Here is a 113585-nt window from a genome sequence, read left to right as displayed (position 1 = left end):
ACTACGACTGCCCGGAGAGCCGAAATACGAAACGCAGTTCGACTAACCGGTGGGCACTGTTCGCAAAGCGGCGGGAAGGCTGGGAAGGAAGTGTTTGCGAGCGAAAGCGCGGATGTCGTCGGGGGACTCCAGTGGCTGGGAGCTGGGCAGCAGCAACACCATCACCGCATACCGCAGGATGGTGTCGGCCAACTCCTCGACGGTCTGTTCGCCGATCCGTTCGGCGAACCCAGCGGGGAAGATGACCCGCAACGCAGCGGCCATCCGGGTGATCGCGGCGTCGTAGTGCGTGCGGGCGAGCTCGAGCAGCAGCGCGGGGTCGTCGGTCAGTATCCGGTACAGCACGCGGTGGCGGCGGAACTTCAAGATCGACAGGGTGAACGCCTCGACGTAGTAATTCGACTGTGGCCCAGCTCGTTTGACCTCTTCGGCGATGTCGGCGAACAGCGCGATGTTCTCGCGTTCGATCACCGCGGCCACGAGTTCGTCGCGGTTGGCGAACCGCCGGTAGATCGTGGTCCGGCTGACGCCTGCGCGGCGGGCGACGTCGTCGAGCGCGACCCGTCGGAAGCCGCGCCGCTCGAACTCGATGACGGCGGCATCCAGGATGGCTTCCGTCGCGGGCGACGAATCGGGCCCAGTCGCGGGCGACGAATCAGGTTCCGTCGCGGGCGACGAATCGGGTCCCGTCGCGGGCGACGAATCAGGCCCAGTCGCGGGCGACGAATCAGGCCCGTTGGCCGGGTCAGGCCCGGGCATAACCTTTTTGGGCGTAGCTGTTGTAGCGCCAACTCATCGGCAGACGATCCCACACCCAGTTGACCGGACGCGACCGCCACAACGCCGCGAAGCGTTGGTAGCGGCGCTCCTGGCGTTCACTCCACGGCAGTTGCAGCAGCTCGCGCGCGCGGGGCGGTAGGCCGCCTGTGGTCAGGAACGCCGCGAGCGGATTGAACACCGGCGCGATCAGCTTCCACGCCCATGCGGGAACACCTTTGGGGCACGGGAAGCCCTTCGTGACGTAGCCGACGCCGTACACCGCGGTCTTGTGCGCGACGACGATCTCGTCGAGCATGCGATCCCAGTAGCATTCGAACTCGTCGTAGGTGGCGGGCATCGGTCGGTCGCTCACACCGTAGCGGCGGTACCACGTCTTCGACTCGAGGTAGATCTGCTCCTTCTCCTCGCGGCTCAGCCGCTTGACGAAGGTGTCGGCGAAGTAGAGCACCTGCTCGACGAACGTCGCGTGTGCCCAGAAGTAGGTTTCCGGATCCAGGGCGTGGTACCGGGCGCCGTCGGGCATCTTGCCCTTGATGTCGGCGTGGAAGTCGCGCACCTGGGCTCCAGGGTTGTCTTCGTCAGAGCCGTAGACCGTGTTGAAGATCGGGGGCAGCGAGCGCTTGACCCGCGCGGCGGTGTCGTCGAAGAACACCGAGTGGTCCAGCACGCCTTGGCCGAGTTCGGCCAGCATGTTCTGCAGCACCGCGGGGCGCGGTCCGATCAGGTACATCCGGTTGTCCCCGAAATAGCGCCACACCAGCGACTGCGGGCCCAGCGGCAAAGCATCGTCGACGGGCCTGTCTGTCTCCACCAACTCGGTCATAGGACACAGTGTTACAAATTTTGCACTTTGTACCAAGCGGCTGTGAGGGGTCTCACGATGCTGGCGAGCGACCTGTTTTGTACGTGATGTGACGGCGTGTCACGGTGCAAACGCGGTCACTCGCCAGATGGTGCGGTGCCGGATGTTGCGGTGCCGGATGGTGCGGCGTGGGATGGTGCGGGGCGGCGAGCAAGGCGCGTGTGCGCGATGGCCAGCACCAGAAGCACCCCGGCGACCGCCGCCAACAGCAGCGCGAGCCCCAGCATCGGCGCGCTGTACTCGACTGAGGTGGTGCGGGGTTCACCTTCGAGCACCGGCGGGACCACGACCGTCGTCTTGGCCGCCAACCAGCTCAGCACGCTGCCCACCGCGGCGGCGACGGCCAGCACCGACTCGAGCGCGGCCCGGACGGTCATGCCGGCGGAATGCGCTCTTCGACGAGCTGGGTCAGCGTCTGCCGGAGCGTTTGATGCTTGCGGGCCCAGGCCTGGGCGGTGCGGTCGTTGGTCATCTTCAGCCCGATGCCTGTGCGCCCGCGCGGGACACCGGTGAGTTCGCCGAGCGCCCGGGCCGACTGCCATTTCGGTGGCTCCGAACCGGTCGCCTCGGGGTAGATGCGCACGATCTCGTCGGTACTGATGCGTTCGGTGCCCTGCCGCAGCGTCTCGGGTGTCAGCTCCACCGAGGTGTGGATGCGGGCGGCCTTGACCTGGATCGCGAGGAAGCCGCTGACGAGGACCAGGAACATCCCGGGAACCACCCATTGGAATCCGTAGCCGGCCGACGCCTGGATCAACCCCATGGCGATCGCCGCGGCGGGCCCGGCGGCCAACCACCACCAGCTGGCGCCCTGTTCGTAGAACAGCACCTGCGGCGCGGTCTGCTTGTCGGTCACGTCGCTTCCCCTTGTGCGTTCGCGCTGGGCCGGGTGATCAGGACGGCGCCCGCGATGAGGGGCAGCACCGCGAGCAGCGTCACGATGTGAACGACGCCGCGCATCGCGAGCAGCGCGACGAACACGACGATGGTCAGCGCCAACGCGACGCCGGCCCGGCGGAACCGGACGTCACCCGCGCGGCTGCGACCTGCAAGGAACGCCATTCCGGCGCCGGCGACTGCGGTGAGCACCCCGGCGCCGCGGAACAGCGGCGGCAGGTTCACCGAGGCGGCGATCAGCCCGCCCAGCATCAGCATCACCGCGGCGACGACCCAGCACCAGAAGGCGGCGGTGACGACGCGGGTTCGCGGCGCAGGAGCGGTCATGGTCGGGTCAGCCTATCGGGTCACCGGGTGAAGTAGTCGTTGGCGTCTTTTCGGTGCAGCAGGTACACCCCGCCGACGATCAGCACCGAGCCGAGGATCGCGGTGACGGCGTAGGCGAGCGCGGCCACGGGCGGCCGGTCCTCGCCGAACAGGCTGCTCACGGCGTACACCACTGTGGCGACACCTGCGCCGGTCAGCACGGTGCGAGCCCACCGGTAGCCCTTGCGCATCAAAACCTGGAAGGTCAGCGCCACGGCGCCGAGGATCACGATGAACACCACCGAGAGGGCCAACACCGGTGCGGGCAGCCCCTCGGTGCGTTCGCTGACCAGCAGGTCGACCACCTGGCCGACGACCATCAGGACAAGCGCGACCACCCAGAGCCAGAAGCCGGTGTCGACATCGTCTGGACGGACACCCGGCTCAGGCGACTGGCCGGCCGAATCCGGTCGGCCCTGCGGCTCCGGATTCACGCCAGCCAACGGGCGACGTCGGCCGCCCAGTACGTCAGGACGATGTCGGCTCCCGCCCGCCGGATGCTGGTCAGTGTCTCCAGAGCCACCGTCTGCAAGTCGATCCAGCCGTTGGCGGCTGCGGCGCTGATCATCGAGTACTCGCCGGAGACCTGGTAAGCCGCCACCGGAACAGGCGACAAGTCGGCGGCCGCGCGCACCACGTCGAGGTAGCCCATCGCCGGCTTTACCATGACGATGTCGGCGCCTTCGTCGATGTCGAGTTCCACCTCGTGCAGCGCCTCGCGGGCGTTGCCCGGATTCTGTTGGTACGTGCGACGATCGCCGCGCAGGCTCGAGCCCACCGCTTCCCGGAACGGCCCGTAGAAGCCCGAGGCGAACTTCGCGGCGTACGCCAGGATCACCGTGTCGGTGTGTCCCGCGGCGTCCAGGCCGTCGCGGATCGCGGCGACCTGGCCGTCCATCATCCCGCTCGGCCCGACGACGTGTGCCCCCGAATCCGCCTGCGCCACAGCCAGTTCCACGTAGCGCTTGTTGGTCAGGTCGTTGTCGACGCGACCGGCGGAGTCGAGCACCCCGCAGTGACCGTGGTCGGTGAACTCGTCGAGGCAGGTGTCGGCCATCAGCACGGTGTCCTCGCCGACGTCACTCGCCAAATCGCGCAGGGCGACGTTGAGGATGCCGTCCTCGGCGACACCGACGGAGCCGGTGGGATCCTTGTCCTCGTCGCGCGGCACACCGAACAGCATCAGGCCACCCACACCGGCGGCCACCGCGTCGGCGGCGGCGCGACGCAGCGAGTCGCGGGTGTGTTGGACGACGCCGGGCATGGAGGCGATCGGGCGCGACTCCGATATCCCGTCGGCGACGAACATCGGCAACACGAGTTGCCTTGGCTCCAAGGTTGTTTCGGCGACCAGCCGCCGCAGCGCCGGAGTCGTGCGCAGCCGGCGGGGGCGATGCCTAGGAAAGGCCATGCAAACCCACCTTCGGTCTCGCGGTCAGCGGCGGCGGCTCTTCTTACGCGGCGGGGGCAGAGCGCCCTCGGCGCGCAGCCGGGCGGCGTGCTCGGCGAGCGCCTCGACCAGCGGTCCGACGGCGGCCACCTCGGGCTGCACATCGACGCGCAGACCGAATTCCGCTGCGGTCTCGGCGGTCTTGGGCCCGATGCACGCGACGATGGTGCGCGCGTGCGGCTTGCCCGCGATACCGACCAGGTTGCGCACCGTGGAGCTCGAGGTGAAGCAGACCGCGTCGAAGCCACCGGTCTTGATCATCTCGCGGGTGTGCGCGGGCGGCGGCGCGGCCCGCACCGTGCGGTAGGCCGTGACGTCCTCGATCTCCCAACCGCGTTCGCGCAGACCCTCGGCCAGCGTCTCGGTGGCGATGTCGGCGCGCGGCAGCAGCACGCGGTTCACCGGGTCGAAAACGTCGTCGTACGGCGGGAACTCATCCAGCAGACCCAGCGAGGACTGCTCCCCGGCCGGCACCAGCTCGGGATTGATGCCGAACGCCCGCACCCGCTCGGCGGTGGCCTGGCCGACGCAGGCGATCCTCACACCCGAGAACGCCCGGGCGTCCAGACCGAACTCGTTGAACTTCTCCCACACCGCACGCACCGCGTTGGTGGAGGTGAACACCACCCACTGGAACCGGCCGTCGACCAGTCCCTTGACTGCGCGCTCCATCTGAGCGGGGCTGCGCGGCGGCTCGACGGCGATGGTCGGGACCTCGATCGGCAATGCACCGTGGCCCACCAGCTTCTCGCTCATCTCGCCGGCCTGGTCCTTGGTGCGGGGCACCAGCACCGTCCAGCCGTACAGTGCGCGGCTCTCCCACCAGTTCAGCTTGGTGCGGTTGGCCACCGTCTTGCCGATGGTCACCACCAGCGGACCGGCCAATGGACCGGCCGGCTCGCTGCCCGCCAGGGTGGCCTTGTCGAGCAGCCCGGCCAAGGTCGTCTCGACCGAACGCTGCTGGCACGTCGTGCCGTTCGCGGTGACCACCAGCGGCGTGGTGTCGGTCAGCCCGTACTCGATCAGCGTGCGCGCCGCATCAGGCAGATGTGACGCCGTCGCGTGCAGGATCAGCGGACCGGGCGCGGCGGCCAGTGCGGCCCAGTCGACGTCGGGATCGCGGACATCGGCCACGGTGTGCGCGGACCCCAGCGGCAGACCCGCATATGTGGGTACCGCGGTGGTGTCCGGCAGGCCCGGCACGATCTCGAAGTTCAGATGCGACTTCGCCAGCGCCGACACCTCGGTGATCACCGCGTCCACCGACAGCGGATCGCCCGCCACCAGCCGGACCACGTCGACCCCGGTGCGTGCCTCGGTGATCAGCGTCTTGGCCACCTCGGCAGGATCGCCCACGGCCGACCGGATATCCGGCCCGCCGGGCAGAGCCGGTGTTTCCTTGCCCGAGGCCTCGCCGTTGTCGGCGGCCTCGGCCGGTTCGGGACCCGACGGGGGCGGCAGTTCGCAACCCACCAGGGCCAGCACCGCTTCGGGCACGTCGGGATCGGTGAACACCAAGGCAGCGTTGGCGAGCACCGTGTGGGCCCGCGTCGTCAGCAGTCCCGGGTCACCGGGACCCGAGCCGACGAACGTGATGCGGCCCGGCTTCGGCTTGCGCCCCCGCCCGCTGTTCTGGCCTGTCATCTCAGTCACTCATCTCTCTGCTCTTCGCTCAACGCTCATCGCAGCTCTACTGCTTCATCTGGCGTCCGCCATGAGTTCGCGCGCCCCGAGGTCGAACAGCTCCTCGGCCACCGAGAGCCCCAGCTCCCGGGCCCGGCCGGTCGTGCCGACGCCGGACGCGCGGATCACGTCGGATCCGTCCAGTGCCGCCACGCAGCCACGCAGCGACACCTCTTCGAAGACGTTGCCGTCCTCATCGATGGACTCGACCACCTCAGCGATCGCGCCCACCGGTGCGTGACAACCCGCCTCCAGTCGGGCGAGCAGGGCCCGTTCAGCGGTGACCGCGGCGCGCGTGTCGGCGTCGTCCAACTCCGCCAGCAGCGCGGCGAGCTCGGTGTCGCCTGCGCGGCACTCGACCGCGAGCGCACCTTGAGCCGGCGCTGGCAACATCTGCACCGGCTCGAGAGTCTCGGTGACATCGGCCAGTCGCCCGATGCGAGCCAGTCCCGCCCGTGCGACTACGATGCCGTCGAGATCACCGTTGCTAACCCTGTTCAACCTGGTATCCAGGTTGCCTCTTAGGGGGCGGATTTCCAAACCGAGACCCAGTGCTCTAAGCTGTGCCGCCCTCCGCGGGCTCGATGTGCCGATCAGCGAACCCTGCGGCAACTCCCCCAGAACCAGCCCATCGCGTGCCACCAGCGCGTCCCGGGGGTCTTCGCGCGGAGGAGTCGCGGCTACGACGAAGCGGGCATCGGCGGCGGTCGGCAGGTCCTTGAAGGAGTGCACGGCGGCGTCGACCCGGCCGTCGTCGATGGCCTCCCGCAGGGCGGCGGTGAACACGCCCACGCCGATCTCGGCGATCGGGCCCTGGTTGCGGTCGCCCTCGGTGGAGATGGGGACGAGCTCGGCTTCATGCCCGTTCGCGATGAGCGCGTCACGGACGGTACCGGCCTGAGTGGTCGCCAGGAGACTGGCGCGAGTGCCTATCCGAATTACAGTCAAGCGTTACTCGGCCTTATCGAGATCCGGTGTGATCAAAGGTAATTCGGGCCCCGCGACGGCGTCGACGGCCTGCTGGTCGAGTTCGAACAGCTCGCGCAGCGCCTCGGCGTAGCTGTCCCCGCCCGGCGCACTCGCCAATTGCTTGACGCGCACCGTCGGCGCGTGCAGGAGTTTGTCGACGACCCGTCGCACCGTCTTGGCGACCTCGTCGCGGTGGACGGCGTCCAGGCCCGGCAGGCGGTGATCGAGCCTCAGCAACTCTGCCTCGACCACGTCGGCGGCGCGCTGACGCAGAGCGGTGACGGTCGGGGTGACCTCGGCCATCCGCTGACCGGCCAGGTAGTTGGCGACCTCGGCGGCGACGATCGCGCGGGCGGCTTCGGCGTCGGAGGCCGCGGCGCGGGCGGCCGGTTCGCGCTGAATACGGTCCATGTCGACGACGGAGACACCGGGCAGGCCGGCCACGGCGGGGTCGACGTCGCGGGGCATGCCGAGGTCGCAGATGACGAGCTGCTTGGGCTCCTGACCGTGCGCCAGGCCGCGGTGCACGTCGGCCAGTGATACCACCGGGCGCACCGCTCCCGTGCAGGAGACGACGACGTCGGCGTCGGTCAGCAGCGGTGGCAGATGGTCGAACGGGAATGCGTGCGCCTCGACGCCCAGTTCCCGGATGTTCGCGGCGAGCCGTTTGGCCCGCGGCTGGCTGCGGTTCACGACGTGGATCCGGTCGACGCCCGCGCGGGTCAGGTGCTTGGCGGCCAACGAGCCCATCGAACCGGCCCCGATGACCACCGCGGTACGGCCGGCCAGCGAGCCGAGCTTGGATTCGGCGCTGCACAGTGCAACCGACACCACCGAGGCGCCCGCGGCGTCGATGCCGGTCTCGGTGTGCACCCGCTTGCCGACGCCCAGCGCGCGCTGCGACAGTTCGTGCAGGGTGCGTCCGACGGTGTGGTTGGCCTCGGCCGCGGCGTAGGCGCGGCGCACCTGGCCGAGGACCTGTTGTTCGCCGACGACGGCGGAATCCAGGCCCGACGCGACCGCGAACAGGTGCTCGACGGCCGCTTCGGCGTACCGCACATAGGCGTATTTGGTGAGGTCGTTGAGGCTCATTCCGGAGTGCTCGGAGAGCACCTGGCCGATCACCGACAACCCGCCGTGGAATGCATCGACGACGGCGTAGATCTCGACCCGATTGCACGTGGACAGCACCATGGCCTCGGTGACGAGCGAGGATTGCAGCACCTGATCGACGATCTTGGCCTGATCGGACTCGTCTGTGCTCAGCTGTTCGAGCACCGACACCGGCGCACTGCGGTGCGAAACCCCGAAAAGCAACACGCTCACGGCTTCATCACCACGTCATCCAAGGTAGTCGTTGAACAGTTAGCTCACCAAATTCCAACCATTATCGCCGAAATTGCGTTCCAGCAGCCGAATCACGAGTGGAGGCCTGCTGGAACGCAATTTCGCGCAGAAACGGATGGTCACTTCGCCAAGTCGGCGCGAAGGCGTGGCTCGTCGATCTCCCAGTAGCTGTGCTCGCTGCCGTCGAGCAGGACGACGGGCAGCCGGTCGCCGTGCTCCGCACGCAGCGCGGAGTCGCCCGCGGCCGCGGCGGCGTCGACATCGGTGACGGCCAGCGTGAAGCCCAGTTCGTCGGCCAACTCCGCGAGCCTGGCAGCCGCCGCGGTGCAGATCGTGCAACCGTCGCGCGTCAGCAACTCCACCCGGTGCTCCACCTCGCCAGTATCTCCACTTCCGTGACTTAGGGTTGATTCGTGTCTCGAAACGGCGACCGCGAAGCTGCTGAACAGCAACTTGCCGGTGAGGCCAGCGCGGAGGCGGCCTTCACCGACCTCGCGGCCGAAGCTGCCGAGGCGCCGCCCGCTCCGCCCCCCGACCTGACCGCGGCGGCGTTCTTCGACGTCGACAACACCCTGGTACACGGCTCCTCGCTGCTCCACTTCGCCCGCGGTCTGGCCGCCCGCAAGTACTTCACCTACGGCGACATCGCGCGGTTCGTCTACGCGCAGGCCAAGTTCCAACTGACCGGGCGCGAGAACAGCGATGACGTGGCCGCCGGCCGGCGCAAGGCGCTGGCCTTCATCGAGGGCCGCTCGACGGCCGAGTTGATGGCGGTCGGCGAGGAGATCTACGACGAGATCATCGCCGACAAGATCTGGCCCGGCACCCGCGCGCTCGCGCAGATGCATCTGGACGCCGGACAGCAGGTGTGGCTGGTCACCGCGACCCCGTACGAACTGGCCGCGACCATCGCCAAGCGGCTGGGCCTGACCGGCGCGCTGGGCACGGTCGCGGAATCCGTGGACGGGGTGTTCACCGGGCGCCTGGTCGGCGACATCCTGCACGGCACCGGCAAGGCGCACGCGGTGCGCTCGTTGGCCATCCGCGAGGGGCTCAACCTGCGCCGCTGCACCGCCTACTCGGACAGCTTCAACGACGTCCCGATGCTCTCGCTGGTGGGTACCGCGGTGGCGATCAACCCCGACGCCGATCTGCGTGACCTGGCCCGTGAGCGGGGCTGGGAGATCCGCGACTTCCGCACCGCCCGCAAGGCCGCGCGCATCGGCGTGCCGTCGGCGCTCGCGCTCGGCGCGGCCGGAGGGGCGCTGGCGGCGGTGGTCTCGCGCCGCCAAGAGGGCCGCTGACGAGCCGCTCTGGTCGAGCCGGTGGTCGAGACCCGCTGATAGGCTCGCGCCGCTCACTCCGACGAGAAGAGACGTTGCATGGCGATCGCAGAGAACATCATCGGGACCCACTACCGGTACCCCGACTACTTCGAGGTCGACCGGGAGAAGATCCGTGAGTTCGCCCGCGCGGTCAAGGACGAGCACCCGGCGCATTTCACCGAAGAGGCGGCCGCCGAGTACGGCTACGACACGCTGATCGCCCCGCTGACCTTCCTCGCCGTCGCCGGCCGCCGGGTCCAGCTGGAGATCTTCAACCAGTTCGACGTGCCGATCAACATGGAGCGCGTGCTGCACCGAGACCAGAAGATCACCTTCCACCGCCCGATCCTGGCCGGCGACAAGCTGTTCTTCGACTCATACCTCGACTCGGTCACCGAATCGCACGGCGCCATCGTCACCGAGGTGCGCGGCGAGGTGACCGACGCCGACGGGAACCCCGTGCTGACGAGCGTCGTCACGGTCATGGGCGAGGCGCAGTCGGACACCGAAGCCGACGAGGTGAGTCAGCGCATCGCCGCCGCCCGCGATGAGGCAATCGCGAAAATGATTGCCAAGCAAAGTAATTCGTAGAGCTAGCGGGTTTTCGGCGCTCAGCCGAAGAAGGTGTTCCGACGCTGGGTGAGCAGTTGGTAGAGCGTCTGCTGGATGGTTTCGCGCACCTGGTCGGTGAGTTCGAAGGTGACCATCGGATCGTCGGCGGCCGACTCGTCGTACTCCGCGGTCTCGATCGGTTCACCGAACTGGATGTGCCATTTCGACGGCAGCGGCACCATGCCCGCCGGACCCGCCAGCGGGAAGAACGGCGTGATCGGGAAGTAGGGCAGCCCGAGCAGCCGGGCCAGCAGCTTGACGTCGGCGATCATCGGATAGATCTCCTCTGACCCGACAATCGAGCACGGCACGATTGGCGCTTTGGTGCGCAGCGCCGCTGAGACGAAGCCGCCGCGGCCGAATCGCTGCAGCTTGTAGCGGTCCTTGAAGTGCTTGCCCAGGCCCTTGTAGCCCTCGGGGAACACCGCGGTCAGCTCGCCCGCGGCCAGCAGTCGATGGGCGTCGGCCGTGCAGGCCATCGTGTGGCCGGCCTTGCGGGCGGCCTGACCGACCACCGGCAGGTCGAAGACCATGTCGGCAGCGAGCAGGCGCAGGTCGCGGTGCGCGGGGTGGTGGTCGTGCACCGCCACCGACGTCATCAGCCCGTCGAACGGCAGCACACCGGCGTGGTTGGCCACCACGAGCGCGGCGCCGGTTTCGGGCAGATGCTCGATGCCGCTCACCTCGACGCGGAACCACGACTTGAAGAAGACTCTCAGCAAAGGCAAAAAGATTGCGTTGTTGAGGTGGGCATCGAACCCGAACTCGTCGACGGTGTACTCACCCGTCATCCGCTTGCGCACGAACTCGGCGACCGAGGCGATCTGCTTGGCCAGCTCGGTGGGCGTCTCGTCGACCGCCGTCGCGCCCGCGGCACCGCCGCGGTGCTCGTCGATCTCGCGGACGACGGCCGCGATCTCCTCGGCGGAAGCTCCGCCTACCGGATCCGACAGCTGCGAGGGATGTCGGCGCGAGCCCTGCGCTCGTGCGGCATTACGCCGCTGAGCCGCTGCACGGCTTGAATTGCCATGCAGCGGAATGACTTTCGCCTTGGACTCGCCCGCCACGGTCGTTTCCTTCTCCCCACCCGATCAGTTGATGCGCCTAGCGCCCCCACCTTTGCGCCGCGGCAACGGCGCGACTCTCCATTGAGCGTACCCACCGCGGGTCGACGATCGGAGTCAATCCGCGACCTCGGACGTAGTCGTCGAAGGCCTCCACCGTCGTCCACTTCGGGTTGTAGCCGAGATCGTTGCGCATCCGCGATGTGTCCATCACTCTGCCATAACTGAGGTAGTTCAGCTGTTCACGATCGAGTTCAGTGTAACGAGTCGCACGCCTCAGCGAATCCACCGCCGCCAGGGCCGATCGCGGCACGGGCAGCGCGATCCGGCCGGCCCGCCGGATCGCCTGGCTCATCATCACGATGCCGGACGCGCCGACGTTGTAGGTGCCCGCCTTGCCCGCCATCGTCGCGCGCTCGAGCGCCCCGAGCGCATCCTGTTCGTGCAGTAGCTGCAGCCGGGCGTCGTGTCCGATCACCGTCGGCACCACGGGCCCGGCGAGGTAGCGCGAGAGCGCCGTGTCCATGCCCGGTCCGATCATGTTGGCCAACCGCAGGATGGTGACCGCGATGTCGGGCCGACGCCGTCCCAGTCCCCGCGCATAGCCCTCGATGTCGATGCTGTCGCGGGCGAAGCCCTCCCCCGGTGGCCGCCGCGCGCTGGTGTCCTCGGTGAACATCACCGGGTCGCGCGAGGTCGAGCCGTACACCTCTGACGTGGACTTGAGCACCACGCGTCGCACCGAGGGGGCCTTCTGGCAGGCCGCGAACAGCTGAATAGCACCCATCACGTTGAGTTCCTTGAGCGTCGCCCGGCCTCCGGAGCGCGGCGCGTAGGACGCGGCCGCGGCGTGCACCACGGTGTCGACGTCGCCGTTGCGGATGACCTTCGCGATGAAGGGGTTGCGGATGTCGGCGCGGACGAACTCCGCGCGGCCCATCCGCCGCAGAAGATCCTTGCTCGGAGTGATCGCATCGACGGCGATCACATGGTTGATCAACGGGTTCTGCGCCAGCCTGGCCGTCAGATAGCCGCCGAGAAACCGGCACGCCCCGGTGACCAGCACGACTTTCGGATACTGCACGGCGTCGCGCGGGTCAGTCCCGTTGACGTCTCCATTGGCACGGCCCTCGGAATCCATGTCCGGTCAGCCTAGCGACGGCGGGCGGCGTTTACTTGCCGAGTTTTCTGCGCTGGACCCGGGTGCGACGAAGCAGCTTGCGGTGCTTCTTCTTCGACATGCGCTTGCGCCGCTTCTTGATGACTGAACCCATGAACTCCGCTACCTACGCCTTACCTGCCCGATGAGCATCGTTGACTGACCCGGCCACTTTACCGGGCTGTGCAGGTAACCGCGAAACGCGCCCGACCGGCGAAGGGCGCCCGGGACGTTGGTCGATCAGCCTGCGTCGAAGTACGAGCTCTCCAACATGTCGTGAACGGCCTTCGCATGCACGCGGAACGAGCGGCCGACCCGGACGGCGGGCAGCTCGCCGTTGTGCACCAGCCGGTACACCGTCATCTTGCTGACCCGCATCAGGCTCGCCACCTCGGCGACGGTGAGGAATTGTGCCCGTGGCTGTTGACCGTCGGATCCGGAGTCCCGAGCCGACTTCCCACTGGCCGAATCCCGCGAGGATGGCCCGTTCATAGACGTCATCGCAACCCAATCATTCAGGCACGGGCAGTTCCAGCGGCTTCCCCACCGCTGGCACCGACCCGTGCTTACACGAGGAGAATAGCGTGGCAGATGGTGTTACTGCGACGGGTGTGGGCAATTCAATGAATTACTCAGATGTAATTCCGAGCTGCTCAGAGCGCCTTTTCGCCGCCTCGACGGCCCTGGCTACCGCCGCCCGCAGACCACCCCTCTCGAGTTCCCGCAGACCTGCTGCGGTGGTGCCACCCGGCGAGGTGACCGTGGCGCGCAGTTGAGCGGGCGTGGTGTCCATTCCCGCACCCGACGGACCGCCGGCGGCACCACCCGCGGTCCCGGCCCGGTCGAGGCGATCCAGCAACATCGCGGCCGACCCGGCCATGGTCTGCGCGACGAGTTCGGTGGCCGCCGATCGCGTCAGCCCGGCGTCCACACCGGCGTCGACGAGCGCCTCCACCATCAGGAAGAAGTACGCCGGTCCCGACCCGGAGATCGCGGTGACCGCATCGAGTTGAGACTCGGGCACCGTGAGCACCCCGCCGACCGCGTCGAAGATCGCCGAGACCTCCTTCATCTGTTCGGGGGTGGCGAAGCGCCCTGGCGACAGCGCGCTGACTCCCCCGCCGACGACCATCGGCGCGTTGGGCATGACGCGGACCACCGGCGCGCCGGCGGGCAGCTTGTTCTCGTAGTACTCGGTGGTGACGCCCGCCGCGACCGTCACGAAAACCTGTTCTGCCGTGTCGCTTTCGGCATTGGCCGCCGCGTCGACGATCTCGTCGACGAGTCCGGCCACGTCGGCGGGTTTGACGGCCACGATCACGTAGCTCGCGTGGTCCACCGCGTTGGCCACCGTCGTCACCAGCACCGAATAGGTGTCGGCCAGGTACTGGGCCCGGTCGGAATCCTTCTCCGCCACCACCAGGTCCTTGACCTGCCGCCCGGCCCGCAGCAGCCCGGACAGCAGCGCCTCACCGATACTTCCGCCGCCGACGATCGCGATTCTGGCCATGCCGGAAGCATTGCAGACGGCCGGCCACCGCGTGTGCGGCCACCCACCGCGGATCGCCTCAGGCCTGCGGAACCATCGCGAGTTGGCGGGACTGCACGACGATGTGGCCCTCGCAGTCGACGACGATGTGGTCCTCGTCGAACCAGTCCTGGCCGATCTGCACCGTCGTGCACAGGACGCGCAGCCACCCGTCGGCGGGCAGAGTGCGCAGGTATGCCGTCAGCTGGACGGTGGGCGCCCATCCGAACCGGTTGACGCCGAACGTCACGGGGGCCGACACGTCGCCGCACAGCAGCGCGAAAAGCACGTCCGGGGCGCAGCCCTTGGGCCGCACCCAGTACTCGATCACCGGCGGCCCGCCGTCGGACCGCGGCTCCATCGTGGTCAGCGAGGGCCGGATGTCGCAGCCGTGCGCAAGGTGGACGATGTCGGCCATCGGATGGCCCTCGCCGATCGGCTCCAGACCGGGCGGCGGCTCCGGTTGCATCAACGGGATCACGGGATTGACCGAGAGCAGCGGCGCCACATGGTGTTCCGGCTCGCCGAGCGTGATTGCGGCCCGAAGAGCCGTGCGGTCACGCTGGTTGAGTTCGACGTCGATCAGGCTGACACGACGCCCGCGCTTGCGCACCGTGGTGACCACCTGCATCGGGCCGGGATCGGGCGCCCACAAAAAGTTTCCCGACACCGCGATCGGTTGCACGTCTCCTGCGTGCTCCATCCGCGCGGCGTTCGCGCAGAGCGCGAGCATCGCACCGCCGTGCACCTTCGGCCCGATCGTCCAATGTTCGTTCAGCTCACCGTGATACACGCCGTCACCGGCGGGTGTGAGCGCCATGGCGTCGGTGAACAGGGTGGAGCCGGCCATCTGGGAAATCCTTCTGGAAGCGAGTTCGGAACGAGGTCAGGGTGTGTCAGCGCAGCAGATGCCTGCGGGCGAACTGCAACGACTCGACCAGCAGCGCCTCGCGTTCGGCGGCCGTGCGGGCGCCCGATGTGGTCACCTCAAGGATCACATGGCCGTTGAAGTCGCTTGCGGCCAGCATCTCGCACACCTCCACCGTCGGCTGAGTGCCGCGGCCGGGCACCAGGTGCTCGTCGGTCGGGGCGCCGCTGCCGTCGCATAGGTGCAGGTGCACCAACCCCTCCCCCATGCGGCGCGCCATCTCGAGCGCATCGGAGCCGGCGGTAGCGGTGTGCGACAGGTCGAGCGTGTAGTGGGCGTGCTCGCCGTCGAGCGGATCGTAGGACGGTGCGAACGCCGAGATGCCCGGGCCTGGTCGGCCGCCGCGTTTGCGCATGCGCTCGATCGAGCTCTGACCCGCGCCGAAGAAGCGGTCGGCACGGAACGGGAACATGTTCTCGACGGCGACCATCACCTCGCTGGATGCCTCGAGCTCGGCGACCTGCTCGGAGAAGCCTTCGGCGTAGCGGCGCTGCCAGCGAAACGGCGGGTGCACCACCACGGTCTGGGCGCCCAGCTGCTCGGCTGCCCGCACGCTGCGTTCGAGCTTGGGGATCGGGTTGGCGCCCCACACCCGCTGGGTGATCAACAGGCACGGCGCGTGCACGGAGAGCACCGGCACGTGGTACTTCTCGGACAACCGCTCGATGGCGTCGATATCCTGGCTGACCGTCTCGGCCCACACCATGAGCTCGACCCCGTCGTAGCCGAGCTTGGCCGCGTATTCGAAGGCCGCCTCGGTTCTCAGCGGGTAGACCGAGGCCGTCGACAGACCGACCTTAATGGCTGGACGCACGGGTGATTGGGCGCCTCAAGCCGCCTGCATCAGTGCCAGCGGCCCGAAAGTCACCATCGCCCCGACCGCGACGGCGATCAGTGTGCTGCCGATGTCCTCGGTCTTGCGGACCACGCGCACCCCGACCACCAAACCCAGGATGACCAGCACGCCGAGCACCAGCGCGACGATGCTGTTCCACTTCCACAGCTGGTCGAACGCGATGAACAGCCCGGCCCCGAACGCGACCGCGACGATGCACTGCCCGACGATCATGGCCCCGCGCAGGAACGACGACATCGCACCCGGGCGCGCCGTGTCCTCCTCCTCGTCGAGGTCGAGGTCGACGGGGCTCGGGCCGTTGTCGCGCCGAGCGACATCGTCGTCGACGTCGGGACCGCCGAACAAGGCGTCGTCGGGGGATCGCAGGTAGGACGGCAGATTCTCGCGCTCGTCGTCGTGCTCCGGCTCGGCCACGGCGACGGCGGCGTCGGCGGCGTCGTCCTCGTCGGCGTCCGGATCGGCCCAGTCGAGCGGGTCCGGGCTCATCTCCTCGGCGCCGACCTGGGCGTCGCTGCGCTCTGCCGACGCGCTTCGACCGAGCATGCCGAAGCGCCGGCGCGCGAAGGTCGAGCGCCGCGGCGGGGCGAAGAAGTCCACGTCCTCGTCGGCGTCGCGCCGCTCGATGTGGGTCTGGTAGTCGGCGACCGCATCGGCGTAGTCGGTGTCCTCGTCCGCGCCGGGCTCGGCTTCGTCCTCGGCTTCGACGGCCTCGACCTCAGGCGCGTTCTCGTCAACCTCTTCGCTGTCGGGCTCGGCCTCCTCGACGTGGTCGACGGCGCCGTCCGTGGATGCCGCGTCAGCAGTCTCAGCGGGGGCGGCCTGCGCAGTCTCGGTGGCGGGTTCGGTGTCCGCGGTTTCCGCGGGAGCGACGGGCTCGGCGTCGGCGGGGGCCTCGACCACGGCGGCGGCCGAACCCCCCGTGGCGGGCGCGTCGTCGTCGCGGATGATCGGGATCTCACCCGTCAGTTCGGCGACGGTGACGGAGTCGGCACCGCGGCGACGACGGCGCCGCCCGCCGACCGGCGGGGCCCCGATCGTGCCGTTGCGCGCCAGCAACTCCGCGACCGAGATGGGTCGCGTGTTGCTGTGGTCGTCTTCTGGTCCTGTCATCGTGTGTTGCCTTCGGGCCTCGTCATTATCGTCCAGCATTACGCACAAACGCCTGTGCTGAGGCCGGATTGTCGGCGGCGCCGCCGGCGAAACCGCTGCCATCGGCTTCGCTGTCGAGTCTCCGCAGAATCAGCCCCTCCCGCAACGCCCAGGGGCAGATGTCGACGCTCTCGACACCGAGGGCATTCATGCTCGCCTCAGCGACCAACGCTCCTGCCACGATCTGTGGCGCCCGATCGGCACTCACCCCTTCCAGTTCGGCACGGTCAGCCGCGGTCATCCTAGAGATGAAATTTATGAGCTGCCTTAATCCGGTGGCAGTCAGCGTCCGTTTGACCCGCGGACCCGCCCCCGACGGCGCCGCGCCGGTCAGCCTGGCCAGCGAGCGGAACGTCTTCGACGACGCGACTGCGAGGTCGGGGGCGCCGGGCTTGAGCATCTGGGCCCCGGCGTCGGCCAGCTCGGTGGCCAGCCAGTCGCGCAGCATCGCCACCCGCCGCCTGCCCGGCGGATCGTCCGGGAGCCATTCGCGGGTGAGCCGGCCCGCTCCGAGCGGAAGTGACAGCGCGACCTCCGGCTCCTCGTCGACGCCGTTGGACAGTTCGAGCGAGCCGCCGCCGATGTCGATGTTGATGATGCGTCCGGCGCTCCAGCCGTACCACCGCCGCACCGCCAGGAACGTCAGTCGCGACTCGTCGACGCCGGCGAGCACCCGCAGCGCCACCCCCGTCTCGGCGAGCACCCTGGCGAGCAGCTCTTCGGAGTTCTTCGCGTCGCGCACCGCGGAGGTGGCGAACGCCATCAGCTCCGCACAGCCCGAGCTCGTGGCGATCTTGGCGAATTCGTCGATGGTGCCGATCAGTTTGTCGGCACCCCTGCGGGTGATCTTGCCGTCGCTGTCGATGGCCTCGGCGAGGCGCAGCGAGGCTTTGGTCGAACTCATCGGCGTCGGGTGGCCACCGCGTCGCGCGTCCACCACCAGAAGGTGAACGGTATTGCTGCCCACGTCGAGCACGCCTAATCGCACTCATCCAACTTAATGGGTCTACCGTTGAGAATTGTGACTGCACCGCACCGTGGAGAGGTCGAACTCGATTTCGCCCGTGAGTGGGTCGAGTTCTACGACCCCGACAATCCCGAGCACTTGATAGCGGCCGATCTGACGTGGTTGCTCTCGCGGTGGACGTGCGTGTTCGGCACCCCGGCGTGCAAGGGCACGGTGGAGGGACGCCCGGATGACGGGTGTTGTTCGCACGGCGCGTTCATGTCCGACGATGACGACATCGCCCGCCTCGACGACGCGGTGAAAACGCTGACCGCCGAGGACTGGCAGTTCCGCGAGAAGGGGCTCGGCAAAAAGGGCTACCTCGAGATGGACGAGTACGACGACAAGCCCAACTTGCGCACCCGAAAGTACAAGGGCGCCTGCATCTTTCTGAACCGGCCCGGTTTCGCCGGCGGCATCGGGTGCGCGCTGCACAGCAAGGCGCTCAAGCTCGGCGTCGAACCTCTGACCATGAAGCCCGACGTGTGCTGGCAGCTGCCGATCCGCCGCACGCAGGAGTGGGTGGAGCGGCCCGACGGGACCGAGATCCTCAAGACGTGGATCACCGAGTACGACCGTCGCGGCTGGGGTGAAGGTGGCGCCGACCTGCACTGGTACTGCACCGGCGATCCCAACGCGCACGTCGGCGCCAAGCAGGTCTGGGAGTCCTACGGACCCGAACTGACTGAACTGCTCGGCGAGAAGGCCTACGCGGAGCTCGCGGCGATGTGCAAGCGGCGCAGCGGATTAGGGCTCATCGCGGTGCACCCGGCGACCCGCTTGGCCGGATGACCGACCCTTCGGGCGCCGCATCGCTGTTCCTGTTCCGGCTGATCCCGCCGAGACCGGATTTCGCCCAGACCATGACGCCGGCCGAGCAGCAGGCGATGGCGGCGCACCAGCAGTACTGGGAGCAACTGCTCGCCGAGGGTCGCGTCGTCGTTTACGGCCCGGTCGCCGACCCCGAAGGCGTGTGGGGAATGGGCGTGCTGCGCGCGGGCGACCGCGCCGAGGTGCTCGCGATCGCCGAGCGCGACCCGTCGGTCACCGCCGGGGTCAACACGTTCGATGTCCTCGAAATCATGGGCGGCACCACGGGTTAGACCAGCGAGGCCACTAGCCCTCGAGTTTGTAGCCCAGGCCGCGGACGGTAACCAGATGTACGGGGTTGGCCGGATCGGCCTCGATCTTGGACCGCAGCCGCTTCACATGCACGTCAAGGGTTTTGGTGTCGCCGACGTAGTCGGCACCCCACACCCGGTCGATGAGCTGGCCGCGCGTCAGCACCCGGCCGCTGTTGCGCATCAGGTACTCGAGTAGGTCGAACTCCTTGAGCGGCATCGTCACCGGCTGTCCGTTCACCGAGACCACGTGGCGCTCGACGTCCATCCGGACCGGCCCGGCCTCCAGTACGCCGTCGCCGATCCCGGTGTCGTCATTCTCGGCGCCGCGCCGCAACACCGCGCGGATACGAGCGATCAGTTCGCGGGCCGAGTACGGCTTGGTGACGTAGTCGTCGGCACCGAGTTCGAGCCCGACGACCTTGTCGATCTCGCTGTCGCGGGCGGTCACCATGATCACCGGAACGCTTGAGCGCGAACGCAATTGACGACAGACATCGGTACCGCTCATACCGGGCAGCATCAGGTCGAGCAGCACGATGTCGGCGCCGGAGCGCTCGAACTCGGCCAAGGCCGCGGGACCGTCGGTGACGACGGTGGCCTCGAAGCCCTCTTTGCGAAGAAGAAAGGCCAGGGGATCGGCCAAGGACTCCTCGTCCTCCACGATCAGCACACTGGTCATTGGTTTGGATGGTCCTCTCGTTCGTCCGATTCGTGATCGGGATAGGCCGGGATCGACAGGGTGAACGTCGATCCCGTTCCCGGCTGACTCCACAGCCGGATGCTTCCGTTGTGGTTGGCCGCGACGTGTTTGACGATGGCCAACCCGAGCCCGGTGCCGCCGGTGGCCCGGGACCGGGCCTTGTCGACGCGGAAGAATCGCTCGAACACCCGCTCCTGGTCCTCACCCGCGATGCCGATACCGCGGTCGGTGACGGCGATCTCGATGTTGTCCCCGCGACGCCGCCGGCTGATCGACACCGACGACCCGTGCGGCGAGTAGGCGATCGCGTTGGAGACCAGGTTCGCTATCGCGGTGACCAGCAGCGCCTGATCGCCCAGCGCACGGAAACCGGTCGGCGCGTCGGTGGTGATCTTGATGTCTGCGTTGTCAGCGGGCACCTTGTGGCGCGACAGCGCCTCGGAGACCACGGTGTCGACGTCGACGGCCGTGAGGTCGGGCAGGCGCTCGGCGCCCTGCAACCGGGACAGCTCGATCAGCTCGCCGATCATGTTGGCCAGCCGGTTGGACTCGGCGACCATCTTCTCGGCGAATCGGCGCACGGTCTCGGGGTCGTCGGCCGATGCGAGCAGCGCCTCGGCCAGCAGGCCCATCGCACCGACCGGCGTCTTGAGCTCGTGGCTGACGTTGGCGACGAAGTCCCGGCGAGTGGCTTCCATGCGGGCGTATTCGGAGTGGTCGTCGACGTAGACGACGGCGAAGCGGCGGTCCTGGTCGGTCAGCAGCTGAACGTGTCCGCGCACCGACAGGCCGGACCGGCCGGGATTGGCCCGCTTGTGTGCGGTGAGGTCGACGTCGCCGGGCTCGCCGGTGGACAGTGTGCGCTCGGCGGCCCGCCAGGCCCGCTCGTCGAGCAGCCGGTCGCGAACCAGTCCCAGCTCGCGGGCCCGGTCGTTGGCGTACACCACGTCACGGAAGTGGTCGACCACCACGATCCCCGTGGGCGCCCGCGATGCGATGTGGGAGAGCATCTGGGAGACGGTGATGCCGGTCTGCACGGTGGCGCGGCGTTGTCTGCGATCCGTGAGACGGGGGCCGAGACGCGCTCCGAGCGCGAAACCGGCCCCCAGAGCGAGCAGTGCGACCACCGCCGCCAGCAGCAGTGCCCAAACGACACTCACGCCGAAATCGTACGCATCCGGTGAACGTCATCCCAGCAGCGTGCGGCCAAATCGGGACAACTCACATACCGAAACACCGAAATTCGGGCTCCGGACCCCCGCTGTTCACCGCCCGTTCGCTTGGGACGGCTGACGCACTACTTGGCGCCCTGTGAGGCGACTGCCGCGGCGCCCGCGGCCGCGGCCTCGGGATCCAGATAGGTGCCGCCGATGATCTTCGGCTTGAGATCGGAGTCCAGGTCGTAGCGCAACGGGATGCCGGTCGGGATGTTGAGCCCGACGACGTCCTCGTCGGACATGCCGTCGAGGTGCTTGACCAGGGCGCGCAGCGAGTTGCCGTGCGCGGCGATCAGCACGGTCTTACCCGCGCGCAGGTCCGGTTCGATCGTCTCGGTGTAGTACGGGACGAACCGCTCGACGACGTCCTTGAGGCATTCGGTGCGCGGCGGGCCGCCGGGCAGGTCGGCGTAACGCGGATCGCCGTCTTCGCTGTAGGTGCTACCCGGCTCGATCGGTGGCGGCGGCGTGTCATAGCTGCGCCGCCACGCCATGAACTGCTCGTCGCCGTAGCGCTCCTTGGTCTCGGCCTTGTTGAGGCCCTGCAGCGCGCCGTAGTGGCGCTCGTTGAGCCGCCAATCGCGGTGTACCGGGATCCAGTGCCGGTTGGCCTTGTCCAGGGCCAGATTCGCGGTGGTGATGGCACGGCGCAGAAGCGAGGTGTAGACCACGTCGGGCTGGCGATCGAGTTCCTTGATCAGCTCACCGGCGCGCACCGCTTCGGCGCGGCCCTTCTCGGTCAGGTCGACGTCGACCCAGCCGGTGAACAGGTTCTTCTCGTTCCATTCGCTCTCGCCGTGGCGGAGCAGGATCAGCGTGCAGTCACCCCGGGAATCAGACATGGTGGAATCCTCTCACGGCAGACGGATCGGCCACGCCCCGTCCCGAGACCGACGAAATGGCGGGTTCCGGACGGAAAAACCCGCCAAAACGTCGGTCTGAGTGAGAGGGTCAGTCGTCGTCGATCAGGTGGGCGAATGCCTGCAGGTTCTTCAGCGACTCACCGCGAGACACCCGCCACTCCCACTCCTTCTGGATGGACGAGCGAAAGCCCAACTCCAACAAGGTGTTGAAGTCGTTGTCGACGGCTTCGAGCACCTGACCGAGAATCCGGTCGACCTCGTCGGAGGTGACCGATTCCAGCGACATCCGCCCGACGAGGTAGATGTCACCGACGTTGTCGAGCGTGTACGCAACTCCGTAGAGACGGCGGTTGCGTTTGAGCAGGAACCGGTAGACGCCCTCGTGGTTCTCATCGGGTTTGCGGCAGACGAACGCCTCGATGCGCACCGAGTGCTCGCCGATCGACAGGATCGTGTTGGTCTTGAGCCGTCGCTCGCCGGGCAGTTCGACGATGATGCCGGGCAACCCGCCATGCGCACCTTCGTGATACGAGCAGACCAGGCCGTTCTCCTTGCACGCCTCCTCGATGACCTTCGCAGCGTTGGAATTCACGCGCGCACCCCCCGCCGCCGCGTGAACCGCCGGCCGGTACGACGCACGCCGTCGCGCATCTGATGGCGCGCCCGGTAGTCGGCGATCGCGCGGCCGTAACTGGCCAGCAGCGCATCGACGGTGCGGGCCCACGAGAACGTCGCCGCGTGCGCCGCGGCCGCGGGCCTGAGGCTGTCGGCACGGCTCAGCACGTCGCCGATGGCGTGCGCCCAGTCGCCGTCGTCGTGCCCGTCGACCAGTGCCCCGGTGACACCGTCGCGCACCGCGACCGGTAACCCACCGACCGCGGCGGCCACCACCGGCGTTCCGCATGCCTGGGCTTCGACCGCGACCAGGCCGAACGACTCCGAGTAACTGGGCACGGCCACCAGATCGGCGGCGCGGTACACGTTGACCAGCTGTTCGCGCGACTGGGGCGGCAGGAATGTCACCCGGTCCGAGATACCCAGATCGTTGGCCAGTCGAACCAGCCCGTCGGGAGCCTGCAATCCGCTGCCGGAGGGACCGCCGGCCACCAGCACGCGAACGCCGGGCAGTTTGGCCGCGGCGCGAAGCGCGACGTCGGGCGCCTTGAGCGGCTGGATGCGCCCGACGAACGCGACCACCTGCTCGCCGGTGTCGAGTCCCAGCGCGGCACGCGCGGCCAGTCGGTCCCCGGGTGTGAACGTCTCGAGGTCGACGCCGGGATGCACCACGTCGATCCTCGACGCATCGGCGTTGTGCACCGAAACCAGTTGCCGCGCTTCGTGTTCGGTATTGACGATCAACCGGTCGGCTTCGTCGACGACCTGCTGCTCCCCGACCGCACGCAGCGGCGGTTCGGGTGAGTCGCCCTCGGCCAGCGCCGCGTTCTTGACCGCTGCCAGCGTGTGGGCGGTGTGCACCAGCGGCACCGCCCAGCGGTCGCGGGCCAGCCAGCCGACCTGACCGGACAGCCAATAGTGCGAATGCACGATGTCGTAGTAGCCCGGTTCGTGCGTCGCCTCCGCGCGCAGCACCCCCGCGGTGAACGCGCACAACTGGGTGGGCAGGTCGTACTTGTCGAGCCCCTCGAACGGACCGGCGACCACGTTGCGGACCAGCACACCGGGAGCGACCCGCACGGTCGGCGGGTCGGCCGAGGAGGTCGCCCGCGTGAAGATCTCCACTTCGACACCGCGGCGAGCCATCTGCAGGGCGCTCTGGAGCACGTAGACGTTCATGCCGCCCGCGTCGCCGGTGCCGGGCTGGGCCAACGGCGACGTGTGCACCGACAGCACGGCGACGCGCCTGGGTACCGGAAGTCCGGCGGCATCAGAACGGGACGGGTCCGTTGCTAGGCGCACACAGACATGTCTACACCGTCGGCCCGATGCGCCCCGCTACGCAGGGACCTCCGGCCTGGCATCGGGCCTGCGCAGTTGCGCGCGCCGCATGGCCCCGATCGGATCGGCGTACAACCCGCCCAGCGACACCACGCCCGCGCCGGCCTCCTGGACGCGGTTGCCGAATACGGTGAGCCGGATCTCGCGGGCGGGCATCACCGACCGCTGCGCGAACGCGGCTTCCACTGTGGCCATGCCTTCGGGGTACTCGGTGAACGCCTGACCGCCGACGACGAGGTCGTCGGGGTTGAGCATGTCGCGCAGCAGGGCCACGGCCTCACCCAACACCCGGGCGCGCTCGGCCAGCAGTTCCTGCGCCGGCCGGCTGCCCTGACGGGCGGCCTTGAGCAGCGCCTGCATCGTCGAGCCCGGCCCCTCGAGCGGGATGATGCGCGCCCTGCGAGCGGCGATCAGCACCGCCTCGTCGCTGACGGTCGACTCCAATTGGCCGGTGCCGCCGAGTAATTCGGAGTGTGCGGGCAGCGCGGCGATGGTGCCCGGACCGCTGGCGGGGGAGTGCACGCGCCCGTCGATGGACAGCGCGTAGCCGACGGTCTCCCTGGCGTAGACGTACAGGCTCGTGCCCGCTGGGGCGAGCAGCGTTTCCGGCCACGTGGGCGACGGTTGCCTGCGCGCCCCCAGCAGGAGTTCGGCGCCCGCCATCGCGTCGACGTGGGAGGCGACCGACACCGGCAGTCCGATCGCCTCGGCGAGCACCGGCCCGATAGGTGCGTCCGACCATCCGAGCCGCGGGTGGTCCAGGTACCCCGTCGTGCTGTCGACGACGCCGCCGGCCGCCACACCGACCCACAGCGGCCGTCGGCGATGCCAGCGACTCAGGTAGCGGCGGGCGCTGCCGGCCAGCGACGTCAGCGCCGCGGCCTGCGGGCCCCGCGGGGTCGGGGTCTCCACCACGTCGAGGGTGCGGCCGAACAGGTCGGTGGCGACGATGCTGGTGGTTTTCGCGCCGATGTGGACGCCGAGTGTGAGGTACGGCTCGTGATTCACCTCGACGGGCACCCGGGGCCTGCCGATCGCTCCGGAGACCGCGAGGTCTGCGCGTTCCCGCAGCACACCGGCCTCGAGCAGTGCGGTGACCTGGCGGTTGACGGTCGCGATGCTCAGCCCGGTGACCTGGGCGATGACATCACGGGCGATGGGTCCGCGCAGGCGGGCCGCACTGAACACCGAGGCGGCGGCCGCGTCGGCGACCTTCAGCGACGGTGCGACGATCCGCGTGCGGGCCTGCGGGTACCGGCCGGTTACGGGCTTCAGCGCGCGCTTGGCGTGCTGCGTGCTGCGCACGGCAGTGTTCGCGGGGAGGGTGGCGGTGGAGGAAGTACGCATCTGCTTGTCCTTGGGGGGAATTCGGCCGGCGGGGTATTCGGGCCACACCCGGCGATTCAGCAGGACAGCGATGTCGTCTACGAACAGTCAGGCGCGGCGAGGCGTGCAACAACAACACGCACACCGCATACAGGCCTGACTGGACAACACTCGGCGAACTTAGCACGCAATTAGAGTTGGGCAGATGACGACTTCTGGGGCTGACGGTCGTGTCGCGGTGGTCACCGGCGCCAGCGCCGGCATCGGCGAGGCGACCGCGAGAACTCTTGCCGCACAAGGCTTTCACGTAGTGTGCGTGGCCCGGCGCGAGGGCCCCCTCAAGGCCCTGGCCGATGAGATCGGCGGCACCGCGATTGTGACGGACGTCACATCCGAGGATGCGGTGTCGGCGTTGGCGGCGGCGGTGGACCGGGTGGACCTGCTGGTCAACAACGCCGGTGGGGCCCTCGGGCTCGATCCGGTCGCAGAGGCCGTCACCGAGCACTGGCGCTGGATGTGGGAGGTCAACGTCCTCGGCACGCTGCTGGTGACCCGCGCACTGCTGCCGAAACTGATCGCGTCGGGCGACGGCCTGATCGTCACCGTCACCTCGATCGCGGCGGTGGAGATCTACGACAACGGCGGCGGTTACACCTCCGCCAAGCACGCGCAGGGCGTGCTGCACCGCACGCTGCGCAGCGAGCTGCTCGGAAAACCCGTGCGGCTCACCGAAGTTGCGCCCGGCATGGTGAAGACGGACTTCTCGCTGAACCGGTTCGAGGGCGACGAGGACCGCGCTGCCAAAGTCTACGAAGGCGTCACTCCGCTGGTGGCCGAAGACATCGCCGAGATCATCGGCTTCGTCGCCAGCCGACCGTCGCATGTCGACCTGGACCTGATCGTGGTCCGGCCGCGCGATCAGGTCAGCGGGGCCAGCGGATCGCGGTTCAACCGTAAGTAGCGTCCTGGCCGTCGCCCAGTGTGGGCTCGCGTCACGCCGCGCGCCGCGAAGCGTGCGGGTAACCCACGTTCGGCGAACAATGTGATCACCCGCCCGGGCGGCCGTTCACCGCCTCCGGTGCACCCGACGGTGTTGCCGGCGCGGTGCTCGGCATATCGGGCGCCTTCTCGTCCGACAGCGCCGACATCGCCTTCCACTCCTCCCACGGCACGGCCCAGTCCCAGATGTCGCCGTCGGCGTAGGACAGCTGAATACGCGTCCCGGTGACCTCGACGGGATCGCCGTACATCACGCTGTTGAAGTACTGCTCGGCGTCGGCCGGTGACAAGTTGATGCAGCCGTTGGTGACGTTGCTGCTGCCCTGTGCGCCCGCGCTCGCGGGGTTGGCGTGAATGAACTCGCCGTTGTTGGAGATGCGCACCGCGTGGCGCATGTGCACGTTGGCGTAGCCCGCGGCCGGGTTGGTCATGTAGAAGTCCGCGTACTTCTCGGTGACGACGTGGATGCCGCTGCGGGTCACGTTGCGGTCCAGATCGCCTTCGCCATAACTGCAGGGGAAGTCCATGATCACCGCGCCCGCCCCGTCGAGCACCTGGATGCGGTGCGACGGTGCGTCGGCCTTGACCACCTGACGGCGCCCGATCTCGATGTGCAGCGAGATGTCCTGCGCGCCATAGGCCCCGTCGCCGAACGGCACGCCGTAGAGCTTCGCGTCGACGTTCACCTTGGCGCCGGCCGGGTAGTACTCGCGGGTGCGGTAGTGCACACGGGACCCGCCGACCTCGTCGGGTAGCCACGCCCAGCTGCCCTCGACCGGCGGATCGGTGGTGACCTCGAGCGCCCTTTCGACCGCGGCCTTGTCGCTGATCGGCCCGTCGAACTGGATGATGATCGGCGCCGCCACGCCGACGACCTGGCCGTCGGCGAGTTGGAAGCGGCCGCTCACCTGGGTGCTGGGATTGATCGTGGAGAAGGAGCCCTCGATGGGCACCGCCTTGCCGTCGCGGCCGACGGCCGAGCCCTTCCAGGTGTACTGAACGCCGTAGCCGAGCGGTTCGGTGATCGTGAACTCGGTGCGGTCGCGATTGAGCGTGCCGGCGACGACCTTCCCGTCCAGGTTAGTCAGCGAGACCCGCTGGAACCAGCCGTCGGTGACCTGGACACCGACGCGCCCGGTCGGCGAGACGTCGGTCGCGGCGTTTGCGGGCTCGAAGTTCAGCGAAGGGGCGGAGGCCGCGTCATCGCCCTGCGGCGACCCGTCGTTCTTATCGCTGCAGGCGGCCAGCACGCCCGGCGCGACAACACCGACCGCGAATGCGGCCAAGGCGCGCCGCCGGGTGAACCCCGGCGGTAGGGGTTCTGCTGTACTCACGTGAATCGAGCGTACCTACAGCGAGCACCCGATCAGGACAGGCTCGGCTGTGAGCTCGATCCCGAATTTCGTTCGGACGCCGTCGCGTACCGTCCTGGCCAGCGCGATCACCTCGGCGGTGGTGGCACCGCCGCGGTTGGTCAGCGCCAGCGCATGCTTGGTCGACAGCCGGGCCGCGGCGCCGTCGCCGGGATATCCCTTACCGAACCCGGCCTGCTCGACCAGCCAGCCCGCGGCGAGTTTGACCCCGGCGGGGGCCGGATAGTTGGGCACCGGTCCGTCGACCGAGGCGCGGACCCGGTCGAACTCCGCGGTCGTGACGACGGGGTTGGTGAAGAACGAGCCCACGCTCCAGGTGTCGTGATCGTCGGCAACGAGCACCATGCCCTTGCTCGACCGCAAGGCCAGCACCGCCTCGCGAACCTCGAGCGGATCGGCGCGCGTGCCCTGCTCGGCGCCCAGCGCGGTGGCCAGTTCCCGGTAGCGCAGCGGCGCGCTGCGGCCGGCCGGATCCAACGCGAACTCCACTTCGAGCACGATCGCGTCGTGCGCGTGTTTGAGCACGCTGGTGCGGTAGCCGAACCGCAGCGTCTGCGGCTCGACCCAGCGGTCGTCGCCGGTACGCCGGTCCAGCAGCCGCACCCGCCGGATGGTGTCGGCCACCTCGGCGCCGTACGCTCCGACGTTCTGCACCGGTGTGGCCCCAGCCGATCCCGGTATCCCGGAGAGGCACTCCAGGCCACCCAAACCGTGGGCCAGCGAGGTGACCACGACGTCGTCCCACACCGCACCGGCCTCGGCGCGCAGCACCTCGCCGTCGACGGTGATCTCGGTGTTGGCCAGATGGATCACCGACAGGTCGGTCAGCTCGTCGGACAACACGACATTGGAACCACCCGCGAGAACCAGCGCGTCGGCGGCGGGGCCGAGCGCGCGGACCACGTCGATGATCTTCTGCGTGGTGTCGCAGGTGATCAGCCGCCGTGCGACGGGTCCGATCCGCAGCGTGGTCAGGGGCGCAAGCGGTACCCGCTCCTCGACGGAGGCACCCCCTAGCTGCGAACCGACCACGGGCGGTAACGGTAGCCTGACCAGCTATGCCGCGCTCATTCGACATGGCCGCCGAATACGGGGGGACCGTCGAGCAGGTCCACCGGGCGTTCGGCGACGGGCGTTATTGGCTCGCGCGGCTGACGGATTCCGGCGCCGACATGTACTCGCTGGACTCGATGGTCCTCGACGACCAGGGCGGTATCGACGTCGTCACGACGCAGACGTTGCGCGCCGACCGGCTGCCCGGTGTGGTGACCCAGTTCCACCGCGGGGACCTGAGCTTCGTGCGCGAGGAGAGGTGGAGCCCGGTGTTCGACGGGAAGTCCACCGCGACGGTCAAGGGGTCGATCCCCGGTGCGCCGGCGAACCTGACGGGCACGGCGGTGCTGGCCCCCGCGGGCGGCGGGTCGCGGCTGCAGTTCACCGTCGAGGTGGAGGTGCGGGTTCCGTTGGTGGGCGGCAAGATCGAGAACTTCATCGGCGGTCAGCTCGTCGACCTGCTGATCGCCGAACAGCACTTCACGACGCTGTGGATCGCCGAAAACGCTTGAGGCGTAACGTCAGGTGGCGGTGCCGCCGAGCGCGGTGACGCAGAACCGCCGGCGGACCATAGACTCGGAACCATGAGCGGGCCCATCGGTCAGCTGACACGGGGTACCACCGGCTACAACCGGTTGCGCCGCAGTGACCGCTGGCTCGTGCACGCGCCGCGGGTCCGGGCCGCGCTGGCGGCTGCCGAGGATCCGCTGGTCATCGATCTCGGTTACGGCGCCTTGCCGGTGACGACGCTCGAGCTCGCCGCACGGCTGCGGGTGGTGCGCAACGACATTCGCGTCGTGGGCCTGGAGATCGATCCCGACCGCGTGCAGACGGCGCAGGCGGCGGAGTCCCGGGTGGTGCAGTTCGGCCTCGGCGGTTTCGAATTGGCGGGGCTGCGGCCCGTCCTGGTGCGGGCGTTCAACGTGTTGCGGCAGTACCCGGTCGAAGCGGTGCACGAGGCGTGGTCGACGATGCAGCGACAGCTCGCGACCGGTGGCCTGATCGTCGACGGCACCTGCGACGAACTCGGCCGCCGAGCCTGCTGGATTCTGCTGGACGAGAACGGTCCGGTGAGCCTGACGCTGGCGTGCGACCCGTTCGCGATCGAACGGCCGTCCGATCTGGCCGAGCGGCTGCCGAAGGCACTGATCCACCACAACGTCGACGGTCAGCCCGTGCACGCATTGCTGAGCGCCGCCGACCGCGCGTGGGCCAGCGTTGCGGGGCACGGGGTGTTCGGCCCGCGGGTGCGGTGGCGCGCGATGCTGGAACTGTTGCACGACAGCGGTTTTCCTGTCGTACCCGCGCGCCGGCGGATGCGCGACGGGGTGTTGACCGTACCCTGGCCGACCGTCGCACCGACCTGAGCCCGGCTACGCCGGTCCGGGTTTTCCTGCCAACACCGGGACGCCGTGCTCGATCTCTTCTGCGGTCGCATCGAGCGCGTCGTCGACGTCCTTGGCCAACTGGATGTCCAGCCCCCGCAGATGCGCCGGTCGGGTCATCAGCGACACGGCGAGGTAGGTGACGATTGCCGCGGCGAACGCGATGAACGTCGGCCAACCGTCGAAACTCGCCGGCACGAGGTCGTTTCGGACGTATAAGATGGTGTTGTCGACGCCGTAGATCGTCGGCGTCAGCATGAACAGGACGAGCCGGACAACCAATCCCACACCCATCGCGGCGATCGCCGCGGCGGTGGTGCCCCGCCGCCACACCAGCCCGAGGATGAAGGGCACGACCAAACAGGCCAGCAGCAGGTCGAACGCGAGGGTCAGCAGGATGCCCGTCTGTTTGACGTAGATCGCGAACGCGATCGAGAACACCGTCATCGGGACCATCGCGATACGGGTCGCACGCAGCAGCGGGTCGCGCTGGCCGGGCACGTGGACACGCCGGATACCGCCGAGGTTGCGAACGCAGACATTCGATATCGCCAGGATCGCCCCGTTGGCGGTGCTCATCGAGGCGCCGACCAGTCCGCACAACACGATCACGGTGAGCACCGTCGGAGCGTATTCGCCGAGAAGCACGAAAAGTGGTGGGCCGTCGATGTCGTCGGGCAGGAACGTCTTGGCGGCCAACACCACCAGGCCGAACGGCACACAGATCGCGACTGTGCCGGTGGCCGCGACGAAGCACGCGCGGCGCGCGCTCGTGGGCGACTTGGCGGCGAACACCCGCTGCATGAAGTCGATCGCGACGATGTCGCCGATGCCGAGCGCGAGCAACGTGGCCCAGTTGATCACCGCGCCCTGCGCCGGGTCCGACAACTGCCCGAGCGCCAGCGGCCCGGTGCCGTCGGCGATTTCGAGGGTGTGCGTGGAAGCCATCCACACCAGCATCCCGATCGCACCGATCAGGATCAGCGACATCTGGATGATCGCGGTGTAGGCGTCGGCGATCAACCCACCGGTGCCGGTGTAGGCCACCGCAATTCCCGCGATGAGCACGACGCCCAGCCAGTACGGCATGCCCAGGAAGTAGTTGAACAGGAAGCCACCCGCGACCAGGTTGCCCGCCACCAGCATGCAGAATCCGACCGCCAGCAGCGCGGAGGCGCCGGCCTCGACCGACCGGCCGAATCTCAGACGGTAGTAATCGGGAAACGACGTCAACCCCATGCGGTTCATCGGTTTGGCGAAGAACACGCCCGTGATGGTCAGGCACAGTGCCAGGCCGAGCGGCAGGCTCGCACCCGCCCAGAAGCCGAACTCGTAGGCGAGGTCGGTGTTGCCCAGCGTGGCGTTGGTGTCGACGGCCGAGCCCATCAATGCGCCACCGATCAGCCAGTAGGGCAACATGCGGCCGCCGACAAGGAAATTCGAGCTGTCGCCTTCGATGCGTTTGGACACGTAGAAACCGACGGCCACGACGACGACGATGCTGACCGCCACACCGAGAAGAATCATCTGGAGCTCCTATGCGCGATGGAGTCTCCCGGGCTTTTCTCCCGCCGTGGAACGGACGCCGCAGTCCGCCTGCACCTCTCGGACCAGACCCGCATGATTGCGGCGGAACCCTAGGCGCGCCTCACAGTCACCTGTGAGTCGTCGACCAGATAAACGTCGCGGCGTTACGGCCGACCGCGTCCGGTGTTAACGCTTTGTTTCGATTCGAGTAGCGCATCGACCATTTCGGATCAACAATGCCCGCAGGAGCCATGTCGGCTCCCCGGACGAGTGTGCCGTACCCGGTCAGCGACAAGACGGCACATCAGGAGCACCCGTGACCGAAAGCAACCAACCCCTCAACGCCGAGGGCGCCTGGGCTCAGCAGGCCGAGGCCCGCCTGTCCGACCGCCGTGAACGCGAGGAGATCGAACGCAGCCTGACCTTCGGGCTGGAGGCCGCCCCGACGATCAACGACCGCCGCATCTCGACGTTCGTCCGCGGCGAGTTGCCGCACTTCGCCGGCGAGCGGGGCACCTTCCTCAAGTGTCCGTTCGTCGAGGACGTGAGCCAGGTCGACGACGCGGAGGTCGCGATCTTCGGCGTGCCTCTCGACGCCGGCGCCACCTACCGTCCCGGAACGCGCTTCGGTCCGCAGGGAATTCGGCGCTCCACCAACCTGTTCGGCACCTACAACTACGAGTCCGGCGTCGATCTGCGCGAGCAGCTCAACATGGTCGACATCGGCGACGTGTTCACGATCCCCGGAAATCTGGAGAAATCCTTCGACCAGATCAGCCAGGCCATGGCGCATGTGGTGAGCAAGGGCGTGATGCCCGTCGTGCTGGGCGGCGACCATTCGATCGGTTTCCCGACCATCCGCGGGATGGCCCCGTACCTGGACGGCAACGTCGGGATCATCCATTTCGACCGCCACGTCGACACGCAGGAGACCGACCTCGACGAGCGCATGCACACCACGCCGTGGTTCCACGCGACCAACATCAAGAACGCACCCGCCACCAACCTGGTGCAGATCGGTATCGGCGGATGGCAGGCACCGCGGGCGGGGGTCAAGGTCGGGCGCGAGCGGCAGTCGACGGTGATCACGGTCGGCGACGTCGAGCGGGTCGGTGTCGAGAAGATCGCCGAGATGGCGCTGGAGATCGCGTGGAAGGACGCCAAGGCGGTGTACCTGTCCTTCGACATCGATGTGATCGACGCCGGGTTCGTTCCGGGCACCGGCTGGCCCGAGCCCGGCGGACTGTTGCCGCGCGAGGCGCTGAACCTCGTCAAGATGGTGTCCGAGCCGGGGCTGGCCGGTATCGAGGTCGTCGAATGCTCACCGCCGTACGACTGGGCCGAGCAGACCGCGTTGTTGAGTTCGCGGGTGATTCTCGACAGCCTCGCCGCGCAGGTGCGCTCGGGCAAGCTGGGCAACAAGGCCGCAGCGCTGCCCCGCCCGGCCTGGGGGCCATAGCCGACACCCCTTTGAGCTCGCCGAGACTGCGCTATTTGACGAAATTCGCCCTGTTTCCGTCAGAAACCGCAGTTTCGGCGCAGCGCCGTAGGCTGGGCCCCATGCGGATTGCCCTCGCGCAGATCCTCAGCGGCACCGACCCGTCGGCGAACCTCGCGGTCGTGGAGGACTACACCCGCCGCGCCGCCGACGCTGGCGCCCGGATGGTGCTGTTCCCCGAGGCCACGATGTGCCGGTTCGGGGTGCCGCTGGCCCCGGTCGCCGAACCGCTCGACGGGCCGTGGGCCTCGGGCGTGCGGGCCATCGCCGAGCGGGCGGGCATCGTCGTCGTCGCGGGCATGTTCGTGCCTTCGGGTGACGGCCGGGTTCTCAACACGCTGATCGCCGCCGGCGACGGCATCGACGCGCACTACGAGAAGATCCACCTCTACGACGCGTTCGGGTTCCAGGAGTCCAAGACGGTCGCGCCCGGCCGGGAACCGGTCCTGATCGAGGTCGACGGCGTGAGTGTCGGGCTGACGCTGTGCTACGACGTCCGCTTCCCCGAGCTCTACGTCGAGCTGGCCGAACGGGGTGCGCAACTGATCACCGTGCACGCGTCGTGGGGCAGTGGTCCGGGCAAACTCGACCAGTGGACGTTGCTGGCGAGGGCCCGCGCGATCGACACGACCGGCTTCGTCGCCGCCGTTGACCAGGCCTGTCCCGAACCCGACATCGCGGCGCTCGGTCCGACCGGCGTGGGAGGCAGCCTGGTCGCGTCTCCGACCGGTGACGTGCTGGTCAGTGCGGGCGACGACCCGCAGTTGCTGGTGACGGACATCGACCTGGAGGATGGGCGCAAGGTGCGCGAGACGGTCGCGGTGTTGCGCAACCGCGCGGACTTTGCTCGTCGCGGTAAGGCAGAATCGCGCTCGTGACTGACCCGTGGGCCCGCCCGAACCAGCCGTCGCCGCCGCAGGGCCAGGTCCCCTCGCCACAGCAGGACCAGGCTCCCCCGCCGCAGGGCCCGCCGCCGCAGGGGCCGCCGCCTGGACCCCATGGAGCCAATGAACCGGGCCGAAGCGAGCCACCGCCCTCGGAGTCCAAGCTCAGGAGCCTGCTGCGCGATCCGCTGTCGATCGTGCTGGTGGTCGTCATCGTGGTGGCCCTGGTGCTGGCCGGCGTGCTCGCCGGCGAACTGTACGCACGGAAGCGCGCGAACGACGTCGTCGCGGGTGTCACGTCATGCGTGGTCGAAGACGAGGCGAGCGCATCGTTCGGCGTCATGCCGCCGTTCCTGATCCAGCACATGTCCGGCCACTACACGAACATCCACATCGAGACCGCAGGCAATCAGATCCGCGACGCCAAGGGCATGAAGGTCGAATTGACCATCAAGGACGTCCGCCTCGAGGACACCGCCACCTCGGGCGGCACCGTCGGCTCACTCGTCGCCGACATCAACTGGTCGTCGCAGGGCATCCAACAGACCATCTCCGATTCGATTCCGCTCATCGGCGCGTTCGTCAGCGGTGTCACGACCAACCCGTCCGACGACACGATCGAGCTGGAAGGCGCGCTCGGCTCGATCCGGGCCCGGCCGGCGGTCGTCGACGGCGGGATCTCGCTGCAGGTGATCGAACTGACCGGTCTGGGTTTCACGCTGCCCCGCGAAGCCGTGCAGCCGGCGTTGGACGCGTTCACCTCCGAGCTGACGAAGAACTACCCGATGAACATCAAGGCCGACTCGGTGGAAGTCACCGATGACGGTGTGGTGAGCCGGTTCTCGACGCGGAACGCCGATATCCCGAAGGATCAGCAGGATCCCTGCTTCGCCGCGCTGTGACCGTCAGTCGCTGACACCGGTCCAGCGAAAACTGTTGACGTACTTGCCCATATCGATCGCCAGCTGCAAGTTGGCGCCCGACGGATGGCCGGTGCCGAAGTCGGGCGTGAATTCGCGGTACGGGCCGATCGCCGAGGCCACCAGCGCGACATCGTTCTTGACGGCGACCATCACGATCAGCCGGAGCCGGGTGAAGCTGCCGCTGGCGTCCTGGGGATAGTCGTCCGCGACGACGCCATAGCCGGGTTCATAGCCGACCATCGCGTTGGGGATCTCGTATTCGGTTGTGGCGTCCGGGTAGTACTCGTCGATCAGGTCCTCGGCGACCTGCTTGGCGGTCCGGTTTTCGGCGGGCAGACCGAACAGCTCGAGCATGCCGGTGTCCCCGCCGGTGAACTCCAGCTCGACCCCGTCGGGGAGCAGCGTCGCCTCGTACGCGCTACCGGGTCCCGGGTATTGGACGGAGAACGACCCGTCGGGGGCATAGAAACGCGGGTTGGATTCGATGGGTTCGCCGATCGGTGGACGTCCACAATCGGGTGGGCACACGATCTTCGGGTCGGCGGGAGTGGTGAGCACGGCTGCCACCACACCGGCCGTCACCGCGACGGCGGCGCCCGCACCCAGGCTCGCAAGCACCCGTGCGCGGCCGGCCTCACCCTCGGGGTTCGGTTCCTGTGACTCTGGGCCCACGGTCCGCCGCCCACTGCGCAGCGCCGCCAGTGCGACCGCGGCGATGGCGACATGCACCATCAGATGCACGATGTGCGGCACCACGGTGTACTCGGTGACACCCATGATCGTGTAAAGCACCAGCGCCACAATCACACTCGCGACGATCATCCTCCGGCGTCCCGCCCACAGCGCGAGGCCGACGAGCCCGCCGAGCGTCAGCGCGGTCAACGGCAGGGTCAACCCCTGGATACCGGCCTGCACGAGAAGCACGCTGACCCACAGGTCTTCGGCCCTGACACCGGTCGCGAACTGCGGAATCAATCTGACCAACGTCGCTGCCGACGTGAAGACGACGGCGCTCAACGCCCCGGCCGCGTAACCGTCGAACGGCAGACGAGTCACCCCGCGTCGCAACCGCAGCACCGCCGCCGGAATCAGCATCGCGATCGCACCACCGACCGGTATCGCGATGCCTGTCAACAGCTTTTCGCGATCCAGCTCGCCACCGCTGAGTGCGACGTCGTGGGACTCGGCGACGATGCTGCCGGTCGCCAACGCCCACCCCACACCGAGCGCCGCGGCCAGCGCAGCGGTCTGAATCAGCTGCCGTGCCGGTACGTCGCGACCTGCCTGGCGCAGATAGCCTACGAACACCAGGGCCACACCGACCGCTCCTATCGCGATCAGCGGCGCCTGCCAACGCAGTACCGCGAACCCGACGAGCGTCGCCGCCAGTGCTGCCAGCGCGAGCCCGAACGTCGCCCTCGAGCGAGCCGACACATGCGGAAACAACAAGCTCGTCAAAGGATCCCGCCACCGACGTCGGCGGCGCGGTGACGCTTCGGTCAACGCGACGTCTTCTGCAGGTCGAGGATGTTGCGCGCGAGGTTCTCGGTGTTCGGGCTGCCGAGACCCGTCACCAAGTCGTACCCCGGCGACGCCAGATCGACGGCGTTGCCGCCCTTGGTCACATCACGGAAGCCCGGCAGACGCGACCCGGAGGCCACTTGGTAGAGCACGGGATTGAGGTTCCCGACCTGTCGCCCACCGTTGGCCAACAGGTACTGGTTCATCAGCACGGTGAGCGCCGCCCAGATCGGGGCCGATTGCGACGTGCCGCCACCGACCACCTCGCGCTGGCCGAAGATGAACCGCACACCGGTGAAAGGATCGGCGACCGCGGAGACGTCGGGGAGCAGACGGCGGCGCTCGGTGTCACGATCGACGTCCAGTTTCTGCTGCCACGCCGGCCGGGCGAACAACTTCGCCACCCCGCCGCTACTGCCCTGCGACAGCGGCGAATCCACCCACGCGTGTTCGGCCAGCCACTGCCCGCGCGTACCTGTCGACAGCGTCGTGCCTCCGACCGACGTCATCGTGGGAAGCGAGGCGACCGCGTCGACACCGATGTCATCGGGTCCCGGCGGAGCCGACCATCGGTCTCCACCTTTGCACTCCAGGCCGGCGGTGTCCCCGCTGGCGTCGAACGCCGTGGTGCCGCGCCGCTGAGCAGTCGTCAGGGCCGCCTCGACCGGAGCCAGATCGGCCGCGGTGACAAACGCCTCACATCCCCACCCGATCGACAGGCTCCACACGGCTCCGGGGTAGTCACGGTCGACCTGTTCGAACAGTCGCCCGAGCTTCTCGTAGGTGCCGTCGCCCTCGACCGTCGGCCTGGCGTTGACCACGACAAGCCGTGCATCGGGCGCAATCGCGTGCGCCACTTGCAGATCCATCGCCGTCTCACCGTGCACCTCGGACGGTTCGCCGCCGACGATCTCGGGAGTGAACCGCGGTAGCCCCGACGTGTCGGCGAACAGGTCGAGGTCCTCCTGTTCGACGCTGTCGAACGCGAAGATGACGATCGTTGCGCCCTCACCGGTGAAACCGGCGTCCGCCAACGGCGTGGCGTTGTACGCCGACAACAATCCGTCGGGTGTCAGCCCGCCCTTGGGCACGTCGAGGGGAACGACGTCGGGCCGCTTCATGCGGTACGGGGTGTAGCTCATCACCCGTCCGACCGCGGTGACGTCGTCGCGCAGTGCCGCCGGTATCGCCGGCTGTTCGGGTGAGGCGTAGAACTCCTCGCCCTTCGGAGTCCGGTAGTCGCGCACCGGAATCCCGAACGCCCGCGCGAGATCCCCGGCCGCCCCCTCGACGATCGCCCATCCGTCACCGGGCCGCCAGCGCACCCAGAGGTCGCGGGCGTCCGCCCAGCCCATCAGGGCGGCGGGGGGTTCCGGTCCGCCGAGCGTGACGGTGACTTGCGTGTCTGCCGAACGCGACGGGCCCAGGTCTGTCGAACTCGCCAACAATGCCGCATAGGGGCCGGTGATCACCGCCGGGGTGCGCGGTGCACACGCACCCGACGCCGCGATCAGCAGCGCGGCGGTGAGGAGGGCCGTGACCCCGGGCCTACTGGCCGTGAGGACCGCGGTGCCGACCGGGCGTCGGACCGGGAGCCGGGGGCGCATGAACGGTGGGCGAGAACGGGTTCGGCTCATTGGGATCGATGCGCGGCGCCTTCTCCGTCGGCGTGGCGGGAGGTGGCGGCGCCGTGGTGGTGGTTGTCGTCGTCGTCGTCGTTGTAGTCGACGTCTCCGGCGCCTGTCCCTCTTCGCTGGAGCAGCCGGCGGTGAACGCACCCATCGCCAGCACCGCGGTCACCCCCGCTCCGGCCAGCGTTCGACGTAGCAAACCGCTTTGAGTCATCATGATCAGATCCTATCCACGGTTTCCCGTGTGCGCAGATGGCGATGGTTCCAGCCGTCGGGGGCGGACGTCACTATACGGCAAATATCGGTTAGCGGCGTAAATTACTGTCGGCGGTCGACTTTCGGGAAGCCCTCCAGCACCGCCCGGGTTCCCGACAGCCCCAGCCGGGTGGCGCCGGCGTTCAGCATCGCGATCGCGTCATCGGAGGTCCGGATGCCGCCACTGGCCTTGACTTGCGGACCCACCCTCGCCATCAATTCCACGGCGCGCACCGACGCCCCGCCTGCGGGATGAAATCCCGTGGAGGTCTTGATGAAATCGGCGCCCGCATCCGCCGCGGCCCGGCAGGTGCCGAGCAAGGTCTGCTCGTCACCGAGCAGTAGAAGCGCGGCGGACTCGACGATCACTTTCAGCGTTGCGCGGGCGCCGATCTCGGTACGCACCGCCTCGACATCGGCGCGCACCGCCGCGAGGTCGCCGTACAGCGCTGCCCCCACATCGATCACCATGTCGATCTCACCGGCGCCGTCTTCGACCGCGAGCCGCGCCTCGGAAGCTTTGATCGCCGAAAGATGCTTGCCCGAGGGGAATCCGACCACCGCACACACCAACTGTGACGGCGAACCGGACCGTCTGGCGACCGAAACCATCGACGGTGACACGCAGACCGCGTAAACCCCGAGCGCCGCAGCCTCCTCGGCGACCGCCGCGACGTCGGCCTCGGTCGCTTCGGGCTTGAGCAGCGTGTGATCGACCAGTCCGGCGACCTCGTCGCGTCGGTAGCTGCGAGTCATCAGAACGGCTCTTCGGTACCGCCGGGGTTGCAGCCGGCCTCCACCAACTCCTCGTAGGAGACCTCGGGACGCCACGGCTCGAGATTCCAACTGACCTTGCCGGGTTGGTAGTACTCGGCGAATTCCCAGTGACAGACGAATTGCGGCTTCATGCCCGGAATGTCGGCATCGGGCGCGAGCGTCAACACCTCAGCCCAGGCCGCCTCACCCTGAGCGGGGGCGGACAGCCCGGAGGCCTGCCGTCCGGCCGCGGTCGGATACACCCGCAGGCTCGACAGGTCGCCCCACTTGGCCCATTCGACGTGATCGACGAACGGCGGGGCCGGAACGGTCGGGTTGGCAGGCGACGCCGGATTCGCCGACGCCACGGGGCCGGCCAGCGCGGGCACGATGAGGCAGGCCGCCATGACGACGACCGCGATGACGCGATGCACTACCGGGACTTCCCCTGGACCTCGAGCAACTTGGGTCGGACGTCGACCAGGTAGACGCCGGCCGCGACGGCTGCGATGGCCGGACCCAGCACGGAACCGAGGACCAGCGCGAGCAACCCGGCGACCCCGAGTATGACCAACCAGACTGGCTTGGTCAGTTTGTCGGCGGCCGGATAGGCGTCCGGCCGTTGCATCGCCGCATGAACGAACGCGTACACCGTCGTCGCGAGCACGGCGATCTGCAAAAAGAACAGGACGTAACCCACCAAGCCTTGGAGCTGCACGCTTCAAGACTAAGCGGGTTACGTCCCGTCGGTCGACTTTGGGCCTTCAGACCCGCTGTCGAGTCCTTACTTCTGGGTGACCTTCTTGGCCGCAGCCTTCTTGGCGGGGGCCTTCTTGGCCGGGGTCTTCTTCGCCGGGGCCTTGGCCGGAGCCTTCTTGGCGGTGTTCTTCACCGGCGCGGCACCCTTGTCCGCCTTCTTCGGCAGCTCGACGCCGACCAGCTTGGCGGCACGCTCACCCACGGCGCGGGTCTGCGCGGCGACGTTGCCCAGCGCCTCCTGGGTCAGCTCGACGGCCTGATCGGTGTAGCCCTCGACGCGACCGGCGGCCTCGCTGAAGCCGGACTGGCTGCGCAGGCGCTCGAGTGCGGCCTCACCGCGCTCGACGAGCTTGTTGTACGTCGTCTGCGCCGCCTCGGCGTAGGTCTCGGCGAACTTGCGCAGCTCGTCGGAGCTCAGACGGTCGCGCAGCTCACCGAACTGCGTCGGCAGATCCTCCTGCAGCCGGTCGATCCGCGCGCGGGTCCCCTCGACGCGGCTACGCGAGTCGGTGCGGGCGTCGTCGGCACGCTCACGAAGGGCGGCAACGATCTCGTTGACCCGCTCGAGGGCGAGGTCGGCGGCACCGACGGCGGCGAGCAACGGCGCCTTGAGGTCGTCGGGGGTGGGCTGGTTCTTGGCGGGGGTGTTCTTGGCCATGGTGTTCCTTTCTCGAAGTTTGTCGTTGGCTTGCGTTCTGTTCAGACGGCGGAGTCTCTATTCAGTCGACGACTCCTGTTCTGTGTCGCTACCTGTCTCGTCAACTTCGGCCTCGTTCTGCTGGCAGAACGAGGTGTAGATATCGAGCAGCACCCGCTTCTGCCGCTCGGTGATCGCCGTGTCGTTGACGATGACGTCGCGCACCTCACTCTTTTCGCTGGGCTCGAGAATCCCGGCCCGTACGTAGAGCACCTCCGCCGACAAGCGCAATGCCTTGGCGATCTGGCTGAGCACATCGGCAGAGGGTTTGCGCAATCCCCGCTCGATCTGGCTGAGGTAGGGATTGCTCACGCCGGCCTTCTCGGCCAACTGTCGTACGGATACCTGTGCGGCCTCGCGCTGCGTTCGGATGAACGTGCCGATGTCCTGGGCGGCGGTCTGCGCAGCGTTGGACACGACGACGGCAAGATTGTCATCCTGCGACATACGAAGCCCTCCGTGCATCGGGTATCCAATAAGCGACAACCCCTACCGTACGACGGGGTGCTAACTTTTGCAAGCACTCGTTAGCGCAGGTCAGAAGATAAGTTGGGCTATGGAATAGATGACCAGCCCCGCCAGCGCGCCGACCACGGTGCCGTTGATCCGGATGAACTGCAGATCACGTCCGACGTGGAGCTCGATACGGCGGCTGGCCTCGTCGGCGTCCCACCGCTCGATGGTTTCGGTGATGATCGCGGTGATCTCCACCCCGTACTGGGCGACCAGGTGCTGGGCCGCCCGGATGATCCAGTTGTCCACCTTGTCGCGCAGGTCGGCGTCGTCGCGCAACGACTCCCCGATGAGCATCACGGAGTCCGCGATCCGCGTGCGCAACGTTGACGAGGGGTCGTCCACCGACTCGAACAGGATGCGCTTGGCCGCGGTCCACGCTGTCTCGGCCGCGCGGGTGACTTCGTCGCGGGCCATGACCTGTTCCTTGACGTTCTCGGCGCGATCGATCGTCGCCTGATCGTGCTGGAGGTCGTCGGCGAACTCGAACAGGAACCGGGTCGCCGACCGTCGCAGTTCGTGGTCCGGGTTGCGGCGCACCTTGTCGGTGAAGTCCATCAACTCGCGGTGGATGCGGTCGCCGACGAGGTGGTCCACCCAGCGGGGGGACCAGGTGGGCGAATCGCGTTCGATCACCCGGTCGATCACGGGTCCGGCGTTCAGCGACCACTGGAAGGCGCGATCGGCCAGCAGTTGCAACAGTGCCTCCTGCCGGTGTTCGGCCAGCAGCGTGGCCAGCACACGACCGATCGGCGGACCCCACTGCGGTTCGGCGACGCGCTTGACGATCATCCGGTCGAGCACCTGCTGCACATCCTCGTCGCGCAGCATCTCCACGAGAACCCGCAGCACCGTGGCGGTCTCGGCGGCAACCCGTTCGGCGTGCGAGCGTTCGGAGAGCCACTTGCCGAGCCGCCCGGCCACCTCGGCGTTGCGCAGCTTGGCCGACACGACTTCGGGAGACAGGAAGTTCTCCCGAACGAATGCGCCGAGACCCTCGCCGAGCTGGTCCTTCTTGCGCTTGATGATCGCGGTGTGCGGGATCGGGATGCCGAGCGGGTGTTTGAACAGCGCGGTGACCGCGAACCAGTCCGCGAGCGCGCCGACCATGCCCGCCTCGGCGGCGGCGCGCACATAGCCCACCCAGGCCGGCGCATCACCGGTGGACTGGACCCAAGTACAGACCAGGAAGACGACCGAGGCGCCGATGAGAAAGCTCAGCGCGACGACCTTCATGCGCCGCAGCGAGCGGCGGCGCTCCGCATCGCCGACGGAATCCGCCCCTGCCAGGGACTCGGCGAAGCTTCTCCGCGGAGCGGACGTCGCCGCCGGGGCGCCTCGCCCGGCGCTCGGTCTATGTGCCACTCCACCATCATCCGCTACAACGCGCGGCACCCCGGTCCGACAACCCACGGTGTCAAGATCGGCCGTACTATCGAGGGGAACTACGGAACGGATCACGGGGATAGTGGCACAACAGTCCGAAGCGATAGCGGTCAAGACAGACGGCCGCAAGCGGCGTTGGCACAAGCACAAGGTGGAGCGCCGCAACGAGCTGGTGGATGGCACCCTGGAGGCGATCCGCCGCCTCGGTAGTGGCGTCAGCATGGACGAGATCGCGGCCGAGATCGGCGTCTCGAAGACCGTGCTGTATCGCTACTTCGTCGACAAGAACGACCTCACGACCGCGGTGATGATGCGGTTCGCGCAGACCACACTGATCCCGAACATGGCCGCGGCGCTGTCGTCGAACCTGGACGGCTACGAGCTGACCCGCGAAGTCATCCGGGTCTACGTCGAGACGGTGGCGGCCGAACCCGAGCCGTATCAGTTTGTGATGGCGAACAACTCGGCGAGCAAGAGCCGCGCGGTCGCAACGTCAGAGCAGATCATCGCTCGCATGTTGGCGGTGATGCTGCGACGCCGGATGCAGGAAGCCGGTATGGACACCGGCGGTGTCGAGCCGTGGGCTTACCACACCGTCGGCGGTGTCCAGCTGGCCACGCACTCGTGGATGTCGAATCGGCGCATGAGCTCCGACGAGCTGATCGACTACCTGACCATGCTGTCGTGGAATGCGTTGTGCGGCATCGTCGAAGTGGGCGGGTCTCTCGAGGCGTTCCGTAGCCGGCCACACCCCTCGCCGATGCTGCCTCCGACGCAAGACGCCCAGTGAGCTCGAAATCGGTCACCTCAGCCATCGCCGACGCGGTGCGGTTTCGGCCCGGCGACAAGGTGGCCGATCTGAACACCTCTGCGACACCGGGTTTCGACGGCTCCAAGGCTGAGGCGGCACCGGTGCAAGCGGCCCGCAGCAGCCGCCTCGCCGAACTTCAGGAGATGCTCTACGCCAGTTCGAAGGGCCGTGACGACGCCCGCTCGGTCCTGCTGGTGCTGCAGGGCATGGATGCCGCGGGCAAGGGCGGGATCGTCAAACATGTTGTCGGCGCTGTCAATCCGATGGGTGTGCGCTACACCGCGTTCGGCAAGCCGACGCCGGAGGAATTGGAGCACCACTTCCTGTGGCGCATCCGGCGCGCATTGCCGCCGCCGGGACACATCGGCGTCTTCGACCGGTCGCATTACGAGGATGTGCTGATCGTTCGAGTGCACAACCTGGTGCCGCCGGAGGTGTGGGGCGCACGCTACGACGAGATCAACGCCTTCGAGCGCGAACTCGTCGATTGTGGAACGACTCTGGTGAAGGTCGCGATGTTCATCTCGCTCGAGGAGCAGAAAAAGCAGCTACTCGAACGTCTCGACGACCCGACGAAATACTGGAAGTACAACCCGGGTGACATTGACGAGCGCCTCGAGTGGCCCCGATATCAGGAGGCCTACCAGGCGGTCCTGGATCGCACGTCGACGGACTACGCGCCGTGGCATGTGGTGCCCTGCGATCGGCGATGGTACGGCCGGCTGGCCGTCACCGAACTGCTGATCGGAGCGCTCGAGGGTCTCGACTTGTCGTATCCGCCCGCGAATTTCGACGTCGACGCGGAGCGCAAGCGGCTGATCGAGTCCTAGCGCCGAGACTGCGGCTTCTGACGAATTTCGGCCGATTCCTCTCATAAACCGCAGTCTCGTGGAACCGGTATGGCACTTCTCGCATCTAACTGGATATGGACCGTCTCATCGTGGGCAGCGACGCACTCGCAGTCGGCATCGTGACACGTCACGACCTGCGCACCAACTACTTCAAGGTGCACCAAAACGTATACGCGCCGACAGGAATGGAACTCGACGCGCGTGTTCGAGCACATGCCGCTTGGCTTTGGTCTCGCGGACAAGCGACACTATTCGGCCATTCGGCCGCGGCGATGTTCGGAACCCGCTGGCTACCGCCCGACAGACCGGCGGAACTGGCACGTATACGGCATCGATCTCCGCGCGGAATCGTCATCTACAGTGGGACGCTCGCCGATGACGAGGTCTGCCTGCGAGGGAGTTTCGACTGTACGACACCCGCTCGCACGGCTTATGACCTAGGCCGGCGCGCGCAGGGGGATCTGGGGATCATGCGAATCGACGCCCTGCTCAACGCGACCGGGTGCACCATCGCCGAAGTGCAGGTATCGCGAACCGCTATCCCGGCGCACGGGGCATCCGTGAACTGCGCGCGACGCTGGGTCTCGTCGATGGCGGCGCGGAATCGCCGAAAGAGACCGAGCTTCGCCTGCTCCTCGTCCGTGACGGGTTGCCCCGCCCGGCCACGCAGATCCGCGTTGGCGATCGCCGAATCGATATGGGCTGGGACCAGTGGAAAGTGGGCGTCGAGTACGACGGGGTGCAGCATTGGACGAGTCCCGACATTCACGCCGGAAACATCGAACGTCTGGAGTTCTTGGCCGCGCAAGGCTGGCTGATCGTGCGGGTCAGTGCGCGTCACCTACGGTATCAACGAGCTGAGATAGTGCGCCGGGTATGCGAGGCGCTCAGGAGCCGCGGCTGCCCCGTTTGATGGGCATGCACTCGACCTAATAGCTGTAGAAGCCCTGGCCTGACTTCTTGCCGAGCTGACCCGCCTCGACCATCCGCAGCAGCAGCGGCGGCGGCGCGTAGTGCGGATCCTTGAGTTCGTCAAACATCGAGTCCGCGATCAGCTTCATGGTGTCCAGACCGATCAGATCCGAAAGCCGCAGTGGCCCCATCGGATGCGAGAGTCCGGCCACGATCGCCTTGTCGACGTCCTCGACGGTGGCCACGCCCGCCTCCACCATCCGGATCGCCGAGAGCAGGTAGGGCACCAGCAGCGCATTGACGACGAACCCCGAGCGGTCGCTGCACCGCACCACCTGCTTGCCGAGCACCTCGCCGGCGAACTGCTCGGTCCGCGCGAGCGCCCCCTTCGACGTCACCAGCGTGCTGACGAGTTCCACCAGCGGCAGCACCGGCACCGGGTTGAAGAAGTGCAGCCCCAGCACCCGCCTCGGATTCTTGGTCGCCGCAGCGATTTTCATGATCGGGATGCTCGACGTGTTCGACGCCAGGACCGCATCGGGGTCGGTGATGATCTCGTCGAGCTGCGTGAAGATCTTGCCCTTGACCGACTCGTCTTCGACGACGGCCTCGATCACGAGCTGACGGTCGGCCAGGTCGGCCATGTTGGTGGTGTAGGACAACCGCGCCAAGGTGGCGTCGCGGTCACTCTCGGAGAGCTTGCCCTTGTCGGCCGCCCGCTCCAACGACCCGGTGATTCGCTTGCGCCCCGCCTCGACGAGTTCCTCGGACGGCTCGTAGACGACGACGTTGGCGCCGGCTTTCGCGGCGACTTCCGCGATACCGCTGCCCATCTGTCCGGCGCCGACCACGCCGACTCGCTCAATGCTCACTTGCGTCCTCTCCACAACATCAGGCCCCGCCCAATATAAGGACGGGGCCTGATGACAAGCCGTTGGGCCTCGTGAGCCTACTGGGCTTGGTCTAGTGCGGTGATCAGTGGAACTGACCCTCTTCGGTCGAACCCTTCAATGCGGTGGTCGAGCTGCTCGGGTCCACCGTCGTGGCGATCCGGTCGAAGTAACCGGCGCCGACCTCGCGCTGGTGCTTGGTCGCGGTGTAACCGCGCTCCTCGGCGGCGAACTCGCGCTCCTGCAGCTCGACGTACGCCGACATCTGGTTGCGGGCGTAGCCGTAAGCCAGATCGAACATCGAGTAGTTCAGCGCGTGGAAGCCGGCCAGCGTGATGAACTGGAACTTGAAGCCCATCGCGCCCAGTTCCTTCTGGAACTTCGCGATCGTCGCGTCGTCGAGGTGCTTTTTCCAGTTGAACGACGGCGAGCAGTTGTAGGCCAGCATCTGGTCCGGGAACTCGGCCTGCACGCCCTCGGCGAACTTCTTGGCCAGCTCGAGATCGGGGGTGCCGGTCTCCATCCAGATCAGGTCGGCGTACGGCGCGTACGCCTTGGCGCGCGCGATGCACGGCTCGATGCCGTTCTTCACGCGGTAGAAGCCTTCCTTGGTCCGCTCACCGGTGATGAACGGCTGATCGCGCTCGTCGACGTCGGAGGTGATCAAGGTGGCCGCCTCGGCGTCGGTGCGGGCGATCACCACGGTCGGAACATCGGCGACATCGGCGGCCAGGCGCGCCGAGGTCAGGGTGCGGATGTGCTGCTGGGTAGGGATCAGCACCTTGCCACCGAGGTGGCCGCACTTCTTCTCCGAGGCCAGCTGATCCTCCCAGTGCGAACCCGCGACACCGGCGGCGATCATCGCCTTCTGCAGCTCGTAGACGTTGAGCGCACCGCCGAAGCCGGCCTCACCGTCGGCGACGATCGGCACCAGCCAGTTCTCCACCGAGGTGTCGCCCTCGACCTTGGCGATCTCGTCGGCGCGAAGCAGCGCGTTGTTGATGCGGCGGACCACCTGCGGCACCGAGTTGGCCGGATACAGGCTCTGGTCGGGATAGGTGTGTCCGGACAGGTTCGCGTCACCGGCGACCTGCCAGCCGGACAGGTAGATGGCTTTCAGCCCGGCGCGGACCTGCTGGACGGCCATGTTGCCGGTCAGAGCGCCAAGCGCGTTGACGAACTCCATGTCGTGCAGCTGGTTCCACAGGATCTCCGCCCCGCGCTTGGCCAGCGTGGACTCCTCGACGACGGTGCCCTGCAGCGCGACGACGTCCGCTGCGGAGTAGTCGCGGGTCACGTTCTTCCAGCGCGGATTGGTGTCCCAGTCGCGCTGGATTTCTTCGGCGCTCTTCGGCTTGCCCACGGTTGACATGGCGCTCCTTCGATCTGTTCACTATCGCTGCGGCGCGGCCGGCATACCCGGCTTGTTAACGCCCGAACGGTTCAACGGTTTCGCTGCTACGAGGATGCCTCAACCCATTAGCGCAGGTCCAGCCGTTTCGAGTGCCAACTTTCGCCAACTAAGCCCCGGAGTTTGCAAATTTTGCGAAGAACGGTTGGGCTTGACCGGTTCAGAAGTTACCGAAGAGTAGCGAGTATCCGCAGGTCAGTACGCCCGTACTGTTAAACGGGCGATGATCAGAGGTTGAAGATCGCTGCGACGGCCTTGGCGTCGTCGCCGACCGCATATGTGAGCGTTGTAACAGTGCGGTCCGTCAGCTCCGGGCCGAATTTGTCCGTCGAACCCGGCGGATAGGTGTGGCTGAGGATCTCCATCTTGTCGCCCAGGGCCACCGCGGCGTCGTGTTCGATCGTCGCGCGCAACGGGTACCGCGCCAGCTCGGGATGGTGGTGCAGGTAGTCCTCGATCACCGACCAGTACACCGCGTTGTTCATGTGGTCGAAGATGTCGATGTCGCTGACCCGTGTGGCAAACTCGCGGATCTCGTCGGCGTCCTCACGGCTGCCGGCCGCCAGGTAGGCCTTCCACCGCAGCCGGTCGACGTCGGTCGTGCGCCGCAACCCCTCGAGGAAGTCGTCGGATATACGCGCCGGACCCTGCGTCTCGCGATTGATGTTGATCCAGAAGGCCTCGGATTCGATCAGGCCGCCCTTTCGGCCGTCGATGCGCACCCGCATCTCGCACCACCGGTTCGACGTGCCCGAACACCAACGGCGCAGCCGCAGGATGTCCTGGAACTCGATCGGGCGGATCATGTCGATCATCGTGCGGCGCACGATCCACAGCGGATGGGTCTCCTGGAAACCCAGTTCGCGCAGCTGGTCGGATCCGATGTCCTGGATGTGACGCGTTGCGGCGTCGAATTTGAGCCGGCCTTGCCGGTCCACGTCGGCGACTCGGAGCGGCCACTCGATGTCGAAGACGTCGGGGTGCGGATCAGGGACGGGCATCATGGTCTTGGCCAGCCCGTGCACTGGGCTCGCCCCCGATCCCTGCTTCGTACTCACGACCGCCGATCCTGCCACAGCGGCCGATCTGCCAACAATGCGAAGACTACCTTCGCACCGTTGCTAGGCTGGTCGACGTGGCGAAAACATTTGTCGGCTCACGGGTTCGGCAACTTCGCAGCGAGCGCGGGTTCAGCCAGGCGGCGCTCGCCCAGATGCTCGACATCTCGCCGAGCTACCTCAACCAGATCGAGCACGACGTGCGGCCGCTGACCGTGGCCGTCCTACTGCGCATCACCGAGGTGTTCGGGGTCGACGCGACGTTCTTCGCCTCCGAGGACGACACCCGTCTGGTCGCGGAGCTTCGCGAAGTCACCCTCGACCGTGACCTCGACATCGACGTCGAGCTGGCCGAAATCGCGGATATGGTTGCGGCGCACCCCAATCTGGCCCGCGCGATGGTCAATCTGCACCGCCGCTACCAGCTGACCACCACCCGGCTGGCGGCGGCCACCGAGGACAGGTTCGCCGCAGGCGGCGGCTTCAGTTCGGGTTCGGGCGCGATCACCATGCCGCACGAGGAAGTACGCGACTACTTCTACGAACGCCAGAACTATCTGCACGAACTCGATACCGCTGCCGAAGACCTCACCACCCGCATGCGGATGCACCGCTCGGAGCTCGCGCGCCAACTGTCGGATCGATTGACGATGGTGCACGGCGTGCGCATCGTGCACCGCATGAACCTCGGGGAATCGGTGTTGCACCGCTACGACCCCGAGACGAAGACCCTCGAGCTCAACAACCACCTCTCGTCCGGGCAGACCGTGTTCAAGATGGCCGTCGAACTGGCGTATCTGGAATTCGGCGGCCTCATCGACCAGCTCGTCGACGAGGGAAAGTTCACCAGCGACGAGTCGACGCGCCTGGCGCGACTGGGTCTGGCCAACTACTTCGCCGCCGCAATGGTGTTGCCGTACGCGCAGTTTCACGATGTCGCGGAGAACTTCCGCTATGACGTCGAGCGGCTTTCGGGGTTCTACTCGGTGAGCTACGAGACGATCGCCCACCGGCTGTCGACACTGCAGCGGCCGTCGATGCGCGGTGTGCCGCTGTCCTTCGTCCGTGTCGATCGCGCCGGCAACATGTCAAAGCGCCAGTCCGCCACCGGTTTCCACTTCTCCTCCAGCGGAGGAACCTGCCCCTTGTGGAACGTCTACGAGACGTTCGCCAACCCCGGCAAGATCTTGGTGCAGGTCGCGCAGATGCCCGACGGGCGCAACTACCTGTGGGTGGCCCGCACCGTCGAGCGGCGCGCGCAGCGCTATGGTCAGCCCGGTAAGACGTTCGCGATCGGCCTGGGCTGCGAGCTGCGCCACGCTCATCGACTGGTGTATTCGGAGGGGCTCGACCTGTCCGGGGAGGTGTCGACGCCGATCGGCGCCGGTTGCCGGGTCTGCGAACGCGACAACTGCCCGCAGCGCGCCTTCCCCGCGCTCGGCCGTGCGCTCGACATCGACGAGCACCGCAGCACCGTCTCGCCCTATCTGGTACGTCGACCCTGATGGTGCGTCCCCACGTAGACTCGCTGTGATGAGCGCACCCGAGTCGGCCCGTATCGCGCCCGGTGGATTCAAGGAACTCGGCCCGCTGAACTGGGCCATCGCCAAGCTCGGCGCCCGCGCGATCAGGGCGCCCCGGTTCAGCCTCTTCAATGTGCTTGGCCAACACCGGCTTCTGTTCTTGGCGTGGTTGCCGTACAGCGGTGTCCTGCTGGGCATGCTCAGCAAGTTGTCGGTACAGGACGCCGAGACGGTCATCCTGCGCGTCGGGCATCTGCGCGACTGCGAGTACGAACTGCAGCAGCACCGCCGCCTGGCCCGCACCCGCGGGATCGGCCCGGACGTCCAGAAGAAGATCTTCGAGGGTCCCGATGCCGAAGGGTTGACCGACCGCCAGCGCGCGCTGATCACCGCCACCGACGAGTTCGTTGTGACCCGCGGCGTCTCACCCGAGACCTGGACCGTGTTGGCCAGGCACCTCACCAAGCCGCAGTTGATCGAGTTCTGCATGCTGGCCGCCCAGTACGACGGGCTCGCCGCGACGATCACCACTTTGAGAGTGCCGCTGGATTTCCCGGACTAGGAGCCGCAGATCGGGCGATACTCGGAAAATGTCGGTGCCACGCCGTTCGCTGCCCGACCACGTGGTCGAGGATTTCCTGGCCGCTGCGACGTCACGCCCGTCAGCTCTGCTCATCCAGGGTGAGGCCGGAATCGGGAAGACGACGTCGTGGTTATCCGCTGTCGACCGGGCCCACGAGCGCGGATTTCGCGTCTTGACCGCCCGCGCGAGCCAGCAGGAAGCGGTGCTCGCCTACGCGACGGTGGCAGACCTGGTCGCCGACGTGGACCCGACGATCCTGACCGGTATCCCGGATATCCAGCAGCGAGCGCTCGACTGGGTGTTGATGCGCGTGAGTAGCGAGGGTCCGGAGACAACTCAACAGGTGATCGCCGCGGCGTTCATGTCTGTCGTCGAAGCCCTGGCGGCCCTCTCTCCGACGCTTGTCGCGATTGACGACGTCCAGTGGCTCGACTCCTCGAGCCGGGCGGTGATCACGTTCGCGGTGCGCCGGCTCAAGTGCCGCGTCGGCATCCTGTTCGCCGAACGCGAAGAACGCGATGCGGTGCCTGCGCTGTCGTGGCTGCAACTGAGCACCGCCGACGAGGTGATGCGAGCGCGGGTTTCGCCGTTGAATCTGCCTGAGCTGCATGACCTTATCCAGCACAGGCTCGGTCGCTCCTTTCCACATCCGGCGATGGTGCGCATCGCCGAGGTCTCCGGCGGCAATCCGCTCTACGCGCTCGAACTGGCCCGCGCGATCGACGCCGACCGCGACGCTGGTCGCGACGTCCTGCCTCACACTCTGGCGGACCTTGTGCGGATGCGGATCGCGCGTCTCGACGGCAGCGTTCTCGATGTCGTGCTGGCGGCCGCATGTGTTCCGAAACCGACGGTCGACATGCTGGTGGACGTGACCGGCGGAACCGTTGAGCAGGTCGTCACGCTGTTGGAGGAACTCGAGAGCGCAGACATCGTCAGGATCGACGGCAATCTGGTGACCTTCACCCATCCCGTCCTGGCCCGCGGCGTCTACATCAATGCCCCGCCCGCTCGTCGCCGCCATTGGCATCGAGCGTGGTCGCAGCTCGTGCGCGAGCCGGAAGCGCAGGCTCGGCATTTGGCACTCGCCGCGACGAGTAGCGATCCAGCCACGCTGGAGGCGCTCGACGCCGCTGCTGCAGTGCTCAGGGGGCGCGGGGCCCCGGCAGCGGCCGCTGAATTGGTCGATCTCGCCATCCGCCTCGGGGGCGACACCCCGATACGGCGATTCACCTCAGCAGAGCACCATTTGCGTTCCGGCGACGCGGCCCGGGCACAGGAGGTGCTCAAGCCGGGGATAGACCAGATGTCGCCATCCCCCCTACGCGCATTGATGGTGTTCGGCTACGCGGCGATACAGATGCACACCGAAGGATATTCGCAGTCGGCCGAAACGCTTTCCGAGGTCGTAGAGGAAGCGTCGGGCGACCCGGCCATCCTGGTCGAGGTGTTGATGATGCTGGCCTTCGCCCAGATCAACCAGGGTGTCTACGAGCCGGCGCGCGAACACGCCCAGCGCGCGCTGGCCGAGGCGGAAGCCGCGGTCCAGCCCGTCCTCATCAGCCAGGCGTTGGCCTTGTCGGCCTACGTCGGTTTCCACTGCGGTCTCGGCTACGATCCGACGGCGATGGCACGCGCGCTCAAACTCGAGGACCGCGACGGGGACATCCCGATTGCCTTCCGCGCCAGCGCCATTGAGGCGCTGTTGCTGGCGTGGACCGGCCGGTTGGAGGAGTCAGCAGCCGCGCTGGATGCACTCAATAGTCGTCTGGTGCGGCGCGGCGGAGAGATCGAGATGCTGTTCGTGAGCTACAACAGCGTGTTCGTCCATACCTGGCTCGGACGCTACCCCGAGGCACGCCGGTTCGCGGAGGACACTTTTCAGCGGGTCGAAGAGATCGGCGGCGCGGCGATGCGCGGGATCGGGCTGACGATGCGCGGCTGGGCGGCCGTGCATTCCGGTGAGGAGACCGAGGCCCGCGCGGATCTGGTTACGGCGGTGGAAATCGCCTCGCGCAGCGGATCGTCGTCGTGGTGGGCGGAGTTGGCCCTGACCGGGCTCGGCCGGCTCGAGGTGTCGACCGGCAGACACGCCGAGGCGTTGCAGGTTCTCGCACCGCTGCTGGCGGTCGCCGACGCGGTACCCAACACGGAGATCTGCCGGATGGAGTACCTCCCCGACGCCATCGAGGCGATGGTGGCCGGCGGTCGCCTGGAGGACGCCGAGACGTTGATCGACCGCCTCGAGCGCAGCGGCCGCGAATTCGACCGCGCGTGGACGTTGCTCGTCGCCGCGCGGTGCCGCGGAATGTGGCTGGCCGCAACCGGCGACGTCGAGGCCGCGGTGCGAGTCGTGGCCGCGGCCGCCGAGAAGCACAGCGAGCTACCGATGCCGCTCGAACACGCCCGTACGCAGCTGTTGCTCGGACAACTGTATCGCCGGATGCGCCAGAAGCAGACTGCGGCCGCCGCGCTCGAGCGGGCTCTTCGGATCGTCGAGCAGCTGGGTAATCCGCTGTGGGCGGCACGGATTCGTGCTGAGCAAGCTCGGGTCATCACGCGCACGGGCCAGGACGGCGAGCTGACACCGACCGAACAGCGGGTGGCGGAATTGGCCGCCGACGGTATGAGCAACCGCGAGATCGCCGCGGCGGTCTACGTCAGTGTGAAGACGGTCGAGAGCGTTCTGACCCGGGTTTACCGCAAGCTGGACGTCCGCTCGCGCGCCATGCTGAGCCGACGGATGCGGTCCGCGCCGGCCGATGAAGCCGGCGACGACTGACTAGCGCCCGAGCCGCGCACCCGCCGCGACCGTCCGCGCGATCCGACCGGTCGGCTTCACTTCCCCCCTCGGCGTCACCTGCACCGGCGGCTTCGGAGGCTTACGACCGAGCCGCCACAGCACCCGGTCCATCAAGCGGAACGGCGCAAGCACACGTGGCTCGGGGAACGTCCGGAGCCAGCAGGGGTCCGCCTTTGATCGCTCCGCCTTGAGGATGGCGTTGACAGCGAGACGCGCCGCTTCGTTGGCAGCTTCCATGGTCGCCAGATCGGTGTCGGTCTGGACGAAGTCGGCGGCGAGGAAGAAGTTCGGGATCCTTGTCTTGGCTTTCGGCCGGTCCTCCCATGATCCCGGGGTGTTGATGAGCAACGGTTCGGCGTTCATCGCGCCCGCCGGGCCGGGAAAAGAGATCGCCGGATCGAGGAAGAAATCGACCACATTCCGCTCGTCCAGCGAGCCGTCTTCGATGTGGTCTTCCATCTGTTTCCAGACCTCGGCGCGAATCTCGGCGGCCGTACAGGCGCTGGCGACCTTGCCGTTCTTGCCGGGCGTCCGCCAATCCGAGATGTCGACCGACAGAATTCCCTCCACCCGTCCGTCCCCGCGCTCAGTCAGGTCCACCTTCCAGAACTGCTTCTGCGAAATCGCCGTGAGCGACCACTCCGAGTCGATGAAGACGATGTGACCGTTGATCAACGGCTTGTCCGTGTCGAGATAGAACATGGCGCCGTTCATCCACCGGGTTTGCAGTTTGCTCACCTTGGCGAGGTCCGGGTCGGCGGTGCACATCTGCGGGGATATCAGCAGTTCCAGCTTCTCCTTCGGCATCGCCGCGATGTAGTAGTCGGCGGTGACCCGTTGGTCGCCGCGCGGACCGACGACGGTGACGCCGGTGATCTTGCGTCCGTCGCAGTGGATGCCGCCGACGGTGTGACCGCCGAGCAAGTCGACGTTCTTGCTCCTCAGGTACTCGACCCACGGGTCGATCCACACCTCGCTCGTCGGGCCGTTGAGGACCCGGTCTGTCGGCACGTCCGTGTTGTCGAGCATCAGCCGCAAGGTGATCATTCCGCCGGTGAGTGCTGACATCTCGCGTCCCCGCGCGGCAACCAAACAACGCGTCATCCCGTCGGCGAGAAACTTCTCGAAGGCCTCTGTGCGGTCACGCCCGCGAACCATGAAGTCCCACCAGCTCATCCGTTCCCACTGACCCTTGCGGCGCGCATCGCAGGACACCAGCAGCGTCAGCAGGCCCATCGCGTAGTCCCGGAATTCATGCATTGGAATGCCCAGACCGAACACGAACTCGCGCATGAACGTCAGCGCGGCGATCAGATCGTCGACAGACGACGGCGGAACCATCGGGGCGGGCAGCTCTTTGCCCTTTTGCCCTTGCGCCAGCAGCATTTGGGTAGTCGGAACGAGATTATCGGCGACGGTCTTACCGTCGTATTCGATGCGTTTCATCGTGTCGAGGATGTGCGTGTAGAAATTGGGGAAGAACCGGAACCCGTGCTCGCCAGGCAGGTTCGGTCGGTCGTCTTTGCCGGAACACGGCTTGTCCATCGAGCGCGCCTTACCCCCGAACGCGTCGTGCATCTCGTACACGGTGACCTTGAAGCCTCGCTCGGCCAGCTCGTGGGCTGCACTCAACCCGCCGACACCGCCACCCAGAACCGCAACAGTTTTCATCGGTCGACGATAAGGGGACCCACATGGCGATCCGAGCACATTGGCGTATCGCCCGCACTTCTACAGGTACGTGATACCGAGCACGATCAGCGAGAGCAGCACCGGTGAGACGGGCAGCGCCCACAAAAAAGCCGCCCAGACCTCTCCCTTGCGCTGGTAGTAACGCCTACCCAGCCAGGCGGCCACCCCGCCGGCGACGAACGACACCGCGGCCACCACGAGCACCCACGTGCTGACGTCGGAAGTCGCGGTGGCAAGGGAAATGCCGGCCAGCCACAGGACGTGGCCGACCACCAGTCCGCCGATCGCCGCGACCCAGATGGCCCTCGCCGTGGTGGCTCTCTGAGCCACGTCAGAAGTTGATCATGTGGCCGAGCAGTCCGTGGAAGCACTCCTGGAGGGCTTCGGACATGGTCGGGTGCGTGTGCACGTTGCGCGCGAGTTCGGTTGCGGTGAGGTCCCACTTCTGGGCCAGCGTCAGCTCGGGCAGCAGTTCAGAGACGTCGTGGCCGATCAGGTGGCCGCCGATCAACTCGCCGTACTTGCCGTCGGCGATCAGCTTGACGAAGCCGCTGGGATCGCCCGCACCGTGCGCCTTGGCGTTGGCGGTGAACGGGAACTTGGCGACCTTGACGTCGTAGCCCTCTTCGCGGGCCTGCTCCTCGGTGAGCCCGAAGCTGGCGACCTGCGGCTGACAGAACGTCGCACGCGGCAGCATCCGGTAATCCCCGAGCGGCAGAGTCTCTGCGCCGGCGATGGTTTCGGCGGCGATGACGCCCTGCGCCTCGGCCACGTGCGCCAACTGCAACTTGCCGGTCACGTCGCCGATCGCGTAGATGTGCGGAACGCTGGTGCGCATGTAGTCGTCGATGTCGATCGCTTTGCGCTCGGTGATTCCGACGCCCGTGTTGTCCAGCCCGTAGCCCTCGAGATTGGGCGCGAAACCGATTGCTTGAAGCACCTTTTCGGCTTTTATGTCCTCGGACTTGCCGTCCTTGCTGACGGACACGGTGACGTCGTCGCCGCTGTCCTTGATCGACTCGACCTTGGTTCCGGTCAACACCTTGACGCCCAGTTTCTTGAACTGCTTCTCGATCTCCTTGGAAACCTCGGCGTCCTCGTTGGGCAGCGCGCGGGGCAGGAACTCGACGATCGTGACGTCGACGCCGTAGTTCTTCATCACGTAGCCGAACTCCATGCCGATGGCACCGGCGCCGGCGATGACGATCGAGGAAGGCAGTTCGCGCGTCATGATGAGTTCTTCGTAGGTGACCACGTTTTCGGACAGCGACGTGCCGGGAACCAGACGCGTGCTGCTGCCGGTGGCGATGATGATGTTGTCGAACTCGACCGTCTCGGTGCCGCCTTCGTTCAGGTCGACCTCGAGCGTGTGATCGTCTTTGAACTTGCCGTAGCCGTGAATCTCGGTGATCTTGTTCTTCTTCATCAAGTAGTGCACGCCGGCGACACGGCCGTCGGCGATCTTGCGGCTGCGGTCGAAGGCGGCGCCGTAGTCGAACGTCGCATCCCCGTTGATGCCGAACTGTTTGGCTTCCTTGGTGAAGATGTGCGCGAGCTCCGCGTTGCGCAGCAGCGCCTTGGACGGGATGCACCCGACGTTGAGGCAGACGCCGCCCCAATACTTGGGTTCGACGATGGCGGTGTTCAGTCCGAGCTGCGCGGCACGGATGGCCGCGACGTACCCGCCGGGACCTGCTCCGAGAACGACGACGTCATAGTGGGTCACGCCCCCACACTAATGGGCATCGGCGAACGGTCTGCCATGTCCTGCGGGATCGCGTTGGATCGGCCGGGGCCACGGCGCCGAGCGCGGACGTCGACGCACCTGCAGCGGCCCCCAGAACCATCGGCCGAGCAGGGTGGCCACCGACGGCGGCGACCTTGGGCGGCACAGAAGTCTTCACCCGGTGGCCGCGCAGGTCGTTGAGCGAGCGCAGAACGAGGGCCACCTACGGTCGCCGGTATGGTCGGCGAGTTCGCCGGACATGTGAACACCGATCTGTGGCGTCGGTACGTCGGAATCCTCTTGGACGGCATGCGTTCCCACACCTCAGTAAGGGATCACCCCTGCGAAACACCGAGCGGCCCACTCGCAGAAGTACAGACCGTGCAGTACCGCCGCACCCGCGACCGCTCCGAACGGCGCGGACATCACCGCGATCGCAAGCGCGGACACCAGTGGCCGGTCCGGAACCATCGCAAGGAGCAGGCCCGCCACCGTCGACGTGACCACGAAGACCAACGCAACGAAGACCGGCGCCGTCTTGTCCATCGAGTGGTACCACCAGTGGTAGAGACCCCAGCCTGGCAACGCCGCGATCAGCCAGACGCCCGCGACGATGAGCACGAACATCCAGCGCTTGAGGTACTGGTAACTGCCGGGAACCACCACGGGCTGCGCCGGGACCGGTACTGGCTGGGACGGGTGTTCGGCCACGGCAGTCGTTCCCACCACCGCCTGGAACTCCCCCGTGGTGAACGTCGGGGTGTAGGGCTCCGTCGGATCGCCGGGCAGCGTTTCCGTCATCTCAGGCACCGTGCACCGCCTGGATCGCGACCAGCACGCCGAACCAGCCGGGCGCGACGCCGAGCAGGAAGGCGCCGGCAGTCGTCACCCACCGCCGACCCGACACCAGGATCGCCAGCATGCCGAGCGCGGCGGGTACGCCGACGACGAGCGCGACGACGACGTCAGGGCGGATGGGGGCGTCGACCACCAGCGTGGCGGCGACCCCCAGGATCAGCCCCACTGCCGTACCGACCAGCAACGCGCTGGTCAGCACCCATGCACGGGGAAGCGGTATCACGCCTGAAAGGCTACGCGGACAGCGCCTTCGACCCGCTCACCCGCCCGGCGCGTCAGGTATCGGACAGGCATCGATTGGGTCACCGGCGATGTGCGATACAGACGGCGGCGGTCGAATACCCCGCGCAAATTCCGCCCCGGTCACAGGCGGCGTGGCGGCCAGTGCCTGCGTCTCTGCCTCGGTGAACGCCCGGCCTCGGCTCAGGAAGCGCACTCCTTCCGGCGCTTCGACGCTGAAGCCAGCGCCGCGGCCTTCGACGACGTCGATCACGAGTTGGGTGTGCTTCCACGCCTCGAACTGCGAGCCGGAGATCCACACCGGCACCCCGCCGCCGACGTCGAGGATTGCGAGCAGCACGTCGCGGTCACCCACGATGAACTCGCCGTCGGGATAGCACATCGGCGACGACCCGTCGCAGCATCCGCCGGACTGGTGGAACATCAGCGCGCCGTGCTTGTCCTGCAACTTGGCCAACAACTCGGCGGCGGCCGTGGTGATCAACGCCCGCGGCGGCTGTCGCGCCGACTCCTGTGGCGCCGAATGCGCCGAACGTGGGTTACCCGCACGTGAAATTTCAGTTTGATGTGCGGGTAACCCACGTTCGCGCGGGGGCATGATCAGAAGAAGCCCTGCGCCTTGTTGCTGTAGGACACCAGCAGGTTCTTCGTCTGCTGGTAGTGGTCGAGCATCATCCTGTGGTTCTCGCGGCCGATGCCGGACTGCTTGTAACCGCCGAACGCCGCGTGCGCCGGATAGGCGTGGTAGCAGTTCGTCCACACCCGGCCGGCCTTGATGTCACGACCGGCGCGGTAGGCGGTGTTGCCGTCGCGACTCCACACGCCGGCACCCAGCCCGTACAGGGTGTCGTTGGCGATGGAGATCGCGTCGTCGTAATCGGTGAACGAGGTCACCGCCACGACGGGCCCGAAGATCTCCTCCTGGAAGATCCGCATCTTGTTGTTGCCCTCGAAGATCGTCGGCTGGACGTAGTAACCGCCGGACAGGTCGCCGCCGAGTTCGGCGCGCTCGCCACCGGTGACGACGCGGGCGCCTTCGTCTTTTCCGATCGCGATGTAGGACAACACCTTCTCGAGCTGGTCGTTGGAGGCCTGCGATCCGATCATGGTCTCGGTATCCAGCGGATCGCCCTGCCGCACGGCCTTGGTGCGGATCGCGGCCAACTCCAGGAACTCGTCGTAGATGTCGGCCTGGATCAGGCTGCGCGAGGGACATGTGCACACCTCGCCCTGATTGAGGGCGAACATCGTGAACCCTTCGAGCGCCTTGTCCTGGTAGTCGTCAGCGGCCGCCATCACGTCGGAGAAGAAGATGTTGGGGCTCTTGCCGCCGAGCTCGAGCGTGACGGGGATCAGGTTCTGCGAGGCATACTGCATGATCAGTCTGCCGGTGGTGGTCTCTCCGGTGAACGCGATCTTGGCGATGCGGTTGCTCGACGCCAGCGGCTTGCCCGCCTCGAACCCGAACCCGTTGACGACGTTGAGCACACCCGCGGGCAGCAGGTCGCCGATCAAGCTCATCAGATACAGGATCGAAGCCGGCGTCTGCTCGGCCGGTTTGAGCACGACGGCGTTGCCGGCGGCCAACGCGGGCGCCAGCTTCCACGTCGCCATCAGGATCGGGAAGTTCCACGGGATGATCTGCCCGACCACGCCGAGCGGTTCGTGGAAGTGGTAGGCGACGGTGTCGTCGTCGATCTGGCTCAGCGAACCCTCCTGCGCCCGGATCGCTCCGGCGAAGTAGCGAAAGTGGTCGACGGCCAGCGGCAGGTCGGCGTTCAGTGTCTCGCGGATGGGTTTGCCGTTGTCCCACGACTCCGCGAGTGCCAGGGACTCGAGGTTGGCCTCGATGCGGTCGGCGATCTTGTTGAGGATGACGGCGCGCTCTGAAGCGGCTGTTTTGCCCCATGCGGTGGCCGCGCCGTGGGCCGCGTCCAGCGCCGCCTCGATATCGGTTTCGTTGGATCGGGGCACCTCGCAGAACGATTGGCCCGTCACCGGCGTCGGGTTCTCGAAGTACTCACCGGAGGCCGGCGGCACCCATTCTCCCCCGATGAAATTGCCATAGCGCGACTCGAACGACATCAGGGCATCGGCGGCACCCGGGCGGGCGTAAACGGTCATCGTGTCCTCCTCATTGAGACATCTGGCGAGACTCGTGACAGCCGGGCGCCGTCGGGGACGGCGACGGGTCCAGCGCCGTCGGTCTTTCGCATCATGGCCGATTGTGCTCGCGATCACATCGGTGCGCCAGCATGCCCGTGCCGGGCCTCGCGACCTCCACATTGTCGCGGGGATCGGCGTCACGTCGGGATCCACACGGCCGTCACACCCGGCACGGGAACACCGGCTGAATCGGTCGGGCACCGGACCGCGACAATGGGTCGCGTGGATGAGGACCCCTATCTGTGGCTCGAGGACATCACCGGTGACGACGCGCTGAACTGGGTGCGCAAGCACAACGAGCCGACGATCGCGCGCTTCGGCGGTGAGCGCTTCGAGCAGATGCGACGCGAGGCGCTGGAGGTACTCGACACCGACGCGCGCATCCCCTATGTCCGCAGGCGGGGTGAGCATCTGTACAACTTCTGGCGCGACGCGGACCACCCGCGAGGCCTGTGGCGGCGCACGACGCTGGACAGCTACCACAGCGAGCAGCCGGAGTGGGACGTCCTGATCGATGTCGACGCGCTCGCCGACGAAGACGACGAGAACTGGGTGTGGGCCGGAGCCGACGTGCTCGAGCCCGACTTCTCCCTCGCGCTCGTCGAACTGTCCCGCGGTGGCGCCGATGCCACCGTCGTTCGCGAATTCGACATGGACACACGGCAGTTCGTCACAGACGGCTTTGTGCTTCCCGAGGCCAAGTCGAGCGTCACCTGGCAGGACCGCGATACCGTGCTGGTGGGCACCGACTTCGGACCGGGCTCGTTGACCGACTCCGGTTATCCCCGCATCGTGAAACGCTGGCGGCGCGGCCAACCGCTCGCCGATGCGCAGACCCTGTTCGAGGGGGAGGTCGCCGACGTCAGCGTGGGTTGCGGCTACGACGCGACGCCGGGGTTCGAGCGGTTGCTGATCACGCGATCGTTCGACTTCTTCAACCGCGAGCGTTACGAGTTGCGCGGTGAAACGCTGATGCCCATCGACGTGCCCACCGACGCCGGGATCTCCGTGCACCGCGAGTGGCTGTTGGTCCGGCCGCGCACAGACTGGACGGTGGGGTCGACGACGTATCGCGCCGGCTCCCTGCTTGCCGCGAAATACCTCGAATACCTTGATGGCGCAAGGAATCTGCAGGTGGTATTCGAGCCCGACGAGCACTGCAGCCTCGAGGACTACGCGTGGACGCGTGACCGCCTGATCCTCGTCACCCTCGTCGATGTGGTCAGCCACGTCGAGGTGGTGACGCCCGGAGCCTGGCAGCGAGCCGAGATTCCGGGGATACCGCCCAACACCAACACGGTGCTGGTCGACGCCGACGAATACGGCGACGAGATCTTCGTCGATTCCAGCGGTTTCGACACCCCGTCGCGGCTGTTGTGGGGCGTGGCCGGTGGCGCCGTCGCGGAGGTCAAGCGCGCACCGTCGTTCTTCGACGCGGCCGACCTGCAGGTGGAGCAGTTCTTCGTCGCCTCCGACGACGGCACCATGATCCCCTATTTCGTTGTGGGCCACCGCTACAACCAAGCACCGGGCCCCACACTGTTGGGCGGATACGGCGGCTTCGAGGTGGCCAACACGCCAAGCTACGCCGGTGTGTTGGGCCGACTGTGGTTGAGCCGTGGTGGCACGTACGTGTTGGCGAACATCCGCGGTGGAGGCGAGTACGGGCCGACGTGGCACACGCAGGCGATGCGTGAGAACCGGCACCTCGTCTACGAGGACTTCGCCGCTGTCGCACGCGATCTGGTCGCGCGCGGGATCACCACCGTCGAGCAACTCGGTGCGCAGGGCGGAAGCAATGGCGGCCTGTTGATGGGCGTGATGCTGACGCGGTACCCGGACCTGTTCGGCGCATTGGTGTGCAGTGTGCCGCTACTCGACATGCGACGGTTCCATCTTCTGCTCGCAGGCGCCTCCTGGATGGCTGAGTACGGCGATCCCGATGATCCCGACGATTGGGAGTTCATCTCGAAATACTCGCCCTATCAGAATATTTCGGCAGACCGCGGGTACCCGCCCGTTCTCATCACCACGTCGACTCGCGACGACCGTGTACATCCCGGACACGCCCGAAAGATGACGGCGGCCCTGGAGGATGTGGGCCATCCGGTCTACTACTACGAGAACATCGAGGGCGGTCACGCGGGCGCGGCCGACAACGCCCAGACCGCGTTCCGTTCGGCGTTGATCTACGAGTTCCTGTGGTCGGTGCTCAGCTGACCAGCTGATCGCCGAGGAACCGGTCGGGTCCGGTGACTCCCGGCAGGATGAAGAAGAAGCCTCCGCCCACCGGAAGGATGTACTCCTCTAGCGGTTCGCCGGCGAGGCGGCGCTGGACGGTCAAAAAGCCCTTTTCCAGGCTGCGCTGGTAGGCGATGAAGGCCAGGCCCTGGTCCAGTCGGCCCGCGCCGTCGAAGCCCCGCGAGTAGTTGAATCCCCTTCGCAGGATCAGGTTCTCCTCCGTCTCCGGCGTTCGGGGGTTCGCCAACCGGATATGGGCGGTGAGCGGAATTCGCTTGCCATCCGGATCTTCTGGATAGTCGGGATCGGTGAACTCGCCGCTGAGTCCGAGTGGTGCGCCGCTGACCTTGCTGCGCCCGATCAGCGCCTCCTGCTCGACGAGCTGAGTGCGGTCCCAGAACTCGACGAACATGCGGATGATGCGGATCGCCTGATACGAGCCGCCGACTGCCCACTCCGGTTCGCCGTCCTGCGGGCCGACCCAGACGTGACGGTCCATGACGGTGCCGTCGTCGACGTCGAGGTTTGACGTCCCATCCTTGAAGCCCAACAAGTTTCGCGGCGTCGCCGCCTCCGACGCCCGCCCGGCGCCGATGCCCCGGGCATAGCCGTCGATCATCCACCGCATCACCAGATCGCTGCGCGTGCGTCGCATCAGCTGGCGCAGCGCGAAGATGACGGTGTCGCTGTGCCCCGCCTCGATGACGATCGACAGATCACCGTGCGACAGTTTGGGATCCAGCCGGTCATTGGCCAGAAACGGCATCGTGACCAGTTCCCTGGGCTTGCGATCCGCCAGCCCGAACCGGTCGTCGAACAGCGACGCGCCCACCCCGACCACGACCGACAGGTTGTCGGCGGGAGGCTGCTCGCCGAGGATGCCGGAGTCGACGGGCGGGTACTCCGGGTCGCGCACTTCCGGGGGTCTGCCCGCCATCAGCGCTCGGATCTCTTCGGTGAGTTCCCGGAGGGTGCGCTTGAGGCCGTCGCGATCCTTCGACAGCACGTTGAACGAGGCGATCAGACCCTGTTCGGGGATGGGCAGTGCGGTGATGCCGGTCTGGTGGGTTCCCTCGAACGGGACCAGCGCACCCGCGGGCGCAGCCGGCGGAGCGTCGTCCTGTTTCGAGCACCCGGCGAGGGCCGCACCGGCACCCACCGCGGCACCCGTGCCCAGCGCGCCGGTGATGAAGCCCCGGCGCGACAGACCCGAGCGGCCTTCCGTCACTTCAGTTTCAGCACTCCCGACACCTGCGACAGGTTCTCCGACAGCCCGGCGAGTTCGGCCTTGAGCTTGTCGATGACGTCGGGTGTCACGGTGACCTCGGGGCAACGCGGCGACGGGTAGGGGTCGTTCTCGGTGCAGAACAACACCCAGCCGTCACCGCGACGCAGCGGACGCATCGTGTCGAACACCGAGTTGAGTCCCGCTTCGATCTTACCCAGCAGCGCCGGATCGGCTTGTACCAGAGCAGCACTCAACGTGTTGACGGCGTCGCGCGAGCCCTGAATGTTGGCGTCGAAGTCCCACAGATCGGTCTTGGAGTAGCGGTCCTCCTCGCCGGTGATCTTGCCTTCGGACACCTCTTCGATCAGCTCCGCCGCACCGTTGGACACATCGATCGGCTTTACCTCGACCGCGGGGAACTGCGCCTTCAGGTCGGCGACGTCCTTGTCGAGTTGGTCGGCGAACGGTGCCCCGCCTTCGGCGGTGTTCTTCTCGAACAGCAGGTACTCGAGGCGGTGCCATCCGGTGAACTTCGGGTCGTCGACACCCGCGAAGTCGTCCACGCGGGCGTCTATCTTGCCGTCGATCTCCTCGACGAGGCCGGCGATGGGCTCGATGCGTTCCCACGGGAGGCGGGACGGCGCGTACGCGTCCTGGGCTGCCTTGAGGTCTCCTGCGCGCACGGCATCGGTGAAGACCTTGACCACGCGCTGAAGTTCGTCGATGTTGCTCTGTGCGTAGGCCTTGTAGTCGGCCGCGGCTTTGTCGAGGATCGCGGGATCGACCGCGGGAGCGGCGCTGGTGGTCTCGGCCGCGGTTTCAGCGGCAGATGTCGTATCACTGCCGGAAGACGAGCTCTCGTTCGAGCATCCGGACAAGATCAGGCCGACGACGGCGATGGGGGTTGCCCACGCAAGATACCGGTTCATTAGCACCTCGAAGTTAGGAGAGGCTGAACATAGCACTTCTGGCTGGTCAGAGGCGAGGCAAGCCTAAATCGGGGGCGGTTCCAGGTTCCTGGCGAGGGGCCTCGTCCCGTGCGGCGCGACAAACCTGCGGTCGGTGGGCCCGAAAAGGTCCACGAGATAACGCCGCTGGTTGGGAGTGTCACCGACTTGCGTGACACCTTTGTCGGGACCGAGATACCGGAAGAACAGTGCGCCGGGGTCAGCGCTCCGGTTGAGAAGAGAACGTACGGGACCGAGCCAGTGAGCGCCGTTGCATGGGCGACGCAGCCTGACGCCACCCTCGGTGTTGTAGCCCTCTCGTCGGAACAAGAAGCTCGTGCTCTGTTCGACTCGTTTGTCAACGTCTGGCAGCAATGCGAGGGAACGATTCTCAAGGACGACGGTACCGGCACTTTCAGATACGACATCAGCCGGGTGGCCGCCACAGATAGTGGCCTATCGAGCGTCGTCGTGGTGTCCAATTCCTGGAACAACACGACGAGCACCATCGAGCGCACGCTCGGTTTCGCCGGCGATTGCATGACTCGCCCGCTTGACCCCGAACTCCAACGTCAACTGGTTCAACGTCATTGGCAGCGGTCGCTCGGGCACGGGGTTCGGTTCCGACGTCAGGTCGATCTCCAATGCAGAGAGCACCTGCGCCAGCAGCGCGCTCGTCACCAGCAGAACGAGATTGCGGCCTGGGCACTCCGCCGGCCCCGCCGAGAACGGCACCAGCTGTGGATAGTTCTGCACCGTCCCGTCGAGCCAGATCTGCGGTGAGAACGAATGCGCGAACGGCAGCAGTTCGTCGTCGCGGTGGAAGGCCGGCGTGACGATCATCAGTCCCGCACCTTTTGCAATGGTCGACCCGTCAGCCCACCGGGTGTCTTCGGTTGTGTCACGCAGGATCGTCGGCGTGGTCGGCCACAACCGCACCGACTCGAGTACGCAGGCGCGAAGATAGGGCCGCACCGCAACCCGGTCGGGTTCTGCTGCGTCCTCGACCGCGAGCGCCCGCTCGCTCGGATGCGTGGCCAACAGCGCCATCGCCCTCACCGCGGCCATACCTGCGGCGTCGAACGCGAAGATCCACTGCGGCATCTGACCGACCGGATCCACCGCTCCACTCGACGGTGTCTGGGCGACGACGGCTGCGAGGCTTCCCGGCTCAGGGTCTTCGACGTAGCGATACAGTCCCTCAAGGAATTTCGCGCGTGCGCGATAGTGCTGCAGCGACAGGAACGACCAGTTGCCCGCCTTCCGCAATCGCATCAGCGCGTCGGTGATCAGCTCGTCGTCTCGCGCGCGGTCGCCGAGCACCAGTCGGCGCACGATGCGCCACCACGTCGTCATGAACCGCTCTGAATCCAGGTTTACGCGGGCGGGGGCGTCTGCGACCAGCTCGCGCGCTTCCTCGGCGACGACGCGCGTGAACGCCTCCGCGAGACGGTGCACTTCGGCTCCGCTGTCGAGCGCGGCGTCATTGAATTCACGGCGCTGCTGGCGGATCGGTCCCTGCGAGATCAGCACGCCATGCGGCTGAAACCACTGCAGCGCCTTACGCTTCTCGGCGTTCGCGGGGTGAAACGGTGTGGGCGCTTCGGCGAGCACCCTTCCCACATCCTCCGGGTCAAGGATCACCACGATGCGCCGACGCGGAAGTACCAATTCCACGGGCCCACGCCCGAATTCGCGTCGCAACCGTTGTATGCGCTGCACCGCACGAGAGTCGGCCTGCGCGGCTTCCAGGGCCCGGATGACCGGTCGGCGCCGGGAAATGACCCCGGCCGCGATGGATGCCGCACCGAGGTCGAGCAGCATCGTGGCAGCACGAGCGCCGGTCACTCGTTTCGTCACTGCCCTCGTTTACCCGGCGCCTACTCTGCCAAACTTGGGCCATGACGCCGCCAGAATCCGGGCCGCAGTTCGACACCTTGCTGTATTCCGCCGAACCACCCGTCGCCACCATCACCCTCAACCGACCCGACCACCTCAACACCATCGTCCCGCCGATGCCGGACGAGATCGAGAAGGCCATCGGTGTTGCCGAGCGGGATCCCGCCGTCAAGGTGATCGTGCTGCGCGGTGCTGGGCGCGCGTTCTCCGGCGGCTACGACTTCGGCGGCGGCTTCACGCACTGGGGCGAAGCGATGAACACCGGCGGCCGCTGGGATCCGGGTAAGGACTTCGCCATGGTCAGTGGCCGCGAAACCGGTCCCACGCAAAAGTTCATGGCGATCTGGCGGGCGTCCAAGCCGGTGATTGCGCAGGTGCACGGCTGGTGTGTGGGCGGTGCGAGCGACTACGCGCTGTGCGCCGACATCGTGATCGCCAGCGACGACGCGGTCATCGGCACCCCGTATGCCCGCATGTGGGGCGCCTACCTCACCGGCATGTGGCTGTACCGGCTGAGCCTGGCGAAGGTGAAGTGGCACTCGTTGACCGGTGAGCCGCTGACCGGAAAGGAGGCCGCCGCAGTCGAACTCATCAACGAGTCGGTGCCGTTCGAGAACCTCGAGGCCCGCGTCAAGGAGATCGCGCTGAAGCTGGCCGCGATTCCGCTGTCGCAACTTCAAGCGCAGAAGCTGATCGTCAACCAGGCGTACGAGAACATGGGACTGGCCTCAACCCAGACACTCGGCGGCATCCTCGATGGGTTGATGCGCAATACGCCCGATGCGCTGGCATTCATCGAAACCGCTGCGGCACAGGGTGTTCGATCCGCTGTCGAGCACCGCGACGGCCCATGGGGCGATTACAGCCAGGCACCGCCGGAGAAGCGACCCGACCCGTCACACGTCATCGAGCCCTGAGCGCAGCTCGAACAGCGCCTCGAGGTCGCCGATCGCGCGCAGCGTGTCGTTGAGATGGGTGCATGTGCTGGTGCCGACGAACTCCGCCCGGACCCGGTCGCGAACCTCGACCAGCCGCATCCCCTGCGCCCGTTGCGCGCTCCCGATCGCGCCCGGGCATTCCTGCCACGGCAGCACGCGGACGTTCGCGCTGATCGCGGTGATGGTTCTCGTCGCCTCATCGACAGCACCGGTGATCGTGTATTCGTGCACGATCGTCTCGATCCCGTCACCGTCGACATGGGAGTCGCGGAAGTGGGCGTCAAAGCGGGCCGAGCCCTGCTCGGGCGCCAGCAGGTCGAGTCGACGCAACCGCCGCATGCCGTGTGCGCGAAGGGGTTCGGCGGCGTGCATGCCATCGATGTCGATCGGCGGGGCCTGCGGCCCGTGCACCGAGGGGATGGTGCCGAGGCGTCGCGCGTAGCCCACGAGCGATGCCTCGGGCGCGAAACCTGCACAGATACCGGCCATGCGATCGGCGGTGCCGGGCGGCAACTTCTCCTCGGCACCGGCGACGATCGCCGCGTGCTGCAGCGCATAACCCGAGACCAGCGCCGCACCGACCCAGTCGTCGAGCAGCAGGTGCAGCAGGCTCGATCGCCGGACCTCCTCCCCCAGCAGTTCACCGACCGTGGACCGAAAGCCGGGACCGACCCGCTCACCGATGAGGTGGTCGAGCCGGTCGTCGCCGGGAACGGCCGCGATCTTCGCGATGGTGCGGTCGGCCAGGTGGGCGCGCACAGCGATCTCGTCGAGCACGTCCAGCCCACCGCGCCGGACGACGTCACGAGCCCTCAGGTCGACGTCGGAATCAGCGGCGCCATCGGGATGGGTGTCAATGGTGCTGGTCCGCCGCAGGGCGCCCGCCTCCAACGGTGGCCACGTCGTGACGGGGCGCTGCGGGCCCACGATGTCGGTGACGAACGGCATGGCTCGACGGTAGCAATGCCGAGGTGGGCTAAGCGTCGCGTCGCCGCAACCCGCCGAGCATCGCCACGAGCACGCCGAACACCACCAGCACTCCACCTGCGGCCAATGTCAGGTTCAGCCAGTGGTGCAGGCTGTCCTCGGCGTGGGCCACCATCACGTCGGCTACCACTCGGATGTCCCCGGACAATCGGTTCAGCGCGTCGTTGACAGAGCGACGCGCCACCTCCAGGCCCGCCCACCCGGCGGCACCCACCAGGAGCGCCGAAACACCCAGGGCGGCAAGGGCTCTGCCCCGACTACGGTCGGCCGCGAGCGTCAACAGTGCGAACACCCCGGTGAGGATCGTCGCGCCGACGCTGACCCACGGGCCCCACGTCGACGCCCACTTCAGCTGACCGGGTCGCCAGTCCTCCGAGATCGTGACGGGGACCGGCAGAGACTCAGGGGTGGCGACGCCGACGTTGCCCAGCGTCTTTCGGAACGACTCGTCGGCGAGCATCGGGCCGAGGTCGAGAATCCACTCGTCGGTGCCCTCGACCTGCTGGGCCGCCTCGGTGAACATCCAGCGGTGACCGACGGTGTTGGCCAGGGCGAATTGTTCGGGGAACGTCGGATTGGCGGTGTAGGCCGAGGCGATCCCGCCGATGATGCCGCTGTCGACGTCGTAGCCGTTGTCACCCATATACGACGAGACTTCGGTGGCCAGGATCCGCGCCATCGCCTTCTGCAGTTGCGGGTCTTTGGCGGCCGACTCCGCCAGCGCGGCGTATCCGCCCTCGTCGACGACATTGCGCTGTGCCCACATGGTCGGGACGGCGACGGCCAGCAACGCCGTCGTGACGAGCCACAAGAAGACCGTCACCACCACGCGCACGCGCATCCTCCTACCCGAAACTGCGGTTTCTGACACGAACCGCGAGTAATCGCCTCAGAAACCGTAGCCTCGACGCGATGGCGCGACGGTGGCTACTTGGCGGCGCGCTTCGGGGTGATCAGCGCCAGCTTCGTCATCAACGTGTTCATCCGCTTCAGCGCCTTGGGCGAATTGTTGTAGTAGTTGCCCCCCGCACCGACGTTCGTACGCGGTGCGACCACGACCTCCTGGCGGCAATACTTGCGTAGGCCCTCCGCCCCGCCGAACCGGGCGCCCAGACCCGAGGTCTTCCATCCGCCCATCGGCGCCGTCGTGCACATCAGGTTCGAGATGACGTCGTTGATGTTGACGGCACCGCAATCGAGTTCGACCGCGACGTCGTTGGCCCGCTCGATGTCCTTGGAGAACACCGCGGCGCTCAACCCGTACGGGCTGTCGTTGGCCAGGCGGATGGCCTCGTCCACACTGGCGACCTTCATGATCGGCAGCGTCGGCCCGAACGTCTCCTCTGTCATGCAGAGCATCGAATGGTCGACGTCGACGAGCACCGTGGGCGGATAGAAGCTGCCTTCGCCTTCGGGCCGCTTACCGCCGGTCAACGCGCGTGCTCCCTTGGCCAGCGCATCGTCGACGTGCCGAGCGGCGACGGCGACCTGCGACTCGTCGATCATCGAACCGAAGTCGAAGCCTTCGCCTGCACCCATCTTGAGCTTCTCGACGTCGCGCACCACCGCGGCGACGAACTCGTCGTAGACGGATTCGAGCACGTACACCCGCTCCACCGACACACACGTCTGCCCGGCGTTGAAGAACGCACCCCACACGGCGGCATGCGCGGCCAAATCGATGTCGGCGTCCTCGAGCACGATCATCGGGTCCTTGCCGCCGAGTTCGAGGCTGACCGGGGTGAGCCGACGAGCGGCGCGCTCCATGACCTTCGCACCCGTGGCGCTGGAGCCGGTGAACTGGATGAAGTCGGCGTTGTCGATGACGGCCTCGGACACCTCGCGGGCGCCTTGCGCCAACGCCAGCACCTCTGGCGCGCCCGAGTCCAGCCAGCCGCGCAGCAGCAGCTCGGCCGTCAGCGGCGTGCGCTCCGACGGTTTGAGCAGGACCGCGCAGCCTGCCGCCAGCGCACCGATGGCGTCCATCAGCGCGTTGGCCACCGGATAGTTCCACGGCGCGATGATCCCCACGACGGGGCGGGGGCGGTAGTGCACCTCGATCTTCTTGATCGATAGGAACGGAAGCGGCGCGGGACGTTTCTCGGGCGCCAACGCCTTGTCCATGGTCTTGATGTAGTACGACGCGATCATGATCAGCAGCGGCACTTCCTGCGCCGCGTCGACGGCCGACTTGCCGGTCTCCTTGATCAGCAGCGACTCGATCTCCTCGCGGTGATCGCCGAGCCAGACGGCGTAGCGGGCCAGCACCTTGGCCCGGCCCTTGGCGCCGCGGGCCTCCCACTGGCGCTGCGCCTCGCGCAGGCCGGCCGCGATGCGCGGCACGTCGGCGGGGTCGGTCCATCGCACGGTGCCCGCGACAGCGCCGGTCGCGGGATTGCGGATGGTGCTGGTGTCGGGCAGCTCAACGTCGGACGTCGCAGTCATGACCCCATGCTAACCGCCGTGTGTGATCTAGATCGCACGGGGGTTGACAGGTGTCAAGTTTGCGAGCGTCTGTTCATGATCCGGTCGAGCGCCTGCAGGCTGTCCGAGATCGGGTCACCGGGTAGCGGGGTGCCGTGAGATGCGCCGATCAGCACGCCGACGATCGCCCCGGCCAGCACGCGCCGCTCGAGGGGGTCGGTCGGCGCGCCACGACGTTTGGTCAGCGCCTCTTCGATCAGGCCGATCAACCGGACATATTCGGCGTAGAGCAGACCGGCGACCTCGGGCACGGTGTACATCAGCTGCTGTCCGATGATCGCCTCTTCGCGCTGCTCGGCGGTCAGCGAGTTGAACGTGGTCTCGACGGCGTGCCGGTAGGCGTCGATGACCGACATGTCCGCGGGCGCGGCGACGAACGCGTCGATGATCGGCGGGATGTGATCGTCGGAGATCAGCACCGCTTCTTTGGTCGGGAAGTAGCGGGAGAAGGTTCGCGGCGAGATGTCGGCGGCAGCGGAGATCTGCTCGACGGTGGTGGCCTGGTAGCCCCGCTCCTGGATCAGCCGAAACGCTTCACGCCGGATCGTCGCGCGGGTTCGAAGCTTCTTTCGCTCGCGCAAGCCCAAAGGCTTATCAGACAACGCCATCACCTAATTGTTGCATCGCGTCGAGTTAGCCAGGTGAGGCCGCCGAGGGATCGCGCGCCCCGCTGTGGTCGCGCCGGGCGATGATCGCTCCGGCCCACACGACTGCCCAGCCGAGCAGAACGCCGCCGACCACGTCGGTGAAGTAGTGGAAGGTGACGGCGACTCCGAGCATCGCCAGCGCCACAGCGAGAACCGCGGTCACCACGACCCACCAGGCCGCACCGGCCACCAGAACGGCCAGCCCCCACACGATGGTCGTCGCGGTGAGATGTCCACTCGGATAGGCGAGCCCGCCTCCCTTCTCCCGGCCGAAGATCGGTTTGAGCACCCGGACGGCGGCGATTCCGACCATCGGCGCGACGACCGTCATCGACGCCAGCCACCACCGGCGTTGCAGGCAGGCCGCGACCAGCACCACGACAGCCACAGCGAACAGGACGCGGGCATCGGCGATCACGGCCAGGCGCCGCAGCGGCGTGTGGCCCAAACCCTGGAACCACGCGTCGACCGGCGTCGAGGATTTGCCGACGACCCAGCCGAGCAGCAGCATCGCCACCAGCGCCAGCGCCGGCCACCTCCGGGTCACGTGATGCCGCGGATGTAGGCCGCCTGGCCGAGGTGTTGGGCGCCGTCGTCGATGATGCTCACCAATCGCACGCTCGCCGTCACCGGTGGGTCCCAGTTCTCGTCGACGACGCGGCTCAGTTCTTCGGAGGTGACCGACGCGATGTACTCCAGCGTCGCCTTGTGCACGGCGTGCGCGTAGCCCGCGAGCAGATCCGCAGGGGCGCGGACGCGGCCCACCTCCTCGGGGCTGTGCCCGTAACCCATGTCTTCGCGGGGCAGCTCGAGCCCGAACCGGTCGACCCACCCGTCGCGCAACCAGACCTGCTCGGTGCCCGCGAGGTCGGCGAGCTGAACGTCCTGTTGACGGGCGCTGTGCCACACCAGCCACGCGATGCTGTTGGCGGTGGGCGTTGGACGGAAGAACGCGGTCTCGTCGGTCAGCCCGTCGGTGAGGTTCTCCACGTGCTCGCTGAGCCGTGTGAACGCGTCGCGCAGAATCTCACGGGCCACAGCCACGTCTGAGTCAGCCATGGCCTCGACGGTATACGTCAGTCCGGTGGTCGCGCCCCGTGAAAGACGGCCTCGATGTTGTTGCCGTCCGGATCACGGACGAAGGCGCCGTAGTAACCGGGGTGGTACTCCGGCCACAGCCGCGGGGCGTGCAGCGACTCTGCGCCGGCCTGGATCGCGGCGTCGTAGAACGCCTGCACGGCATCGGTGTCGGCGGCCTGGAACGCGAAGTGCACCTCGCGGTTGGGACCCGCCGCGTCGCCGGCATGCATGTCAGCGATCCAGAAGTCGGGTTTGCCGTCGCGGCCGTAACCGATGGCGACCTGGTAGTCGAGTTGGCGGGTGTAACCGAGCGCGCCCAGGACCATGTCGTAGAACGCCTTCGATCTCTGAAAGTCCGCGCAGTTGATTCCAAAGTGATCGATCACGGGCACATCGTAGATTCGACGTATGACATACGAACTCGTCATCAGGGGCGGCACCATCGTCGACGGCCTCGGAGGTGAGCCGTTCGTCGGCGATGTCGCGGTTTCGGCAGGGGTGATAGCGGCCGTCGGGCAGGTCGACGAGCCCGGCACGCGGGAGATCGACGCGACCGGCCTATTGGTCACTCCCGGGTTCGTGGACCTGCACACTCACTACGACGGCCAGGCGATCTGGTCGGACCGGCTGACCCCGTCGTCGGCGCACGGCGTGACCACCGTGGTGATGGGCAACTGCGGGGTGGGTTTCGCGCCGTGCCGCCCCGAGGACCACGACGTGCTCGTCGACGTGATGGCCGGGGTCGAGGACATCCCCGGTGTGGTGATGGTCGACGGGCTGCCGTGGCACTGGGAGACCTTCCCGGAGTTCCTCGACGCGCTCGAGGAGCGACGCCGCGACATCGATGTCGCGGCGCTGCTGCCGCACTCGCCGCTGCGGGTGTACGTGATGGGCCAGCGCGGTGTCGACCGCGAACCGGCCACCGCCGAAGACCTGGCGATGATGCGCAAACTCGCCGCCGAAGCCGTTCAGGCCGGCGCACTGGGCTTCGCGTCATCACGGTTCACACTGCACAAGACCGAGAGCGGACGTCCGATTCCCAGTTATGACGCCGACCGCGCCGAGATCGAGGCCATCGCCCGCGGAGTCGACGACGCCGGTGGCGGGCTGATCCAGTTCGTGCCCGATCTGGTGGCCGGTGACTACGAGCCCGTGCTGCGAACGGTCTTCGAGGTCGCCGCCGAGGTCGGCCTGCCCGTGACGTTCACGCTGGCGATCGGCAATGCCGGTGACCCGTTCTTCCTGGACGCGCTGACCATGGTCGAGAAGGCCAACATCGACGGCGGCGAGATCACCGCGCAGATCTTCCCCCGGCCGATCGGTCTGGTGCTGGGACTGGAACTGTCGGGCAATCCGTTCGTGATGTACCCCAGCTATCAGGAGCTGGCTTCCTTGCCGTTGGCCGAACGTGTCGCTGAGATGCGCAAACCCGAAGTGCGCCAACGGATTCTGTCGGACCAACCCGCGGGAGAGGGCCACCCCCTGATGTTCGCGGCGCAGGCGTTCGAGTGGATGTTCCCGCTCGGCGATCCACCGAACTACGAACCGCCGCGGTCCGACAGCATCGCGAGCCGCGCCCGGGCCAGGGGCGTGAGCCCGCTCGAGGAAGCCTACGACCGGCTGCTCGACGACGACGGCCACGCCATGCTTCTGGTGACGCTGGCCAACTTTCGTGACGGCACCCTGGACACGGTCGCGGAACTGATCCGTCGCGACGATGTGGTGCTCGGACTCGGTGACGGCGGCGCGCACTACGGAATGATCTGTGACGCAAGCTTTCCCACCTACATGCTGACGCACTGGTCACGGGACCGCGCGGCCGGCCAGCTGGCGGTCGCCGAGGCGGTGCGCGAACTGACTTCGACGCCGGCCCGGGTTGCCGCGCTGCATGATCGCGGCCAGATCGCCGTCGGGTACAAAGCCGACTTCAACGTCATCGACCACGACGCCCTGCGCCTGCACCGGCCGGTGATCGCCTATGACCTTCCCGCCGGAGGCCGGCGTCTGGACCAGAGCGCTCAGGGATACGTCGCGACCGTGGTGTCCGGCGAGATCATCGCCGAGAACGGCACGCCCACCGACGCGCGGCCCGGCAAGCTGATCCGAGGCCGTCGACCCGCGCCCACTGCATGACCCGCTGTCAGACCGCTGAGCGGTCGCGGCGCAACGCGGGGTGCTGACGGCTGAGCGTCCTGAGCAGCAACTGGCGCGGAAGCGCTTGCAGCAGGAGGGTACTCAGCACGTTCTGGCGTCCGGCGATCACGGAGCCGCGGTCGCGTTCGAGCGCCTCGACGCCGATCCTGGCCACCTCGCGCGACGGCAGCCACATGAACTTGGGGAACGCCGCCGCGAAAGTGCGCTCGTCCATGCCCGCCGCCTGGAGGAATTCGGTGCGCACCGGCCCGGGCGCGAGCATCGCGACGGTGACACCGGTACCCGCCAATTCGGCTCGCACACCCTCGGTGTAGGTCTTGACGAACGCCTTCGTTCCCGCGTAGCCCGCCTGGCCGGGGAACCCGTGATAGCCGGCAGTGGACCCGACGTTGAGGATCGCGCCGCGACCTCGGGGCACCATCTGCTGGACCGCGCGGGTGGTGAGGTCGATGACGGCCTCGACGTTGACGCGTACCTGCGCGATCTCCTCGGCCACAGGCGATTTCGTCACCGATCCGATCGTGCCGATCCCCGCGTTGTTGACCAGGACGTCGACGGTGAGGCCGCGGTCGGCGATCTGGTCGAACAGGACCGCGCGGGCATCGGGGTCGGCGACGTCGCACGCGATGGTCTCGGCGCGGACATTGTCGCCGAGTTCGGCGGCCAGGTCGCGCAACCGGTCTTCGCGGCGAGCGACGAGCGTGACGCCGTGGCCGCGCGCGGCCAGCTCGCGGGCGATGTCGGCGCCGATGCCCGCAGAAGCCCCGGTGACGACGGCGGTGGTGGTGGACGAAGGCTGAGGTAAAGGCATACACGAACCTAACGCGCAGCAGCGCGGACGTATTCTCGGCCTATGAGCGTGAAGGTGGATCTCGACCGGTTGACCGACGTGCTGGCCGACTTCGGTTTCGCCTATCTGATCTCCGTCGGCGACGACTACCGCGCGCACACCGTCGCCGTCGACCCGGTGTTGCGTGACGGCCGGCTCGACGTCGGCACCGTCGGTCGGCACACGCGGGAGAACACCGACCGCCACGGCGACGTCACCATCGTCTGGCCCCCGCGCGAGCCCGGCGGATATTCGTTGATCGTCGACGGCCAGGCGCGCCGGGCGGGCGAGGCGTTGTCGGTACAGCCGTCACGCGCGGTACTGCATCGCAAGGCCACGCCGGAGTCGCCGTCGACGAGCCCGGACTGCCTGCACGACTGCGTGCCGCTCAAGGAGTAACCCCCGCCGCCCACCCGCCGAGGGTGGGCTTGTGTCACGGTCCGCGGCGAAAACGCGTGCGGGTAACCCACGTTCGGCGATGAAACGGAGAAAGCCCGGCCCCCTTGTGAGGAGCCGGGCTTTTCCTTGATGACCAGGACTTAGAAGTCCATGCCGCCCATGCCGCCGGTCGGGTCGGCCGGACCAGCGGCCGCCTTCTCCGGCTTGTCGGCGACGACGGCCTCGGTGGTCAGGAACAGCGCCGCGATGGACGCCGCGTTCTGCAGCGCCGAACGTGTCACCTTGACCGGGTCGGCGACGCCGGCCTTGAGCAGGTCCTCGTACTCGCCGGTCGCGGCGTTGAGGCCGACGCCCTTCTCCGAGTTGCGGACCTTCTCGGCCACCACGCCGGGCTCCAGGCCGCCGTTGAAGGCGATCTGCTTCAGCGGAGCCTCGAGCGCCACGCGGACGATGTTCGCGCCGGTGGACTCGTCGCCCTCCAGCTTGAGCTCGTCCAGCGCCGGGGAGGCCTGCAGCAGTGCCACGCCACCGCCGGCGACGATGCCCTCCTCGACGGCCGCCTTCGCGTTGCGGACGGCGTCCTCGATGCGGTGCTTGCGCTCCTTGAGCTCGACCTCGGTGGCAGCGCCGGCCTTGATCACCGCAACACCGCCGGCCAGCTTGGCCAGGCGCTCCTGCAGCTTCTCGCGGTCGTAGTCGCTGTCGCTGTTCTCGATCTCGGCGCGGATCTGAGCCACGCGGCCGGCGATGGCGTCCGAGTCACCGGCGCCCTCGACGATCGTGGTCTCGTCCTTGGTGACGACGACCTTGCGCGCCTTGCCCAGCAGCGAGACGTCGGCCGTCTCGAGCGACAGACCGACCTCTTCGCTGATGACCTGACCACCGGTGAGGATGGCCATGTCCTGCAGCATCGCCTTGCGGCGGTCACCGAAGCCCGGGGCCTTGACGGCGACGGACTTGAAGGTGCCGCGGATCTTGTTGACGACCAGCGTGGACAGGGCCTCGCCCTCGACGTCCTCGGCGATGATCAGCAGCGGCTTGCCGGACTGGATGACCTTCTCCAGCAGCGGCAGCAGATCCTTGACGGTCGACACCTTGGACGACACGAGCAGGATGTACGGGTCCTCGAGGACCGCTTCCTGACGCTCGGCGTCGGTCACGAAGTAACCCGAGATGTAGCCCTTGTCGAAGCGCATACCCTCGGTGAGCTCGAGCTGCAGGCCGAAGGTGTTCGACTCCTCGACGGTGATGACACCCTCGTTGCCGACCTTGTCCATGGCCTCGGCGATCAGCTCACCGATCTGGGTGTCGCCGGCCGAGATCGCGGCGGTGGCGGCGATCTGGTCCTTGGTCTCGACCTCCTTGGCCGACTTCAGCAGCGTCTCGGTGATCTTCTCGACGGCCTTCTCGATGCCGCGCTTGAGGCCGAGCGGGTTGGCGCCTGCCGCAACGTTGCGCAGACCCTCGCGCACGAGCGCCTGGGCCAGCACGGTGGCGGTGGTGGTGCCGTCGCCGGCGACGTCGTCGGTCTTCTTGGCGACTTCCTTGACCAGCTCAGCGCCGATCTTCTCGTACGGGTCCTCCAGCTCGATCTCCTTGGCGATGGACACACCATCGTTGGTGATCGTGGGGGCGCCCCATTTCTTCTCCAGGACGACGTTGCGACCCTTGGGGCCCAACGTCACCTTTACCGCGTCGGCGAGGCTGTTGAGGCCCCGCTCGAGGCCGCGGCGGGCCTCTTCGTCATACGCAATTGTCTTGGCCATTGCGAAGTGTTCCTCCGGATTGGGGATGGCACGTCTGCGGTCGGGTGCAGTGCCCGCGACGGACGGCTCGGGTGTGCTCCGCAGATGCGGCCCGTTGCCTCACCGTCCCGACCTAGCACTCACCGGTCGCGAGTGCCAACTGCATTTCTAGCACTCGGGCATGGCGAGTGCAAGATCGCATGTGACCCGTTCAGGCCGCTCGCAGGCCGTCCAGCACCACCTCGGTGAGCCGCTCGGCTTGCTCGGGGTTGGCGTCTTGGATCGCGAAGCAACCGGCGATGATCGCCTTCACGTCGCGCACGTCGACGTCGCGCCGCGCGGTCCCGACATCCTGGGCCGCCGTGAGCAGGCCGCCGAGGAATTCGAGGAGGGCCTGCTCGGTCTGCGGGATGACCTCCGCGACGTCGATGCCCTCTCCCGCGATGGCGTCCTTCAGGCCGCGATCGGCCGCTCCCCAATGCAGGACCAGCGAGCGCAGCACGACGAACAGCGCCTCCCCCGGCGGTACACCCTGGATGAGGGCGCGGCCTTCGGCGAGGAGGCTCTCGATCCGGTTCTCGACGACCGCGCGGTACAGGTCCACCTTGGTCGGGAAGTGGCGGTAAACGGTGCCGGCGCCAACGCCGGCGCGCCGGGCGATCTCGTCGATCGGCACGGACAGCCCGTCGGTCGCGAAGGCCTCGTAGGCGACCCCCAGCACGCGAGCGCGATTGCGCAGGGCATCGGCGCGTAGGGGTCGATCGGCCGGACTCACATCATCACCTCGGGAGTCGACACGGAGCGCAGGTGGGATATTGCCGGAAACCGGGGCGCTTGCTCCGCTTGATACTTTACTGAGGCAAACCCGCGGAGTTTTGACCCTGGCAGGGTGGTGAGCATGTCCTTCGTCGATCCCCGGCAGGTGCCGCCGTACCCGCCTCCGCGGTACACCGCGCCCGAACCGGAGGCCAGTGCCTGGGTGCGACGCGGCACCGAGCCGGCCGACTACGACTCGTTCGGTCTCGTGAAGTACCACTACCTCGCCGACCAGAAAGCCACCGGCGGCGACTACGGCCTGTATCGCGTCGATATCGCCCCCAACGGCGGCGGACCGGGACCGCACTTTCACCGCGCGATCTCGGAGGCCTTCTTCGTGCTGTCGGGGACCGTGCGGCTCTACAACGGCACCGAATGGTTCGACGGCAGCGCCAACGACTTCTTCTACGTGCCGCCCGGCGGCATCCACGGCTTCCGCAACGAGGCCGATGCGCCGACGTCGCTGTTGATGCTGTTCGCTCCCGGCGCACCGCGCGAGCAGTACTTCGAGGGTTTCGCCGCACTGGGCGACTTGACCGACGACGAGCGCCGGAAGTGGTTCATCGAGAACGACAACTTCTTCATCGAGTGACCAGCCGCGCGGCCAGATACGGCGCCGTGCGGCTGCCGTTGGCCTGACTCACCGTGCGCGGTGTGCCCGCCGCGACGACGCGGCCACCGTCGTGTCCCGCACCCGGTCCGAGGTCGATCACCCAGTCCGCCCCGGCGACCATCCGCATGTCGTGTTCGGCCACCACCACGGTGTTACCCGCATCGACGAGGCGATGCAGCTGCCCGTCGAGCAGATCCACATCCGCCGGATGCAGGCCCGTCGTCGGCTCGTCGAGGACGTAGAGCGTGTGGCCGCGGCGGGGTCGCTGCAGTTCCGATGCCAGCTTGATGCGCTGGGCCTCCCCGCCGGACAGTTCGGTGGCGGGCTGGCCGAGACGCAGATATCCCAGCCCGACCTCCCGCAGCGTCGCCAGGCTGCGGGACGCGCCGGCGATGTCCCCGAGGAACTGTGCGGCCTCGTCGACGGTCATGGCCAGGACGTCGGCGATGGTGTGGTCGCGGTAGCGCACCCGCAGCGTGGCTTCGTTGTAACGGGCGCCCCCGCACGTCGGGCAGGACGCGTAAGTGCCTGGCAGGAACAGCAGTTCGACCGATACGAAGCCCTCCCCCTGGCAGGTTTCGCATCGGCCTTCGGCCACGTTGAACGAGAACCGGCCCGCTGTCCAGCCCCGGCGGCGCGCCGCCGGCGTCGCGGCGAACTCCCGTCGCACAGAATCGAACAGGCCGGTGTAGGTCGCCAGCGTCGAACGCGGGGTACGCCCGATCGGCCGCTGGTCGACGGCGACCAGTCGGTCGATCGCATCGACGCCCTCTGCCGTCACCCCGATGCTGGCGTCGCGATCGAGATCGACGACCTCGGCGTCGGAATCGTCGCTGTCGCTGTCGCTTTCGGCCACGCCCACGGCGCGGCCCAGACGACGGTTCACCACATCACCGAGAACCTTGACCACGAGCGTCGACTTGCCGGAGCCGGACACACCGGTGACTGCGGTGTAGACGCCCAGCGGCAGGTCGACATCCACGTCGCGCAGGTTGTGAAAACCGATGCCCCGCAATCGAAGCCAGGACGACGGCGCGCGGGCGGTCCGCGGTTCGGCCGCCTCGGCATCGAACAGGTAGCGACGGGTGATCGACTCGTCGACGTCCTTCAGACCTGAGACGGCTCCGCTGTAGAGCACCCGCCCTCCGAGCTCGCCCGCGCCGGGGCCGACGTCGACGATCCAGTCGGCCCGGCGCACGACATCCATGTCGTGCTCGACGATGAACAGCGAATTACCCGCTCGCCGAAGGCGATCCAGCACGTCGAGCAAGGGCTCCGCATCGGCGGGGTGCAGGCCGGCCGACGGCTCGTCCAGCACGTAGAGCACCCCGAACAATCCGGCTCGCAACTGCGTGGCCAGTCGCAGCCGCTGCAGTTCACCCGGCGACACGGTCGGGGTGCGACGGTTCAGCGTCAGATAACCGAGGCCGAGGTCGACGAGGACACCGATGCGCGCGACCAGATCGGCGGCGATCATCGTGGCAACCTCGGTGTGCTCTCCGGACTCTGTCGACTCGAAGGCGGGGGCGACATCTGTGCGGGACGCGGTCGGTCGCAGCGCATCGGCGAGTTCGACCAGCGGCATCGCCACATAGTCGGCGATGGTCCGACCCGCGAACGTCACCTTCAGCGCCTCGGGTCGCAGGCCCGAGCCGTGGCACAACCCGCAGTCCACGCTGTCGACGTACTGCAGGACGCGGCGGCGCATCATCGCGCTCTGCGAGTTCGCCAGCGTGTGCCGGACGTGACGTTCCGCGCTGGAGAAGGTCCCGTTGTAGTAGTACTCCGCGGTGACGGGATGCTGGCTCGGATCGATCTCGACGGTCGGCTGCTCGTCAGTGAACAGGATCCAATCACGTTGACGTTTGGGCAGTTTCCGCCACGGCTTGTCGATGTCGAAACCCAGCGTGATGAGGATGTCGCGCAAATTCTGTCCCTGCCAGGCGCCCGGCCACGCCGCCACGGCGCCCTCGCGGATGGTCAAGGAGGGGTCCGGCACGAGCGTCTGCTCGGTCAACTCGTGGATCCGGCCGAGGCCGTGACACTTGGGGCATGCGCCGACGGCCGTATTCGGGGAGAACGCGTCGGAGTCGAGTCGTTCGGTGGCCCCGCGCGGATACGTCCCGGCGCGGGAGAACAGCATCCTCAAGAGGTTGGACAGGGTGGTGACGGTGCCGACCGTGGATCGTGAGGTAGCCGTTCCCCTGCGCTGCTGCAACGCCACGGCGGGGGGCAGACCGGTGATGTCGTCCACCTTGGGCGCGCCGGTCGGCAGCAGCAGGCGTCGCGCGTAGGGGGCGACCGACTCGAAGTACCTGCGCTGCGCCTCGGCGTAGATGGTGCCGAAGGCCAGCGACGATTTGCCGGAACCGGAGATGCCGGTGAACGCCACCAGCGCGTCGCGCGGTGCGGCGACGTCGACGCCCCGTAGGTTGTGTACGCGGGTACCGAAGACACGAACGCACGGATCGATGTCGTCGTCGCTGGGCGTAGTGGGGGTTGCCGACATGGTTGGCGCAGAGTACCCACGTCGCGCCACCACAAGCACCGTGTTTGCTGCAGGACATGTCCCTGCGGGAAGCGACGCGCCGTGGCCGCTTGGTCCTCAGGAGTGGACCGCAGCCGACGGCCGCGCTCGACACACCGGCTGTCCGGCGACACGCCACACAGAGATGCGCGGCCGTAATCCGTTGCGTTAGGCTGCTGTCCGATCAGTGAGGAGTCTTTGGGTGCGGGCAGACACAGCGCCCGACACCCAGGCTTTACGAGGCTGGCAGCGTCGGGCATTGGTGCGGTATCTTGGCGCCAAACCGCGCGATTTCCTCGCCGTCGCGACCCCGGGTGCGGGTAAGACGACGTTTGCCCTGCGGGTGGCCGGCGAGCTGTTGGCCGACGGCACCGTCGAGCGCATCACCGTCGTCGTGCCGACCGAGCATCTCAAAATCCAGTGGGCGCTGGCCGCCGCCAAGCTCGGCCTGTCGCTGGACCCGAAGTTCTCCAACAGCGCCGCGCACCACTCCTCGGAGTACCACGGTGTCGTCGTCACCTATGCCCAGGTGGCCAGCCACCCCACCCGGCACCGGGTGCGTACCGAGAACTACCGCACCCTCGTCATCTTCGACGAGATCCACCATGGCGGCGATGCGAAGAGCTGGGGCGAGGCCATGCGCGAGGCGTTCAACGACGCCACCCGCCGACTGGCGCTGACCGGCACACCGTTCCGCAGCGACGACAGCCCGATCCCGTTCGTCACCTACGAACCCGACGGCACCGGGGTGATGCGCTCGCGCGCCGATCACGTCTACGGGTACTCCGACGCGCTGGCCGACGGCGTGGTGCGGCCCGTGGTGTTCATGGCCTATTCCGGCGAGGCCCGCTGGCGTACCAGTGCCGGCGAGGAATACTCCGCGCGACTCGGCGAACCGCTCAACGCCGAGCAGACCGCGCGGGCCTGGCGCACGGTGCTCGACCCGAACGGCGAGTGGATCCCGGCGGTGCTGCAGGCCGCCGACACCCGGCTCAGCCAGCTGCGCAACGGCGGTGTGCCCGACGCGGGTGCGATGGTGATCGCGTCGGACCAGAAGGCCGCCCGCGCTTACGCCAAGGTGTTGACGACGCTGACCGGCGAGGCGCCGACGCTCGTCCTGTCCGACGACCCCGGTTCCTCGGACCGCATCGCCGAATTCGCGGCGGGCACGAGTCGTTGGCTGGTTGCGGTGCGCATGGTCTCCGAGGGCGTCGACGTGCCACGCCTGGCCGTCGGCGTATATGCGACGTCCGCGTCCACCCCGCTGTTCTTCGCCCAGGCGATCGGTCGCTACGTCCGCTCCCGGCGGCCCGGCGAGACCGCGAGCATCTTCCTGCCGTCGGTGCCCGCACTGCTCGACCTGGCCAGCGAAATGGAGGCACAGCGCGACCACGTGCTCGGCAAACCGCACCGCGAATCGCAGGGCGAGTGGGACGACGCGGCCCTCGAGGACGCCAACAAGAAGAAAGACGAGCCGGGCGACCTCGACAACGGCTTCGAGATGTTGGGCGCCGACGCCGAGCTCGACCAGGTGATCTTCGACGGCTCCTCGTTCGGCACCGCGGCGGCCGTCGGCAGCGAGGACGAGGCCGACTACCTCGGTATCCCCGGCCTGCTCGCCCCCGACCAGATGCGGGACCTGTTGCGGCACAGGCAGGAGCAGCAACTGACCCGTCAGACCGCCTCGGGTGAGGTGCCGCGGGTCTCCACCCACGGCCAATTGCGCGAACTACGCAAGGAACTCAACACGCTGGTGTCCATCGCACATCACCGCACCGGCAAACCCCACGGCTGGATCCACAAGGAGCTGCGCCGGATCTGCGGCGGCCCGGCGGTTGCGGCGGCGACGACCGATCAGCTGCGCGCCCGCATCGAGGCGGTACGCAAGCTGCAGTCCTAGCCGCCGCCCCGTCCGCGAGTCCTAGCTGCGCGCCTCGGCGATCGAAGCGAGGTTCTTCAGCGAGTTGTCGAGGTGCTGCGGCTCGAACGGCGGGAACTCGATGTCGCGCATGTGCGGCGCCACGTTCGACCAGTCGTAGGTCAGCGTGACCGCCGTCTGCGCCGCCCCCGACGCTTCGAGGTCGTATCGCCAGATCCAGCCGCCCCATTGGAGCTCGGTGCCGTTCATCAGATAACCGCGCTGCTCGGGACCCTGGCCCGGCTGCCAGGCGATGGCGCGCGGCCGGTCGAGAACCTCGACCCGGTTGGCCATCTCGTAGTACTTCTCGGGGTGGTTGTCGTGGTACATGCCCATCCGGAAGACCTGCCCGACCTCGGTCAGGGGTTCACCGTCGAGCGGCTCGCGTACCCATCCGGTGCCGTCGATCTCCTGGTGCGTCGACGGGTCGGCTAGCACCTCGAACACGGTCTCGATCGGGGCGTTGACGGTTGTGGTCGTGTGGATGCGTTGTTCTGTCATGTCGATACAGACCGCGGCGGGCGCGAGAAGTCATCGTCAGAACACGCCGCACCCGGCCACCCCGCACACCCAGGAGCTGATCAACAGAAGTGGCCAGAGCAAGACCGCCGCGGCGAGGGCCGCGAGGTTGGCGAAGATGGTGAAGTCACCGGACAGCGCCGCCTCGAGCTGCACGATCAGCTCGATGTGAAACATCGCGTAGCCGACCCCGATCACGACGTAGACCAGCGCGAACCACAACGCCAGCTCCAAATAGGTGTTGACACCCCGATGCAGCAGCATCTGCTGCACCCGCTCCCACATCGGTGCCCCCTACAGTCCGAGAAGCTGCGGCAGGTCGGCCACGGAATCGATCACGTGATTCGGTTGCATCGCGAATTCGTCTGCCGCCCAACGATCCAACGTATCCTGCCGAAACTTGCCCGTACGCACCAACACTCCGGTCATACCGACCACCTGCGCCGCCAGCACGTCGTTGTTGAGATCGTCGCCGACCATGTACATCTCGTCGGGTTCCACCCCGAGCCGGCTCGCCGCGGCGAGGAAGCCCTCGGGGGCGGGCTTGCCGACCGCTGTGGCTTTGCGCCCGGAGGTCTCCTCCATGCCGAGCAGGTACATGCCGGTGTCCACACGCAACCCGTCGGTCGTCGTCCATGCGGTACTGCGGTGCATCGCGACCACCGGCACGCCGCGGGCCATCCAGTCGTAGACCCACGACAGCGTCAGGTGGCTGTACTCAGGGCCGGCGCCGCCGAGCAGGATGACATCCGGGGTTTCCGGTGCGCGCGGACCGCTGTACTCGTGCGAGTAGACGATGTCGATGCCGGGCATGTCCTCGGCGATCTGCCCGCTGTTGACGAGGAAGCACCGGGCATCGGGATACCGGTCGCGCACGTATTGCGCGGTCAGCACCGCGGCGGTGATGACCTCGTCGGGGCGGACGGCCATCCCCGCTGCGGAGAGCAGTTCGGCGATCTGCACGCGGGTCTTGGTCGTCGTATTGGTCAGGTAGGCGCAGGCAATCTGGTTGTCGGTCAACGTCGCGACGGTCTGGGCCGCACCTTCGATCGGGCGCCACGAGGTCACCAGCACGCCATCGATGTCGAACAGCACCCCACCGATAGCCATGGCCCGACAGTAAACGGCGCATGCGTCAGCGCAAATCGGGGAGGCCGCGCGAATTCGAGTAGTCGCCTACGCTAGTGCGCCGTCGGCGCTCGTCGAAAACTATCCCTTACCAGGGCCGATAACGGCCACAGATTTCGAGGTGAGGGGTGGGCGATGCCAGTCGTAGGCGAACGAGCGGTGGTCCTCGGCGCGAGCATGGCGGGACTGCTCGCCGCCAGAGTGCTCGCGGACAGCTACCGGACCGTCACCGTGGTAGAGCGAGACGCCCTGCCCACCGAACCGACGCCCAGGCGTGGAGTCCCTCAGGGCAGGCTGATCCACGCCCTGCTCGCGCGCGGGGCACAGGTGCTCGAGGAGTTGTTGCCTGGCATCCTCGACGAACTCGTCGCGGACGGCGCAGTCAAGTGGGACGGCGACTTCTCCAAGCTCTACTTCTCTCCCGGTGGTCACCGGCTCGTGCAATCTGGCCGATGCCCGTCTCCCGACTCGATGCCGTTCTACTTCCAGAGCCGGCCGTTTCTGGATTGGCATGTGCTGCGGCGCATGCGCGACGTTCCCAACGTGACGATCCTGGAGCGCCACGAGGTGGTCTCTCTGTCGGCGACCGCCGACCGCAGCCGGGTCACGGGTGTTGACGTGATCAATCGCGACAGCCGCGAGGTGAGAATGCTGGACGCCGACCTGGTCGTCGACGCGACCGGGCGTGGCTCCCGCACACCGCTGTTCCTCGAGCAGTTGGGCTATGACCGACCGCCGGTGGACGAAGTGGTTGTGCGGTTGACGTATGCCTGCCAGCCGGTGCGCATCAGGCCGGGCGCGATCGCGGAGCACTTCATCGCGATCATGCCGGAGCACGGCAGGCCCCGGATGTTCGCGGCCGCGTGCTACGAGAACGACGCGACGATGTTCGCGATCGGAGCCATGGCGGGCCACGAGGTGCCGGACACGGCCGATGAAATGCGCGATTTCGTAGCCGATTTCGTGCCGGCAAATGTGTTAGCCGCCCTCGCGAACGCCGAACCCCTTGGGCCGGTGGTGAACTACCGGGTGCCGTCCAACCGCTGGCGCCGCTACGACAAGTTGCGCCGGTTACCCGATGGGTTGCTGGTGCTCGGCGACGCGGTTTGCAGCTTCAATCCGATCTACGGACAGGGCATGACCGTCGCGGCCGTGGAGGCGATCGTGCTGCGAGACTGCCTGCGGCACGGCAACGACGATCTGGCCCGCCGCTTCTTCCGATCCAGCGTCAAGCCGATCCGCATCGCGTGGCAGACCGCCGTCGGATCGGATCTGGCGTTGCCCGAAGTCGAAGGGACTGCGCCGCTGTCGATACGGCTCAGCAACGCCTACCTGGACCGCGTGTTGACGGCATGCGAGACGGACGAGGCCGTCACGCTGCGATTCCTGCGCGTGCTCGGCATGGTGGATCCGCCGGCGAAGCTCTTCTCACCCTCGTTCATGTGGCGGGTCCTGCGAGCCCAGGGGTCCGGTTACCGTCGCACCCATGCATTGTCGGCCACCCACGGCGAGGCCTCGGCCGCGATGGACCACGCCAGCTCGGTGGGTACATCGATCACCTGATAGTGCTTGACCCCGGCAGCCGTCGCGGCCACCAGTGTCGCCACCCCCGCGCGCCGCTGCATCCAGGTCTGCCGCACGGTCCAGCCGATGATGCCCGATGCGTCGATGCAGTCGCGGCGGCGCTGCAGGCTCCCCGTGCGCGCGACCAACCAACCGTCGCCCACGCGGTGCCCCAACGACTGTGCGCGGTCGAACGCCAGCAGCGCGCAACATCCGGTGAGCAGGACCCAGAGCACCCACACCCATAGCGGCGGCGACGCGACCAGTAGCGCCACCGCCGCCGCGGCGGGTAGCGCCATCGCCCGGGTCCAGCGCCTGCGAGCGGCGACGGGGCCGTGCGCACGAAGCGGCCCGGTCACCGCGTCGGGGCGTTCGATCAGACCCGTCAGGACCTCGTCGGCGGTTCGCTTAGGACAGGGCGGTAACAACAACGACGACTCACCCTCGCCGCCGACGCCGGTCATCACCGCGTCGAGGCGGGCGCCACCGAACAGCCTCACCAGCAACGGTTCCCGCAGCGTGCCCCCGCGTAGGCGGCGCATGTCAAAAGTGTGTTCGCGGACGCGGATCAGCCCGTACTTCAGATGCAGCACCTCGAAGTCGCGTCGCAGTTCGAGGTTGCCGAAGGTCAACAACGACTGCAGCACCGAGAGCACAACGGAGGCCAGCAGCAGTACCGCCGCCCCGAGCGCGATGCCCGCCACCGTCCCGAGGCCCCTGACCGTGTCGAGCCACGACTGGGCCACGCCGGATTCGTGCACGCCGGTGTCGACGCCCACCTGATACACCACGCCGATCGCGGCGGCGATCATCGCCAGCCCGGTGAAACTCAGCGGGCTGTAGCGCAACCACGACGGCGTCCACCGCGCAAGCACGCGACCGGGCGCCGACGGCTTGTTCTCCTCTGCCGCAAGGGATTCGGCGAGCAATAGTGCGCGCAGCCTGCTGACCTGCTCGGTGGGCACGGCGTCGAGCGCGAACGCGGCGTCGCCCCTGGCCTCCTGGCCGGTGCTGACCCGCAGCACCGTCAGACCCAACAACCGGTGCAGCAGGCGGGCGTCGGTGGATACCGACCGAATCCTGTTGCGCGGCACCGAGAGCACCTTGCGTTGCAGCACACCGGTGCGCAACTGCACGTCGCTCGGCCCGACGCGGTAGGTGGTGGTGAACCAGCGCGCCAGGCCGATGGCAACGGTGATCCCCAAAACCGCCACGGCCAGAAGCGGGTTGCCGGTCGCCGTCCCGAGCACCAGCGTCCCTGCGATTACCGGAATCTGGCGCACCACCTCGTGCACGGGGTGCACCAACAGCATCCGGGGGCTCAGACGCTGCCACTCCTCGGCAGGGGGCTGTCCCCAACCGACGTCTGTCACGTCGCGTCCTCGGTTCCCAGCGCGGCGATGTCGGTGAGCCGGGCGACGACCGCGTCGGCCACCTCGGTGTCCAGCGCGACGATACGGACCGCGCCCGCCGACGACGCCGTCGTCACCGTCACATTGGCGAGCCCGAACAACCGGTCCAGCGGACCCCGTTCGGTGTCGACGGTCTGCACGCGCGAGATCGGCGCGATGCGCCGCTCCTGGGTCAGCCAACCGGTGCGGGTGTACACCGCCCGCGGATCGATGTCCCACCGGTGCACCCGGTAGCGCCACCACGGGACGACCACGACGAACAACAGGATGCCGAGCAGCGTGCCCAGCGCCGCGAGCGCATGCACCCACCACGGGCGCGGGTCCACCGCGAACCACACCAGTTGGCCGAGCACCAGGAACGACCACGGAATCGCCGCGCCGATCGCCCATACGAGCGGGGCCTTGCGGCTCGGTTTGTTCGCGGGGTCCGAGAAATCCACGAGATCGGTCATCAGGGGTCCAGCCTAGGTAACCGCGAGGCCATCGGTCGCCTGAGTATGTTGATCATCATGGGCAGCAAATGGACCGTGGCCGACATTCCGGACCAGTCCGGGCGGACGGTCATCGTGACCGGCGCGAACAGCGGGCTCGGTTATGACACCGCGGCGGCCCTGGCCGGCGCGGGCGCCGCGGTGGTGCTCGCGGTGCGCAACCTCGACAAGGGCAACGAGGCGGTCGAGCGCATCAAGAAGTCGAGCCCGAAGGCCGCGGTCAGCGTGCAGGCACTCGACCTGTCGTCGCTGGACAGCGTGCGCAGAGCCGCCGACGAGTTGCGCGCCGCGCACCCGCGCATCGATCTGCTGATCAACAACGCGGGCGTGATGTACGTGCCGACCCGCGAGACCACCGAAGACGGTTTCGAGATGCAGTTCGGCACCAACCACCTCGGCCACTTCGCGTTGACGGGCCTGCTGCTGGACAACCTGCGCAGCGTCGACGGGTCGCGCGTCGTGACGGTCAGCAGCGTCGGCCACCGGATCATGGCTCGAATCCGCTTCGAGGACCCCCACTTCGAGACCGGATACAACCGGGTGCAAGCCTATGGGCAGTCCAAGCTGGCCAACCTGCTGTTCACCTTCGAACTGCAACGGCGCCTGGCAGCCGCGGGCGCTCCGACGATCGCGACCGCTGCCCACCCCGGCTTCTCGGACACCGAATTGATGCGCTACATACCAGTTTTCGTACCGGACATCGTGTGGAAGATCTTCACCCAGCCCGCGGACAAGGGTGCGCTGCCGACGCTTCGCGCGGCCACCGACCCGAATGTGCAGGGCGGGCAGTACTACGGCCCCGATGGGGTCGGCGAAGTAAAGGGCCATCCGAAACTCGTTGCCTCGAGCCCACAATCGCGCGACGAAGACATTCAGCGCCGGTTGTGGAGCATGTCCGAGGAACTGACCGGCGTCACGTTTCCCGTCTGATGCGGACCGTCGAAGAACATCAGCGCGTCGTCGCCGCGTTGATCACCGCCCGCTCACCGGTCGCCGTGCCCATCGCCGACGCGCTGGGTCTGGTGTTGGCGCAAGACATCGTTGCGCCGTTGTCGCTGCCCGGCTTCGACAACTCCGCGATGGACGGATACGCCGTCATGGTCGACGAGGTGGCGTCGGCCACGCCCGATAACCCGGTCCGGCTGCCCGTCGCCGAGGACATCCCCGCCGGACGCACCGACCTTCTGACACTGAAACCCGGTACGGCGCACCGGATCATGACCGGTGCGATGCTTCCCGCGGGTGCGACGGCGGTGGTGCCGGTGGAGGCGACCAACGCGGCGGTCGACACCGTGGAGATCCGCGCGGCCGCGAGGGACGGCCAGCACATCCGGCGCGCCGGCGAGGACGTCACCGCCGGTACGGCCGTGCTGCGCGAGGGGCAGGTCGTCACACCGGCCGCGCTCGGGTTGGCCGCTGCACTGGGCCTCGCCGAGCTGACCGTGATACCGCGCCAGCGCGTGCTGGTGATGTCGACCGGCACCGAACTCGTCGCACCCGGCACACCGCTGGCACCCGGTCAGATCTACGAATCGAACGCGGTGATGCTCGCCGCGGCGCTGCGCGAGGCCGGTGCCGACGTGGTGGCCTCCCCCATGACCGGCGACGACGTCGAGTCCTTCCGTGCGGCCCTGGCGGAGCACACCGGTGACGCCGACCTGATCATCACGACGGGCGGGGTGAGCGCGGGTGCGTACGAAGTCGTCAAGGATGCGCTCGCGGGAGGTGTCCAGTTCGTCAAGGTGGCCATGCAACCGGGCATGCCGCAGGGTTGTGGCGTCATCGACGGCGTTCCGATCGTGACCCTGCCCGGCAACCCGGTCAGCGCGCTGGTGTCGTTCGAAGTGTTCCTGCGGGCGCCGTTGCGCGCCGCCATGGGCCTGCCCAACCCCGCCCGGCCCCGCCGCACGGCTGTGCTGACCGAGGACCTCACCTCGCCGCGCGGGAAACGCCAGTTCCGCCGCGGTGTGCTGGACGCCGCCGCTGGAACGGTGACCAGCTACGGCCCGCCCGCCTCGCACCACCTGCGGTGGCTGGCCTCGGCGAACTGTCTGCTCGAGATTCCCGAGGATGTCGACGCGCTCTCGGCCGGGTCGACGGTTCAGGTGTGGGACCTGACCTGACCCCCGCAATCTTCGCGCCGAGGCGGCGCATGCCTCGCCTGACCCCCGGCCCGTAGAATCGCGGGACGATGGCCAGACGCCCCGACCTGAAATCCGGCCCCGCGCGGCTTTTGGCGCTGGCCCGTACCACTGTCCCCCCGATGCATCCCGCGGGGCTGCCCTTCGTCGGCGCAAGCCTGGCGCTGGCCGCCCTCGGGAGCAGGAACCGGTGGCTACGCGTCGCCGGGCTCGCCTCAGCCGCGGCCAACGCGGCGTTCTTCCGCCACCCGCCGCGTGTACCGCCCACCCGGCCGGGCCTGGTCGTCGCCCCCGCCGACGGATTGATCTGTCTGATCGAGGAGGCCCCGCCACCCGCCGAACTCGGTTTACCCGCAACACCATTGCCCCGTATCAGCATCTTCTTGTCGATCTTCGACGCGCACGTGCAACGCGCCCCGATCAGCGGTGAGGTCGTCGCGGTCGAGCACCGCCCGGGCTTGTTCGGCTCGGCTGAACTCGAAGCCGCCAGCGAGGACAACGAGCGCAACAGCGTGTTGATCCGCGCCGCCGACGGCGTCGAGGTGATCGCCGTACAGATCGCCGGTCTGGTGGCGCGACGCATCGTGTGCGAGGCCAAGGTCGGTGACGAACTCGCGATCGGTCAGACCTACGGGCTGATCCGCTACGGGTCGCGGCTGGACACATATCTGCCTGCCGGATCGCGCATCCTGGTGACGGTGGGGCAGCGCGCGTTGGCGGGTGAGACGGTGTTGGCCGAGCTGCAGCCCGATGTCGCCGGCCGGACGGCTCCGGCATGATCCGGCCCCGCATCAAGCGCTCCGTCGTCAGCCTGCGCATCCTGCCCAGCGCGATGACGGTCGCCGCGATCTGTCTGGGGTTGAGCGCGGTCAAGATGGCGTTGGACGACCGGCCGACCGAGGCGATGGCGTTCCTGGCAGTCGCGGCGATACTCGACGCGCTCGACGGCCGCATCGCGCGCGCGCTGGGGGCGACGTCACGGATGGGCGAGGAGATCGATTCGCTCGCCGACGCCGTGAACTTCGGCGTCGCACCGGCTTTCATCGTCTATGGGACGCTGCTGTCCACGTCCGAGGTCGGCTGGATCGTGGTGCTGGTGTACGCGGTGTGCATCGTGCTGCGCCTTGCCCGATTCAACGCGATGCTCGATGTCGACAAACCGGACTACGAGAAGAAGTACTTCGTCGGCATGCCCGCCCCGGCGGGCGCGATCGGCGCGATCGGTCCGCTGGCCGCCAAGATGCAGTTCGGCGACGGCTGGTGGACCTCGGAACCCGCCGTCGTGATCTGGATGCTCGGCGTCTCGGTGCTGGTGGTCAGCACGATCCCGATGCGCAAGATCCACACGTTCTCGGTGCCGCCCAACATGGTCGCGCCGCTGCTGGCGCTCGTGGCGATCGGCGTCGCCGCCGCGATCCTCTATGGCTACCTGGTGATCCTGATCATCATCGGCTCCTACGTCCTGCACATCCCGTTCGCCATCCGCACCCGCCGGTTTCTGGCCGCGCACCCCGAGGTGTGGGATGACAAACCACGCCAGCAGCGCGCCGCCCGCCGGGCCATCCGCCGGGCCCAGCCGCACCGCCGGTCGGTGATGCGTCTGGGACTGCGCAGACCCGGCTCACGACATGACTGAACTGCAGTCCGACCGGCCGGCTCCCCGCGCGCATCTCACGCTCACCGCGCGGTTGAACACCTCGGCGCTCGACTCACGCAGGGGTGTGGTTCGCCTGCATCCGGAAGCCATTGCCGCGCTGGGTATCCGCGAGTGGGATGCGGTGTCGCTGACCGGTTCGCGCACGACCGCCGCGGTGGCCGCCGAGGCGCCCGCCGGTGTTCCCGCGGGCACCGCGCTGCTCGACGACGTCACGCTGTCCAATGCCGGGCTGCGGGAGGACACGACCGTGCTCGTCGCGCCCGTGACCGTTTACGGCGCGCGGTCGGTGACATTGTCCGGCTCCCGCCTGGCCAGCCAGTCGATTTCGCCGGCCACGCTGCGACAAGCGTTGCTGGGAAAGGTGATGACGGTCGGCGACACGGTGTCGCTGCTGCCTCGGGAGCTGGGGCCCGACATTCCGTCCTCGCGCGCGACCGCGGCGCTTGCCTCGTCGGTCGGCATCACCTGGACATCCGAACTGTTGACGGTCACCAGCACCGATCCCGCGGGACCGGTGAGCGTGCAACCCAATTCGGCGGTCTGCTGGGCTGACGGCGCACCGTCCGCATCCGTCGCGCCGGCGTCGGACGCCGCGACCGGTCAGGTGGTGGTGACCACACCGGATAAATCGCAACCGGTGTTGAGCGTCGACGACCTCAAGGGTTCTCAGGCCGAGGCGCAGCGCCTCGCCGAATGGCTCAAGCTCGCGCTCGACCAGCCCGAGCTCCTTGAAACGCTGGGCGCCACAACCAATCTCGGTGTTCTGGTGTCGGGTCCCGCCGGTGTCGGCAAGGCCGCGCTGGTGCGCGCAGTCTGTGCCGACCGGCGACTGGTCGAACTCGACGGACCGGAGGTCGGCTCGCTGCGCGCCGAGGACCGGATGGCGAGCGTGGCGTCGGCGGTGGCCACCGTGCGCGACGGCGGCGGAGTGCTGTTGGTCACCGACATCGACGCCCTGCTGCCGGCCGACTCAGAGCCGGTGGCCACGCTGATCCTCACCGAACTCCGCAATGCGGTCGCCACCCGTGGTGTGGCGTTCGTCGCGACGTCACAGCAGCCCGACAACGTCGACGCCCGGCTTCGCGCGCCCGACCTGTGCGACCGCGAACTCGGGCTGAGCCTGCCCGACGGCGCGGTCCGCAAGCAACTGCTGGAGGTGCTGTTGCGCGAGGTGCCGGCCAAGGATCTCAGCCTTGACGAAATCGCCGATCGCACACCGGGTTTCGTGGTCGCAGACCTGGCCGCGCTGGTCCGCGAGGCGGCGCTGCGGGCGGCGGCGCGCGCCAGCGACGATGGTGAGCCACCCGCCCTGGTCCAGGAGGACCTGCTGGGCGCGACGACGGTCATCCGCCCACTGTCGCGGTCGGCCACCGAAGAGGTGTCGGTCGGCTCGGTGACGCTCGACGACGTCGGCGACATGGCCGACACCAAGCAGGCGCTCACCGAGGCGGTGCTGTGGCCGCTGCAGCACCCCGACACCTTCGCGCGGCTCGGCGTGGCGCCGCCCCGCGGTGTGCTGCTCTACGGGCCGCCCGGTTGCGGCAAGACCTTCGTGGTGCGGGCGCTGGCCAGTTCGGGGCGGTTGTCGGTGCACGCCGTCAAGGGCGCCGAACTGATGGACAAATGGGTCGGCTCGTCGGAGAAGGCCGTGCGCGAACTGTTCCGGCGCGCCCGCGACTCGGCGCCGTCGCTGGTGTTCCTCGACGAGATCGACGCACTCGCGCCGCGGCGCGGTCAGAGCTTCGACTCGGGCGTCACCGACCGCGTCGTCGCCGCGCTGCTGACCGAACTCAACGGCATCGAACCGCTGCGCGACGTGGTGGTGGTCGGCGCGACGAACCGGCCCGACCTGATCGACCCGGCGCTGCTGCGTCCCGGCCGGTTGGAGAAGCTGGTCTTCGTCGAACCGCCCGACGCCGAGGCCCGTCGCGAGATTCTGCGCACGGCCGGTAAGTCCGTTCCGCTGGCCTCCGAGGGTGAGCAGGCTGTCGATCTCGATGCGCTGGCGGCGGATCTCGAGGGCTACAGCGCCGCCGACTGCGTCGCGTTGTTGCGGGAAGCCGCGCTGACGGCGATGCGGCGCTCGATCGACGCCGCCGACGTCACCGCCGCGGACGTCGCGGCCGCCCGCGAGGCGGTGCGCCCGTCGCTGGATGCCGCGCAGGTCGAGTCGCTGCGAGCGTTCAACGCATCGCGCTGAACGCCTGACCTTTCTTGCGCCGAACGTGCGTTACCCGCACACATTCGGCGCTCAAAGTGTGCGGGTAATCCACGTTCGCGCCAAAACGACGGGCGGCATATCTTGACAGTGGCTAGTTCTGAGCGGCATAGTCGTACCCAGAACTTGTCAGTGTCAAGATCGAGGAGGTCGTCGTGACCGCACCCATCGCGCCCGTCGTCCGCGCGGGAGACCCCGACCGCGAGAGGACCGCACGTCTGCTCGGCCTGGCCCTGGCGCAGAATTACCTCGACATGACGGAGTACGAGACCCGGCTGCAGACGGCGTTCGCCGCCGCCACCCGGGCGGACCTGCACGCTCTCACCGCAGATCTACCGTCGGCACACTTGCGTCGCAATGATCCCCGCCGCCGCGAGGCGCTTCGCCGGGCTGCTCGCCGCAGCGTTCAGTTCCACACCGCGGCCTACGTCGCCGGTTCGCTGCTGATGCTCGGGATCTGGTTGGTGGTTGGACTGACCGCGGGCTCGTGGTACTTCTGGCCGGTCTGGCCGATCCTGGGCTGGGGTATCGGCGTGGTCTGCCATGCCGTTCCGGCGCTGGCTCACGGCTCGATCAGTCCTGCGCGGATCGTTTAGCGGGTCGACGCCGCCCAGCACCGTGTTGGCCTGGGCATATGCGCGTCTGCGGCACTCCTGAGCTCTTTGCGGTCGGGTCGGCGCCGACCACCGGGAGGTCGGTGGCGTCAACGACGGGGCATAGTAGCGCCGATCGGCCCACGTAGAATGCAAACCACCGAAGCCTTACTCGGCTGACACCCCGACCATCAGTTCTCCGGTTGGCGGCCGCGTGCTGACCAACCCAACCGATCGGAGTGCCCTGCTCGCCGTCCTGCTCGCCCACGCGGTCGCCACCGCGCTGGCGCCCCTGCTTGTCCACAAGTGGGGGCGCAACGCCTTCTATCCCTTGGCGCTGGTGCCGCTTCTGTCGCTGGTGTGGGTGGCTCAGAACTGGCCGTCGGCCGGGCAGTCGAGCACCGTCGACGTGCCGTGGGTGCCCGAGCTGTCGATGAACATCACGCTGCGCTTCGACACGCTCGCCGCGATCATGAGCGTGCTGGTGCTCGGCATCGGCGCGCTGGTCCTCTTCTACTGCGCTGACTACTTCCAGCACCACGACGGCCGCATCGAGAACCGGTTGCCGAGTTTCGCGGCCGAACTGGTCGCGTTCTCCGGCGCGATGTTCGGACTCGTCACCAGCGACAACCTGCTGATGCTCTATGTGTTCTGGGAAATCACCTCGGTGCTGTCGTTTCTTCTGGTCGGCCACTACGCCGAACGCCTCACCAGCAGGCGGGCGGCGACCCAGGCGTTGTTGGTCACGACGTTCGGTGGCCTGGCGATGCTGGTCGGCATCATCGTGCTCGGCAACATGGCGGGCACCTACCTGCTCTCCGAGCTCCTCGAATCCCCGCCGACGGGGGTGGCGGCGTCGGTCGGGCTGGTGCTCATTCTCGTCGGCGCCCTGTCGAAGTCGGCGATCGTTCCACTGCACTTCTGGCTACCGGGCGCGATGGCCGCACCGACCCCGGTCAGCGCATACCTGCACGCCGCCGCGATGGTCAAGGCCGGCGTCTACCTGATCGCGCGCATGAGCCCCAGTTTCGCCGACTCCCCGATGTGGCGGCCCATGGTGGTCTCACTCGGGCTGCTGACCATGTTGCTGGCCGGTTGGCGCGCGGTACGCGAGTACGACCTGAAGTTGATCCTGGCCTTCGGCACGGTCAGCCAGCTGGGGCTGATCACCATCATGGTCGGCACCGGCGGCAGCGACATGATGCTCGGCGGGCTCGCGATGCTGGTGGCACACGCGATGTTCAAGGCGGCGCTGTTCATGGTCGTCGGCATCATCGACCACGCCACCGGAACCCGCGACATCCGCAGACTGGCCTGGCTCGGCGACAAGTCGCGACCGCTGTTGATCATCGCCATCGCCGCGTCGGCCAGCATGGCGGCGCTGCCACCGTTCTTCGGCTTCGTCGCCAAGGAAGCCGATTTGGCAACCGTGCTGTACACCCCCACCCTCGGAGCCTTCGCCCCGCTGGTGCTGGCCGGCATCGTGATCGGCTCGGTGTTCACCACCATCTACAGCCTGCGTTTCCTGTTCGGTGCGTTCGGCCGCAAGGGGCAGCCCGAACCAAGCACCCGCGTCGCCGAGATGCACCGCCCCGAGCGCACGTTCATGATCGCGCCGGGCATCCTCGCGGCAGCGGGCCTGGCCTTCGGGATCTGGCCCGTCGGAATCGGCGATGTGCTGGAGGATTACGCCGATACGGTGCCCGGCGGCAACAACGAGTACCACCTCGCGCTGTGGCACGGCGTGAACTTGCCACTGCTGTTGTCGATGCTGGTGATCGCCACCGGTGTGGCCGCCTTCGTGGGCCGTGAGCGGTTGCGCCGGTTGCGCACGATGCGTGAACCACTGGGCAATGCCGACCACGTGTACGACGCCGTGATCCGCCGGCTCGACCTGTGGGCGGTGGAACTCACCGCTGTCACCCAACGTGGTTCGATCCCGGCCACCCAATCGGCGATCCTGACGACGCTCGTGCTGGTGCCGACGATCGCGCTCGCGGTAGGTGCGCGCGACCGCCCGGAGTTCCGGCTGTGGGGTTCACCGCTGCAGGTGGTGATCGGTCTGATCATCCTGGCGGCCGCGCTCGGCTCTCTGGTGATGCGCAACCGTCTGGCGGCAGTGCTGCTGGTCGGTGTGACGGGATACGGGTGCGGAGTGATCTTCGCGCTGCACGGCGCACCGGATCTGGCCCTGACCCAATTCCTGGTCGAGACATTGACCCTCGTGGTGTTCGTGCTGGTGCTGCGCACGCTGCCTGCCGAAGCCGATCGAGTACACATCCGCCGATACCGGTGGCCGCGGGCGGCGCTGGCACTGGCGGTCGGCGCGACCGTGACCACGTTGGCGGTGTACGCGATGGCCGCGCGCACCGGAGTGCCGATCGCCGAGCTGATCCCCGAGGCGGCGTACTACCGCGGCCACGGCGCCAACGCCGTCAATGTCCTGCTGGTCGACATCCGCGCATGGGACACGATGGGTGAGGTCATGGTGCTCGTGGTCGCGGCGACCGGTGTTGCGTCAATGGTGTTCCGGCACAGGAGGTTCGGGGCACCGCCGCGGGTCTCCGATGCGGGCCAGCCCGACATCGGCTCGCTACCTGCGATGGTGAGCACCAGCCCGGCGGCCGGCGACATCACCTGGCTGCGGGGCAGCGAGCTGCGTGACCCGCGGCACCGGTCATTGATCCTGGAGGTCGCCACCCGGATCATCTTCCCGCTGATCATGGTGTTGTCGGCGTACTTCTTCTTCGCGGGACACAACACCCCCGGCGGCGGGTTCGCCGGTGGATTGACCGCCGGGCTCGCGCTGGTGCTGCGCTACCTCGCCGGCGGTCGCTACGAACTGGGCGAGACGCTGCCGCTCGACGCGGGCAAGATCCTGGGCGCCGGACTGACCCTGGCCGCCGGTACCGCATTCGGCTCCCTTCTGGTGGGGGCGCCCGCGCTGTCGTCGGCGCTGATCGAGGTCGACGTGCCGGTGTTGGGCACCGTCAAGTTCGTCACCGCGTTGTTCTTCGACCTCGGGGTGTACCTCATCGTCGTGGGCCTGGTGCTCGACGTGTTGCGCAGCCTCGGGGCCCGCATCGACGTGGAACTGGGCCAGGAGCAGAAACCGGCGGTGAGTTCGCGATGACAACCTCGTTCGTGCCCCTCGTCCTGCTCGGCGGGCTCACCAGCGCTGGCGTCTACCTGCTGCTCGAGCGCAACCTGACCCGAATGTTGTTGGGGTTGTTACTCATCAGCAACGCGATCAACCTGCTTATCCTCATCGCCGGCGGCCCAGCCGGTAAGCCTCCGATCTGGGGGCGAGACAGCGAACCTCACACCACCACAGCGGATCCGTTGGCGCAGGGGATGATCCTGACGGCGATCGTCATCACGATGGGTGTCGCGGCGTTCGTGCTGGCGATGGCATACCGGACCTACCGGCTGACCACCGCGGAGGAAGTGGGCGACGACCCCGAAGACGCCAAGGTCTCCGAGTTGGCCGCCAAGGAGATCGGCGCCGTCGAAGAGGACCGCCCCCAACCCGAAGCCGCGCGCGACACCGATGCGCCCGATGAGTTGGACGCCCTGCCCGGTTATGAGGGGTCGAGGTGATCCGGGTGATCCGGAGGCTCGTAGTGAAGGCGGACCGCGCATGACGTTGGCGGCCACCTTGATTCCCCTGCCCGTTTTGCTGCCGACGCTGGGCGCGGCGGCCACGCTGATCGCGGGCAGGCGGCCACGACTGCAGCGACTCCTCACCCTCGCCGTGCTGTCTGTCGTCGTCGCGGTGTGCGGCGCGCTGCTCTACCTCGCCGACAGGGACGGCACACTCGTGCTCAACGTCGGCGGCTGGGGGCAGTCGGTGCCCGGTATGGGCCCGCTGGGCATCACTCTTGTGGTGGACCGGTTGTCGGCGCTGATGCTCGTCGTGTCGGCGATCGTGTTGCTGGCCGTCGTGTACTACGCCATCGGTCAGGGTGTGCGCGACGGTGACGAACGTCAACCGGTGTCGATCTTCATGCCCACCTACCTGGTGTTGTCGGCCGGGGTCTGCATGGCGTTCCTCGCCGGTGACCTGTTCAACCTCTTCGTCGGCTTCGAGGTGCTGCTCGCCGCGAGCTTCGTGCTGTTGACGGTCGGAGCCAGCAAAGACCGTGTCCGCGCGGGCATCTCCTACGTGATGGTCTCGATGGTCGGGTCGCTGATCTTCCTGTTCGGTCTCGCCCTCGTCTACGGCGCCACCGGGACGCTGAACTTGGCGGAGCTCTCCGTGCGCCTCGACGATGTATCGGGCGGAATCCGTTCGGCGATGTTCGCCGTGCTGCTGGTGGCGTTCGGCATCAAGGCCGCGGTGTTCCCGCTGTCGGCCTGGCTGCCCGACTCCTACCCGACAGCGCCCGCACCGGTCACCGCGGTGTTCGCCGGCCTGCTCACGAAGGTGGGTGTCTATTCGATCATCCGGGCGCACTCGCTGCTGTTCCCCGGCGGTGGGCTCGACCCGGTACTGCTGGTGGCTGCCCTGTTGACCATGCTGGTCGGCATCCTCGGTGCGATCGCGCAGAGCGACATCAAACGACTGCTGTCGTTCACGCTGGTGAGCCACATCGGCTACATGATCTTCGGCATCGCGTTGTCCAACCAGCTCGGCATGTCCGGTGCCATTTACTATGTCGCACACCACATTCTGGTACAGACCACCCTGTTCCTGGTCGTCGGGCTGATCGAACGGCAGGCCGGGGCGTCGACGATGGACCGACTCGGTGGTTTGGCGGCCGCCAGTCCGCTGCTGGCGTTCGTGTTCGTCGTCCCCGCGCTCAATCTCGGTGGCATACCGCCGTTCTCCGGTTTCATCGGGAAGGTGGCGCTGCTCGAGGCCGGGGCGCAGGACGGTTCGGTGTTGGCCTGGACGTTGGTGGCCGGCGGGGTGGTGACCAGCCTGTTGACGCTGTACGTGGTGGTCCGGGTGTGGACGAAGGCGTTCTGGCGGTCGCGCGAGGACGCGCCCGAAGGCCATCTGTCCGCGGCGGTGCCGTCGGCGTTGCTCGACGAACCCGAGGACATCCAGTTCGTCGACCGCGACCACGTCGGGCGCATGCCGGCGGGGATGGTCGGGCCCACCGGCGCGCTGATCGCCGCCGGGCTCGCACTGACGGTGCTCGCCGGGCCGATATTCGCCTACAGCGAAAGGGCTTCCAACGAGGTGCTGAACCGCAGCGAGTACATCACTGCGGTAGTGGGGCCGCGGTGAAATGAGGGCATCGAAAACCGCACCGATGCGAAGTGTCGTGCTTCGCACCTGGATCCTGTGCTGGCTCGTACTCGTCTGGATCCTGTTGTGGGGCACGTTCTCAGCGGCCAACGTGCTGTCGGGACTGGCCGTCGCGACGTTGATCACCTGGCTCCTGCCGCTGCCCGCCGTGCCGGTCGAGGGCAAGGTGCACCCGCTGTCACTGATCCGGCTCATCCTCACGGTCGCCTACCGTTTGGTGCTGTCGTCAATACAGGTCGCGCTGCTGTCGTTGAAACCCCGGCCCCCGCTGTCAGCGGTGCTGCGCGCGCAACTTTCGGTGAAGTCCGACCTCGTGCTGTCGCTGGCGGTCGTCATCTTCAACCTGATTCCGGGATCGATCGTGCTCGAGATCGACCAGACCCGCCGGCTGCTCTACATGCATGTCATCGACGTCGGATCCGACCGCGCGCTGAGCGCGTTCTACCACCAGGTGGCCGTAATCGAGCGGCTGTTGGTCCGGACATTCGAGCGTCCCGAGGACTGGCGCCCCGCGCACGAGGAGGTCGAACTGTGAATACCGTCTGGGTCATCGCCGCGGTGATGATCACCACCGCCGCGGCCATCACGATGTTCCGACTCCTGGCCGGGCCGAGCACGCTCGACCGGTTGGTCGCCGTCGACACGCTCATCGCGGTGGCCATGTGCGGCATCGGTATATGGGCCGCCTACAGCCTGGACAGCACCGTCACCTACGGGATGGCAGCCCTGGCGTTGATCAGCTTCGTCGGCACGGTGAGCGTCGCCCGATTCCGCGTCCCCGACGTCGACAAGCCCCGCATCACCCGGGGGCGACGATGACCGGTCTCGACATCCTCACGAGCGTGCTGGTCCTGGGCGGCTCGTCGCTCGCACTGACCGCCGCAATCGGCGTGGTCCGCTTCCCCGACACGTTGACGCGGATGCACGCGGCGTCCAAGCCGCAGGTGCTCGGGCTCCTGCTGGTGATCATCGGCGCCGGGGTACGGCTGCGCGGCAACGCCGATATCGGAATGCTCGTACTCACTGGCTTGTTCACCCTCATCACCGCGCCGGTGGTGGCGAACCGGGTTGGTCAGCTCGCGTATCGGGAACAGAACGTCCGAGACGATCTGTTGACCGCGGACGAGATCGACGAGTTCGCCGACCACGCAGAAAGCGGTGCCGATGGCCAGGACTGACGGCGACAGCTGGGGCATCACCGAGAGTGTGGGCGCGACCGCGCTGGGGGTGGCCTGGTCTCGTGCGCTGGAGCAGAACACCGAGTGCCCGCTCTTCACGGACCCGTACGCCCAGATGTTCGTCGACGCGGCGGTCGAACAGGGTTGGCAGCCGCCCCCTGCCCAGATGGCCGAACGCATCCGCTCCATCGGCGGCTATGCGGCGTCGCGCACGAAATGGTTCGACGAGTTCTTCATCGCTGCCGGCGCCAACGGCATCGACCAGGTGGTGATTCTCGCGGCCGGGCTCGATGCGCGGGCCTGGCGGTTGCCGTGGATCGGCGGCACCGTCGTCTACGAGATCGACCAACCCCGGGTGCTGGCATTCAAGGTCGACACGATGCGCCGGCACGAAGTTCAACCGACCGCCAGATACGTTCCGGTGCCGATCGACCTGCGGGAGGATTGGCCGGGGGCCCTGCGCGACGCCGGATTCGACGCAAGCGAACCGACCGCGTGGGCCGCCGAGGGCCTGCTGCCGTATCTGCCCGCCAGCGGGCAGGACCTGCTGTTCGAACGGATCCACCGGCTCAGCGCGCGAGGCAGTCGCGTCGGCGTCGAGTCGTTCGACGCGGGCTTCTTCGAACCGGGATACCTGGAGAGTCGGCGCCAACGGTTGGCCGAGTACCGCAGACAGGCCGGTGAGGAGGACCCGAACGGGGCCGGAGGCGACGCATTCGATGTGCAGGACCTCTGGTACACCGAGGAACGCACCGAGGTGACCGCGTGGCTCACCGACCACGGCTGGGACGTGACCTCGATCGGTGCCGCCGACCTGATGGACCGCTACGGCCGGTGCGCCGCGGGCGAGCCCGACGACACCACGCCGCGCACATTGTTCGTCGAGGGACAACGGGCTTGCTGAACCGGGCGCCGAACCCGGCCCGGGTCGTCGCACACGAGTCTGGCTACTCCCCCGACAACTGGAACTCGACCATCGCCGTCACGGTCTCGACGGCGTCACTCAGCGCCGCCAGCCGCTCGGCGGCCGTCGGCGCGGCCAGCACCGCGTAGCGGTCGGCCTGCCCCATGGGCAGGCGGGAGGTCAACGCGTACAACCACTTACCGGCATCGCCGGACGCGTCCGCGCCCGCCACGAACTCGCGGCCGTTGACCTCGGCGCCGCGCGCGGCGGCGATGCGCTCGAACAGCGCGATCATGCGGTCCTCCACATCGCGGATCGCGTCCACCTCGACAGGCGCACCCGGCTGATCGGGCCACGGTTCGACCGCGGCGCGTGGATACGGGTCGTCGGGCTGCCACTCGATGACCCGGATGCGTTCGCCCACCGCGCATTTGAGGCGGTAGCGACCATCGCCGAAATCCGCGACCTCGCCGATGTGTGCCAGCGCGCCGACGTCGCTGCGTACGTCCCCACCGCCCACCTCCCTACCCGCCGTGATCAGCACGACGCCGAACGCCGGGTCCTCGGTGGCCAGGCAGTCCGAAACCAGTGCGCTGTAGCGCGGTTCGAAGATGCGCAGCGGAAGGTCCTCGCCCGGCAGCATCGCCACCTGCAGCGGGAACATCGGGATGGCCGCCATCGTCTACAGTTCCAGTTCGGCGACCAGAGCGTCGACGACGGCGCGCAGGTCACCGTCGTGCTCCTCGGCGACGCGGCGTTGTCGTTGATACGACGCACCGCCCCCGTAGATGTCGGCGACGCGCCGTAATTCGTCGGCGCAGTCCAGTGAGGCCGCCACCGGTTCGAGACGGTTGAGCAAGTCGTCGAGGTCCTCGGTGACCAACCGCTCGTTGCTGTTCGCGTCCTGGATGATGATGGCGTCGAGGCCGTAACGCGCTGCGCGCCACTTGTTCTCCTGCACATGCCACGGTGGCATGGTCGGCAGTGACTCGCCGGCATCGAGCCGCCGATCGAGATCGACGACCAGGCAGTGCGTCAACGCCACCAGTGCGCCCAATTCGCGCAGATTGGAGACACCGTCGAAGATCCGGATCTCCACAGTTCCGATATGCGGCGAAGGTCGGATGTCCCAACGGATTTCGTTCATGTGGTCGATGATGCCGGTCTTCTTCTGGTCGTAGACGAAACGTTCCCACTCCGACCATGTCTGGAAGTGGAACGGCAGCCCGGCCGTCGGCAGCTGTTGGAACATCATCGCCCGGTTGGAGGCATAGCCGGTGTCCTCACCGTCCCAGAACGGGGACGAGGCTGACAGGGCCAACAGGTGCGGGTAATGGTTGAGCAGCGAGGTGTTGATCGCCATCACCTTGTGTGCGGAGCGCACGCCCACGTGCACGTGCACGCCCCAGATCAGCATCTGTCGGCCCCACCACTGGGTGCGCTTGATCAATTCGGCGTAGCGGGGAGCATCGGTCAGGCTGCCTGGTGACCACTTCGCGAACGGGTGGGTGCCGGCGCAGAACAACTCCATGCCACGGCCCCGGACGATCTCGCGGGCCGTCACCAGCGTCGAGCGCAAGTCGTTCATCGCCTCGGGGACCGAATCGCAGATGCCCGTGACGATCTCGACGGTGTTGCGCAGTAGCTCCTTGTGCACGCGCGGGTTGTTCTTGCCGATCTCCTCGATGACCGCGGTGGCCTCGTTGCTCAGGTCCCGCGTCGTCGCGTCGACGAGCGCGAATTCCCACTCGACCCCGACCGTCGGTCGCGGCGAGCCGACGAAATCGATGTGGCTGTTAGCCGGTACGGATAACACCGCATGCCACCCGCGATCCGGCGTCACCGGTCGCCAATGTGGTCGCATCCGGCGGCGGGTCACCATTGACCTGCTGGTAGCGCTCCGGCGGAATGTTGGCGAAGTTGTCCGCCTTCTCGTGGATGATGATCGCGGTGCCCGCGCCGTCGGTGAGCTCCTCGGCGGTGAACGCGTCGGTCGTCGTCACCACCTTGGCCGAACCGTCCTCACGGACCTGCAGCGACGTCAGGTCGCCGCTCGCCGGGTGACCGCTGTGGCCGGGCACCTGGAAGTGGCCGCCCGCCGAATTGAAATTGCCCGGTGCGCCGCCGGTGGGTGCGACCGAGTTGGCCTCGCACTTGCCGACCTGATGGATGTGCATGCCATGGAAGCCGGGTGTCAGCCTGCCGGGCGTGGTGGTCTCGACACTGATCGTGGCGTAGCCGCCACTGAACTGGATGTCGGCGGTGGCCACCGGCGTGCCGTCGGCGAGCTTCAGTTCGGCGGTGAGCGTCTCCCCGGCGCCCTGTTCTTCGCCCTGTCCTTCTGCCTGCCCGCCGCCGTGACCGCCGGCGCCCTCACCCGGCGGAGCCGAGGGAGACGGAGATCCGGTCCACACGGGTGGCGGGGTGCCCGGCGCATTGCTGGGTTCTTCGGGCGCCGTGCAGGCGCTCAAGGCGAGTGCGGGAACAGCGAACAAGGCAGCGGCGGCGACGGTCTTGAACATGTACACGAGCCTAACCGGTGACCACCACGATGACGCCCGGCGGTTGTTCGGCGAGTGCGGGCAGTCGCGGTTCGACGGGCGCCTCGAGCAGCCGGCCCACCTCCTCTGCGGCCTCCTGCTCGCCGGGCGCGTCGGAAAAGTACACGGTGGTGGCCGCCACGTCCGGCAGTTCGAGGTTGTCGGTATCGGTGACGTTGAAGCCAGCCTCGCGCAACCGTCCGGCGGTCCCCTCGGCCGCGCCGGCGACAGTGGAGATGTTGAAGACCCGGACCTCGATGTCGGTGGGTTTCGGTGCCTCCGACGTCGTAGGCGTGGTGGTCGTGGCGGTGGTCGCCAACGGCGGTGCGTCGTCCTCGTCGCTGTCCGAACCCATCGCCTGGAACGCCACCAACAGGAAAACGACGCCCAGGAAGAGCAGCACCATCACCATGGCGCGCAGGGGCAGCCCCGACGAATCTCGCTGGTTCATTGCGCCCACCTTATCGAGCGGGCCGGCCGGCCCGGGAAACTCAGGTGACGTCGAAGCCGAGACGGCGTGCCGCCCGCGCCTTCTGTCTGCTGGCCCTCAATCGCCGCAACCGTTTGACCAGCATCGGATCGGCGGCGAGCGCCTCAGGTCGGTCGACGAGCGCATTCAGCACCTGGTAATAGCGGGTGGCCGACATCGAGAACAACTCCTTGATGGCGTCTTCCTTGGAGCCGGCGTATTTCCACCACTGCCGCTCGAACGCGAGAATGTCGTGCTCGCGCCGAGTCAGCCCGTCGGAGAGTTCAGAGTTGTCTCCGGATTGTTCAGTCCGCGCGATCGCGCCGTCCATCTGGCTCTTGGACCCTTCCGACAACTTGAATGACATCGCTGTGGTTCGGCGCTCATTCAACCACGTGATGGGCTGATGAGCGGTTCGACATGCCCGCGAGTCGGGTGGCAAGGATTGCCGACTTAAGATTTCCGACCATGGCAGTCGTTCCGATCCGCATCGTAGGAGATCCCGTCCTGCACACAGCCACCGAGCCGGTGCCGGTCGGCGAGGGCGGTTCGCTGCCCGCCGATCTCGCGGACCTGATCGCCGACCTGTTCGACACGATGGACGCCGCGAACGGGGTTGGCTTGGCAGCGAACCAGATCGGCGTCGCCAAGCGGGTGTTCGTCTACGACTGCGCCGAGGTGCGCGGTCGTATCACCCGCCGTCGCGGTGTGGTCGTCAATCCGGTGTTGGAGACCTCCGAGGTTCCCGAGACCATGCCCGATCCGGACGACGACGACGAGGGTTGCCTTTCGGTGCCCGGGGAGTCGTTCCCGACGGGGCGGGCAGACTGGGCGAGGGTGACGGGTCTGGACGCAGAAGGCAACCCGATCACCATCGAGGGCACCGATCTGTTCGCCCGGATGCTGCAGCACGAGACGGGCCATCTCGACGGTTTCCTCTACCTGGACCGGTTGGTCGGCAGGCATGCACGCAGCGCCAAGCGCGCGGTGAAGTCGCACGGCTGGGGGGTGCCGGGACTGTCGTGGATGCCCGGCAAGGATCCCGATCCGTTCGGTCACTGATGCAGGTGCCTCCGACGGGGACGCGGGTGATCATCCGCTACCGCCTACCCGCCGGCTCCCAACCCCCGTTCACCGACGTGATCGGTCACCTGCTCACCGACCAGCCGAAACTGCGGGTGCGCACCAAGCACGGTGAGATCGTCGACGTCGACGCCCGCGACGTCGTCGTCCTCAAGGCGCTTCCGCCAAAGCCGTTGCGCACCGCCGATATTCGTAAAGTCGAACACGCAGCCGCACTCGGGTGGCCGGGCATCGAGCAGACGTGGGTCGACGGCTGGCTGTTGCGCGCCGCGCACGGGCACACGCATCGCGCCAATTCCGCTGTGCCGCTGGGTTTCGACGCCGATGCCTCCGCGCTTCCCACGATCATCGACTTCTACACCCAACGAAACCTCCCGCCGTGGCTTTCTGTGCCCGACCGGCTGTTCCGCCTCGCCGACCTGCCGGGACACCTCGAAACCGCGGTGCTGACAAGTGAACTGCGCGAGGTGACCGCGGATCAGTCGGTGGCGCTGACTCCCGCGCCCGACGCCGAATGGCTGCGTCTATACCAGCGCAACGTGCCTGTCGAGGTGCTGACTGCGGTCGTCGGCGGTGAGGTCGCATTCGCGACCATCGCAGGCGCCGCGGTCGGCAGGGCCGCGGTGACCACGGCGCCGGATGGCGGACGATGGGTCGGGTTGTCGGCCGTACGGGTCGACGAGCGGGCCCGCGGCCGGGGTCTGGCGCGCGCACTGTGTTCGACGCTGTTGCACTGGGGGACCCAGCGGGGAGCAACCCGCGGCTACGCGCAGGTGCTTGTCGACAACGAGGTGGCCCTCGGTCTCTATAGGTCGATGGGTTTCTCGACGCAGCACCACAGCCGCTACGTCGACGCTCGTAGCCTGTAGGCCATGCGGATCGCCACCTGGAACGTCAACTCGATTCGGGCGCGGGTCGAACGGGTCACCGATTGGCTCGAGCGGGCCGACGTCGACGTGCTGGCGATGCAGGAGACCAAATGCAACGACGAGCAGTTCCCGGTCATGCCGTTTCTCGCCGCCGGGTACGAGGTGGTCCACTGCGGCTTCAACCAGTGGAACGGCGTGGCGATCGCGTCCCGAGTCGGCATCGACGACGTGCAGGTGGGGTTCGACGACCAACCGACCTGGAGTGACAAGCCCGAAGTGGAGGCGGCGGCGGAAGCACGCGCGCTCGGCGCCACCTGCAACGGTGTCCGGGTGTGGAGCCTGTACGTGCCCAACGGCCGGTTCGTCGGCTCACCGCACTACGCGTACAAGCTGAAATGGCTTGATGCGCTTCGCGATACAGCACACAAATGGTTGTCCGACGATCCGGCCGCGCAGATCGCGCTCGTCGGCGACTGGAACATCGCACCGACCGACGAGGACGTCTGGAGCGTCGAGTTCTACCAGGGCAGCACCCACGTCACCGCACCCGAACGCGAGGCGTTCAACGCGGTGCTGGAAGCGGGCTTCACCGACGTGGCGCGACCGTTCACTCCCGGACCGGGGGTATACACCTACTGGGACTACACGCAGCTGCGGTTCCCGAAGAACCGCGGCATGCGGATCGACTTCATTCTCGGTTCACCCGCGCTGGCCGAACGCGTCACGCACGCCGAGATCGTCCGTGATGAACGCAAGAGCGGGAAGGACCGCATCGGCGCGCCCAGCGACCACGCTCCGGTGCTGATCGAACTGGCGTGACCGCAACTTGTCGGGGGTCTCTGGCATAGTCGAACACATGTTCGAGACAGCCGGCCCCGACGAGGTGATCGCCACGCTCGGGTCGAGCCTGCGTGCGGAGTCGGCGCTGATGGCTCACCGTATGGAAGCCATCGCCGCGCTGCTGGCATGCCGCACTGTCGAGGCGGAAGGGATCGATCCCGATCCCGGTTGGTCGATGATCACCGGCTTCGCACGGACATCTGCCGAAGTTGGTGCCGCGATGAACATGGCACCATCCCTCGCCAGTCGCCTCGTGGCTCAGGCTGAGGCGCTCGACACGCGGCTGCCCAGACTCGCCGCCCTGCTCGAGAAGGGCGATGTCGACTGGGGCACAGCACAGTTGGTCATCACACGCACTGAACTCGTCGGAGACGATCTGATCGACCAGGTCGACGCATCGGTGACTGAAAAACTCGCGCATTGGCAGAGCTGGAACCGGCAGAACGTCAAGAACATGGTCGACGAGACCGTCCGGAGGGTCGACCCGGATGGTGTCAAGCAAAGAAGGGAATCGTCAGAACGTGATCGCTATTTCACCGTCACTGCGCGACCCGACGGCACGGCCCAGGTGCGAGCTCGCATCCCCGCGAGGGCGGGTGCGGCCTTCGACAAACGCCTCTCCGAGCTCGCGATGTCGGTGTGCGCGAAAGACTCCCGGACGGTTTCTCAGCGGCGCGCCGACGCATTGGACGCCCTCACCGAGGGCCGGAGTCTGAGCTGCGACTGCGGCCGGCCGGATTGTCCGGCCCGGCCTTCGACCGAAGCAGACGGCCAGGTCCACACGGTGGTCAACGTGATCGCCAGCGAGGAGACGGTCACGGGTGAGAGCGAACAACCCGGCTATCTGGAGGGATTCGGCGTCATCGACGCCGAACTCGTCCGGGATCTCGCACAGAACGCAACTGTGCACCCGCTCGAACAACCGACTGTCACGGCGGAGCAGGCGCGGCGCCACCAACCGACGGCGACGGTGAATCGTTGGGTCCGGTTTCGCGACCTGACGTGCCGGTTTCCAGGATGCGACCGGCGTGCTGCCATCTGCGATCTCGACCATACGACTCCGTTCAACCACGCCGACCCGGCCGCGGGCGGGTTGACCGTCCCGTCGGATCTGGCCGCCTATTGCCGGCAACATCACCTCTTGAAAACGTTTCTAGGCGGTTCCGATGGTTGGCGTGATGAACAGCTGTCCGACGGGACCATCGTCTGGACGTCACCGACCGGTAGAACGTATCGAACCTCGCCCGGCGGGTTCGACCTCTTTCCACAGATGCGCCCGGCTTGCGACGAGCCGCCGCCGCGCCGCCGAAACCGCAAGCGGGAGAGGGCTGCCCGCGTCAAGCGCCTACGCGCCCAGTTGGTGGCCCAGCGGCCGGTCAACGCCGAACAGCGACGCAGGGTTCGGGAGCGACGCCGCGAGATCGAGGGCCGCCGATGGCGCAATCGTTCCCGCTTCCTGAAGATTGTCTTCAAGGGCACAGAGCCGAGCAGGAGCCCGTGGTGCCGCTGGATCGACGACCTGTTCGAACCCGAAGAATTGCCACCCGACTGGGAGCCACCACCTCCACCACCGTCGGATCCAGACGATCCACCATTCTGACTATTCTCGGTTGCCCCCTCCCGATTCCTCCGCGGCTGCGCTAGCGTGACTGGCGTCCATACACGGGAGCGTGCACCAGCGCGCTGAGAGGACGGGTGGGCCCGTCGACCGTACGAACCTGACCGGGTAATGCCGGCGTAGGGAGATAGCTCAGATGACGCACGTCGCAAACAGTTCTGTCACTCCGTCCGTGACCACCGGCCCGATCCAGGGCAGCACGAAGGTCTATCGCGAGCTCGACGAGGTGCCCGGCGCGAAGGTACCGTTCCGCCGGGTGCACCTGACCAACGGCGAGCACCTCGACCTGTACGACACCTCCGGTCCGTACACCGACCCGGCGGCGACCCTCGATCTGCACGCCGGCTTACCGGCGCGGCCCGGCGTCGTTCGCGACCGCGGGACGCAGCTGCAGCGGGCCCGCGCCGGTGAGATCACCGCCGAGATGGCGTTCATCGCCGCGCGCGAGGGGGTTACTGTCGAGCTGGTTCGTGACGAGGTCGCGGCGGGCAGGGCCGTCATACCCGCGAATCACCATCACCCCGAGACCGAGCCGATGATCATCGGCAAGGCGTTCGCGGTGAAAGTCAATGCCAATATCGGGAATTCGGCGGTCACCAGTTCCATCGCCGAGGAGGTCGACAAGATGGTGTGGGCCACCCGGTGGGGCGCCGACACGATCATGGACCTGTCCACCGGTCGCGACATCCACACCACTCGAGAGTGGATACTGCGCAACTCTCCGGTGCCGGTCGGCACCGTACCGATCTACCAGGCGCTGGAGAAGGTCAACGGCGACCCGGCCGCGCTGACGTGGGAACTGTACCGCGACACCGTGATCGAACAATGCGAGCAGGGTGTGGACTACATGACCGTGCACGCCGGCGTGCTCCTGCGTTACGTTCCGCTGACGGCCAAGCGCGTCACCGGAATCGTCAGTCGCGGCGGTTCCATCATGGCCGCCTGGTGCCTGGCTCATCATCGGGAATCGTTCCTGTACACCCACTTCGACGAACTGTGCCAGATTCTGCAGCGCTACGACGTGACGTTCTCACTCGGCGACGGCCTGCGGCCCGGCTCGATCGCCGACGCCAACGACGCCGCCCAGTTCGCCGAGCTGCGTACGCTCGGCGAGCTCACGAAGATTGCGAAATCTCATGGTGTGCAGGTGATGATCGAGGGACCAGGCCACGTACCGATGCACAAGATCGTGGAAAACGTCCGCCTTGAGGAGGAGTGGTGCGAAGAGGCGCCCTTCTACACCCTGGGCCCGCTGGCGACCGACATCGCACCGGCCTACGACCACATCACCAGCGCCATCGGCGCGGCGATCATCGCACAGGCGGGCACCGCGATGCTCTGCTACGTGACACCCAAGGAGCACCTGGGCCTGCCCGACCGCAAAGACGTCAAAGACGGCGTCATCGCCTACAAGATCGCCGCGCATGCCGCGGATCTCGCCAAGGGCCACCCCCACGCCCAGGAACGTGACGACGCACTGTCCCGCGCGCGATTCGAGTTCCGCTGGAACGACCAGTTCGCGCTGTCACTGGATCCCGACACCGCACGCGAATTCCACGATGCGACGCTGCCCGCCGAACCGGCGAAGACCGCACACTTCTGTTCGATGTGCGGACCGAAGTTCTGTTCCATGCGCATCACGCAGGACGTCCGTGACTATGCTGCCAAGCACGGACTCGACAGCGAGGAGGCGATCGAAGCCGCGATGGAGATGGGAATGGCCGAGAAGTCACGCGAGTTCGCCGAACACGGCAATCGTGTGTACCTGCCGCTGGCATGAGCTACCTACCGCTGCCGCCCCCCGGCACCACCCCGGTGCGGGTGATGACGATCGCCGGGTCCGATTCCGGCGGAGGGGCCGGGATCCAGGCCGACATGCGCACGTTCGCACTGCTCGGGGTGCATGGCCTGGTGGCGGTCACCGCGGTAACGGTACAAAACTCGGTCGGGGTCAAGGGTTTTCACGAGGTTCCGCTCGATGTCATTGCGGGGCAGATCGAAGCGGTGGCCTCGGATATCGGGGTGCAGGCGGCCAAGACGGGAATGCTGGCATCATCGGAGATCATCGACACCATCGCCGAAACCTGGCGCGCACAGGGTATGGCCGGTTCCGTGCCATTGGTCGTCGACCCCGTGTGCGCCTCCATGCACGGCGATCCGCTGTTGCATCCCAGTGCGCTGGATTCGCTTCGGACACAACTCTTCCCACTGGCGACCCTGGTGACACCGAACCTCGACGAGGTGCGCCTGCTCACGCACATAGACGTCATCGACCCCGAGTCCCAGCGTGAGGCGGCCCGCGCGCTGCACGCACTGGGACCGCAGTGGGCACTGGTCAAAGGGGGACACCTACGGGCGTCGGCGCAGAGTCCCGATCTGCTGTTCGACGGCACCGAGTTTCACGAATACGACGCCACCCGGATCGACACCGGACACGACCACGGCGCCGGTGACACGTTGGCCGCGGCCATCACCAGCGCGCTGGCACACGGCTACTCGGTACCCGAGGCGGTCGCGTTCGGCAAACGCTGGGTCACCGAATGCCTGCGTGCCGCTTATCCGTTAGGACGCGGTCACGGCCCGGTGTCGGCGCTGTTCAGGCTCACCGAGTGAACCTCGAACCGATAGCGGGTGTCGCGCACCAACCCGACGGGGAGCCCGCCGGTGTCGTCGTACTCACCCACGGTGCCGGCGGCAGCAGGGAGGCCCCGCTCCTCAAAGGGCTCTGCGACCAATGGGCCGCACGCGGTTGGCTTGCGGTGCGATACAACCTGCCGTACCGGCGCCGCCGGCCCAAAGGTCCACCGTCCGGATCCGCCAAGGCCGACCAGGCCGGAGTGCTGGAGGCCATCACCGTCGCCCGCGCACTCGCCGACGGCCCCGTCATCGCGGGCGGGCACTCCTACGGCGGGCGGATGACGTCGATGGCGGTCGCCGATGGGACTGCCGACATCGCTGTGCTGACACTGTTCTCGTACCCGCTGCATCCCCCCGGTAAGCCGGAACGCGCACGCACCGAACACCTTCCGCGCATCACGGTGCCGACGGTGTTCACACACGGCACCGCTGACCCGTTCGGCTCGATCGACGAACTCCGGTCGGCCGCGGCTCTGATCGGCGCACCCGCTGAGGTCGTCGAGATCACCGGCGCCCGACACGATCTGGCCTCCAAGACCCTCGATGTGCCTGCGCTGGCGGTCGAAGCGGCATTACGGTTGACGGGTGCGTCGTCCTAGCCGCTGGGTGATCGTCGCGGTTGTCGTGGTCGGCATCGGCGTCTTGGCGCTGACCGGATGGTTCTACATCGTCAAGCCACGCATGACGACCACGGTGCGCGTTGACCTCCTGCAGCTCGGAGATTGTGTGCGTACGCGTGAGTCCGACGTTCTGCCCAACGAAGTCAAGCGAGTCGACTGCAACGGACCCCACTACGGGGAGGTGTTCGCGATCGTGCGCGCGCCGGATGCTCAGGAGTATCCCGGCGAGCAAGCCCTGAGAAGGATGGGCGACCAGTGTGGTGGAAAGTTCTTCGACTACGCGCCGAATATTCCGGAGGGGCCGACGTTTCGGCTCGCGATCGGGTACCCGAGTGCGCAAGCGTGGTCGGAGGGCGCGCGGTCGGTGGTGTGCGTCGCGATGGCCAAGAACGAGCGGTGGGGATCGATACGCAGCTAGAAGGCCGTGGCCGCGATACGGTTGCCGCGTGAGCACGCCGCCGGGTCCTCCCCCGCCGTACGGACCACCGCCGTCCTACGGCGGGCAGCCACCGAATCAGTACCCGCCGCCCGGGGCCGGGCACCCC

General features: G+C 67.5%; 113 protein-coding genes, 4 pseudogenes and 3 riboswitches. Of the genes and pseudogenes, 45 read left to right on the top strand and 72 right to left on the bottom strand.

Features of this window, described 5'->3' with window-relative positions; translation table 11 throughout:
• Positions 1–42 precede the first annotated feature (42 nt).
• The 11 genes from AU198_RS25190 to AU198_RS25140 all read right to left on the bottom strand — a co-directional run bounded on the left by AU198_RS25190 (position 43) and on the right by AU198_RS25140 (position 8728).
• Positions 43–759, bottom strand: coding sequence for a TetR/AcrR family transcriptional regulator (locus AU198_RS25190; RefSeq protein ID WP_082691197.1), 717 nt, complete (start codon positions 757–759; stop codon positions 43–45).
• Positions 746–1603 (bottom strand): oxygenase MpaB family protein, encoded by an 858-nt coding sequence (locus tag AU198_RS25185; protein ID WP_064351317.1) that lies wholly within the window; start codon positions 1601–1603, stop codon positions 746–748. The genes AU198_RS25190 and AU198_RS25185 overlap by 14 nt, the downstream gene beginning before the upstream one ends.
• A gap of 116 nt (positions 1604–1719) precedes the next feature.
• Positions 1720–2019, bottom strand: a complete 300-nt coding sequence (locus tag AU198_RS25180) for a hypothetical protein (protein WP_064351316.1) — start codon at positions 2017–2019, stop codon at positions 1720–1722.
• A complete protein-coding gene (gene mce1N, locus AU198_RS25175; RefSeq protein ID WP_064351315.1) occupies positions 2016–2498 on the bottom strand; it encodes a transport-regulating membrane protein Mce1N in 483 nt (160 codons plus the stop codon). Before mce1N ends, AU198_RS25180 begins: the two co-directional genes overlap by 4 nt.
• Positions 2495–2866, bottom strand: coding sequence for a hypothetical protein (locus AU198_RS25170; protein ID WP_064351314.1), 372 nt, complete (start codon positions 2864–2866; stop codon positions 2495–2497). Before AU198_RS25170 ends, mce1N begins: the two co-directional genes overlap by 4 nt.
• A 20-nt stretch (positions 2867–2886) precedes the next feature.
• Positions 2887–3339, bottom strand: a complete 453-nt coding sequence (locus AU198_RS25165) for a hypothetical protein (RefSeq protein WP_064351313.1) — start codon at positions 3337–3339, stop codon at positions 2887–2889.
• Positions 3336–4316 carry a porphobilinogen synthase gene (gene hemB, locus AU198_RS25160; protein ID WP_064351312.1) on the bottom strand — a complete coding sequence of 327 codons (981 nt, stop codon included), beginning with the start codon at positions 4314–4316 and terminating at the stop codon, positions 3336–3338. The genes AU198_RS25165 and hemB overlap by 4 nt, the downstream gene beginning before the upstream one ends.
• Before the next feature lie 24 nt (positions 4317–4340).
• Positions 4341–5999, bottom strand: a complete 1659-nt coding sequence (locus AU198_RS25155; protein WP_064351311.1) for a bifunctional uroporphyrinogen-III C-methyltransferase/uroporphyrinogen-III synthase — start codon at positions 5997–5999, stop codon at positions 4341–4343.
• A 54-nt stretch (positions 6000–6053) separates the two neighbouring features.
• Positions 6054–6986, bottom strand: a complete 933-nt coding sequence (hemC, locus tag AU198_RS25150; RefSeq protein WP_064351310.1) for a hydroxymethylbilane synthase — start codon at positions 6984–6986, stop codon at positions 6054–6056.
• 3 nt (positions 6987–6989) lie between these two features.
• Positions 6990–8333, bottom strand: coding sequence for a glutamyl-tRNA reductase (locus tag AU198_RS25145; RefSeq protein WP_064351309.1), 1344 nt, complete (start codon positions 8331–8333; stop codon positions 6990–6992).
• A gap of 140 nt (positions 8334–8473) precedes the next feature.
• Positions 8474–8728, bottom strand: a complete 255-nt coding sequence (locus AU198_RS25140) for a glutaredoxin family protein (RefSeq protein ID WP_064351308.1) — start codon at positions 8726–8728, stop codon at positions 8474–8476.
• Between the two features lie 39 nt (positions 8729–8767).
• Here AU198_RS25140 and AU198_RS25135 point away from each other — a divergent pair, with 39 nt between their 5' ends.
• Together AU198_RS25135 and AU198_RS25130 are read left to right on the top strand one after the other, a co-directional pair.
• Positions 8768–9658 carry an HAD family hydrolase gene (locus AU198_RS25135; protein ID WP_064351307.1) on the top strand — a complete coding sequence of 297 codons (891 nt, stop codon included), beginning with the start codon at positions 8768–8770 and terminating at the stop codon, positions 9656–9658.
• Positions 9659–9736: 78 nt separating this feature from the next.
• Complete coding sequence (locus AU198_RS25130; protein ID WP_064351306.1) at positions 9737–10270, top strand: FAS1-like dehydratase domain-containing protein; 534 nt, start codon at positions 9737–9739, stop codon at positions 10268–10270.
• Positions 10271–10290: 20 nt separating this feature from the next.
• Here the strand turns inward: AU198_RS25130 and AU198_RS25125 are convergent, their stop codons facing one another.
• The 9 genes from AU198_RS25125 to AU198_RS25090 form a co-directional block, all read right to left on the bottom strand.
• A complete protein-coding gene (locus AU198_RS25125) occupies positions 10291–11358 on the bottom strand; it encodes a lysophospholipid acyltransferase family protein (RefSeq protein ID WP_064351305.1) in 1068 nt (355 codons plus the stop codon).
• Between the two features lie 37 nt (positions 11359–11395).
• Complete coding sequence (locus tag AU198_RS25120; RefSeq protein WP_064351304.1) at positions 11396–12496, bottom strand: SDR family oxidoreductase; 1101 nt, start codon at positions 12494–12496, stop codon at positions 11396–11398.
• Between the two features lie 31 nt (positions 12497–12527).
• The gene (locus AU198_RS26015; protein ID WP_003402602.1) at positions 12528–12629 is read right to left on the bottom strand and encodes a 30S ribosomal protein bS22; all 102 of its coding nucleotides are present in this window, start codon (positions 12627–12629) and stop codon (positions 12528–12530) included.
• 125 nt (positions 12630–12754) lie between these two features.
• Complete coding sequence (locus tag AU198_RS25115; protein ID WP_064351303.1) at positions 12755–13015, bottom strand: helix-turn-helix domain-containing protein; 261 nt, start codon at positions 13013–13015, stop codon at positions 12755–12757.
• A gap of 127 nt (positions 13016–13142) precedes the next feature.
• Positions 13143–14024, bottom strand: a complete 882-nt coding sequence (gene proC / locus AU198_RS25110) for a pyrroline-5-carboxylate reductase (protein WP_064351302.1) — start codon at positions 14022–14024, stop codon at positions 13143–13145.
• Positions 14025–14082: 58 nt separating this feature from the next.
• The gene (locus AU198_RS25105) at positions 14083–14892 is read right to left on the bottom strand and encodes a thioesterase family protein (RefSeq protein WP_064351301.1); all 810 of its coding nucleotides are present in this window, start codon (positions 14890–14892) and stop codon (positions 14083–14085) included.
• A 46-nt stretch (positions 14893–14938) separates the two neighbouring features.
• On the bottom strand, positions 14939–15784 hold the full coding sequence (locus AU198_RS25100; protein WP_064351300.1) for a sugar phosphate isomerase/epimerase family protein: 846 nt from the start codon (positions 15782–15784) through the stop codon (positions 14939–14941).
• Positions 15785–15799: 15 nt separating this feature from the next.
• Positions 15800–16936: an Rv0497 family membrane protein gene (locus AU198_RS25095; RefSeq protein WP_064351399.1), complete on the bottom strand. Its 1137-nt coding sequence runs from the start codon at positions 16934–16936 to the stop codon at positions 15800–15802.
• Between the two features lie 25 nt (positions 16937–16961).
• Complete coding sequence (locus AU198_RS25090) at positions 16962–17963, bottom strand: Ppx/GppA family phosphatase (RefSeq protein WP_064351299.1); 1002 nt, start codon at positions 17961–17963, stop codon at positions 16962–16964.
• Positions 17964–17975: 12 nt separating this feature from the next.
• Here AU198_RS25090 and AU198_RS25085 point away from each other — a divergent pair, with 12 nt between their 5' ends.
• Together AU198_RS25085 and AU198_RS25080 are read left to right on the top strand one after the other, a co-directional pair.
• Positions 17976–18773 carry a DUF3109 family protein gene (locus AU198_RS25085; protein WP_064351298.1) on the top strand — a complete coding sequence of 266 codons (798 nt, stop codon included), beginning with the start codon at positions 17976–17978 and terminating at the stop codon, positions 18771–18773.
• The gene (locus AU198_RS25080) at positions 18770–19084 is read left to right on the top strand and encodes a YciI family protein (protein ID WP_197416216.1); all 315 of its coding nucleotides are present in this window, start codon (positions 18770–18772) and stop codon (positions 19082–19084) included. Before AU198_RS25085 ends, AU198_RS25080 begins: the two co-directional genes overlap by 4 nt.
• Before the next feature lie 13 nt (positions 19085–19097).
• Here AU198_RS25080 and regX read toward each other — a convergent pair whose 3' ends face one another.
• The 6 genes from regX to AU198_RS25050 all read right to left on the bottom strand — a co-directional run bounded on the left by regX (position 19098) and on the right by AU198_RS25050 (position 25188).
• Positions 19098–19784 carry a two-component sensory transduction protein RegX gene (gene regX / locus AU198_RS25075; RefSeq protein ID WP_064351297.1) on the bottom strand — a complete coding sequence of 229 codons (687 nt, stop codon included), beginning with the start codon at positions 19782–19784 and terminating at the stop codon, positions 19098–19100.
• The gene (locus AU198_RS25070) at positions 19781–20965 is read right to left on the bottom strand and encodes a sensor histidine kinase (protein ID WP_064351296.1); all 1185 of its coding nucleotides are present in this window, start codon (positions 20963–20965) and stop codon (positions 19781–19783) included. Before AU198_RS25070 ends, regX begins: the two co-directional genes overlap by 4 nt.
• A 137-nt stretch (positions 20966–21102) precedes the next feature.
• The gene (locus tag AU198_RS25065; RefSeq protein ID WP_064351295.1) at positions 21103–21864 is read right to left on the bottom strand and encodes a phosphoglyceromutase; all 762 of its coding nucleotides are present in this window, start codon (positions 21862–21864) and stop codon (positions 21103–21105) included.
• Positions 21865–21973: 109 nt separating this feature from the next.
• Positions 21974–22477, bottom strand: coding sequence for a type III secretion system chaperone family protein (locus AU198_RS25060; protein ID WP_064351294.1), 504 nt, complete (start codon positions 22475–22477; stop codon positions 21974–21976).
• The gene (gene mshA, locus AU198_RS25055) at positions 22474–23802 is read right to left on the bottom strand and encodes a D-inositol-3-phosphate glycosyltransferase (protein ID WP_064351293.1); all 1329 of its coding nucleotides are present in this window, start codon (positions 23800–23802) and stop codon (positions 22474–22476) included. Before mshA ends, AU198_RS25060 begins: the two co-directional genes overlap by 4 nt.
• A 36-nt stretch (positions 23803–23838) precedes the next feature.
• Positions 23839–25188, bottom strand: a complete 1350-nt coding sequence (locus AU198_RS25050; RefSeq protein WP_064351397.1) for an ROK family protein — start codon at positions 25186–25188, stop codon at positions 23839–23841.
• A 184-nt stretch (positions 25189–25372) separates the two neighbouring features.
• Here AU198_RS25050 and AU198_RS25045 point away from each other — a divergent pair, with 184 nt between their 5' ends.
• The gene (locus AU198_RS25045) at positions 25373–26128 is read left to right on the top strand and encodes an SDR family oxidoreductase (RefSeq protein WP_064351292.1); all 756 of its coding nucleotides are present in this window, start codon (positions 25373–25375) and stop codon (positions 26126–26128) included.
• A gap of 85 nt (positions 26129–26213) precedes the next feature.
• Here AU198_RS25045 and AU198_RS25040 read toward each other — a convergent pair whose 3' ends face one another.
• Together AU198_RS25040 and AU198_RS25035 are read right to left on the bottom strand one after the other, a co-directional pair.
• Complete coding sequence (locus AU198_RS25040; protein ID WP_064351291.1) at positions 26214–27500, bottom strand: L,D-transpeptidase; 1287 nt, start codon at positions 27498–27500, stop codon at positions 26214–26216.
• Positions 27501–27515: 15 nt separating this feature from the next.
• Positions 27516–28571, bottom strand: coding sequence for a UDP-N-acetylmuramate dehydrogenase (locus AU198_RS25035; protein ID WP_064351290.1), 1056 nt, complete (start codon positions 28569–28571; stop codon positions 27516–27518).
• 26 nt (positions 28572–28597) lie between these two features.
• Here AU198_RS25035 and AU198_RS25030 point away from each other — a divergent pair, with 26 nt between their 5' ends.
• Together AU198_RS25030 and AU198_RS25025 are read left to right on the top strand one after the other, a co-directional pair.
• Positions 28598–29104: a DUF2505 domain-containing protein gene (locus AU198_RS25030; protein ID WP_064351289.1), complete on the top strand. Its 507-nt coding sequence runs from the start codon at positions 28598–28600 to the stop codon at positions 29102–29104.
• Between the two features lie 72 nt (positions 29105–29176).
• Positions 29177–29959 (top strand): hypothetical protein, encoded by a 783-nt coding sequence (locus AU198_RS25025; protein ID WP_064351288.1) that lies wholly within the window; start codon positions 29177–29179, stop codon positions 29957–29959.
• 6 nt (positions 29960–29965) lie between these two features.
• Here AU198_RS25025 and AU198_RS25020 read toward each other — a convergent pair whose 3' ends face one another.
• Positions 29966–31504, bottom strand: a complete 1539-nt coding sequence (locus AU198_RS25020; protein ID WP_064351287.1) for a high affinity choline transporter 1 — start codon at positions 31502–31504, stop codon at positions 29966–29968.
• 23 nt (positions 31505–31527) lie between these two features.
• Positions 31528–31629, bottom strand: a riboswitch (guanidine-I (ykkC/yxkD leader).
• Between the two features lie 117 nt (positions 31630–31746).
• A riboswitch (guanidine-III (ykkC-III) riboswitch) is annotated at positions 31747–31810 on the top strand.
• Between the two features lie 10 nt (positions 31811–31820).
• Between AU198_RS25020 and AU198_RS25015 the strand changes: the two genes are divergently transcribed.
• From AU198_RS25015 to AU198_RS25005, 3 genes are all read left to right on the top strand, one after another.
• Positions 31821–32963 carry an agmatinase family protein gene (locus tag AU198_RS25015; protein ID WP_064351286.1) on the top strand — a complete coding sequence of 381 codons (1143 nt, stop codon included), beginning with the start codon at positions 31821–31823 and terminating at the stop codon, positions 32961–32963.
• A gap of 101 nt (positions 32964–33064) precedes the next feature.
• Positions 33065–33880: a carbon-nitrogen hydrolase family protein gene (locus AU198_RS25010; RefSeq protein ID WP_064351285.1), complete on the top strand. Its 816-nt coding sequence runs from the start codon at positions 33065–33067 to the stop codon at positions 33878–33880.
• Positions 33877–34788, top strand: a complete 912-nt coding sequence (locus tag AU198_RS25005; RefSeq protein WP_064351284.1) for an LmeA family phospholipid-binding protein — start codon at positions 33877–33879, stop codon at positions 34786–34788. The genes AU198_RS25010 and AU198_RS25005 overlap by 4 nt, the downstream gene beginning before the upstream one ends.
• Before the next feature lie 3 nt (positions 34789–34791).
• Here the strand turns inward: AU198_RS25005 and AU198_RS25000 are convergent, their stop codons facing one another.
• The 9 genes and pseudogenes from AU198_RS25000 to AU198_RS24960 form a co-directional block, all read right to left on the bottom strand.
• The gene (locus AU198_RS25000) at positions 34792–36243 is read right to left on the bottom strand and encodes a hypothetical protein (RefSeq protein WP_064351283.1); all 1452 of its coding nucleotides are present in this window, start codon (positions 36241–36243) and stop codon (positions 34792–34794) included.
• A gap of 65 nt (positions 36244–36308) precedes the next feature.
• A complete protein-coding gene (locus AU198_RS24995; protein WP_064351282.1) occupies positions 36309–37937 on the bottom strand; it encodes a S53 family peptidase in 1629 nt (542 codons plus the stop codon).
• A complete protein-coding gene (locus AU198_RS26010) occupies positions 37879–38175 on the bottom strand; it encodes a hypothetical protein (protein WP_082691202.1) in 297 nt (98 codons plus the stop codon). The genes AU198_RS24995 and AU198_RS26010 overlap by 59 nt, the downstream gene beginning before the upstream one ends.
• A 104-nt stretch (positions 38176–38279) precedes the next feature.
• Positions 38280–38972 (bottom strand): deoxyribose-phosphate aldolase, encoded by a 693-nt coding sequence (gene deoC / locus AU198_RS24985; protein ID WP_064351280.1) that lies wholly within the window; start codon positions 38970–38972, stop codon positions 38280–38282.
• Entirely contained in the window at positions 38972–39406 is a 435-nt protein-coding gene (locus tag AU198_RS24980) for a DUF2599 domain-containing protein (protein WP_502689322.1), read from the bottom strand. The genes deoC and AU198_RS24980 overlap by 1 nt, the downstream gene beginning before the upstream one ends.
• Positions 39406–39690 (bottom strand): DUF2516 family protein, encoded by a 285-nt coding sequence (locus AU198_RS24975; RefSeq protein ID WP_064351279.1) that lies wholly within the window; start codon positions 39688–39690, stop codon positions 39406–39408. The genes AU198_RS24980 and AU198_RS24975 overlap by 1 nt, the downstream gene beginning before the upstream one ends.
• 84 nt (positions 39691–39774) lie before the next feature.
• Positions 39775–39912, bottom strand: a pseudogene (locus AU198_RS27070) (hypothetical protein); the annotation flags it as partial.
• 534 nt (positions 39913–40446) lie between these two features.
• Positions 40447–40875, bottom strand: coding sequence for a helix-turn-helix domain-containing protein (locus AU198_RS24965; RefSeq protein ID WP_064351277.1), 429 nt, complete (start codon positions 40873–40875; stop codon positions 40447–40449).
• 90 nt (positions 40876–40965) lie between these two features.
• The gene (locus tag AU198_RS24960) at positions 40966–42306 is read right to left on the bottom strand and encodes a DUF445 domain-containing protein (RefSeq protein WP_064351276.1); all 1341 of its coding nucleotides are present in this window, start codon (positions 42304–42306) and stop codon (positions 40966–40968) included.
• A 103-nt stretch (positions 42307–42409) separates the two neighbouring features.
• Between AU198_RS24960 and AU198_RS24955 the strand changes: the two genes are divergently transcribed.
• The 3 genes and pseudogenes from AU198_RS24955 (at position 42410) to AU198_RS26005 (ending at position 44902) form a co-directional block, all read left to right on the top strand.
• Positions 42410–43117 carry a TetR/AcrR family transcriptional regulator gene (locus AU198_RS24955; protein WP_064351275.1) on the top strand — a complete coding sequence of 236 codons (708 nt, stop codon included), beginning with the start codon at positions 42410–42412 and terminating at the stop codon, positions 43115–43117.
• Positions 43114–43968 (top strand): polyphosphate kinase 2 family protein, encoded by an 855-nt coding sequence (locus tag AU198_RS24950; protein WP_064351274.1) that lies wholly within the window; start codon positions 43114–43116, stop codon positions 43966–43968. The genes AU198_RS24955 and AU198_RS24950 overlap by 4 nt, the downstream gene beginning before the upstream one ends.
• A gap of 95 nt (positions 43969–44063) precedes the next feature.
• Positions 44064–44902 (top strand): annotated as a pseudogene (locus tag AU198_RS26005) (endonuclease domain-containing protein).
• 16 nt (positions 44903–44918) lie between these two features.
• Here the strand turns inward: AU198_RS26005 and AU198_RS24940 are convergent.
• The 3 genes and pseudogenes from AU198_RS24940 to AU198_RS24930 all read right to left on the bottom strand — a co-directional run.
• A pseudogene (locus AU198_RS24940) lies at positions 44919–45794 on the bottom strand (3-hydroxybutyryl-CoA dehydrogenase); the annotation flags it as partial.
• A gap of 82 nt (positions 45795–45876) precedes the next feature.
• Positions 45877–47163, bottom strand: coding sequence for an isocitrate lyase (gene aceA, locus AU198_RS24935; protein WP_064351271.1), 1287 nt, complete (start codon positions 47161–47163; stop codon positions 45877–45879).
• A 266-nt stretch (positions 47164–47429) separates the two neighbouring features.
• On the bottom strand, positions 47430–48206 hold the full coding sequence (locus tag AU198_RS24930; RefSeq protein WP_064351395.1) for an acyl-[acyl-carrier-protein] thioesterase: 777 nt from the start codon (positions 48204–48206) through the stop codon (positions 47430–47432).
• 131 nt (positions 48207–48337) lie between these two features.
• Here AU198_RS24930 and ramB point away from each other — a divergent pair, with 131 nt between their 5' ends.
• From ramB to AU198_RS24915, 3 genes are read left to right on the top strand one after another with little or no spacing between them, the layout of a single operon-like run.
• Positions 48338–49765, top strand: a complete 1428-nt coding sequence (gene ramB, locus AU198_RS24925) for an acetate metabolism transcriptional regulator RamB (RefSeq protein ID WP_064351270.1) — start codon at positions 48338–48340, stop codon at positions 49763–49765.
• Between the two features lie 28 nt (positions 49766–49793).
• On the top strand, positions 49794–50345 hold the full coding sequence (locus tag AU198_RS24920) for a carboxymuconolactone decarboxylase family protein (protein WP_064351269.1): 552 nt from the start codon (positions 49794–49796) through the stop codon (positions 50343–50345).
• Between the two features lie 28 nt (positions 50346–50373).
• Positions 50374–53148 carry an AAA family ATPase gene (locus AU198_RS24915; RefSeq protein ID WP_064351268.1) on the top strand — a complete coding sequence of 925 codons (2775 nt, stop codon included), beginning with the start codon at positions 50374–50376 and terminating at the stop codon, positions 53146–53148.
• Here the strand turns inward: AU198_RS24915 and AU198_RS24910 are convergent, their stop codons facing one another.
• The 7 genes from AU198_RS24910 to adh form a co-directional block, all read right to left on the bottom strand.
• Complete coding sequence (locus AU198_RS24910) at positions 53149–54840, bottom strand: hydroxysqualene dehydroxylase (protein WP_064351267.1); 1692 nt, start codon at positions 54838–54840, stop codon at positions 53149–53151.
• A gap of 60 nt (positions 54841–54900) precedes the next feature.
• Positions 54901–55191: a hypothetical protein gene (locus tag AU198_RS24905; RefSeq protein ID WP_082691196.1), complete on the bottom strand. Its 291-nt coding sequence runs from the start codon at positions 55189–55191 to the stop codon at positions 54901–54903.
• A 1-nt stretch (position 55192) separates the two neighbouring features.
• Positions 55193–56587, bottom strand: coding sequence for a dihydrolipoyl dehydrogenase (lpdA, locus tag AU198_RS24900; RefSeq protein WP_064351266.1), 1395 nt, complete (start codon positions 56585–56587; stop codon positions 55193–55195).
• A 324-nt stretch (positions 56588–56911) separates the two neighbouring features.
• On the bottom strand, positions 56912–57388 hold the full coding sequence (locus AU198_RS24895; RefSeq protein ID WP_064351393.1) for a hypothetical protein: 477 nt from the start codon (positions 57386–57388) through the stop codon (positions 56912–56914).
• 1 nt (position 57389) lies between these two features.
• On the bottom strand, positions 57390–57668 hold the full coding sequence (locus AU198_RS24890) for a putative holin (RefSeq protein WP_064351265.1): 279 nt from the start codon (positions 57666–57668) through the stop codon (positions 57390–57392).
• Between the two features lie 36 nt (positions 57669–57704).
• On the bottom strand, positions 57705–58241 hold the full coding sequence (locus tag AU198_RS24885) for a DUF779 domain-containing protein (protein ID WP_064351392.1): 537 nt from the start codon (positions 58239–58241) through the stop codon (positions 57705–57707).
• 44 nt (positions 58242–58285) lie between these two features.
• Positions 58286–59809, bottom strand: a complete 1524-nt coding sequence (gene adh / locus AU198_RS24880) for an aldehyde dehydrogenase (RefSeq protein WP_064351264.1) — start codon at positions 59807–59809, stop codon at positions 58286–58288.
• A 255-nt stretch (positions 59810–60064) separates the two neighbouring features.
• Here adh and AU198_RS24875 point away from each other — a divergent pair, with 255 nt between their 5' ends.
• Positions 60065–62071 (top strand): prolyl oligopeptidase family serine peptidase, encoded by a 2007-nt coding sequence (locus AU198_RS24875; protein ID WP_064351263.1) that lies wholly within the window; start codon positions 60065–60067, stop codon positions 62069–62071.
• Here the strand turns inward: AU198_RS24875 and AU198_RS24870 are convergent.
• A complete protein-coding gene (locus AU198_RS24870; protein ID WP_064351262.1) occupies positions 62064–63320 on the bottom strand; it encodes a Dyp-type peroxidase in 1257 nt (418 codons plus the stop codon). The two genes, AU198_RS24875 and AU198_RS24870, sit on opposite strands and share 8 nt — an antisense overlap.
• Positions 63317–64249: an EfeM/EfeO family lipoprotein gene (locus tag AU198_RS24865; protein ID WP_064351261.1), complete on the bottom strand. Its 933-nt coding sequence runs from the start codon at positions 64247–64249 to the stop codon at positions 63317–63319. The genes AU198_RS24870 and AU198_RS24865 overlap by 4 nt, the downstream gene beginning before the upstream one ends.
• Positions 64250–64357: 108 nt before the next feature.
• On the opposite strand from AU198_RS24865, the pseudogene AU198_RS26960 reads away from it, so the two are divergent.
• Positions 64358–64747: pseudogene (locus AU198_RS26960) on the top strand (sensor domain-containing protein); the annotation flags it as partial.
• On the opposite strand, the gene AU198_RS24860 reads toward AU198_RS26960, so the two are convergent.
• Positions 64724–66091 carry a cytochrome P450 gene (locus AU198_RS24860; RefSeq protein WP_082691194.1) on the bottom strand — a complete coding sequence of 456 codons (1368 nt, stop codon included), beginning with the start codon at positions 66089–66091 and terminating at the stop codon, positions 64724–64726. The pseudogene AU198_RS26960 and the gene AU198_RS24860 sit on opposite strands and share 24 nt — an antisense overlap.
• Before the next feature lie 77 nt (positions 66092–66168).
• Here AU198_RS24860 and AU198_RS24855 point away from each other — a divergent pair, with 77 nt between their 5' ends.
• Positions 66169–67083 carry a crotonase/enoyl-CoA hydratase family protein gene (locus tag AU198_RS24855; RefSeq protein ID WP_064351260.1) on the top strand — a complete coding sequence of 305 codons (915 nt, stop codon included), beginning with the start codon at positions 66169–66171 and terminating at the stop codon, positions 67081–67083.
• On the opposite strand, the gene AU198_RS24850 is transcribed toward AU198_RS24855, so the two are convergent.
• The 7 genes from AU198_RS24850 to AU198_RS24820 all read right to left on the bottom strand — a co-directional run bounded on the left by AU198_RS24850 (position 67063) and on the right by AU198_RS24820 (position 72688).
• Positions 67063–68052, bottom strand: coding sequence for a DUF2889 domain-containing protein (locus tag AU198_RS24850; protein ID WP_064351259.1), 990 nt, complete (start codon positions 68050–68052; stop codon positions 67063–67065). The two genes, AU198_RS24855 and AU198_RS24850, sit on opposite strands and share 21 nt — an antisense overlap.
• 28 nt (positions 68053–68080) lie before the next feature.
• Positions 68081–68926 (bottom strand): hypothetical protein, encoded by an 846-nt coding sequence (locus AU198_RS24845; RefSeq protein WP_064351391.1) that lies wholly within the window; start codon positions 68924–68926, stop codon positions 68081–68083.
• A gap of 92 nt (positions 68927–69018) precedes the next feature.
• Entirely contained in the window at positions 69019–70536 is a 1518-nt protein-coding gene (locus AU198_RS24840; protein WP_064351258.1) for an aldehyde dehydrogenase family protein, read from the bottom strand.
• A 53-nt stretch (positions 70537–70589) separates the two neighbouring features.
• Entirely contained in the window at positions 70590–71183 is a 594-nt protein-coding gene (locus AU198_RS24835; protein WP_064351257.1) for a TetR family transcriptional regulator, read from the bottom strand.
• 25 nt (positions 71184–71208) lie between these two features.
• Positions 71209–71769, bottom strand: a complete 561-nt coding sequence (locus AU198_RS24830; protein WP_082691193.1) for a phosphatase PAP2 family protein — start codon at positions 71767–71769, stop codon at positions 71209–71211.
• The gene (locus tag AU198_RS24825) at positions 71766–72281 is read right to left on the bottom strand and encodes a mycothiol transferase (RefSeq protein ID WP_064351256.1); all 516 of its coding nucleotides are present in this window, start codon (positions 72279–72281) and stop codon (positions 71766–71768) included. The genes AU198_RS24830 and AU198_RS24825 overlap by 4 nt, the downstream gene beginning before the upstream one ends.
• Positions 72282–72298: 17 nt before the next feature.
• Complete coding sequence (locus tag AU198_RS24820) at positions 72299–72688, bottom strand: VOC family protein (RefSeq protein WP_064351389.1); 390 nt, start codon at positions 72686–72688, stop codon at positions 72299–72301.
• 22 nt (positions 72689–72710) lie between these two features.
• Between AU198_RS24820 and AU198_RS24815 the strand changes: the two genes are divergently transcribed.
• Positions 72711–74435 (top strand): N-acyl-D-amino-acid deacylase family protein, encoded by a 1725-nt coding sequence (locus AU198_RS24815; protein WP_064351255.1) that lies wholly within the window; start codon positions 72711–72713, stop codon positions 74433–74435.
• A 7-nt stretch (positions 74436–74442) separates the two neighbouring features.
• Here the strand turns inward: AU198_RS24815 and AU198_RS24810 are convergent, their stop codons facing one another.
• A complete protein-coding gene (locus AU198_RS24810; protein ID WP_064351254.1) occupies positions 74443–75267 on the bottom strand; it encodes an SDR family NAD(P)-dependent oxidoreductase in 825 nt (274 codons plus the stop codon).
• Positions 75268–75309: 42 nt separating this feature from the next.
• On the opposite strand from AU198_RS24810, the gene AU198_RS24805 reads away from it, so the two are divergent.
• On the top strand, positions 75310–75684 hold the full coding sequence (locus AU198_RS24805; protein ID WP_064351253.1) for a hypothetical protein: 375 nt from the start codon (positions 75310–75312) through the stop codon (positions 75682–75684).
• Between the two features lie 140 nt (positions 75685–75824).
• On the opposite strand, the gene groL is transcribed toward AU198_RS24805, so the two are convergent.
• Together groL and AU198_RS24795 are read right to left on the bottom strand one after the other, a co-directional pair.
• The gene (gene groL, locus AU198_RS24800; protein WP_064351252.1) at positions 75825–77450 is read right to left on the bottom strand and encodes a chaperonin GroEL; all 1626 of its coding nucleotides are present in this window, start codon (positions 77448–77450) and stop codon (positions 75825–75827) included.
• Positions 77451–77640: 190 nt separating this feature from the next.
• Positions 77641–78204, bottom strand: a complete 564-nt coding sequence (locus tag AU198_RS24795) for a TetR/AcrR family transcriptional regulator (RefSeq protein ID WP_064351251.1) — start codon at positions 78202–78204, stop codon at positions 77641–77643.
• Between the two features lie 123 nt (positions 78205–78327).
• Between AU198_RS24795 and AU198_RS24790 the strand changes: the two genes are divergently transcribed.
• A complete protein-coding gene (locus AU198_RS24790) occupies positions 78328–78837 on the top strand; it encodes a cupin domain-containing protein (RefSeq protein WP_064351250.1) in 510 nt (169 codons plus the stop codon).
• On the opposite strand, the gene AU198_RS24785 is transcribed toward AU198_RS24790, so the two are convergent.
• A complete protein-coding gene (locus tag AU198_RS24785) occupies positions 78827–81367 on the bottom strand; it encodes an excinuclease ABC subunit UvrA (RefSeq protein ID WP_064351249.1) in 2541 nt (846 codons plus the stop codon). The two genes, AU198_RS24790 and AU198_RS24785, sit on opposite strands and share 11 nt — an antisense overlap.
• Positions 81368–81587: 220 nt before the next feature.
• On the opposite strand from AU198_RS24785, the gene AU198_RS24780 reads away from it, so the two are divergent.
• Positions 81588–83285, top strand: coding sequence for a DEAD/DEAH box helicase (locus AU198_RS24780; protein ID WP_064351248.1), 1698 nt, complete (start codon positions 81588–81590; stop codon positions 83283–83285).
• 21 nt (positions 83286–83306) lie between these two features.
• Here the strand turns inward: AU198_RS24780 and AU198_RS24775 are convergent, their stop codons facing one another.
• Genes AU198_RS24775 through AU198_RS24765 form a run of 3 tightly spaced genes read right to left on the bottom strand, consistent with a single transcriptional unit; the run spans position 83307 to position 84932 of the window.
• The gene (locus tag AU198_RS24775) at positions 83307–83804 is read right to left on the bottom strand and encodes an SRPBCC family protein (protein ID WP_064351247.1); all 498 of its coding nucleotides are present in this window, start codon (positions 83802–83804) and stop codon (positions 83307–83309) included.
• 36 nt (positions 83805–83840) lie between these two features.
• Complete coding sequence (locus AU198_RS24770) at positions 83841–84107, bottom strand: hypothetical protein (protein WP_064351246.1); 267 nt, start codon at positions 84105–84107, stop codon at positions 83841–83843.
• A gap of 9 nt (positions 84108–84116) precedes the next feature.
• The gene (locus AU198_RS24765) at positions 84117–84932 is read right to left on the bottom strand and encodes an HAD-IIA family hydrolase (protein ID WP_064351245.1); all 816 of its coding nucleotides are present in this window, start codon (positions 84930–84932) and stop codon (positions 84117–84119) included.
• Between the two features lie 153 nt (positions 84933–85085).
• On the opposite strand from AU198_RS24765, the gene AU198_RS24760 reads away from it, so the two are divergent.
• Positions 85086–86513: an FAD-dependent oxidoreductase gene (locus tag AU198_RS24760; protein ID WP_064351244.1), complete on the top strand. Its 1428-nt coding sequence runs from the start codon at positions 85086–85088 to the stop codon at positions 86511–86513.
• Here AU198_RS24760 and AU198_RS24755 read toward each other — a convergent pair.
• Both AU198_RS24755 and AU198_RS24750 read right to left on the bottom strand, forming a co-directional pair.
• Entirely contained in the window at positions 86423–87826 is a 1404-nt protein-coding gene (locus tag AU198_RS24755) for a PH domain-containing protein (RefSeq protein ID WP_064351243.1), read from the bottom strand. The genes AU198_RS24760 and AU198_RS24755 overlap by 91 nt on opposite strands.
• 56 nt (positions 87827–87882) lie before the next feature.
• Positions 87883–88377: a PH domain-containing protein gene (locus AU198_RS24750; protein WP_064351242.1), complete on the bottom strand. Its 495-nt coding sequence runs from the start codon at positions 88375–88377 to the stop codon at positions 87883–87885.
• Positions 88378–88434: 57 nt separating this feature from the next.
• Here AU198_RS24750 and AU198_RS24745 point away from each other — a divergent pair, with 57 nt between their 5' ends.
• The 13 genes from AU198_RS24745 (at position 88435) to AU198_RS24685 (ending at position 102364) form a co-directional block, all read left to right on the top strand.
• A complete protein-coding gene (locus AU198_RS24745; RefSeq protein ID WP_064351388.1) occupies positions 88435–89346 on the top strand; it encodes an SDR family NAD(P)-dependent oxidoreductase in 912 nt (303 codons plus the stop codon).
• A complete protein-coding gene (gene moeA / locus AU198_RS24740; RefSeq protein WP_064351241.1) occupies positions 89346–90539 on the top strand; it encodes a molybdopterin molybdotransferase MoeA in 1194 nt (397 codons plus the stop codon). The genes AU198_RS24745 and moeA overlap by 1 nt, the downstream gene beginning before the upstream one ends.
• Before the next feature lie 68 nt (positions 90540–90607).
• Entirely contained in the window at positions 90608–91336 is a 729-nt protein-coding gene (locus tag AU198_RS24735) for a phosphatidylserine decarboxylase (RefSeq protein WP_064351240.1), read from the top strand.
• Complete coding sequence (gene pssA, locus AU198_RS24730; protein WP_064351239.1) at positions 91333–92193, top strand: CDP-diacylglycerol--serine O-phosphatidyltransferase; 861 nt, start codon at positions 91333–91335, stop codon at positions 92191–92193. Before AU198_RS24735 ends, pssA begins: the two co-directional genes overlap by 4 nt.
• Positions 92186–94414: an AAA family ATPase gene (locus tag AU198_RS24725; RefSeq protein WP_064351238.1), complete on the top strand. Its 2229-nt coding sequence runs from the start codon at positions 92186–92188 to the stop codon at positions 94412–94414. The genes pssA and AU198_RS24725 overlap by 8 nt, the downstream gene beginning before the upstream one ends.
• 173 nt (positions 94415–94587) lie before the next feature.
• Positions 94588–95028, top strand: coding sequence for a DUF1707 domain-containing protein (locus tag AU198_RS24720; RefSeq protein WP_064351237.1), 441 nt, complete (start codon positions 94588–94590; stop codon positions 95026–95028).
• A gap of 241 nt (positions 95029–95269) precedes the next feature.
• Positions 95270–98158: a Na+/H+ antiporter subunit A gene (locus AU198_RS24715; protein WP_064351387.1), complete on the top strand. Its 2889-nt coding sequence runs from the start codon at positions 95270–95272 to the stop codon at positions 98156–98158.
• On the top strand, positions 98155–98625 hold the full coding sequence (locus AU198_RS24710) for a Na(+)/H(+) antiporter subunit C (protein WP_064351236.1): 471 nt from the start codon (positions 98155–98157) through the stop codon (positions 98623–98625). The genes AU198_RS24715 and AU198_RS24710 overlap by 4 nt, the downstream gene beginning before the upstream one ends.
• A gap of 40 nt (positions 98626–98665) precedes the next feature.
• Positions 98666–100261, top strand: coding sequence for a Na+/H+ antiporter subunit D (locus tag AU198_RS24705; protein WP_064351235.1), 1596 nt, complete (start codon positions 98666–98668; stop codon positions 100259–100261).
• A gap of 25 nt (positions 100262–100286) precedes the next feature.
• A complete protein-coding gene (locus tag AU198_RS24700; protein WP_064351234.1) occupies positions 100287–100817 on the top strand; it encodes a Na+/H+ antiporter subunit E in 531 nt (176 codons plus the stop codon).
• Positions 100814–101101: a monovalent cation/H+ antiporter complex subunit F gene (locus AU198_RS24695; RefSeq protein ID WP_064351233.1), complete on the top strand. Its 288-nt coding sequence runs from the start codon at positions 100814–100816 to the stop codon at positions 101099–101101. The genes AU198_RS24700 and AU198_RS24695 overlap by 4 nt, the downstream gene beginning before the upstream one ends.
• The gene (gene mnhG, locus AU198_RS24690; RefSeq protein ID WP_064351232.1) at positions 101098–101460 is read left to right on the top strand and encodes a monovalent cation/H(+) antiporter subunit G; all 363 of its coding nucleotides are present in this window, start codon (positions 101098–101100) and stop codon (positions 101458–101460) included. Before AU198_RS24695 ends, mnhG begins: the two co-directional genes overlap by 4 nt.
• Positions 101447–102364 carry an SAM-dependent methyltransferase gene (locus AU198_RS24685; RefSeq protein WP_064351231.1) on the top strand — a complete coding sequence of 306 codons (918 nt, stop codon included), beginning with the start codon at positions 101447–101449 and terminating at the stop codon, positions 102362–102364. The genes mnhG and AU198_RS24685 overlap by 14 nt, the downstream gene beginning before the upstream one ends.
• A gap of 43 nt (positions 102365–102407) precedes the next feature.
• Here the strand turns inward: AU198_RS24685 and AU198_RS24680 are convergent, their stop codons facing one another.
• The 5 genes from AU198_RS24680 to napA are packed head-to-tail and all read right to left on the bottom strand — an operon-like array spanning position 102408 to position 105704.
• A complete protein-coding gene (locus AU198_RS24680; protein WP_064351230.1) occupies positions 102408–103043 on the bottom strand; it encodes an LON peptidase substrate-binding domain-containing protein in 636 nt (211 codons plus the stop codon).
• Between the two features lie 3 nt (positions 103044–103046).
• Positions 103047–104180, bottom strand: a complete 1134-nt coding sequence (locus tag AU198_RS24675) for a glutamate--cysteine ligase (RefSeq protein ID WP_064351229.1) — start codon at positions 104178–104180, stop codon at positions 103047–103049.
• Positions 104161–104886 (bottom strand): superoxide dismutase[Cu-Zn], encoded by a 726-nt coding sequence (gene sodC, locus AU198_RS24670; protein WP_064351386.1) that lies wholly within the window; start codon positions 104884–104886, stop codon positions 104161–104163. Before sodC ends, AU198_RS24675 begins: the two co-directional genes overlap by 20 nt.
• Positions 104887–104896: 10 nt before the next feature.
• Positions 104897–105355, bottom strand: a complete 459-nt coding sequence (locus AU198_RS24665) for a LytR C-terminal domain-containing protein (RefSeq protein ID WP_064351228.1) — start codon at positions 105353–105355, stop codon at positions 104897–104899.
• Positions 105356–105395: 40 nt separating this feature from the next.
• A complete protein-coding gene (gene napA / locus AU198_RS24660; protein ID WP_064351385.1) occupies positions 105396–105704 on the bottom strand; it encodes a nucleoid-associated protein NapA in 309 nt (102 codons plus the stop codon).
• Between the two features lie 137 nt (positions 105705–105841).
• Here napA and AU198_RS24655 point away from each other — a divergent pair, with 137 nt between their 5' ends.
• The 8 genes from AU198_RS24655 (at position 105842) to AU198_RS24620 (ending at position 113458) form a co-directional block, all read left to right on the top strand.
• Complete coding sequence (locus tag AU198_RS24655; protein WP_064351227.1) at positions 105842–106435, top strand: peptide deformylase; 594 nt, start codon at positions 105842–105844, stop codon at positions 106433–106435.
• Positions 106435–107325, top strand: a complete 891-nt coding sequence (locus AU198_RS24650) for an N-acetylglutamate synthase, CG3035 family (protein ID WP_064351226.1) — start codon at positions 106435–106437, stop codon at positions 107323–107325. The genes AU198_RS24655 and AU198_RS24650 overlap by 1 nt, the downstream gene beginning before the upstream one ends.
• Positions 107326–107328: 3 nt before the next feature.
• Complete coding sequence (locus AU198_RS24645; protein WP_064351225.1) at positions 107329–108144, top strand: exodeoxyribonuclease III; 816 nt, start codon at positions 107329–107331, stop codon at positions 108142–108144.
• Between the two features lie 37 nt (positions 108145–108181).
• Entirely contained in the window at positions 108182–109765 is a 1584-nt protein-coding gene (locus AU198_RS24640) for an HNH endonuclease signature motif containing protein (protein WP_064351224.1), read from the top strand.
• A gap of 52 nt (positions 109766–109817) precedes the next feature.
• Positions 109818–109926: riboswitch (TPP riboswitch) on the top strand.
• Positions 109920–111563, top strand: a complete 1644-nt coding sequence (gene thiC, locus AU198_RS24635) for a phosphomethylpyrimidine synthase ThiC (protein ID WP_064351223.1) — start codon at positions 109920–109922, stop codon at positions 111561–111563. Its footprint overlaps the riboswitch before it by 7 nt.
• Positions 111560–112396, top strand: coding sequence for a bifunctional hydroxymethylpyrimidine kinase/phosphomethylpyrimidine kinase (thiD, locus tag AU198_RS24630; RefSeq protein WP_064351222.1), 837 nt, complete (start codon positions 111560–111562; stop codon positions 112394–112396). Before thiC ends, thiD begins: the two co-directional genes overlap by 4 nt.
• Positions 112393–113019 carry an alpha/beta hydrolase family protein gene (locus AU198_RS24625; RefSeq protein WP_064351221.1) on the top strand — a complete coding sequence of 209 codons (627 nt, stop codon included), beginning with the start codon at positions 112393–112395 and terminating at the stop codon, positions 113017–113019. Before thiD ends, AU198_RS24625 begins: the two co-directional genes overlap by 4 nt.
• Complete coding sequence (locus tag AU198_RS24620) at positions 113006–113458, top strand: septum formation family protein (RefSeq protein ID WP_156431744.1); 453 nt, start codon at positions 113006–113008, stop codon at positions 113456–113458. Before AU198_RS24625 ends, AU198_RS24620 begins: the two co-directional genes overlap by 14 nt.
• Positions 113459–113585: the final 127 nt, after the last annotated feature.

Source organism: Mycobacterium sp. GA-1199 (assembly GCF_001500045.1).
Classification (GTDB): Bacteria; Actinomycetota; Actinomycetes; order Mycobacteriales; family Mycobacteriaceae; genus Mycobacterium.
The sequence above is the reverse complement of the archived record's forward strand: the minus strand, read 5'-3'. Positions and strand labels throughout refer to the sequence as shown.

Coding starts and splice junctions, on each gene's coding strand:
- AU198_RS25190 (WP_082691197.1), bottom strand. CDS start 759: ATGCCCGGGCCTGACCCGGCCAACGGGCCTGATTCGTCGCCCGCGACT.
- AU198_RS25185 (WP_064351317.1), bottom strand. CDS start 1,603: ATGACCGAGTTGGTGGAGACAGACAGGCCCGTCGACGATGCTTTGCCG.
- AU198_RS25180 (WP_064351316.1), bottom strand. CDS start 2,019: ATGACCGTCCGGGCCGCGCTCGAGTCGGTGCTGGCCGTCGCCGCCGCG.
- AU198_RS25170 (WP_064351314.1), bottom strand. CDS start 2,866: ATGACCGCTCCTGCGCCGCGAACCCGCGTCGTCACCGCCGCCTTCTGG.
- hemB (WP_064351312.1), bottom strand. CDS start 4,316: ATGGCCTTTCCTAGGCATCGCCCCCGCCGGCTGCGCACGACTCCGGCG.
- AU198_RS25155 (WP_064351311.1), bottom strand. CDS start 5,999: ATGACAGGCCAGAACAGCGGGCGGGGGCGCAAGCCGAAGCCGGGCCGC.
- AU198_RS25130 (WP_064351306.1), top strand. CDS start 9,737: ATGGCGATCGCAGAGAACATCATCGGGACCCACTACCGGTACCCCGAC.
- AU198_RS25120 (WP_064351304.1), bottom strand. CDS start 12,496: ATGGATTCCGAGGGCCGTGCCAATGGAGACGTCAACGGGACTGACCCG.
- AU198_RS26015 (WP_003402602.1), bottom strand. CDS start 12,629: ATGGGTTCAGTCATCAAGAAGCGGCGCAAGCGCATGTCGAAGAAGAAG.
- AU198_RS25115 (WP_064351303.1), bottom strand. CDS start 13,015: ATGACGTCTATGAACGGGCCATCCTCGCGGGATTCGGCCAGTGGGAAG.
- proC (WP_064351302.1), bottom strand. CDS start 14,024: ATGGCCAGAATCGCGATCGTCGGCGGCGGAAGTATCGGTGAGGCGCTG.
- AU198_RS25105 (WP_064351301.1), bottom strand. CDS start 14,892: ATGGCCGGCTCCACCCTGTTCACCGACGCCATGGCGCTCACACCCGCC.
- AU198_RS25095 (WP_064351399.1), bottom strand. CDS start 16,936: ATGACAGGACCAGAAGACGACCACAGCAACACGCGACCCATCTCGGTC.
- AU198_RS25085 (WP_064351298.1), top strand. CDS start 17,976: ATGGGTCTACCGTTGAGAATTGTGACTGCACCGCACCGTGGAGAGGTC.
- AU198_RS25080 (WP_197416216.1), top strand. CDS start 18,770: ATGACCGACCCTTCGGGCGCCGCATCGCTGTTCCTGTTCCGGCTGATC.
- regX (WP_064351297.1), bottom strand. CDS start 19,784: ATGACCAGTGTGCTGATCGTGGAGGACGAGGAGTCCTTGGCCGATCCC.
- AU198_RS25065 (WP_064351295.1), bottom strand. CDS start 21,864: ATGTCTGATTCCCGGGGTGACTGCACGCTGATCCTGCTCCGCCACGGC.
- AU198_RS25050 (WP_064351397.1), bottom strand. CDS start 25,188: ATGCGTACTTCCTCCACCGCCACCCTCCCCGCGAACACTGCCGTGCGC.
- AU198_RS25045 (WP_064351292.1), top strand. CDS start 25,373: ATGACGACTTCTGGGGCTGACGGTCGTGTCGCGGTGGTCACCGGCGCC.
- AU198_RS25030 (WP_064351289.1), top strand. CDS start 28,598: ATGCCGCGCTCATTCGACATGGCCGCCGAATACGGGGGGACCGTCGAG.
- AU198_RS25025 (WP_064351288.1), top strand. CDS start 29,177: ATGAGCGGGCCCATCGGTCAGCTGACACGGGGTACCACCGGCTACAAC.
- AU198_RS25020 (WP_064351287.1), bottom strand. CDS start 31,504: ATGATTCTTCTCGGTGTGGCGGTCAGCATCGTCGTCGTCGTGGCCGTC.
- AU198_RS25010 (WP_064351285.1), top strand. CDS start 33,065: ATGCGGATTGCCCTCGCGCAGATCCTCAGCGGCACCGACCCGTCGGCG.
- AU198_RS24995 (WP_064351282.1), bottom strand. CDS start 37,937: ATGCGCCCCCGGCTCCCGGTCCGACGCCCGGTCGGCACCGCGGTCCTC.
- AU198_RS26010 (WP_082691202.1), bottom strand. CDS start 38,175: ATGACTCAAAGCGGTTTGCTACGTCGAACGCTGGCCGGAGCGGGGGTG.
- deoC (WP_064351280.1), bottom strand. CDS start 38,972: ATGACTCGCAGCTACCGACGCGACGAGGTCGCCGGACTGGTCGATCAC.
- AU198_RS24965 (WP_064351277.1), bottom strand. CDS start 40,875: ATGTCGCAGGATGACAATCTTGCCGTCGTCGTGTCCAACGCTGCGCAG.
- aceA (WP_064351271.1), bottom strand. CDS start 47,163: ATGTCAACCGTGGGCAAGCCGAAGAGCGCCGAAGAAATCCAGCGCGAC.
- AU198_RS24930 (WP_064351395.1), bottom strand. CDS start 48,206: ATGATGCCCGTCCCTGATCCGCACCCCGACGTCTTCGACATCGAGTGG.
- AU198_RS24920 (WP_064351269.1), top strand. CDS start 49,794: ATGAGCGCACCCGAGTCGGCCCGTATCGCGCCCGGTGGATTCAAGGAA.
- AU198_RS24915 (WP_064351268.1), top strand. CDS start 50,374: ATGTCGGTGCCACGCCGTTCGCTGCCCGACCACGTGGTCGAGGATTTC.
- AU198_RS24910 (WP_064351267.1), bottom strand. CDS start 54,840: ATGAAAACTGTTGCGGTTCTGGGTGGCGGTGTCGGCGGGTTGAGTGCA.
- AU198_RS24895 (WP_064351393.1), bottom strand. CDS start 57,388: ATGACGGAAACGCTGCCCGGCGATCCGACGGAGCCCTACACCCCGACG.
- adh (WP_064351264.1), bottom strand. CDS start 59,809: ATGACCGTTTACGCCCGCCCGGGTGCCGCCGATGCCCTGATGTCGTTC.
- AU198_RS24875 (WP_064351263.1), top strand. CDS start 60,065: ATGGGTCGCGTGGATGAGGACCCCTATCTGTGGCTCGAGGACATCACC.
- AU198_RS24865 (WP_064351261.1), bottom strand. CDS start 64,249: ATGAACCGGTATCTTGCGTGGGCAACCCCCATCGCCGTCGTCGGCCTG.
- AU198_RS24860 (WP_082691194.1), bottom strand. CDS start 66,091: ATGCTGCTCGACCTCGGTGCGGCATCCATCGCGGCCGGGGTCATTTCC.
- AU198_RS24855 (WP_064351260.1), top strand. CDS start 66,169: ATGACGCCGCCAGAATCCGGGCCGCAGTTCGACACCTTGCTGTATTCC.
- AU198_RS24850 (WP_064351259.1), bottom strand. CDS start 68,052: ATGCCGTTCGTCACCGACATCGTGGGCCCGCAGCGCCCCGTCACGACG.
- AU198_RS24840 (WP_064351258.1), bottom strand. CDS start 70,536: ATGACTGCGACGTCCGACGTTGAGCTGCCCGACACCAGCACCATCCGC.
- AU198_RS24835 (WP_064351257.1), bottom strand. CDS start 71,183: ATGGCGTTGTCTGATAAGCCTTTGGGCTTGCGCGAGCGAAAGAAGCTT.
- AU198_RS24825 (WP_064351256.1), bottom strand. CDS start 72,281: ATGGCTGACTCAGACGTGGCTGTGGCCCGTGAGATTCTGCGCGACGCG.
- AU198_RS24815 (WP_064351255.1), top strand. CDS start 72,711: ATGACATACGAACTCGTCATCAGGGGCGGCACCATCGTCGACGGCCTC.
- AU198_RS24810 (WP_064351254.1), bottom strand. CDS start 75,267: ATGCCTTTACCTCAGCCTTCGTCCACCACCACCGCCGTCGTCACCGGG.
- AU198_RS24805 (WP_064351253.1), top strand. CDS start 75,310: ATGAGCGTGAAGGTGGATCTCGACCGGTTGACCGACGTGCTGGCCGAC.
- groL (WP_064351252.1), bottom strand. CDS start 77,450: ATGGCCAAGACAATTGCGTATGACGAAGAGGCCCGCCGCGGCCTCGAG.
- AU198_RS24790 (WP_064351250.1), top strand. CDS start 78,328: ATGTCCTTCGTCGATCCCCGGCAGGTGCCGCCGTACCCGCCTCCGCGG.
- AU198_RS24785 (WP_064351249.1), bottom strand. CDS start 81,367: ATGTCGGCAACCCCCACTACGCCCAGCGACGACGACATCGATCCGTGC.
- AU198_RS24775 (WP_064351247.1), bottom strand. CDS start 83,804: ATGACAGAACAACGCATCCACACGACCACAACCGTCAACGCCCCGATC.
- AU198_RS24770 (WP_064351246.1), bottom strand. CDS start 84,107: ATGTGGGAGCGGGTGCAGCAGATGCTGCTGCATCGGGGTGTCAACACC.
- AU198_RS24765 (WP_064351245.1), bottom strand. CDS start 84,932: ATGGCTATCGGTGGGGTGCTGTTCGACATCGATGGCGTGCTGGTGACC.
- AU198_RS24760 (WP_064351244.1), top strand. CDS start 85,086: ATGCCAGTCGTAGGCGAACGAGCGGTGGTCCTCGGCGCGAGCATGGCG.
- AU198_RS24755 (WP_064351243.1), bottom strand. CDS start 87,826: ATGCTGTTGGTGCACCCCGTGCACGAGGTGGTGCGCCAGATTCCGGTA.
- AU198_RS24750 (WP_064351242.1), bottom strand. CDS start 88,377: ATGACCGATCTCGTGGATTTCTCGGACCCCGCGAACAAACCGAGCCGC.
- AU198_RS24745 (WP_064351388.1), top strand. CDS start 88,435: ATGGGCAGCAAATGGACCGTGGCCGACATTCCGGACCAGTCCGGGCGG.
- moeA (WP_064351241.1), top strand. CDS start 89,346: ATGCGGACCGTCGAAGAACATCAGCGCGTCGTCGCCGCGTTGATCACC.
- AU198_RS24735 (WP_064351240.1), top strand. CDS start 90,608: ATGGCCAGACGCCCCGACCTGAAATCCGGCCCCGCGCGGCTTTTGGCG.
- pssA (WP_064351239.1), top strand. CDS start 91,333: ATGATCCGGCCCCGCATCAAGCGCTCCGTCGTCAGCCTGCGCATCCTG.
- AU198_RS24725 (WP_064351238.1), top strand. CDS start 92,186: ATGACTGAACTGCAGTCCGACCGGCCGGCTCCCCGCGCGCATCTCACG.
- AU198_RS24710 (WP_064351236.1), top strand. CDS start 98,155: ATGACAACCTCGTTCGTGCCCCTCGTCCTGCTCGGCGGGCTCACCAGC.
- AU198_RS24705 (WP_064351235.1), top strand. CDS start 98,666: ATGACGTTGGCGGCCACCTTGATTCCCCTGCCCGTTTTGCTGCCGACG.
- AU198_RS24700 (WP_064351234.1), top strand. CDS start 100,287: ATGCGAAGTGTCGTGCTTCGCACCTGGATCCTGTGCTGGCTCGTACTC.
- mnhG (WP_064351232.1), top strand. CDS start 101,098: ATGACCGGTCTCGACATCCTCACGAGCGTGCTGGTCCTGGGCGGCTCG.
- AU198_RS24685 (WP_064351231.1), top strand. CDS start 101,447: ATGGCCAGGACTGACGGCGACAGCTGGGGCATCACCGAGAGTGTGGGC.
- AU198_RS24680 (WP_064351230.1), bottom strand. CDS start 103,043: ATGGCGGCCATCCCGATGTTCCCGCTGCAGGTGGCGATGCTGCCGGGC.
- sodC (WP_064351386.1), bottom strand. CDS start 104,886: ATGTTCAAGACCGTCGCCGCCGCTGCCTTGTTCGCTGTTCCCGCACTC.
- AU198_RS24665 (WP_064351228.1), bottom strand. CDS start 105,355: ATGAACCAGCGAGATTCGTCGGGGCTGCCCCTGCGCGCCATGGTGATG.
- napA (WP_064351385.1), bottom strand. CDS start 105,704: ATGGACGGCGCGATCGCGCGGACTGAACAATCCGGAGACAACTCTGAA.
- AU198_RS24655 (WP_064351227.1), top strand. CDS start 105,842: ATGGCAGTCGTTCCGATCCGCATCGTAGGAGATCCCGTCCTGCACACA.
- AU198_RS24650 (WP_064351226.1), top strand. CDS start 106,435: ATGCAGGTGCCTCCGACGGGGACGCGGGTGATCATCCGCTACCGCCTA.
- AU198_RS24645 (WP_064351225.1), top strand. CDS start 107,329: ATGCGGATCGCCACCTGGAACGTCAACTCGATTCGGGCGCGGGTCGAA.
- AU198_RS24640 (WP_064351224.1), top strand. CDS start 108,182: ATGTTCGAGACAGCCGGCCCCGACGAGGTGATCGCCACGCTCGGGTCG.
- thiC (WP_064351223.1), top strand. CDS start 109,920: ATGACGCACGTCGCAAACAGTTCTGTCACTCCGTCCGTGACCACCGGC.
- thiD (WP_064351222.1), top strand. CDS start 111,560: ATGAGCTACCTACCGCTGCCGCCCCCCGGCACCACCCCGGTGCGGGTG.